A 114,762-nucleotide genomic window follows, 5' to 3' on the forward strand; every position below is an offset into this window, starting at 1 on the left:
CGGCGGCATGCTCGGCGGCATGATTGATGGCGCACCTGTCGGCTACCTCGTGTCGGTCGCACTGCTGGCGTTCTGCACCGGAACCGCTCTGGTCGGGCCGCGGCCCGCTCGTACGACGCCCAGTTACTGGGGTTTCTGGGCGACGTTTCTGATCAACGAGCTGCCGTTCCTTGCGCTCTACGTGCTGGCCGGGGACAGCATTCTGGCTTTTGCCGAGGGTGATCTCGCCACGGCCGGCGGGCTGGTCTCGTTCGCCTTTGCCGTGATCACCGCGGGCGGGCTGGTCGTGCTGATCCGGCGGGCGCTGCCGACCGGGGTGGTGGTGCGGCGGGCCCTGGCCGATGACGCCGGGATCGAGACGGCGATGCGGCGGCGGGCCTGGGGGCACATTCTTCTGGCGCCGTTCTCGGTGCGGCGGCGGGACGTCGTCCGGATCGGCGACATCGCGTACGGGGACGCCGGGCGGCGCAACCTGCTCGACGTCTACCAGCGGCAGGATCGTCCGACCGGCGGGCCCGTCCTCGTGTACTTCCATGGTGGTGGCTTCCGGCGCGGGCACAAACGGTGGGAAGGGCGGGCGCTGCTCCATCAGCTGGCGGCCCGGGGGTGGGTGTGTGTGAGCGCGAACTATCGGCTCAACTCCTATCCGGACGCTCATGTCGACGCCAAGCGGGTGATCGCCTGGGTGCGGGCGAACATCGCGGACCATGGTCCGGTCATCGTCTCCGGGAGCTCGGCGGGTGGTCACCTGGCGGCGATGGTGGCGCTGACAGCGGGAGATCCGGATTTTCAGCCGGGCTTTGCGGAGGCTGACACCTCGGTGGACGGGGCGATCGGTTTCTACGGTTACTACGGCCGGGTCGACGGGCCCGGGTCGTCACCGCTGGACCGGGTTCGTGACGCGCCGCCGTTTCTGTTCCTGCACGGGGACAAGGACAGCTCGACGCTGGTGGAGGACACCCGCGAGCTGGTCGGGCGGCTGCGTGAGGTGAGCGCCCAGCCGGTCGTGTATGCGGAGCTGCCGGGGGCGCAGCATACGTTCGACCTGGTCTACTCGCTGCGGTACAGCTATGTCGTCGACGCCGTGGCCGCATTCGGGGCCGGACTGCGCCGGCACTGAACCTTGCCCGGCACCGGCGGTCACGCCGGTGCCGGGGTCTGCCACAACGCGCTGACCGGGACCGCCCGGAGCTTGTCGCCGAACGGCAGCGTCGCGGTGCCGGTGTAGAGAACGACACCGACGACGAAGTCGTCGCCGAGACGATCGGCGAGTCGCCGCAGGCCCCGGAAGTCGTCCGGCCCGACCGTCGAGGCCGCCTTCACCTCGATGCCGACGACCTGCCCGTGCCGACTCTCCAGCACCGCATCGACCTCGAACTGGCTGTGGTCACGGTAGTGGTGGAGCTCGGCGAGCTGGTCCGACCAGGTGAGCTGCCGGGCGATCTCGGACAGGACGAAGGACTCGAGGAGCGGCCCGAACGGCGCGCCGGGCCGGAGTAGCGCCCGGGCATCGACGCCGACCTCATTGGCCAGGATGCCGGAGTCGGCGAAGATCAATTTCGGGGCGGCCGTGGCGCGGGTGCCGAGGTTACGGGACCAGCCGGGGATCCTCTTGACGAGAAAGATCTCTTCGAGCGCCTGCAGATAGCGCACGATGGTCGGCCGGGCCAGGGCCAACGAGGACTCGAGGGCGCCGGGCACGATGATGGTCCCGCTGCGGGCGGCCAGCAGGCGAATCATCGTGCGCAGCTCACCTTTGCGCTGGATGTCCGAGAGTTGGCGGACGTCACGGTCGACGAGCGCCTGGACGTAGGCGTCGAAGAACCTTCCCCGCCGGCGTCCATCGGTTCGTGCGACGGCCTCCGGCAGGCCGCCCCGCACGATCCTGGCCGCGTAGTCGGCCCGTGACACGGTCGACTCGTGGCGCAGATCCGGTCCGAGGGCGAAGGCGGCGTCGATGAAACCGTCCGGGCTCCCGTCGATCTCGCCCTGCGAGAACGGCCACAGCTCGACGGTCTCCATCCGGCCGGGCAACGCGTCCGGCGCGGCGACCATGCCGAACAGGCGCGACGAGCCGGTGAGCAGGTAACGGCCCGGGCGCGGATCCTCGTCGACGGAGGACTTGATGGCGAGCAGCAACTCCGGGGCGCGCTGGATCTCATCGATCACCAGCAGGTCGGGGGAGTCCACGAAGCCGGTCGGGTCGCTGAGAGCGGCGGCACGATCCTGGGCCCGGTCCAGGTCACGACGCTCGGCCAGATGGTCGCCGGCAACGACCCGGACGAGAGTGCTCTTCCCGGCCTGCCGGGCGCCGTTGATGAGAACGACGCGTGTGTCCGCCAGCGCGGCGTGGACCTGCGCGGCGGCGCGTCGGGGGATCAGATCAGGCATCGGCACGGTGCCGATCATACCCGGAGTTGTCCGTTCTGCGGCGGCTGGACTTTCGCTTTGCGGCGCCTCGGTGTTCGTTCTGCGGCTCTCTGATGTTCGTTTTGCGGCGGTCTCGCTTTCGTTTTGCGGCGGCCGGCGGCGCGGTTTCCGCTGGTCAGCGGCGCCGGGGCGGCGCCGTGAGCAGCGCGGCCGGCATCAGCATGGCGCGCACCAGACCGCAGATCGCAGCCGCCGGGGCCGCGCCCGCCGCGGCGAGGACGCCGGCAGGTCGGGCAGAATCTCCATCTCCGGCCGGTGATCGCAGTTTCGTGAAAGCCGCGAACCATCATTTCCCGCGTTCCGCCGCCCCGGTTCCGCCCATCGCGGACCGCGCTGTTGCATCGATCGACGAGCATGATCGGATGTCGCGGCGACTTCTTTCGATGCTGCTGCCGGTGATCCTGCTGGCGGTCACCGGCTGCATGGGTTACACCGGTCCCCGGCTCCGTGACGACGTCGAGCTGAGTGAGAAGTGGCGGCTGCCGTCCCCGGTCCCGCCGCCGGCCGCCGACGGTCAGTGGCACTTCACCGGCCGGGGCGTGATCGGTGAGGGCCGCCGGCTGGCCGGGCTCGACCTGCGGGACGGCGTCGTGCGCTGGGTGGTGGACCTGCCGGCCGCGTACGCGATCGACGGCACTCACCCGGTGATCGAGACCGAGGGCCCGCTGATCCTGGTCGGCGACGCCTCGGTCCGCGCCGTCGACCCCGGCAGCGGCCGTACCGTCTGGGAACGTGAGTTGCCCGCGCCGGCCGAGGTCGCCTACGACGCACGGAACCTGCTGACGACCAGTTGTGGCCGGGCGGGCTGCGAGGTGGCCGCGCTGGATCCGGGCGAGCGGGGCCGGACGATCTGGACCCGGCACTTCGACGACCGGGTCACGGTCCGGGCCGGGGCCGGCTGCTCGTGCGCCTACCTCCTGGGCTCCCGGACGATCACCGAGGTCTCCACCGAGGACGGCCGGACGCTGTGGGTGATGCCGCGCCCGCCCGGCCGTACCCCCGTGCTCGTCCCGATGGGTGATCGGCTCGTCCTGCTCACCCCGCCGGCCGAGCCGGGCTGCCGGGTCACGTTCCGCGGCGTCGCCGTCGGCGTGGTGCTGTGGACGCGCGATCTGCCCTGGAACGATCCGGGTGCGGCCGGTGGCGCCTGCGGGTTCGATCCCGGCCGGTTGTTCGTCCGCACTGGTCTCGACGTTCCCGGTATCGGGGTGTTGACCGCGTACGACGTTCTCGACGAGCGGCCGTCCGATCCGGGTGAGCAGCGGCTGGGCCCGGATCCCCTCGAACTGTCCTGGACGCCCGGCGTCGGCTACCGGGCCCGGGCCTATCCGGATTACGGCACGGCGAAGGTGCCGTCGCCGGACGGGCGGCCCTGGGGCCGGGAGCTCGACTGGATGTGGCTGCTGCGCTCGGGGCCGGGGCTGGTGCTCTGGAGTCCGCTGTACGGGGTCCGCTGGCAGCACCCGGCGGTGACCCCGGTGCTCTTCGGCGAGCAGGACGAGACACGTGAGCGCCTGGTCTACCTGGAGGGCGACACCCTGATCGGGCTCGGGCCGGCCGAGGAGCGCTGACCGGTGCGACCTACGTCTCCCCGACCCTCGTTGCGAAGCGGAACCGTGTTCCGTATCGTTCGAAGGGTCAAGCGGAACGTGGTTCCGTATTTAAGGAGATGTCATGAGTGTGATCTCGGTACGCCCGGTGACCCTGCCCGCCCCCGGCCGTGGAGACGACCTGCAGGTGCGGGTCACCGCCCCGCTGACCGGCGACAACCTTCCGGTCATCGTCTTCTCGCACGGCTACCACCAGTCCATGGACGGGTACGCGCCGCTCGTCGACTTCTGGAGCGATCACGGCTTCGCGGTCGTCCAGCCGACCCACCTCGACTCGGCCGCGCTGAACGTGCCGCCGGGCGACCCGCGGTACCCGGAGATCTGGCGGCACCGGGTCGACGACCTGGTCCGCGTCCTCGACCACCTGGACCTGATCGAGGCCGCGATGCCCGGACTGGCCGGCCGCCTCGACCGGGACCGGATCGCCGTGGCCGGGCACTCATGGGGTGCCCAGTCGGCCAGCATGCTGCTGGGCGCCCGGGTCGAGGGCTCGGACGAGGACCGGACCGACCCGCGGGTCAAAGCCGGTGTCCTGTTCGCGCTGACCGGGACCGGGGGCGCCAAGCTGACCCCGTTCGCGGCCGAGCACTTCCCGTTCATGAACCCCGACTTCAGCCGGCTCACCACGCCGTCGCTGCTGGTCGCCGGAGACAAGGACCAGTCCATGCTGAGCCCGGTCGGGCCGGAATGGTTCACCGAGGCCTACGAGCTGAGCCCGGGCATCCGGACGCTGCTGACCGTGCACGGCGGGGAGCACTCGCTCGGCGGGATCAACGGTTACCTCAGCACGGAGACGACCGACGAGAGCCCGGAACGGGTGGCGCTGATCCAGCGGGTGAGCACCGCGTTCCTGCGGGGCGAGCCGCTGGAGACGGACACGATCGGCCACCTCGACAACAAGTGATCACGAGCGGTCAGATCCGCCGGCCGGATGGGTCTGACCCAGCGGGCGCAGCTCGACCTTGCCGTCCGTCGTGCCGATGGCCAGGGTCAGTTGGCCGTAGCGGTGCAGAACGGTGGCGCAGCGCCCGGGCGACGAGTCGCCGACCCGCTCGCCGGTCGTCACGTCCCAGCGGTGCACCACCTCGTCGTAACCGACGGTGATCAGCTCGGCGCGGCCGTTCACGGTAACCGGGATCAGCGACGCGACCGCGTAACTGTCGATCACCACCGGCACGCCGACCGGTTCGCCGGTCGCCGCGTCCCACCGGTACAGGTCGGCGGTCGCCGCCGCGATCAGCGGCCGCCCGTCCGGCGGCGTGACGGTGGTGATCGCGCCGATCACCTCGTCGCCCACGTCCAGCGGATGCCCCACCCGGGCGCCGGTCCGCGGGTTCCAGCGGTGCACCGCGCCGCTGCGGTCGCCCGCGCAGACCACCGGACCGTCCGGGGTGTCCATCACGGCGACCGCGGTGACCTGGTCGTGGTGCACGCCGAGCGGTTCCAGCCGGGCGCCGGTCCCGGCATCCCAGCGCAGCAGCGGGTACGGCGCGCGGCCGGAACCGGCCAGCAGGGTGCCGGCCCACGTCGCCATCGGGAAGACGAACGCGGACTTGTCCATCGAGTGGGCGAACTGCCCGGTGCGGGGGTCGAGCCAGCGGAGACCGTCGTCGGTGGTGACCGCGATCAGCGGGTCCCGCCAGCCGGTCGGGCACGCGAGAACCTCGTTGATCCCGCCCAGCCGCTCGGTGCAGGAGCTGATCAACCGGCCGGTCCGTGGGTCGTGGACCTGGACCGCCGTACCGTCCGAGGAGACCAGCATGTCGGTGCCGTCCAGCGACAGCGTCGTCAGATGCAGAGCATCGATGATCACGACCGGATGATGCCACTGATGGAGCGTTATGGGTTTTCCGACGCGCCTCGTCAGTACCGAGGGTTCATTTTCTCCCGGGGCGCGAGAAGCATCGGGGTGAGTCCACCCGACGATGGGAGAACACCATGGGCAACAGAGCCGTTGTCTACCAGGGTCCCGGGCGCGTTGAGATCCAGGACGTGGAATATCCGGCGTACGAGGTGAAGGACGGCCCCGGCGTCAACAAGCTGAACGTCGGCCGCCGCACCCCGCACGGCGCCATCCTCAAGACCGTGACCAGCAACATCTGCGGCAGCGACCAGCACATGGTCCGGGGCCGCACCACCGCCCCTCAGGGCCTGGTGCTGGGTCACGAGATCACCGGCGAGGTGATCGACGTCGGGTCGGACGTGGAGTTCATCCGGGTCGGCGACATCGTCTCGGTGCCGTTCAACATCTCCTGCGGCAGATGTCGCAACTGCAAGGAGCGCAAGACCGGGGTCTGCCTGAACGTGAACCCGGACCGGCCCGGCTCGGCCTACGGCTACGTCGACATGGGCGGCTGGGTCGGCGGCCAGGCCGAGTACGTGATGGTGCCCTACGCCGACTGGAACCTGCTCCGCTTCCCCGACCGGGACCAGGCGCTGGAGAAGATCCTCGACCTGACCATGCTCTCGGACATCTTCCCGACCGGCTACCACGGCTGTGTCAGCGCCGGCGTGACCACCGGTTCGACCGTCTACATCGCCGGCGCCGGGCCGGTCGGCCTGGCCGCGGCCAGTTCGGCGTTCCTGCTCGGCGCGGCCGTCGTGATCGTCGGCGACCTGAACGAGGAACGGCTGGCCCAGGCGCGCAGTTTCGGCTGCGAGACGGTGAACGTGTCCCGCGGCGAACCGGCCGAGCAGGTGCAGCAGATCCTCGGCCCGGTCGCCCCGGCGATCGGTCAGCCGCTGGTCGACTGCGCGGTCGACGCGGTCGGGTTCGAGGCGCGCGGCCACGGGCGCGACGCCGGAACCGAGAAGCCGGCAACCGTGCTGAACTCGCTGATGGACCTGACCCGGGCCGGTGGCGGCATCGGCGTCCCCGGTCTCTACGTGACCGGCGACCCCGGCGGTGTCGACGACGACGCCAAGGTCGGCTCGTTGTCCCTGCGGCTCGGGCTGGGCTGGGCGAAGTCGCACTCGTTCGTCACCGGCCAGTGCCCGGTCATGAAGTACAACCACGGCCTGATGATGGCCATCCTGCACGACCGGGTGCAGATCGCGAAGAACGTCAACGCGACGCCGATCCCGCTCGACGAGGCGCCGCGCGGCTACCAGGAGTTCGATCAGGGCGCGGCCCGCAAGTACGTGATCGACCCGCACGGCATGGTGCGCACCTGAGAGGTGGGGCCCCGCCGGCTGCCCGGTAGGCGGGGCCCCCGTTCTCACAGGTTGACCGAGATGGTCAGGTTGGCCACGTAGCCGGCCGAGACCGACCCGGTGACGGTGGCCATCTCGCGCGCGGCCAGGTCGTCGCCGAAGACCATGTCGCCGGCCAGGGTGATCCGGCTCAGGTTGGTGACGCTGGACGAGTACCCGGTGGCGCTGGAGTACACCGTCGACGACACGTCCTTGGGCAGCGCGATCTGCGAGGTCTTGCGGATCGGACCGGCCCCGCTGGTCGCCGCGGCCAGCGACGAGTAGACCTCGAAGTGGATGTGCGGCCAGCGCCCCGAGTAACAGCCGGGGAAGATGCTGGTGAACGTGGCCACCCCGGACGAGTTGGTGACCTGGATGCCGCGCAGGTAGTTCTCGTTGGTCACGCCCGACGAGTACAGCGAGTACCGGCCGGCCCGGTCGCAGTGCCAGGCGTAGACGGCCGCGCCGGAGACCAGGCTGCAGGCCAGGTTCTGTACCGTCAGCGAGAACTGCAACGGCACACCCGGGGCGGTGGTCGTCGAGGTCCCGAAGCTGGACCGGATGTCGCTGCGCACGATGCCGGACAGTTTCCGCACGTCGGGCCCGTTCGAGCCGTCGGCCGGGTAGGGTCCGGCGGTCTCCGACTCGACCTCGGCCAGGCAGGCGGCGGCCGCGGCGTCGGCCGCACCACCTCCGGCCAGGCCGCCGCCGATCACCGCGGCGGCGCCGACCCCGCCGGCGACGGTGAGCATCCGCCGCCGCGACATCGTCGGCAGGTCGAACAGCAACCCCTTGTCGTGCACTTCGCGCACGTAGGCGTCGTTGTCTTGCATCTCTTCTCCTCGAGAGTGGGGGATTGAGGACGACCGAGAGCAAAACATCGAAGTCTATGAATGACCTGTGGTTGATCTCCCTTTGCCGTTTCCGGCCCCATATTCTCTCGGTAATACCAATGTGGTACGTCGTGAGCACCCGTCCCGTGACACCCCGCCCGCGACCCGGGCCCAGCGGCCCCCACGCGACCTTCGCCGTTCTCGAGGCCCAGCCGCCCGCCCGACCCGGGTCGTGGTTCGGCGGCCGACGGAGCCGGCCGTGGTGATCGATTCAGTTCATGGAGATGGCCAGGGCGTCGTCGCGGACGTCCGGGTCGGCGTGCGAGCGCAACGCCAGGACCAGGTCACGCCAGCGGCCGGCCCAGCCGAAGCCGGCGCCGGCCCGGACCAGCCGGGTGGCGAACAGCCCGGCGGTCAGGTCGCCGCGCCAGATCAGGCGCTCGATGAGGTCGTGCAGGAAGACCGGCTCGGCGAGCGCCTGGTCACCCCGCATGCGGGCGCCGACCCGGTCGGCGACGTGAACCGCGACGGCCGGTCGGCCGGCGCACTGGTCGGCGATCTCCATCAGGTTGTCCAGGCGGCCGAGCCGGACCAGGGCGGTCAGCGCGACCGTGCGGTATCCGGGCCGCGCGACCAGGCCGCGCACCGCGGTGACCAGGGCCGACCGGTCGGCGGCGGGCGGCCACGAACCGCTCAGCACCCCGGCGCCGTCGGCCAGGGTCTCGATCCGACGGCGGGCCCGGAGGTCGTTGCCCGGCTGCGGATCCGGATCGGTCACCGCGAGCAGCCGGGTCAGTGCCGGGCCGAGCGCGTGGCCGCCGGTCGCGCGCAGCAGGCCGGCCGCCGCGATGTTGACCAGCGGCTCGTCCAGGTCGGTGAGCCGGTCCACGACCAGGCCGGTGAGGTCGCCGGCCCACGGCGCCCAGCCGGCCAGCTGCCCGAACGCGAGCGCGCGGACCTCCCGGTCGTCGGCCCGGCAGGCGGCGACGACGAGCGCGGCGTACCGGGGCCGGTGCGGGGCCGGAATCGTGACCGGTTGCGCGCTCAGTACCGCCCGGCGTTCCTCGCGGCTGGCGGTGACGGCCTGCTCCAGCACGGCCCAGCTGGTCTCGGCGTCGAGTCGCTGCCGGGCGGCCCCGGTGATCGCGGCCCGGACGTCGCGGTGCTGGCCCTCGGCCCGGTAGGCGTCGAGCAGCCGGTCCATCGTGGTGGCCGGGCCGTAGTGGGCCAGGATCCGCACGGCCTCCTTGCGGCTGGTGACCTTGGCCGCGGCGGCCGGGTCGAGCAGCGCGGCGAACGGCGGCACGAGCGTGGCCGGCGGCAGGTGTCTGGCGGCGCGTGCGGCGGCGTACAGGGCGACCCGGGCCCGGTCGTCGCCGGCGTGCGCGAGCAGCACCGGCAGCGCCAGGTCGGGCCGGTCGGTCCAGACCAGCGCGCCCAGGGCGGTCTCGGCGACCGCCACGTCGGGCGAGTCCACGTACGTCAGCGCCAGCTCGCGCCCGGTGGCGCCGAGCCGGGCGGCGGCCGTGATCGCGTGGGTGCGCCGCCAGCGGTCGGCGCCGGAGTCGGCCGCGGTGGCCGCGTGCCGCGCCACGACGACCGCCTGCTGCCGGGGCAGCCACCGCTCCGGATACCGGACCCAGCCGGGCGTCCACGCGGCCTTCCGATCGGCGAAACGTCCCGCCGGCGGGTGGCCCAGGACGTCGTCGAGCAGGTCGGTGCGCCGGTTGGCGATCACGTCCCAGACCGGTCCGAGCAGCACGGCCGACGGGTCGGCGGCGAGCACCGCGACGACCCGCTCGTCCCGGGTGCGCGGGTCCTCCAGCCAGCGGGAGATCGCCGCCTCGGCCACCCACGGCAGGGTGTCCGGGCCGGTCGCACGTCCGAGCAGCTCCTGCAGCTCGGGCAGCCGCCAGGCCCGCCGGCCGAGCGCGGCGGTGAGCGCGAACAGCGGCGCGTAGCGTCCCCGGGCCAGGTTGGCCTCGACCCACGGGCGGAGCCGGTCGAAGACCATCGTCTCCTGTCCCCGGCGCAGCCCCCGGTCGAAGCGGTGCAGCGTCGGTACGGTCGCCGCGCTGCTGAGCAGGTCGATGGTGAGCAGCGCCCAGTCCCGCAGCTCGGGCACCTCGACGTGGTGCCGCAGGGTCGCGGTGGCCAGCCGGCTCAGCGCGCCCGTGGTGACCGCCGAGGAGTCCCGGGCCTCCAGCGCGTCCGCGGTGACCGTGGTCAGCTCGCCGGCCGTCGCGGCGGTGAGCAGGCGGGCCACGCCGGACAGTGCGATCAGGGCGGCCGAGCGGACCGGGTCCTGCTCGTTGCGCAGCCGGGTCAGCCGGGTGACCACCGTGGCGATCACCTGCGGGTCCCGGGATCGGCCGGCCGCCTCGACCAGCCGGGTCCAGGCCCGGGCCCGTTCACCGGCGTCCCCGGAGCGCAGCGCGGTCTCCTGCGACGCCGCCGCCTCGGGCCAGTCCAGGTAGGCGCTCAGGTCGAGCGTCCACTGCTCGTCGAGCCGCACCCGGTCGAGGCCGAGCAGCCGCCGCGCCTCCCCGGCCCGGTCCGCGGCCGGCAGAAGATCCAGGATTTCGTACGCCGGGACGTGCCGCTCGGCGTCGACCTCGGCCAGCGACGCCCGGTAGATCGCGGGCCGCCGGGCCGGTGGCAGCGCCCGCAGCAGCGGCCCGAGCGCGCCGAGCCGCCGGGCCAGCGGCACCAGGTCGTCGTCGGGCAGCGTGGCCAGCCGGCGCAGCAGGCCGGTGGGCAGCGCGACCGTCCGTAGCCAGCCGGCCCGGGCGGGTGCGGCCAGCAGGGCGGCGACCCGGGCCGGGGAGTGCTTGGCCACCGGCCCGTACCCGGTCGGCCGGCCCGGCAGGCTGCTCTCCGGGGCGTAGCGTTCCAGCAGCTCCAGGGCCTGCTCGGGGTCGAGGGCGAGGACGGCCGGGGCGAGCCTCGACCACTCCCGGGCCCGCTGGTCGGGCGCGGCGGCGGCCAGGACGCCGGCCGCGTGCGCACCCAGCACCTCGGGGTGGCGCCGGGCCAGGGCGACGAGGTTGGCCGCGTGCGCGAGGCCGGGCAGCAACGCCCGTACCGTCGCGGCGCCGCAGGCCGGGAGAAGAGCGGCCGCCTCGTCGTCGCCGAAGCGCTCCCGGATCTCCCCGATCAGCGTGTCGGCGATCGCCGGGGCGGGCGTGGCGCGCAGCGACCGGTAGACGACCCGCCGGTCGGCGGCGGCGAGCTCGGCCACCGGGACGGCCAGGCGGCCGGCGCGCAGCATCGCGGCCAGCGCGATCGCCCGCAGCCTCGGCAGCGGGTCGCGGGCCGCCGCGTCGACGGCCGTCGTGTCCCCGGTCGCCAGGGCCGCGACCAGCGCGAGATGCCGCTGGTAGGCGTCGCCGGTGGTCAGCTCGGCGCCGACCTCGGCCCGGTCCGGCGCGGTGCGTGCCCAGGCGGTGAGCCGGCGCCTCCGCTCGCCGTAGGGCAGCGGGTCGAGCAGGGTGAGCAGTTCGGCGGCGCGCATGGCGATCATCGGATCACACGGCCAGGCCGGTGGTCACCACGTTATTGGAGCCGCTGCGTTTTGCCTCGTACATGGCGACGTCGGCGTCCCGGACCATCTGGCCGACACTGCGGGAGCCGGGCCGGGCCGAGGTCACGCCGATGCTGGCCCCGATCGCCGCGAACTCCTCGCCCACGTCGAACGCGGTCCCGAACGCGGCCAGCACCCGATCGGCCAGCGCACCCGGGTCGGCCGTGGTCAGCACCGCGAACTCGTCGCCGCCGAGGCGGGCCACCACGTCGTCCGGCCCGGCCGCCGCGGTCATCCGGCGGGCCACCTCGACCAGCACCCGGTCCCCGCTGTGGTGGCCGTACGTGTCGTTCACCGGCTTGAACCCGTCCAGGTCGATGAGCAGCAGCGACACCGTTCCCGGGCCGCCCGGCAGCAGCGCCTGCTCGGCGCACTCCTCGAAGCGGGGCCGGTTGGCCAGCCCGGTCAGCGCGTCGTGGTCGGCCCGGAAACGCAGGTCGTCCACGAGCGCGGAGAGCTGCCGGGTCAGCCGGCGGTTGTCGCTGAGGATGAGCATCTGCCGGAACACCACCAGGGCGGTCAGCGTCATGCTCAGGATCGCCAGCACCCGGTCCAGCTCCTGCCGGGTGGCCTGCATCGTGACGCCGGTGACGAAGGCCAGCACGAACGGGACGTACGGCAGATACGCCCGCGGTCGCCCGCCGTCACTGAGCCGGGTCACCCCACGGAGCTCCGACCGGTGCGGCGCGCCGACCGCGAAGATCGCGAAGGCCACCAGCCAGAGCAGGTCGGGCAGGGTGCCGAACCGGTAGGTCCCGGCGACCGACTCGAAGGCGTAGGCCGAGTCGGCGGCGAACATCACCACGATCCCGACCGCGGAGATCTCCAAGGGTGTCCGCAGCGCCGGACCGGCGTCGGCCAGCAGCAGCAGGACCAGGCTCAGGATGACCACGTCGGCCACCGCGTAGGCCACCGTGCCGACGTTCGGATCGCCCGAGCGGTAGGCCGGGCCCAGGATCAGCGCCCAGACCACGAAGAACAGCGACGTCCCGATCATCAGCGCGTCGAAGAGCGTGCGCACGCTGGCCGAGGGCCGGCCGACCAGAAGCACCGCGGCCAGCGGGGTGCTGACGATGGTCACCGCGAAGAAGGCGTTGGCGACCGACTCGACCGGCGCCAGTCCGGTCCGCCAGCCGTCGATCACCCAGATCGCCTCGCCGATGGCCCAGCCCAGGCTGGCGATGCTCCACAGGATCAGCCCGGCCTTCATCCGGCCGCGGGCCCGGACCGCGGCCCGGGCCCAGACGACGGTCACGAACAGCCCGATGCCGGTGAGGGCGAGCTGGCTGATCCGCCCGGCGATCAGCTCGGGCAGCGGCAGCACCCGGACCGCCAGCAGATACAGGACGACGAAAAGGGCTGCCAGGCCCGCTTGCCGCCGTCTCCGTACCATGCCGGCAACCATCGGGCCGGGCCGGCCGGACCTGAGACATTCAGGGAAGGACGGCGTTCAGAGGGCGCCGCCGGGCCCGGCTCCAGCGTCGCGCGCTCAGCGTCCAGCGCAGCATCGTGCGCGGCACCGCGCCCTGGGTCGACATGTGCAGCAGGTACCGCCAGGCCGGGTACTCACCACGCCGGTTGGACAGGGCGTACGAGAAGCGCTTGGCCGGCAGTTCCGCGTACTCCGGCATCCGCTCGAACCAGGCGCTGCTGGCCCGGGCCGCGCGTTGCAGCGGCGCGAGGGCCACCTTGCGGCGGTGCTCGTACTGCTCCAGCGCCGCGGCCAGGGCCTCGGCCGACGCGCTCCCGGCCGGTAACGACGAGAGCGCGTCGGCCAGCGCCATCGCGTCCTGCATGGCCAGCTTGGTGCCCGAGCCGATGGCGAAGTGGGTGGTGTGGGCGGCGTCGCCCATCAGCACCACGTTGCCGTGGTCCCAGCGTTCGGCGGTGACCCGCCGGAAGTTCAGCCAGCCCCGCCCGGCGTCGTCGAGCGGCTGCCCGTCCAGGTGTTCGGCGAAGATCTGCTGCAGGCGGGCGTTGCCGGTGGCCGAGTCGACCCGGTCCAGGCCGAGCCCGCTCCACGTCTCCGGCGTGCACTCGACGATGAACGTGCTGGCCCCGTCGGCGAACGGGTACGCGTGGAACCAGATCCAGCCGGCCTCGGTCTTCTCGAAGCCGAACGTGAACGTCCGGAACACGTGCGGCGTGCCCAGCCAGATGTACTTGTTGCGCCCGGTCTCGACCTCGGCCCCGAAGTGCCCGGCGTCCCGGTCGCGCAGGCGCGAGCCGGCGCCGTCGCAGGCGACGGTCAGGTCGGCCGGCGGCAGCTGATCGGGATCGGTCATCTCGTCGGAGTAGTGGACGGTCACGCCGAGCTCGCGGGCCCGCTCGCCGAGAATCTCCAGCAGCCGGTGCCGGCCCAGGCTGAAGCCGTATCCGCCGAGGAAGCTGACCGGTTTGCCGGCCGCCCGGACCTCGTACTCGTCCCACTTGTAGGCGGCGTCCCAGATCCGGGCGGCGCTCACCGGGTCGTATCGGAAAAGGTCGTCGAGCAGGTCGTCCCAGAAGACGACCCCCCAGCCGTAGGTGACGCCGGCCGGGTCACGTTCGAGCACCGTGATCTCCCGGGTGGGGTCGGCCAGTTTCGCCAGGACCCCGAAGTACAGACCGGCGGGTCCGCCGCCGACGCAGGTGATCCGCATGGCATGCACTCCTTATCGATACGACGGGAAGGTGCCGGTCAGATCCGCGGGATCGGCCTCCGGCTTACGATCAAGGACCAATGTTGTGTACGCCTTCTGGTCGGTCACCACCCGCCAGGTGTGGAACGCGTGCCGGTCGGGGGAGAAACCGGCCTTGTACGAGAAGAGCGAGTCGTTCGCCCCGCCCTTGCCCCCGCCCAGGTGGAACACCCGCGCGCCGCGCTCGGAGCACCAGCGGCGCACCGAGTCGTAGAGCAGTTCGTCGGCGTACCGGCCCCGGGCCCGCCGGGTCGACGAGACGTACCCGGTGGCGATCCCGTCGTACTCGAAGAACGTGTTGCCGCCGACCACCTCGTCGTCCTCCAGCGCGACGGCCAGGTGCATGTGGTCGCCGACCGCGTCGTGCAGCGCGGCCAGATGCTCGTACGTGAAGAAGTAGTAATCCGCGGCCCCGACGCGCCGCATGTTGTCGTGGTAGACCTCGACCCACTCGGCCAGCCGTCCCCAGTCGTCGAAGACGACCCGGGTGCCCGCCCGCTTGGCCCGGTTGATGTGGTTGCGGTGGTCGCTGCGGGTCTGCTGCCACATCTCGTCGGCGCTCACGGTCAGGTCCATGGAGACCGTCTCGCCGTGCCGGACCAGCGCGCCCACCTCGCCGAGGACCGGCGACGGCGGGCCGAGCAGCGGATGCAGGCGGACGAAGAGCGAGACGATCCCGGCCTCGCGCAGCGTCCGGGTGAGGGCGGCGCAGGCGGTGCGCCAGAACGGGAGATCACCGGGGACGGCATCGCTGACCGGACCGGGATAGCCGTACGGCGACAGCGCGTCCCGCAGCTCCGAGCCCGGTATCTCCCGGACGATCAGCGGGATCAGCACCCGCCGCCCGTTCTGCTCGAAGTGGAACGCGGCCGGCGTGCCGCCGTACAGCCGGGCATCGAGGACGACGTAGTCGGGCACGTGGTACATGTCGTGGGCGACGTGTCCCAGCGCCTCCTTCCATTCCCGGGCCGCCGGTTCCAGCAGCGATGCCGTCATCGGTGTCTCCTCACGCGCGCAGGATCTTTGCGTTGAGCGCCATGTTCGCGGCGAACTGATCGTTGACCACCTGGTAGGACTCCAGGCGGTGCTGGATGTTCGGGTCGTAGCGGCCGAGCTTGACGAAACCGTCGGCGATCCAGCCGTTGTCGGTGCCGGTGCCGTCGACGAACTCGTGGTACGTCGTCCCGCCGGGCCAGATCACCTTGGTGAGCAGCCGGCCGAACGCCGTCATGTCGGCCGAGTTCCAGGTCGTGCCCTGGTCGCGCGCCTCCACGACGTACGCCATCACGCCGTTGCCGTGCCCCACGTCCTGCCCGGGCCGGCGGGTCGAGCCCCACACGTCGCTCCAGAAGTACGCGGTCGGCTCGACCGGGTTGCGGGTCATCTGGTTGCGGATCTCGGCGCCGATCGTGGTCAGCACCTGCCGGTACCGGGCCCGCCGGGTGGCGTCGGCGGTGAGCTGGCCGAGGTTGAGCGAGATCAGCGCCCAGTGCGCGGCCATGTGCGTACGCTCGCGGTAGATGCTCTCGGCGGCGCCCCGCGTGTACCACTTCTCGAAGATGTCCACCTCGGCGAAGGCGAGCAGCTTGTCGTAGCGGGCGCGGTAGGCCGGGCTGGCCCACACCTTGGTGTCCTGTCGCATCGCGATCAGCAGCTGGGTGCCGTACCGCCAGAAGTAGCTCTCGTAGAGCGGCACCTCGTCGCCGCCCTGCCCGGACTTGCTGGACCCCCAGCCCCGGTACCGGTCGTGGAACGTGCTGCGCCCCAGCGACGTGGACGGCGACGACGCGTCGACCACGTTCTCCACGTAGGCCAGCGCCCGGTCCAGGTAGCGGGTGGTGCCGGTGGCCCGGAACATCGCGATGTTGCCGTCCAGCGTGTACGCCAGGTCGTAGTGGTCCTGGCTGTCCTTCGACCGGCTCAGCGGCTGAGCCGTGGTGGCCTGGTAGTCCCAGCTCTGCTCGAACACCCCGGCCCAGTAGCTGACCGGCTTGAGCTTGACGTTCACCGACGGCAGCGCCGCCGGCGACGGGTCCTGCGGCATGGGCCGGGCGACGCACGGCCGGGCCGCGCTCTCGGCCACCGTGGCCGCCACCACCGAGGTGATGCCGAGCAGCAGCACGGAACGCCGCTTGTAGTGGGCTGTCATTGTCCTACTGCCTCTTTCTCGCGGGCGGGCGCGGTGGCCGGAACCGTCCGGGCCCGCACAACCGCGGCCGCGGCGGCCATCGCGGCGAAGATCCAGAAGAGCCGGGCGTCGTAGTAGTCCCCGGAGAACAGGCTGCTCAGCGCCACGAAAACGGCCGCCGCCACGGCGAGCCCGGTCAACTGCGGGCGGGCGCCGCCACCGCGTACGGTCCTGGCCCACAGTATGACCGCGCAGGCCAGCAGCCCGAGGCCGATCAGGCCACCCTCGGCGGCCACGGCCAGCACGTAGTTGTGCGGATACTCGACCATCTGGTTCACACCGATCAGGCCGTAGAAGCCGTCCAGTCCGGCCCCGGCCACCGGATGATCGACCGCCATCCGGATCGCCGCCGCCCAGATGTCGGTCCGGTCGGACAGGTACTGCTCCTGCACGGTCTGCTGGACGAACCGCTCCTCGAACAGGCTGGTGAACGCCGGCGGCGCCGAGAACCAGATGACGATCCCGGCGGTGACCAGGAACGCCCCGGCGGCCAGGACCGGGCCGGCCTTGAGCCGGGAGCGGATCTTCCAGAGCGCGGCCAGGCCGACCGCGCCGCCCGCCATCAGGCCGGCCCGCGAGCCGGAGAGCACCGCGGCCAGCAGGAACAGCGGCGTGACGAGCAGCGGCAGCCACCGGCGCGAGCGCAGGAACATGGCGATCGCGCTGATCACGCCGAGGATCTCGATGCGGACGAAGACGTTCGGGCCGCCGCCGAACGCCGAGTAGCGGCCCTGCTCGCCCGGGCCGTTGATGAAGATCGCGGCGAGCGCGAAGACGATCGCGGCCACGAAGAACAGCTGGAACGTGTAGTGGATCGCGCGGTCCGGGTCGCCCAGTGTCCAGAAGTAGAAGGCCAGGGTCAGCACCATGAGCAGGACCAGGTCGACGGTCTGCGGCCCGATCCGGGAGGCGGCCGGGGCCCACAACGCCGAGGCGATCTGGAACAGGAAGAAGATCAGGGTGGCGATCAGCCAGCCCTCGCGCGGCGTCTTGTCGGCTCTTCCGCGGATCGTAAGATCGATGACCAGTACGACGATGGCCGCCGCCAGACCCACCACGCGCAGGTCGACCCAGGCCAGGTCCGGGAAGCCGGCCCGATCCAGGGTGAACCGCCCGCCGATCGCGATCAGCACGAGCAGCAACCCCGGAGCCAGGAAGATCCGTTTCATGTCCGCTCTTTCACGAAGTACGTCGTGATCAGCGCGAACACCAGGCAGGCACCGTAACCGGCGAGCGAGCCGTACGCCGCCCCGAGGATCCCGAGGCGGGGGATGAGCAGCAGGTACACCGCGAAACTGACCACGAACCCGGTGATCTCGGCGACCGAGACCAGGCTGCTGCGCCCCTTGGCGATGAGCAGCCCGAGGCTGACCCGGGACACCGCGTACAGCCCGGCCGCGACCACCAGCGGCAGCACGACCACCCGGGCCGGCGCGTACTGGTGACCGAAGACCGGGACGATCAGCAGGTACAGCCCGCCGGCCACGAACGGGACCACGACCAGCGAGTACACCGCGGCGGCGAGCACGATCGGGCGGGCCTGCAGGCCGCCGTCGTTGTGCGAGGCCCGCCAGCGGCCCAGCCGCGCGTCCGCGTAGGCGCGGATCGGCCAGGCCAGCAGCTCGGTCATGGTCGCGACGCTGGTGTACAGGCCGAGCGCGGCGGTCGAGGCCAGCGCGGGGATGACCAGCCGGTCCACCCGCAGCATGGCCATGTTCGAGATCGCCGCCGGGAACAGCGACAGCCCCTCCCGGCGGACCTGGCGGTTCAGGTCGCGCCGGACCGGCACCGCGTCCGGGTCGACCGGCAGCCGCAGCCAGACGATCAGGTACGCGACCGTGGGGATCGCGCCTGCGAAGACGTACGCGAGGAACCAGGTCTCGGGGTGGGAGGTGTGCGTGATGTAGAGGCCGATCAGCATGGCCAGCAGCAGCACCGACTCCAGGACCCGGCAGATCATGAAGTCCCGCACCCGGCCCACGGCGATCGCCACCGCGCGGCTGGCCAGCGCCGACGCCTCCACGACGGTGTAGACCACCAGCAGCGCGACGATCATCGGGCCCGGGTTGCGGTGGTGCGGCGAGGCCGCCGTGAAGATGACCGCCCCGGACAGGCCGACCCCGATCGGGATCAGGAGCAGTTTCCCGTACGCCCGCACGGCCGGCCCCGGGGCGACGTTGTGATAACTGGCCACGAAGCTGCGCTCGGTGCCGAGCAGCAGCACCTGGGTCGCCAGGTAGACCACCTGCAGCAGCAGCGCGACCTCACCGCGGTGGGTGGGGGTCATCGACCGGACCATCAGGATGTTCGCGGCCATGGCCACCGCCCCGGTCAGCACCTGGGAGGCCAGGAGCTGCACGTACGACTCACGGAGCTGCCCGCGGACGAACGCGATCGGGTCGGCGCGGCGCAGGGCGGCGACCCCGGCTGCCTCACTCACGCTGCTCGGGCTCCTCTGGTTCCTCGGCCTTCTCCTCGCCGGTGGACAGCGCGGCCTTGACCACCCGGGCCCGGCCGCGGATCACGCCGTTGGGTGTCCGCGGCGCGGGCGGGGTGCTGACCGGCTCCGGCTCGTCCGGCTCGTCCAGGGGGATCAGCAGTTCGGAGGGCGGGACCTGGGCGGCGGCGGCCCAGGCCTGTCCGGTGGGCAGCTTGCGGGGCAGGGCGTTGAGGACGGCACCGGCCACCTTGGTGCCGATCTTCTCCAGCAGTTCGATCGAGCGTTCGACGTCGGCCGTGCGGGTCCGGTTGGCCCGGACGACGAGCAGCGCGCTGTCGGCGACCTTGCCCAGGACGGCCGCGTCGGCCGGCCCGTTCAGCGGGGGCGCGTCGACCAGCACGACGTCGAAGCGCTCGGTCAGCGTCCGTACCGTCGCGGGAAGCCGGGGCGAGGCGAGCAGGCCGCCCGGATCGGGGACGTGCTCGCCGGCCGGCAGCACGGTGAGCCGTCCGTTGAGCGACTCGCGCAGCACGTCCGGGACCCGGGCGGCGCCGGAGAGCACCTCGGCCAGCCCCGGCACCGGGTCGAGCGAGAGGTAGCGGCCGACGCCGGGCGTGCGCAGGTTGGCGTCGACCAGTACCACCCGCGCGCCGGTCTCGGCCAGCGCGATGGCCAGCCCGCAGGTGACCGCCGTGGTGCCCTCCTTGCGCCCGGACCCGGCCAGCATCAGCGCCCGGCCGCGCGGGCTGCCCCGGCGGCCGTCGGTGATGCCCGGCAGCAGGCTGCGCAGCCGCCGGAACGCCTCGGCCAGGGCCTGGTCCGGGTGGTCGCCGCGGCCGTCCCGGCCGTCCAGCGAGATCACCCCGACCGTGCCCAGGCCGAGCCGGCGCAGATCCTCCTCCTCGGCCACGGTCTTGCCGGCCGCCTCCCGGATCGCCACGGCAATGGCGCCGAGGAGCAGGCCGAGCACGCCGGCGAAGCCGATGTTGCGGGCCAGGTTGCCCGGCTGCCGGACGGTCTCGGCGTCCTGCAGGATCGAGATGTTCGGGGCCGGCCCGCCGTCCGCCGGGTTGGCCGGCGCGATCTGCTTGGCCAGGGTGACCAGCACCGACGCGGCGGTGGTGACGATCTCCCGGCTCTTGGCGGCCGACGGGTCGGTGGCCGAGATCTCCAGCAGGTCGGTGCCCTCGCTGACCTGCGCGGCCAGGCTCTTGCGGACCTGGTCGGCGGTGACCTGGTCGTTGCCGAGCTTGGTGACCACGCCCTGGGCCACGCGGGGGCCGGTGAGCAAGGCGATGTAGGAGTTGAGGCGGCGGGCCTCGGCGTCCGGGTCGCCGGTGCCGGCCGACACGAACAGGATCATCGAGGACTGGTAGGCGGGCTTCGCGGTCACGGTCAGGGCACCGGCGATCGCCGAGGCCAGCAGGACCGGGATCAGGAGCCAGAGCCATCGGCGGCGACAGGCCCGGACGTACGCACGTAGTTCCATGGTTTCCCCGTTTCAGGCCGCGGACCTGGTCAGCACTGCTTCGAAGCGCTCGAAGAGCAGGTCTCGGGAGAACTCCTCGACGGCCAGCCGGTACGCCGCGGCCCGCGCCTTGACCAGCCAGTCCTCGTCGCGGACGTGCGTGGCCAGCACGTCGCCGGCGGCGTCCGCGTCGTGCGGGTCGAGCACCAGCCCGGCCCCGGTCTCGGTCAGCAGGTCGGCCTGCCAGCCGCCGTAGTTGATGGCGATCGGCCGCTCGGCCGCGAGCGCGTCGAAGAACTTGTTGGCCGAGTTGTCCCAGAGCCCGCGGATCGGCCGGACCGTGCTGGTCGACATGGTCGCGGCGCCGAGGATCACCGGCAGCTCGGATTTCGGGACCTTCTCCCACATCCGTACGGTCCGGTCCAGCAGCCCGAGGTCGGCGGCCAGCCGTTCCGTGCTCTCCCACTCCCGGCCGTGCCCGACGATGAGCAGCTGGATCCCGGGGTCGGTGTCGCGTATCCGGTCCATCGCCCGGACCAGGTACTCGACGCCGTTCACGGCCCCGAGCGCGCCGGTGTAGACGATCAACGGCCGGTCGCCGAGCCAGCGGTGCTCGTTGCGGAACCGCTTCACCCGGGCCGGGTCGACGTGGAACAGGTCGAGGTCGGCGGCGTTCGGGACGACCGTGACCGGCGTGCCCGGCCGTCGCCGGGTGACCCCGGCGGCCATCCCGGGGGAGAGCGCGACCACCTCTTTGGCGTTGCGGTAGGCGAAGTTCGCGAGCCCGCCGGCCAGTCCGCGGGCGATCGGATTGCGCAGCGCGCCCATCTCGATCGGGACCTCCGGCCACAGGTCGCGGACCTCGAAGACGAACGGCACCCGGCGCAGCCGAGCGGCGAGTACACCGGGTACCGCGACGGTGAGCGGCGTGCTGGTCGCGAAGACCAGGTCCGCTTTCAACCGGGCCGCCCGCACGGTGGCGAGCAGCATGAACTCGGCGAAAGCGCGCAGCCGCCGGGCGAACGACATGTGGTTGTTGTAGGGGATCTTGAACCAGTGGACGGTCACCCCGTCCTCGTGGGTGACCTTCCAGCCCAGCTCACGCTCACCGGGGGTGATGTCGGTGGTGATCACGTCGACCGTGTGCCCGTGGGCCACCAGCCGCCGCGCCTGCTCGTAGGAGCGGATCCCGCCGGCCATCTGTGGATTGCAGTAGTACTGGTGGATGTAGACGACCCGCATCAGCCGTCACCCCTTCTTCTCGGCGGCTCTGCGGACGGACGCCACGATCCGGTTCCGGTCGTGCGGGGTGAGGGCGGACCCGCTGGGCAGGCACAGCCCCCGTTCGAACAGGCCGGCGCTGACCGAGCCGCCGCGCATCACGCAGTCCTGGTAGGCCGGCTGCAGATGCATCGGCTTCCAGGTCGGCCGGGCCTCCACGTTGATGCCGGCCAGCGCGGCGATCACCCGGTCGCGATCGGTCCCGAACTTCTCCGGATCGATCAGAAGACAGGTCAACCACCGATTGGGTACGCCGTAAGCCGCCCCCGGTTGGAAAGTCACGCCGGGCAGGTCACCGAGCGCCGCCCGGTAGTGCTCGAAGGTGGCCCGCCGCGCCTCGATCATCTGCGGCAGCCGCTGCAACTGCCCCCGCCCGACCGCGGCCAGCAGGTTGCTGAGCCGGTAGTTGTAGCCGACCGTCCGGTGCTCGTAGTGGGCCACCGCCTCGCGGGCCTGGGTGGCCAGGTGCCGCGTCTGCTTGGCGACCGACCCGTCGTCGGTGACCAGCATCCCGCCGCCCCCGGTGGTGGCGATCTTGTTGCCGTTGAAGGAGAGCACCCCGGCCAGCCCGAACGACCCGGCCGCCCGCCCGCGGTAGGTCGCGCCGAGCGCCTCGGCGGCATCCTCGATCAGCGGGACGCCGTACCGGTCGCAGGCGTCCTGGATCGGGTCGTAGTCGGCACACTGCCCGTACATGTCCACGGTGATCACCGCCCGGGGCAGCTGCCCCCGCACGGCCCGGCCGCGCAGCTCGTCGGCCAGGATCTGCGGGTCGATGTTCCAGCTCTCCGGCGTGCTGTCCAGGAAGACCGGGCGGGCCCCCAGGTACATCACCGCGTTGGCGGTGGCCGCGAACGTGAACGACGGGACCAGCACGGTGTCGCCGCGCCGGACCCCGGCCGCGATCAGGGCCAGGTGCAGTGCCGCGGTGCCGCTGCTCAGCGCCACCGCGTGCCGGACGCCGGTCAGCTCGGCGCACTTCTCCTCGAACGCGTCCAGGTCGGGGCCGACCGGCGCGACCCAGTTGGAGTCGAACGCCTCCAGCAGCAGCTTGCGCTCGACGTCGGTGACGTCCGGCGGGGACAGGTAGATCCGCGGTTCGGTCCGGGCCGGTTTGCTCGTGGCGGGCTTGCTCGTGGCGGGCTTGCTCGTGGCCGGCTCAGTCATGGACCCGGGTCCGCACTGCCATGATCGGCCAGGCCGGGTGCAGCCCCTGCCGGGTGATCCACATCGGGGAGTCGCCGGCGTGCATGGCCGGGCGCAGGGTGGTCGCGAAACTGCGGTACCCGGCCTCCCGGGCGGCCATGATGTCCCGCTCGGTGAAGTCGACGTTCGGATATCCGTACGGCGCGGCGAAGTCCCGGACCTCGGTGCCGAGCTCGTCCTCGATCTCCCGCTTGGAGTCCACGATCTCGCGCCGCGCGTCACCGCCGTCCTGGTCGGCCAGCCGCGTGTGGCTGACCGTGTGCGACCCGAAGGCGAAGCCGGCGTCCCGGATCTCCCGGCAGTCGTTCCAGGTCAGGTTGCCGGGGCGGCCGACCATCCCGGTGGTCAGGAAGAACGTGGCCGGCACGGCCAGTTCCCCCAGCACCGGGACGACCACGTCACGCCAGCTCAGGTGGGCGTCGTCGAAGGACAGGCAGAACACCGGCCCGGTCAGCGGCCGTTTCCCGGCGAGCACCTCGAGGGCGTCGTCCCAGCTGACCATCGGGCCGACCCGCAGCAGGGTGCGCAGGTGGTGGCGCAGGTCGGCGGCGTACTCGGGAAGCACGTCGTGGTAGAAGGGGAAGTAGAGGCCGGGCGCGCTGGGCAGGCGGCGGAACAGGCCGGCCGGCGCCAGCACGCGGCCTTGAGCCCGGGGCCGAGCCCGCAATCGGCTGCGCAGGCCCAGTTCGTTCAGACGTCGCTTGATGGCCGTCGGCGTCTCCATGTCATTACCTTGGCAAATGGCTCGACGCGGGCGGCAGTAGCAATTGTCACGCTGAACACGAAGATGATTCACGTCAATTGTCTAATGGTCCTTACGGGCCTTGCGGAATGGCCGTTCGGCGGGGCATCATCCGCCTTCGACGCCTAATTCGATCGGGGCGACACCGATGCTTCGACTGCAGCGGGTGGAACCGGCTCCCGCCCTCCACGCCGACCGCGCCACCTATCCCGACCGCCTCATCTTCCACACTCCCGAATGGCTCGCGTTCGTGGCCGAGTGCCAGCGCGCCGAGCCGGTGCTCGCCACCGTCAGCGACGGGCACGTCACCGTCGGCCACTTCACCGGACTGCTCACCCGGCGCTGGGGACTCCGCATCCTGGGCAGCCCGATGGCCGGCTGGACCACCTCCTACCTGGGCTTCAACCTGCAGCCCGGGGTGTCCCGGCGGGATGCGGTGCGGGCGCTGACCCGGTTCGCGTTCGACGATCTCGGGTGCGCCCACCTCGAGGTCCGCGACCGTGGCGCGACCGAGGCCGACCTGTCCGGCCTGGGCCTGCGGTGGGACGCCGCGCCCACCGCCGTGATCGACCTGACCCCGGACGAGGACGCTCTGTTCGGCGCGATGGCCAGTGCCTGCCGCCGTAATATCCGGAAGGCCGCGAAGTCCGGTGTGGTCATCGAAGAGGCGGATGCCGATCCGTCATTCGCCGACGAATTCTACGATCAATTGCGTGACGTTTTCGCGAAACAGAATCTGGTTCCCACCTATTCCGCCGAGCGGGTGAAGTCGTTGATCCGACACCTCGCCCCGGCCGGCCGGATCAGCCTTCTGCGGGCCCGGGACGCCGACGGCCGCTGCATCGCCACCGCGGTGCTGCCCTGGTACCACCGGACCATGTACTTCTGGGGCGGCGCCAGCTACCGCGAGCACCAGCACCTGCGGCCCAACGAGGCGCTGATCTGGCACGCGCTGCGGCAGGCCCGGGCGCGCGGCGTGACCGAGTTCGACTTCGTCGGCGGCAACGCCTACAAGACGAAGTACGGCACCACCGAGGTCGCCGTCCCGTGGGCCCGGCAGTCGCGTTCGCCGCTGGTCGCCAAGCTCCGCGACACCGCCAAGCAGGCGTACGCGCTCAAGCAGCGGACCGCGGCCCGGCTGGCTCGACTCAGTGATCCGGCATCCATGACAAGGTGATGAAAGACATTGAAACAATAGTATTTTCTGACGCCGTTGATTCGCGCCATCTGCGGGATGAACCGCTCAATAGGCAGCCTCCATCTGGGGTTTTACCGCGCCGTCGGATCCCTGAAACAGACTGCAAACGGTGCAAGAACTTGCAAAGATAGGAGGTTGTGAATAGCGTCCGCGTTCGTGCTGACGACAAGACGCTGGATGTCCGGGGCGATCATTCTGGCCGCCCTGGCCCCGGTCGCGCCCGCCCCGGCCGCGACTGCCGGCCCGGAGACCTTCTGGGTATTGATGCGCGACACGACCGACTTCGGCCCGGCCGGGATCGCCAAGACCAAGGCCGCCCGATCACAAGCCGTCGTCCGGGCTGCGCAGACCGGCGCGACCGCCCATCAGGCCGGCCTGCGTAACCTGCTGACCAGGCGCAAAGCCGCCTTCGAGACGTTCTGGATCGCCGACACCGTCAAGGTCACCGGCGACGCCCGGCTGCGCGACGAGATCGCCGCCCGCCCGGACGTGAAGGCCGTCGTCCCGGACACCCCGATCACCCTGCCCGAGCCCACCGCCGGAGCGACACAGGCCGAGGTCCAGGCCACCGAGTGGAACGTCGACCGGATCGGCGCGCCCCGGGTCTGGGCCGAGAAGGGCGACACCGGCCGGGGCATCGTGATCGCCAACGTGGACACCGGCGTCCAGTTCGACCATCCGGCCCTGGCCGCCGCCTACCGTGGACGGCAGGCCGACGGGACCTACCGGCACGACCACAACTGGTACGACCCGTCGCACGTCTGCCCCGGCGACGCGCCCTGCGACAACGCCGGGCACGGCACCCACACCATGGGCACGATGGCCGGGGCCGGCGGGATCGGGGTCGCCCCGGGCGCGACCTGGATCGCCGCCAAGGGCTGCGAGTCCATGACCTGCTCGGCGTCCGCGCTGCTGGCCGCCGGTCAGTGGATCGTCGCCCCGACCGACCTGAACGGCGCCGATCCGCGACCCGACCTGGCGCCGGACATCGTCAACAACTCGTGGGGCGGCGCGTCCGGCTTCGACCCGTGGTACTCCGACGTGGTCCGGGCCTGGACCGCGGCCGGCATCTTCACCGCGTTCTCCAACGGCAACTCCGGGCCGGGCTGCGCCACCGCCGCCACGCCCGGCTCCTATGCCGGCGTGTACTCGTCCGGCGCGTTCGACGTGAACGGCGCGATCGCCCCGTTCTCCGGCCGCGGCACCGGGGAGGCCGGCGGGATCAAACCCGACATCGCCGCGCCCGGGGTCGACGTGCGGTCCAGCGTGCCCGGCGACGGGTACGCGTCGTACAGCGGCACGTCGATGGCCTCGCCGCACACCGCGGCGACGGTCGCGCTGATCTGGTCGGCCGCGCCCGCGCTGCGCCGGGACGTGGCCGCGACCCGGGAGATCCTGGACGTGACGGCGGCCGACGCCGGGGATCTCTCGTGCGGCGGGACGGCCGCCGACAACAACGTGTTCGGGGAGGGGCGGCTCGACGCGTACGCGGCGGTCCAGCTGGCGACCAGCGCGACCGGGACGCTGCGGGGAACGGTGACCGGGACGGGCGGGGCGATCGGCGGGGCGGCCGTCACGGTGACCGGACCGGCCTCCCGCAGTGTGGTCACCGCGGCCGACGGCACCTTCCGGCTGGGGCATCTCCCGGTCGGGTCCTACGAGCTGCGCGTGACCGCTTTCGGCTATGACCCCCATCAGGCCGGCGTGACCGTCACGACCGGCTCGGCCGACGCCGACGTCGCGCTGACGGCCAGTGCGTCGAGTGTCGTGAGCGGTGTCGTCAGCCTGGGCGGTGACCCGGTTCCGGGCGCGGTCGTGGCGCTCGCGGGCACGACGGTCTCGGTCACCACCGACGCCGCCGGCGCCTATCGACTCGCCGCGCCGCACGGCAGCTACCAGCTCACCGTCGCGCCGCCGGGCGGCTGCGCGGCCGCCGCGAGCCGATCCGTCACGGTCGGCCGGGACGACGTCACGGCCGACGTCGCGCTGACCCCGGTCAAGGACGCTTTCGGGTACGGATGCGGGCCCGCCGAAGAGCCCTACCGGGCCGGTGTCACACGACTCGGCCTCAGCGGCGACGACGGGGCCGCCGAGGTGACGTTGCCGTTCACGATGCCGTTCTACGGGACCGGAAAGGATCACGCCTGGGTCGGGACCAACGGGGTGATCGGGTTCGCGCAGGAGACGTACGCCTACGGCAACACCGACCTGCCCGACGCCGCCGTCCCGAACGACGCGCTCTACCCGTTCTGGGACGACCTCTACGTGGACGACGCGGCCGGTGTGTACACCGCCTCGGACGCCGACAGTTTCGTGGTCGAGTGGCGGAACGTGCGCTTCTTCGCCGACGAGACGCAGCGGCTGTCGATAAGCGTGATCCTGCGCCGGGACGGGCGGATCACGTACCGCTACCAGGATCTCGCCGGGGAACGCACGGGCGGGAACAGCGCGACGATCGGCATCGAGAACGGGTCGGGGACGGTGGGGCTGGCCTACTCGTACGCGCGCAATTCTTTGGCCGAAGGCCTCGGGGTCACCTTCGAGCCTCCCGAGCGGATCGCGGCGACCTTCAACGTCCACCGGGAAACCGTCTGGGGGCAGAACGTGTTCGTGGCCGGCAACCTGGCCGAGCTCGGCGGATGGGATCCGGCCCGGGCCGTGCCGCTCTCCGCGGACGGGTATCCGACCTGGTCCGGGGGCGTGAGCCTGCCGCCCGACACCGCGGTCGAGTTCAAGTATCTGATCAAGAATCCGGACGGCTCGGTCACCTGGGAGTCCCGCGCCAACCGCACCACGACCACACCGCACACGGGCCAGTACGTGACCCACGACGACTTCACCTGACCGTGCGCGGGGGTTTCTGCTGACGCACCGCCGGAGTCTTCTCCTGGACGCGCTGCTCGGGATCGTCCGGACCGGCGGTGATCGGTGGCGGCGGCGTGAGCGGATCGGTCGGATAGATCGGCTTCCCGACCGTCGGCGGCCGGTACGGCGGCAGCGCCGGGGTGGTCGGTGTCGCCCGCGGCCGCTCGGTCGCCGGCCGGCTGGTCGCGATCACCGGCCGGCCGGTCGCGGACGTGTGCGGGGCCGGCGGCCGGGACGTCACCGACGATGAGGCCGACGGCGTGAAACCCACGTCCTCGGTCGCCACCGGACCGGTCGCCGCCGGCGGGACGCTCGCACCGCCGCTGCGCTCGGTGTCGGCGCAGGCCGCGACCATCCCGGCGATCGGCAGAACGGCGATCATGGCGGCGAGGCGCTTTCGCATTACCGGTCCTCGGTGGGGTGCGGGCGGCGATCCGCGGGCCAGTCTGGCACGTCCGGCCCGATTCCGGGATGCCGCTTTCGGGTTGTTCTCTACCCCGCCGCCCGTGGCCCGCCGCGTTTCCGCGACGGGTCACGAGCCGGTTCGACGGGTCAGCGCTTGGCCTCGGCGACCGCCCGGCGGACGACGTCGGCGCCGGCCGGCACACCCGCGCCACCGTACGGCCCGTAGGGCGTCACGTAGACCGGCGAGTCCCGCTGCGTCCGCCAGTTCTCGGCGAGCGGCCCGACGTCCACCGCGTCGTACCCGATCCGGTCCAGGAACTCGGTGACCACCAGTTTGGCCGCCGAGTCGTCCCCGGCGATCGGCAGCGCCGTCCGGTCGGCCGACCCGGACGCCCGGTGCAGCGTCGCCAGGTGCTGGAACCAGATGTTGTTGAAGCCCTTGACCACCTTGCTGTCCGGCAGGTGCCGCTGCAGCAGCTCCCCGGTGGTCGACTCGTCGTTGTCCAGGGCGGCGATGTGCCCGTCCCGCTCCGGGTAGTAGTTGTTCGTGTCGATCACGACCTTGCCCGCGAGCGGCCCGACCGGCACGTCCGCGTACGCCCGCAGCGGCACGGTCACCACCACGACGTCCCCCGCGGACGCCGCCTCCGCCGCGGTCGCCGCGCGAGCCTTCGGCCCCAGCTCGGCGACGAGTTCCCGCAGCGTCTCGGGCCCGCGCGAGTTGCTCAGCACCACGTCGTACCCGGCCGCCACCGCGAGCCGCGCCACGGTCCCGCCGATGTTCCCACTACCGATAAGTCCGATGGTCGTCATATCAGCGCGAACCCCCATCCCTCACCCCCGATTCCACCTCCGCGCAAGTCGTGACCGGCAGCACACCTCACCCCCACCCCCAGCCGAGGCCCTTCGGCTGGTGCTGAGGGATGTCCCGGGGGTGGGAAAGCAGCACTGAGCGCCAGCTGGGGCCTTTCGGCTGGTGCTGAGGGATGTCTCCGGCCGGTGGGTCGGGTTGAAGATCAAGAGCGAGAGGCCAGGCTTACGGTACGGCGGACGTCGCGCCACGCCGACCAGGCCGCGGCCAGGCTATCCGGGCCGGATCCAGTCGAAGGTGCGCTCGACCGCCCGCTGCCAGTTGACGTACTCGGTGTCGCGCAGGCCGGGGTCCATCGCCGGCATCCACTGGCCGGCGATGTGCCAGTTGCGCCGCAACCCGTCCAGGTCGGGCCAGTATCCGACGGCCAGCCCGGCGGCGTAGGCCGCCCCCAGTGACACCGTCTCGACGGCCAGCGGCCGGACCACCGGCACGTCGAGCACGTCGGCGATCATCTGCATGAGCAGGTTGTCGGCGGTCATCCCGCCGTCCACCTTGAGGGTTTTCAGGGCGAGCCCGGAGTTGGCGTTCATCACGTCCACGACCTCCCGGGTCTGCCAGGCGGTCGCCTCCAGCACGGCCCGGGCCAGGTGACCTTTGGTGATGTACGAGGTCAGCCCCACGATCACCCCGCGCGCCTCGGAACGCCAGTGCGGGGCGTACAGCCCGGAGAACGCCGGCACGATGTAGCAGCCGCCGTTGTCGGCGACCGTACGGGCCAGGGTCTCGATCTCGGGCGCGCTGGAGATCAGCTCCAGCTGGTCGCGGAACCATTGGACGAGCGAGCCGGTGATCGCGATCGACCCTTCCAGGGCGTAGCTGGCCGGGGAACCGGCGACCTGGTACGCGACCGTGCTGAGCAGCCCGTGCCCGGGCCGGACGAGCTCGGTCCCGGTGTTGAGCAGCAGGAAGCTGCCGGTGCCGTACGTGCACTTGGCCTCCCCGGGCGTGAAACAGGTCTGCCCGAACAGCGCGGCCTGCTGGTCGCCGAGCGCGGCCCCGATCCGTACCCCCGGAAATGCTTCGCAAGCGGTGCCGAAGGCGCCGATCGAAGCCCGCACCTCGGGCAACATCGCGCGGGGTATCCCGAAGAAGTCGAGCGCCTCGGCCGACCAGTCGAGCGCGTGGATGTCCAGGAGCATGGTGCGACTGGCGTTGGTCACGTCGGTGACGTGCGCGCCGCGGGTCATGTTCCAGATCAGCCAGGTCTCCATGGTTCCGCACAGCACCTCGCCCCGTTCCGCGCGTTCCTGCAGCCCGGGGGTGTGGTCGAGCATCCAGCGCAGGCGCGGCCCGGAGAAATAGGTCGCGAGCGGCAGGCCGGAGATGTCGGAAAGGTGCCCGGCGTCAAAAGACGAGGACAGCGCGTGGACCAGCGCATCGGTCCGGGTGTCCTGCCAGATGATGGCCCGCCCCACCGGGATCCCGGTCCGGCGGTCCCAGATCACCGTCGTCTCCCGCTGGTTGGCGATGCCGACCGCGGCCACCTGGTCGATGGTGATCCCGGCCCGGCGCAGGGCCAGGGGCGCGAGGCGTTCCACGTTGCGCCAGATCTCCATGGCGTCGTGCTCGACCCAGCCCGGTTTCGGGAAGTGCTGCTTGTGCTCCTGCTGGGCCAGCGAGACCAGCTGCCCACGCCGGTCGAAGACGATGCACCGGGTCGAGGTGGTGCCCTGGTCGATCGCGACCACGAAGCGTTCCGCCATGATGATCCCCTCTATTGCCGGGCGGCTCCCATTTCCCGCGAGATCGCCCGGGCCGCGTCCCGCACGCTGGTGACCAGGTGCGGGCGTGGTACGTAGTGGCTGTCGCAGATCCGGTCGACTTGTCCGGAGACGCCGATGGCGCCGATCACGAGACCGCCGTAACCCCGTATCGGCGCGGCGACCGCGGCCTGGCCGAGCATGAGCTCCTCGACGTCGGCGGCCCAGCCGCTCTCCCGGACCTGTTCCAGCGCCGCTGCCAGCTCGCGCGGCGTGGCCAGGGTTTTCCGCGTGTAGATGGTCAGGTCCGTATCGAGCGTGCCGGCTCGGTAGGCCAGCAGCACCTTCCCTAATGCGGTCGCGTGCAACGGCAGGAGGGCGCCCACGTCCAGCGTCTGGAACGTGTCGTCCGGCCGGAACACGTGGTGCACGACGAGCACCTGTCCTTCCAGGACGGTGCCGATCCGGACCGCCTCGCCGCTGCGTGCGGCCAGGGGATCGGCCCAGTTGATCGAGCGCGACCGCAGCTCGTTGATGTCCAGATAGCTCGTTCCCAGGTGGAGCAGGGCGGCGCCCAGCTGGTACTGCCCGGAGCCGCGGTCCTGTTCCACGAAGCCGACTCCCTGCAACGTACGCAGAATGCCGTGGGTTGTTCCTTTGGCCAGGTCGAGAGACCGGGCGATCTCGCTGAGCCCGAGCCGGCCCGGCCCGCCGGCGAGCATCCGCAGGATCGCGGCCGCTCGCTCGATGGACTGCACTGTTCCCGGCATGTTTCGAACTCTATGCGTTCGCGCTACGACCCGCCGTAATTGATGTTCGACAATGCCGACCGCTGTTCGTTGCCCGGCGGGGGAAGCGTTCCTAGCGTCCAGGACATCGCACGACGAAGGAGGGAGCATGGCCGCACGACTCAAAGTTCCTGGACTGGTCGGTGAACTCGCGGCAGAGTTCGCCGGAACCCTGATTCTGATCCTGTTCGGCTGCGGGGTGGTGGCGCAGGTCGTCGCCGGCGGCATCGGGGATCACGACAGCATCGCCTGGGCCTGGGGCCTGGGCGTCACCCTCGGTGTGTACGTGGCCGCGCGGCTCAGCGGCGCCCATCTCAACCCGGCGGTGACCATCGCGCTCGCCGTCTTCAAGGGCTTCTCCTGGCGGAAAGTGGCGCCCTACGCCCTGGCCCAGTTCCTCGGCGCGTTCGTCGCCGCGCTGCTGGTGCGCTGGAACTACACCGAGGTCCTGAACGCCAAGGACCCCGGGCTGACGATCAAGACCCAGGGGGTCTTCTCGACGCTGCCGGGCAACGGCAGCCTGCCGGTCGGTGAGTGGGGCGCGTTCCGCGACCAGATCATCGGCACGGCGATCCTGCTCTTCGTGATCCTCGCGCTGACCGACGTCGCCAACAACGCGCCGGCCGCCAACCTCGGCCCGGTCGTGGTCGGCCTGTTGGTGGTCGCCATCGGCATGGCCTGGGGCACCGACGCCGGGTACGCGATCAACCCGGCCCGTGACTTCGGGCCGCGCCTGGCCAGCTTCTTCACCGGGTACGAGGGAGCATTCCGAGATCAGACCGGCTATCTCTACTTCTGGATACCGATCGTGGGACCGATCATCGGTGGTGTGGTCGGTGCCGGTCTGTACCAGTATCTGATCGGACGATTCCTGCCGTCGACCGAGCCCCAAGAGGTGGGCGAGGTGCCGTCGGCACGCGACAGTGTGGAGGCGAACCGTGGCTGACTTCGTCGGAGCCGTGGACCAGGGCACGACCAGCACCCGCTTCATGATCTTCGACCATGGCGGCAACGAGGTGGCCCGCCACCAGCTCGAGCACGAGCAGATCCTGCCCCAGGCGGGCTGGGTCGAGCACAACCCGATCGAGATCTGGGAGCGCACGGTCGCGGTCGTGCGCACCGCGATGCAGAAGGCCAACCTGAGCGCGAGCGACCTGGCCGCGGTCGGCATCACCAACCAGCGCGAGACCACCGTGGTGTGGGATCGGCGCACCGGGCGGCCGTACTACAACGCGATCGTCTGGCAGGACACCCGCACCGACCGGATCGCCTCGGCGCTCGACCGGGACGGCCGGGGCGACGTGATCCGGCGCAAGGCGGGACTGCCGCCGGCCACCTACTTCTCCGGCGGCAAGATCCAGTGGATCCTGGAGAACGTCGACGGGGTGCGTGAGGCCGCCGAGCGCGGCGACGCCCTGTTCGGCAACACCGACTCGTGGCTGCTCTGGAACATCACCGGCGGGACGAACGGTGGGAACCACGTCACCGACGTGACCAACGCCAGCCGGACCATGCTGATGAACCTGGAGACCCTCGACTGGGACGACGAGCTGCTGTCGTTCTTCAACATCCCGCGGCGGATGCTCCCGCAGATCCGGCCGTCGTCCGACCCCAACACGTACGGGACCGCGCACGTCGACGGGCCGCTCGGCGGGGACGTGCCGCTCACCGGTGACCTCGGCGACCAGCAGGCGGCCACGGTCGGGCAGGTCTGCTTCGCGCCCGGCGAGGCCAAGAACACGTACGGCACCGGCAACTTCATGCTCCTGAACACCGGCACGAACCTGGTCCGTTCGGAGAACGGGCTGCTCACCACCGTCTGCTACAAGTTCGGGGACGCGGCGCCGGTCTACGCCCTGGAGGGCTCGATCGCGGTCACCGGCTCGGCCGTGCAGTGGCTGCGCGACCAGCTGCACATCATCAAGAGCGCCGACCAGAGCGAGTCCCTGGCCGCGCAGGTGCCGGACAACGGCGGGGTGTACTTCGTGCCGGCGTTCTCCGGGCTGTTCGCGCCGTACTGGCGCTCGGACGCCCGCGGCGCGATCGTCGGGCTGTCCCGGTTCAACACCGACGCGCACATCGCCCGGGCCACCCTGGAGTCGATCTCGTACCAGACCCGGGACGTGGTCGACGCGATGGCGCAGGACTCCGGGGTGACGCTCGACGTCCTCAAGGTGGACGGCGGCATCACCGTCAACAACCTGGCCATGCAGATCCAGGCCGACGTGCTCGGCGTGCCGGTCAGCCGGCCGGTGGTGGCCGAGACCACGGCGCTCGGCGCGGCCTACGCGGCCGGTCTGGCCGTCGGCTTCTGGAAGTCGACCGACGAACTGCGGGAGAACTGGAACGAGTCGCAGCGCTGGCAGCCGAACTGGTCGTCCGACCAGCGCGAACAGGGTTACGGCCGCTGGAAGAAGGCGGTGCAGCGGACCCTCGACTGGGTGGACGTGGACTGATGCCGGATCTCTCGCCGCAGTCCCGGGACGCCGCGTTGCTGACCCTGGAAGGGGCCGAGGTCGACGTGCTGGTGATCGGTGGGGGAGTGGTCGGGGCGGGTTGCGCCCTCGACGCGGTCACGCGGGGACTCTCCGTGGGGCTCGTCGAGGCGCGCGACTTCGCCTCGGGCACGTCCAGCCGGTTGAGCAAGCTGATCCACGGCGGCCTGCGCTACCTGGAGATGCTCGATTTCGGCCTGGTCCGGGAGGCGCTGCGGGAACGCGGGCTGATCCTGTCCCGGCTCGCCCCGCACCTGGCCCGGCCGGTGCGCTTCCTCTACCCGCTCAAGCACCGCGGCTGGGAGCGCCTCTACGCCGGGGCCGGGGTCACCCTCTACGACGCGATGGCCTGGTCGGGCAGCCTGCCCAACCATCGGCACCTGAGCCGCCGCGGGGCGCTGCGCCGCTGCCCGGCGTTACGCAAGGAGTCGCTGGTCGGCGCGCTGCAGTACTCGGACGCGCAGGTCGACGACGCGCGGCACACGATGTTCCTGGCCCGGACGGCCGCCGCGTACGGCGCGCACGTCGCCAACCGGGTCGAGGTGACCGGTTTCCTGCGCGAGGGCGAGCGGGTCACCGGGGTGCGGGTCCACGACCTGGAGCACGACCGGACCTTCGAGATCCGCGCCCAGCAGGTGATCAACGCGACCGGGGTGTGGACCGACGAGACCCAGTCGCTGGTCGGGGAGCGCGGGCAGTTCCACGTCCGGGCGTCCAAGGGCATCCACCTGGTCGTGCCCCGGGACCGGATCCAGTCGTCGACCGGCCTGATCCTGCGGACCGCGACGAGCGTGCTGTTCGTGATCCCGTGGGGGCGGCACTGGATCGTCGGCACCACCGACACCGACTGGGCGCTCGACAAGTCGCATCCGGCGGCGTCCGCCAAGGACATCGACTACCTGCTCACCGAGGTCAACAAGGTGCTGGCCCGGCCGTTGGAACGCTCCGACGTGCAGGGTGTCTACGCCGGGCTGCGGCCGCTGCTGTCCGGCGAGTCGGAGTCGACGTCCAAGCTGTCGCGCGAGCACATGGTCGCCAGTCCGGTGCCCGGCCTGGTGGTGGTCGCCGGCGGGAAATACACGACCTATCGCGTGATGGCCAAGGACGCGGTCGACGCCTGCGCGTTCAACCTGAACCGGCCGATCGCGCGCTGCTGCACCGACAAGGTTCCGCTGATCGGCGCCGAGGGCTACACCGCGCTGTGGAACCGGCGCGGCCTGATCGCCGCCGAGTCCGGCCTGCACGTCGCCCGGGTCGAGCACCTGCTCGGCCGCTACGGCTCGCTGATCCGGGAACTGCTGGACCTGATCAGGGAGGATCCGTCGCTGGGCCGGCCCCTCGACGGCGCCGACGACTACCTGCGGGCCGAGGTCGTCTACGCGGCCGCCGCCGAGGGCGCCCGCCACCTGGTCGACGTCCTCACCCGCCGGACCCGCATCTCGATCGAGACGTTCGACCGGGGCACGGCGTCGGCCGCCGAAGCGGCCGAACTGATGGGCCGGGTCCTCGGCTGGACCCCGGAGCAGCGGGAACGCGAGGTGGAGAACTACCGCCTCCGGGTCCAGGCCGAACGCGCCTCCCAGGAACAGCAGGACGACGAGACGGCCGACGCCGCCCGCCTCGGAGCCCCCGACGTCATCCCGGTCCGTCTTTCCTGAAAACAATTCGCGCGTACGGCGTCAGCGCCCGGTCCCACCCAGCCCGGACGCGACCCCCGCGGCACTCCGGCCCGCAGCGCGACCCCCGCGGCCCGGCTGGTGCTCACGGCTGTCTTCGAGGTCCGGATACAGCCCTCAGTGCCAGCCGGCCTGCTTGCGTCGCGGGGTGGGCGGGACCGAGGCGGGGGTCGCGGCCGGGCTGGGCGGGGCCGGGGGCTGACGCCGTACCTAAGCGGATTTTTTGATCAAAGCCTCGACCACGTCGCGCAGTGGGGTGGTCAGGTCCTCGGCCGAGGCGGAGGCCAGGGGTTCGAGGTTGGTGGCGCGCAGCAGGGTGACGCCGATGGCGGTGGAGAGCAGGATCTGGGCGCGCAGGATGTCCGGGTCGCCGCCCCGCATCGAGGCCGCCTGGGCCATCTTCTCGGCGAACATGTGCAGGAAGCGCAGGCGTATCCGGTCGGCGCGCTCGTCGCCGGAGGAGCGCAGTATCAGCAGCAGGCTGTGGCTGGGGCCGCCGGCGGTGCTCTGGCCGACGGCCATGCGGGCGATCGTCTCCGGGACCTCGCCGGGGGTCACGTCCCCGGCGGCCGCCCGCAGCTCGGCGAAACTGGTGGTCAGCGCGGCCTCGAACAGCCCCTCCTTGGACTCGAAGTAGCGGCTGATCAGCGCGACGTTGACGCCGGCCTCGTCGGCGATGTCCCGGACCGTGGTCTCCGCGTAGCCGTTGGTGGCGAACCGGCGCCGGGCCGCGTCGAGCAGAAGCTGCCGGGTGCGGGCCGCGTCCCGGCGTCGCGGCGGGGTGGAGCTGGTGGTCACGTCACAAGTCTGACGCAATCGTTCCCACCAAGATCTTGCGGGGCGTCGTCCCGGTCACCAATACCCTAGTTGACAGATAGGCTTTGTGGGTTGCAGGCTCGGGGTGCGGACCTGACCCCTCCCGACTGGAGAACCCATGTCCATCGATCCCACCCCGCTCGATCTCACCGCCGACGTCGTCGTCGCCGGTGGTGGACCGGCCGGCGCCTGGGCCGCCCTCACCGCCGCCCGGGCCGGGGCCGACGTGCTGCTGCTCGACAAGGGTTACTGCGGGACCAGCGGGCCGACCGCCGCCGGTGGCACCGGTGTCTGGTACGTCCGGCCCGACCCGGACCAGCGCGAGAGCGCGATGGCGAGCCGCGAGGCGCTCGGCGGCCACCTGGCCGACCGGCGCTGGGCGGCCCGGGTGCTGGACCAGACCTACGAGAACATGAATCGCCTGGAGGACGAGGCGCGCTACCCGTTCCCGGTGGTCGGCGGCGAAGCGCAGAAGCGGGGCGTGCAGGGCCCGGAGTACATGCGCCGGATGCGCTCCTGGATCCGCCGCGCCGGGGTCCGGATCCTCGACCACAGCCCGGTCCTGGAACTGCTCACCGACCCGGCCGGTACGGTCGCCGGCCTGCGCGGATACCGCCGCCAGCACGACCTGGAGTACCGGGTCCGGGCCGGCGCGGTGGTCCTGGCCACCGGCGGGTGCGCATTCCTCAGCGGGGCGCTCGGGTGCGACGTCGACACCGGGGACGGCGCGCTCTACGCGGCCGAGGCCGGGGCGGAACTGTCCGGGATGGAGTTCTCCAACGCGTACGGGATCGCCCCCGCCTTCTCCTCGGTGACCAAGACGGCTTATTACAACTTCGCGACCCTCTTCCGGGCCGACGGCACCCATCTCGAGGGCGCGGGCAGTCAGGGCGGCCGTTCGGTGATCGCCGGCGAGCTGCTGCGCACCGGCACCGTGCTGTGCCGCATCGACCAGGCCGACGCCCGGCAGCAGGCCCAGATGCGGCTCGGGCAGCCGAACTTCTTCCTGCCGTTCGACCGGCTCGGGATCGACCCGTTCACCGAGCGCTTCCCGGTCACGCTGCTCCTGGAGGGCACGGTCCGGGGCACCGGCGGGATCCGGATCGCCGACGACGAGTGCGCGACCACGGTCCCCGGGCTCTACGCGGCCGGGGACGCGGCGACCCGGGAACTGATCTGCGGCGGGTTCACCGGCGGGGGCAGCCACAACTCGGCCTGGGCGATGTCGTCGGGCACCTGGGCCGGGCGGGGTGCGGCGCGGTTCGCGGCCGGGCTCGGCGCGGGCGCGAACCGGCGACGGCTGGTCGCCGCCGGTGGCCGGGCGGCCCGGCCGGTCGGCGCCGGGGCCCGCGAGGCGGCCCTTGACGTGGTGCGCGAGCAGGTGCACCCGTACGACAAGAACTACCTGCGGCACGGCGACCGGCTGCGGCCCGCGCTGGCCGAGCTCGACGGGGTCTGGGCGACCCTGCGCGGCAGCGCCGCGGCGCGCGGGGCCGATGCGGTCCGGACCCGGCAGGCGGCGGCCATGGTCGCGCACGCCCGGTGGATGTACACCGGTGCGCTCGCCCGGACCGAAAGCCGCGGGATGGCCCGGCGCGAGGACTTCCCGGCGCTCGACCCGGCCCAGCACCACCGGCTGACCGTCGGTGGCCTGGACGAGCTGTGGGTGCGCCCGGAGCCTCCGGCGGGCCCGGCGCGGGCGGTGGCCTCGTGATCGAGGTCGTCTCGGCGTCCCGGTGCGTGACCTGCGACGTGTGCATCGCGGTCTGCCCGACCAACGTCTTCGACCGCGGGCCGGGCGGGCTGCCGGTGATCGCCCGGCAGTCGGACTGCCAGACCTGTTTCATGTGTGAGGCCCACTGCCCGGCCGACGCGCTGTTCGTCGCGCCGCTGCGGCACCCGGTCGAGCCCGGCTCGCCCTTGCGCGACGAGGAACACCTGGCCCGGCGGGGGCTGCTGGGCAGCTATCGCCGGGAGATCGGCTGGGGCCGGGGCCGGAAACCCGGCGCGCGCCTGGCCGTCGGCCCCGAGCTGGGCGCGGCCCGGATCACGCCACCCTGACCACCGTCCACATCGAAGACGCCCCCGGATCCGGGGGCGTCTTCTTTTTTGGACGCACAGCGTTCGATGTCTTTACGAGCGTGACATCGCTTGGTAACTTCCTGAAACAAGTTGCAAGGACTTGCATCGGCACTCCCCTCTCGGCCGGGTAAGACCAGCTCCGATCCCCCTGAAAGAAGTTTCACCACCCGTCCCCACAGAAAGCGCCCCCATGAGAAGAAGAACCCGCACCCTTCTGCTCGGGTCCGTGACCAGCCTCGCGCTGGCCGCCGCGGGCCTGGTCGGCGTCGGTCTGGCCACCACCGCCAGCGCCGCCTCGACCCTCAACAACAGCGACGTGACCGCGAACCTGTGGGAGTGGAACTTCAACTCCGTCGCGGCCGCCTGCACCGGCCAGCTCGGCCCGGCCGGGTACGGCGCAGTCCAGGTCGCCCCGCCGCAGGAGTCGGTGACCCTCGCCTCGACCAGCGACGGCTCGCACCCGTGGTGGGAGGTCTACCAGCCGGTCTCGTACAACATCACCGGCCGGCTGGGCACCCAGGCCCAGTTCACCAGCATGGTCACCGCCTGCCACAACGCCGGCGTGCGGGTCTACGTGGACGCGGTCATCAATCACATGGCGGGTTCCAACAACACCGTCACCACGGGGTACGGCGGCTCCACGTTCAGCCCGAGCGGATACTCCTATCCCGCGGTGCCGTACTCGTACAGCGACTTCCACCACCCGAACGACGGCTACTGCTCCGACGACGACGGCGTGATCGACGACTACAACAACGCCTCCGAGGTGCAGAACTGCGAGCTCGTCGCCCTCTCCGACCTCAAGTCGCAGGACAGCGGCGTCCGTACGAAGATCGCCGGTTACCTGAACAAGCTGATCGACTGGGGGGTGGACGGCTTCCGGGTCGACGCCGCCAAGCACATGGCCGCCTCCGACCTGTCGGCCATCAAGGGCCAGCTGCACAACACGACCGCCGAGGGCGTGGCGCCGTACTTCGCGCAGGAGGTCATGCCCGGCGGCAGCGGGGAGATCGCGCCGTCCGCGTACACCGGGATCGGTGACGTGCTCGGCTTCTCCTACGCGTACGGGCTGAAGACCCAGTTCGCCAACGGCACCCTGTCCAACCTGTCGGGCATCCCGTCGTGGAGCCTGGACGCGTCGAGCGCGCTGACCGCGGCCATGGTCACCAACCACGACCTGGAGCGCAACGGCTCGACCCTGCGTTACCAGGACGGATCCACGTACACGCTGGCGAACTACTTCCTGCTCGCCTACCCGTACGGCCAGCCGTTCCTCTACGACGGCTTCGCGTTCTCCACCTCGGCCACCGGCGCGTCGCCGCCGGCCGACTCCAACGGCTACGTCACGGACACCAGCTGCAGCAACGGCGCCTGGCAGTGCTCGACCCAGAGCACCGGCGTCAAGGGCATGGTCGGCTGGCACAACGCCACCCAGACGGTCACCACGGTCTCCAACTGGACGAACACCGCGAGCAACATCATCGGCTTCAGCCGCGGTTCGCTCGGCTGGTTCGGCGTGAACCGCTCGGGCAGCGCGTCGACCGCGACCTACACCACCGGCCTGGCCAACGGCACCTACTGCGACCGGATCACCGGCGGCGCGACCACCAGCGGCTGCGCCGGCACCTCGGTCACCGTCTCCGGCGGGACCGCGTCGGTGACCATCCCGGCCAACGGCGCGGTGGCGATCGACGTCAACGCCAAGTCCGGCGGCGGCACCACGACCAGCCCGACGACCAGCCCCACGGCGTCGCCCTCGGCGACCACGTCGGTCAGCCCGTCGGCCTCGGTCTCCCCGACCAGCTCGACCGGCACCGTGCAGGCGACCTTCAACGTGTACGCCACCACGACCACCGGCACCAGCGTCTACGTCGTCGGCTCGAACGCGGCCCTCGGCGGCTGGGACACGTCGAAGGCGGTGGCGCTGAGCGCGAGCGGCTATCCGATCTGGACGTCGACGATCGCGGTCCCGTCCGGCAGCAGCTTCGAATACAAGTACATCAAGAAGGACTCGTCCGGGAACGTCACCTGGGAGAGCAACGCCAACCGGGCGGTGACCACCGGCACCTCGGCGGTGACCTTCGCCAACAGCTTCGGCGTGGCCAACGCGAGCGCGACCGCGATCACCTTCAACGAGTCGGCGACCGTCAGCAGCGGGCAGACCGTCTACGTGGTCGGCTCGATCGCCTCGCTGGGCAGCTGGGCCCCGGCCGACGCGATCCCGCTGACCGCGAGCGGCTCGTCGGCCTGGTCGAGGACGGTGATCGTGCCGCAGAGCACGAGCTTCACCTACAAGTACCTCAAGAAGGACGCGGCCGGGACCGTGACCTGGGAGTCCGGCAGCAACCGGTCGTACTCGACGGGCACCGCGACCTCGTACACGGTCAGCGACACCTGGAAGTAACGACTTCGTCTCACCGGAGAGCCCGCACACCGTGTGCGGGCTCTCCGTCGTTGAGGGGGGCGGGCGGACGATTTGTCCGTTTTAGTCACGATTCGCCCAGGAGGCTGATACCGATGTTCTCTTTCACCGGCACCTCGACCGCTCAGGTCGTCTCCGACACCACCGACGTACAGGCCCAGCTGCGCGACGTCGGCCGTGTGCTGGCCGCGCTGCCGCTGTCCCCGCAGGTCAAGGCGGCCGGCCGACGTGACCTGGAAGCGGCCCAGGCCGCGGTGACGGCGCCCGAACCGGACCGTGAGCAGATCGCCGGCGCCGTGCACCAGCTGACCGAGACGCTCACCCGGGCCGGGGCGTTCCTGCTGGCCGGGCGGGCGCTGCACGAGCCGCTCACCGCGGTCGCCGGGTGGCTCGGGGCACCCGGCGACTCGATCGTCCGTCTGCTCGGCTGAGGTCGTTCCTGGGGGCGCGGTCCCCGAGCGGATGGTGTGTCCCCGAAGGGCCGGACGCCCCTCCAGGAATGTTCAGAAGGAGAACGGGTCGTACCCGTCGTTGTTGCAGGTGCGGCGCTGGGCGATGCAGTTGCGGACCCGCTGGTTCATCGCGTCCGCGTTCCACATCAGGAACGCGTCGCCGTGCATCGACGAGGCGCTCTTGCCGTCCGGGTCGGAGGAGAGGTAGTAGCCGGCCTTGGAGCCGGTCACGCCGTACGTGATCTCGAAGGTCAGCGACGGGATGCGCACCGGATGATCGGCCGGGCAGCCCTCGTTGGTGCCGAACGCGACGTGCTTCTTGTGGTCCGGGCTGTCCAGGTTCTTGCCGTCCCAGCAGTCCGGGAACAGCAGCGTGAAGTGCAGGTGGGCCGGCTTGCCGCAGATCGGCCAGTTGCCGTTGTCGCTGCGCGAGTCCCCGTCGATGTTCCCGGGGCCGTAGAAGGCGCAGTAGAACTGGCCCTGAGCGCCGCGCGGGGTCGGCACCTTCTTCTTGGCGTCGCCGGCGATCATCCGCAGCCCGTTCGGCATCGGCATGATGCCCTTCGAGTTGTCCCGGATCGACCGGTAGTAGACGCGGAACCCGGTCGGCTCGACCGGCTTCTTGGTCGCCGCGTCGTAGAGCGACGGCACCCAGTAGGCCGAATGGTCCACGTTCGGCTTGCAGGTGCTGGCCGTGAACTTCATCAGGTCACCGGCGGTGGTGTCGGCGTCGACGCCCTTGTTCCCGACGAACGTGTGCATGTGCGAGGCGCCCGGCAGGCCCGGGAAGACGATCGGGTCGTTCGCGCCGCTGTGGCTGTAGGTGCAGTCGGCGCGGAACTCGGCCAGGTTGCCGGCGTTGCCCGGCGGATCGGCCTTGGTCGCTTTGAACTTCGCGACCTGGGCGTTCCAGGCGGTCTGGTCGATCGGGATCCAGCCGCCCTTGGCCACCGGCTGCGTCGCCGGAGTGGTCGTCGCCGTGGTTTTGGTCGGCGCCGCGCTTTTCGGAGTGGCCGGCGACGTGGCCGCCGAACTGCCGGGGGCGGCCGGGCTCGTCGTCGCCGCACCGGACTCGACCGATTCGACCGACACCGGCAGGCTCACGCTCGCGGCCGACTTGTCGTCGTCCCCGCGGCTGCTCGCCCACACGGCCACCCCGGCGATCACCGCGACGGCCACACCGGCGGCGGCGATCGCCATTCCCCGCGGGCGCCGGGCGTGGCGACCGGGACTCGACGGCTCACGGGACATGGAAGGTTGCACAGCGGACTCCCCAGCGGCAGCACAGGACGACGATCGGCCGCCGGAATATTAGGCAGCCCGCACCCGCCCCAGACAGGCACTTAAAGGAGAGCAAAGAAAAGACTGTCCACCCGTACGGAATTCGCCGCCCCGACCCGGAAAACCGTTATCGGCCGTCCCGGAATGCGTCCCTTGAATGCGTCACGCGCTCAGTCGCGTCTCGAACCCGATGCGATCGCCGCGGTACAGCGACCGGACCTGCTCGATCGGCCGCCCGTCCGGATCGGCCGACACCCGCTGCATCAACAGCATCGGCTGCGCCGGGTTCGTCCCCAGCAGCATCGCCTCGCGCGGGCTGGCCAGCACCGTCTCGATGCGTTCGACGGCCGAGGCGTACGTCACCCCGTACCGCCCGATCATGTGCGTGTACAGCGAGCCGGTGCCGTCGTAGCCGTCCATCACGTCCGGGAAGCGCGCCACCGGCATGTACGTGCTCTCCAGCCCCAGCTGCTCGTCGTCGGCCAGCAGGACCCGCTCCAGGTGCAGCACCTCGTCGGCCGGGCCGATGCCCAGCTCCCCGGCGAGCGACCCGGCCGGCACGGTCTCCACGGTCACCACGTGCCGGCTCGGGTTGCGGCCCATCTCCCGCAGTGCCTCGGTGTAGCTGCGCAGCGCGAGCGGCTGGACCAGCTTCGGCGCGGCCACGAAGGTGCCCCGCCCCCGGTACGCCCGCAGGCGCCCCTCCATGGTCAGCTCGCTGATCGCCTGGCGCAGGGTGGACCGGGCCACGCCGTAGGCGGCCGCCAGGTCCCGCTCGGCGGGGAGCAACGCCCCCTCGCCGAGCTCCGACAGCAGATTGAGCAGTTGATTCTTGACCACCCAATACTTGGGGACCCGACCGTGCTCGGGAACACCCCCGCGAACCGCTTCGACCGTCACCGGCCCGATGATAGGACCCGGCTCAGCCGATCCGAGGTCGCCGAGGCCTCGGCGGTCCGCCCTACTTCGTGGCGTTGCGGCGGCGGACGAAGACGAAGATCGCGGCCCCGGCCAGCACCAGGATCCCGATCCCGGCGATCAGACCCAGCCACGGCCCGCTGCCGCTGTCGTCGCTTGCCGGCTCGGCGGCGGTCGCGGCCTGGGTCGTCGCCAGGGTCGCCACGGTCGCCGGTGCGCTGGTCGGCGCTTCCGAGGCCGGTTCGGCGGAGATGGTCGCGGTCACCGGGGCGTCGACCGTGAACGTGTAGGACCCCTTGACCACGTCGCCGTCGTCGGCGGTCAGCTGGTAGGCCACCGTGTACTTCCCGTTGCCCAGCGGATCGGCGAACGTCACCTCGGCCGTCTTCCCGCTGACCTTCGGCTCGGAGCCGCCGGCCGCCGCGCCGTCCGGCCCGGTCACGGTCACCTTGAAGCCGTTCAGCTTCTCCAGGAACGTCAGCTTCACCGCCGCCGGGGCCGTCTTGACCGTCGAGTTCTTCGCCGGCACGGCCTCGACCAGCGGATTGTGCGCGAACGCGGGTGCGGCCGGCACCAGCACCGCGACCATCGCGGCCAGGACAATCAGGAGACGTTTCGTCATAGCGTCAGTAGATCTCTCTCGTCGGGTTGCCGGTTAGTCGTCCCACACTCCACCCCGGTTCCCGCCCGAATTCAACATCAGCGGCCGAGCTCACCCGCCAGGGCCTGGTAGGCCGGGTGGAGCTGCTCCCAGCGCTCCCGCCCGTCGCCGCGGTCCTGCCCCGCGACGTGCGCGGCCAGGTCCTCCACGTGAATCTGCACGCCCGCCCCGTACGCGGAGAGAAGCCCCACCGGCATCCCGCGCTCCTCCAGGATCAGCACGGTCGTGTCCCCGTCGGACGTCAGGTTCGCCTCCATGACGTGCCGTTCGCCCTCGTCGGCGCCGACGGTGTTCACCACCAGGCGCCGCGGGGCCTCGCACACCTCCACCCGCCCGGTCCCCGCCCACCCGCTGGCGTGGAAGCGCGCCTTGAACTCCCCGCCCAGCCGCAGATCACCCTCGATCTCGCCCAGCCACCGCCCGAGCCGGGCCGGGTCGGTCAGCGCCGACCACAGATCCTCGATCGTGGTGCCGAACCGGTCCTCCATCCGGACGACCCCGACCCCGTCCACCACGTGCAGACTCCCGACAACCTCGGTCATTCCCCGCTCCTTCGTCCGCTTTCGCTGACACGTGTGTACCAGCACGGTTACGTACCCGTCAAGGTACATAAGGCGCCCTCGGCCGAGGCGAAACTTCTGCCCGGGCGCGGTATTCGCCCGAGCTGCCCGAAGTCGCGGTGAGTCACCTCGACCGGCCGCGCCCGCCGGAGCCTGGTGGTTGGGTGACCAATTCGACATCGCCATCGGCATGCGATCCCGATTGTTTTATTTCGCGCGTGAATCCCAAAGTTTTCCGGTTTTCCGGGGCGAAACATTCGACCGCCGAATAGCTGGTCGACTGCGCGATTCGCCCGGTTTCGACAATCGCGGCTCCTTCAAGATCAACTGTTTGGTCGATTGATGACCGCCGCCCGGCCGAGCCCCTTTTGGCTCTTCGGCCCGCGACACCTTCGAATGGAAGGGAAAAGTCCGGTTCGTGGTCGGCCGTTTGATCTCGCGCCGGTCGACCAGGAGTCCGGCCCGGCCCCGCCCACCCGGATCGATCACTCTGGGTATCCAAATATGGCTATTCGCTGTCGTAATCTCTAGCCGAATTGATGTGTGCGGTTGCATTCCACAAAATGGGCGGGGGTCCATGGCTGACATCACCATCGTCATCCCAACCTTCAATGAGGCGGGGAACGTTCCGGAACTACTCGCTCGCCTGGATGCCTGTTTCGCGCCCGGCACCGCGGAGGTCCTTTTCGTCGACGACTCGACCGATGACACGCCGGACGTCATCGAGGCCGAGGCGACCCGGCACCGGATTCCGGTCCGCCTGCTCCACCGCGACGGGCCGGCCCGCGTCGGTGGTCTGTCCGGTGCCGTCATCGATGGCCTCCGGCATGCGCACACCCCACGTGTCCTGGTCATGGACGGCGACCTGCAGCACCCGCCGGAAGTCGCCGTGCAGCTGCTCCGGACCATGGACGACACGTCGGCCGACCTGGTCGTCGCCTCGCGCTACGTCGACGGGGGAGACGCCGGCGGCCTCGGCTCGGCCCGGCGCCACGCGGTCTCGAAGGGCAGCACGCTTCTGGCCCGGGGGCTGTTCCCGCGCCTGGTCGGCGGCGTGTGCACCGACCCGATGACCGGTTTTTTCTGCGTCCGCCGGGACGCGCTCGACCTCGACCGCCTGCGCCCGCGCGGTTTCAAGATCCTGCTGGAGATCCTGGCCGGTCACCGCCTGCGGGTGGCCGAGGTCCCGTTCACCTTCGGCGATCGGGCGCACGGCGTCAGCAAGGCCGACTGGCGCAACGGGCGGGCGTTCCTGGTCCAGTTGCTGTCCCTGCGGTTCGGGTACCGGCGGCGCTCCCAGCGATCCGGAATGCTGCCCCAGCCGCCGGCCGACGCCGAGGTGGACGCGTACCTGAGGCGGCCGCAACACCGGTGGATCTTCTGGGCGCAGACCGTCGCGTTCGCCGGTGTCGCGGTCAGCCTGTGGGGACTGTCGAACAACAGCTACTGGACGCTCGCCTTCCTGGCGCCGCTGCTGGCCCTGCTCGTGGAGCAGGCCCTGGCCCTGCGGACGTCCACGTTCCGCCGGACCGTCACCGCCGGCTCGCACCGCGCGCTGCTGGACGGCTACCGGCCGGACCACCATCCCAGCGTCGACGTCTTCCTCCCCACGGCGGGCGAGCCGGTGGCCATGCTCGAGAACACCTACCGGCACGTCGCCCGGCTGCGCTGGCCGGGCATCCTGACCGTCTTCGTCCTCGACGACGCCGGGCGCGCCGAGGTGGCCGCCCTGGCCGCACGGTTCGGCTTCCGGTACGTCTCCCGGCGCGGCAGCGAATTCAAGAAGGCCGGCAACCTGCAGTACGCGCTGGACCGGACCGTCGGCGCGCACGTCACGATCCTCGACGCGGACTTCACGCCCCGCCCGGACTATCTGGTGCACCTCATGCCGTACATGGAAGATCCTGAGATCGGGATCGTGCAGAGCCCGCAGTATTTCGAGACGGCCGCGTCGATGTCCTGGCTGGAGCGCTGCGCCGGCGCCACCCAGGAGATGTTCTACCGCTTCATCCAGCCGTCGCGGGACGCGATCGGGGCCGCGATCTGTGTCGGCACCTCGGCGATCTACCGCCGGGAGGCGCTGGCCGCCATCGGCGGATTCCCGCTGATCGGGCACAGCGAGGACGTCTACACCGGGGTGCGGATGGGACGGGCCGGCTACCGGGTCAAATATGTCCCGGTCCTGGTGAGCCGCGGCAAGAGCCCGGACGACATCGACTCCTTCATCAACCAGCAGTACCGCTGGTGCGAGGGCTCCATGTCGCTGCTGGCCGAGTCCGAGTTCCACGACGACACCACCCTGACCCTGAACCGGCGGCTCAGTTTCTGGTCCGGTTTCGTCTACTACCTGACCACGGCGATGAACGCGCTCCTGGCCCCGCTCGCGGTGCTGGTCATGCTCTGGTTCTTCCCGGGCCGGGTGACCAGCTCCAACATGCTGCCGCTGCTGGGTGCCCTGCTGGTGTGGCTCGCGCTCTATCCCGTGATCAGTTACGGCCGCTGGCGTTTCGACGTCCTCCGGGTGCAGACGATCTACGGTTTCGCGCACCTGTTCTGCGTGCTCGACCTGGCCCGGGGCAAGGTCGCCGAGTGGGTGGCGACCAACGCCACCCGCCGATCCACGGCCCGGACGGCGGCACGACGGCCCCTGGCCCAGCGGGTCCGGCTGACCATGGCCGTCTACCTGACCGTCACCCAGGTGGCGATCTTCGCCGGGCTGGTTCGCGGGGCGTGGACCCACGGGCCCGGCGACTACTGGGCGAACCTGCTGCTCGCGCTGGTGAACGCGTACGTCTTCATCCCCGTCGCGGCGCTCTGCGTGAGCACCCTGCTCGGGGATCGGCGCCCGGCCCGGACGGCGGCCGAGCTGCCCGCTCCCGTGCTGCCGGTCCGGCGGCTGGAGGTCGGGGCATGACGCCGGCGGTCTCGCCCGGTGAGGTGACCAAGCGGCTGTTCCCGCTCGCGCCCGCCCTGCGGTTCGGTGCGGGCGCCGACGCCCCGGAACGTCCGGTCTGGGCCGCCGCGTTGCTGTCGTTCGTTCCTGCGGGCCTGCGTGGCCGGGCCGGCACGTGGCTGCCGTGGCTGCCGGTCGTCGCCGTCCTCGCGCTGCAGGCCGTCCTGACCCTGCGCCTGCACAACGTGGTCTTCAACGACGAGGGTCTCTACATCAACGCCGGGCACGAGTATCTGCGCCAGTTCACCGGTGGCGCGGCGGCCCCTGACTCGTACGGCGGCTACTTCTCCGGGTTCCCGATGGCCTACCCGGTGTTCGCCGCGCTCCTCGACTCCGTCGGCGGTGTCGAGCTCGTACGTCTGTCGAGTCTGTTGTTGATGTCGGTGGCGACCCTGGCCGTCGGCCACATCGGACGACGACTGGCCCCGGCCGGGAAGCAGGCCCGGGTCCAGTGGGTCGCCATGCTCGCGTTCGTCCTGACCGGGGCCGTGCTCTTCGTCGGGAACCTGGCCACCTACGACGCCGCCTGCATGTCGCTGCTCGCGGTCAGCGCCGCGCTGATGATGTCCGGTCGCCGCTACCGGTCGGCCCTCGCGGCCGGGCTCCTGATCGCCGCGGCCGGCATCTGCAAGTACTCGGCCGCGGTCTTCCTGCCGGTGGTCGCCGTGCTGGGCGCGCTCGCCCCGCTGCCGCCGCGCCGAGCCCTGCTGCGCAGCGGCCTGTTCTTCGTCTACGGGCTGCTCGGGATGCTGGCCGTGCTGGTGCCGTTCGCGTCGTTCATCATTCCCGGGATCGAGTTCACCACCGCCAACCGCGTCGCCCTCAACCCGCGCCCGTTCTCGCTGCTGCTGGCCGAGTTCGGCCGCGGCGCCGGGCTGCTCACCGCGCTCACCGCGGCCGCCGTGATCGTGCTCCTGCACCGCTGGTGGGCGCGGCGGGACCGGCCGAGCCTGCTGGCCGCGGCCACCGCCCTGGTGCTCGCCGGGGCCGGCCTGGGGATCCCGCTCGGCCAGTTCCGGATGCACGAGTACGTCTCGTTCAACAAGCACCTGGCGTTCCTGGCGATCTTCCTCGCGCCGGTCGCGGCGCAGCTGGTCACCGTTCCGGGCCGGGTCGTCAAGGGGGTCGCCTTCACCACCCTGGTCTACTTCCTGGCCGTCGGGGCCCTCTACCGCTCGTCCTTCATGTTCACCGAGTGGCCCGACACCACGCAGGTGAGCAAGGCCGTCGCCCATTACGGGCGGCCGGGGACCTATCTGGCCTACGCCGGCAACACCATGGCCTTCTACGCCAAGGACCGCCCGGACATGAGATTCGAGGAGTACTACGCCCTGTTCGGCGCCGGGAAGCCGGCCATCAAGGCCGCGATCGACCAGGGTACGTACGTCGGCGTCACGTTCGTCACCGGATCGACCGGGGACGCCGAGCTCGACGACGACACCGCCTACCTGATCTCCCTGCTGAACCACAGCAGCCGGTACGAACCGGCCGGGTCGTGGCCCAAGCACAGGTACGACGCCAACCGCTTCTACCTGTACCTGCGGACCTCCTGAGATGGCGACGCCCACGACCGTCCCCCTGCGCAGCTCCGAGGTCACGACCCGGCGGCTGACCCCGCCCCCGGCGCCACCGCGGCGCTTCCGGCCGGACGTGCAGGGACTCCGCGCCGTCGCGGTGCTCCTGGTGGTGCTCTACCACGCGGACGTTCCCGGCATCGGCGGCGGATACGTCGGCGTCGACGTCTTCTTCGTCATCTCCGGCTACCTGATCACCGGCAACCTGCTCGGCGAGATCCGGGAGCGGGGCCGCCTGCGATTCGTGGAGTTCTACGTCCGCCGGGCCCGGCGCCTGCTGCTGCCCGCCGCGATCGTCGTCGTCACCACGCTGGTGACCGCGGCCGTCGTCATGCCGCCGCTGCGGGTGCGCGGCCTGACCACGGACGCGATCCTCACCGCGGTGTACGGGCTCAACGTCCGGCTCGCGATCGAAGGCGTCGACTACCAGAACGCCACCGACCCGCCCAGCGCGTTGCAGCACTTCTGGTCGCTCGCCGTCGAGGAGCAGTTCTACCTCGTCTGGCCGTTGCTGATCACCGTCGTCGTGCTCGCCGGCCGGCGGCGCCGGCGGGGGCGGCTGACCGTCGTCCTGTCCGGGGCGGCCGTCGCGTCGCTGGTGGTGTCCCAGGTCCTGGTCCGGGATGACGCGCCGCTGGCCTACTTCTCGTTGCCGTCGCGCGCCTGGGAGTTCGGCCTCGGCGCCCTCGTCGCCCTCGCCCGCCGGCCGTGCGCGCGGCTGCCCCGGCCGATCCGGGAGGCGGCGGTCGTCGCCGGGCTGGCCGCGATCCTCGCCGGCGGGCTGGTCTACGACGACGCGACCGCCTTCCCCGGGTGGAACGCGCTGCTGCCGGTGCTCGGCACGGCCGCCGTCATCGCCGGCGGTTCCGGTGCGCCCACGCTGAGCGAGCGGCTCCTGACCCCGCGACCTCTGCAGGGACTCGGCACCCTCTCCTACCCGTGGTACCTGTGGCACTGGCCGCCGATGATCATCGTCCCGGCCCTGGTCGGGCATGACGTCGGCCGGCCGATGAAGGCGGCGCTCGCGGCCGGCGCGCTCGGTCTGGCCGCCCTCACCCACCTTGCCGTCGAACGTCCGGTCGCCCGGGCCCGGATCTCCCGGCCCGCCTGGATCGCGATCGCCGCCCTGCTCACGGCCACGATCGGCGTGACCGCGCTGCTGGTCCGGCTGAAGGCCGACGTCGACCTCGGCGGGCTGACCGACGACGGCCGCGCGAGCCGGCCGGTCGCGCTCTTCGCGCCGGACAGCCCGGCCGACCCGTTCACCGGGGCGACCAGCGGCCCGGTCCGGCCCGGCGTGCTCGACGCCGTCCGGGACACGCCGCGGCATCCGGCCGAGTGCATCGTCGCCCTCAAGGACACCAGCTCGCCGCCGTGTCTGATCGGGCCGTCCGGGACCGCCGGCCCGGCCGGACCGGACCGGAACCGGGTCGTTCTCCTCGGCGACTCGCACGCCGGTCAGTGGTACGCCCCGGTGCAGGCGATCGCGGCCTCGCACGGCTGGTCCACGGAGATCCTGACCAAGGCCGGCTGCCCGCTGCCCGAGCTGACGGTGACCAACTCGGCGCTGAAACGCCGGTACACCGAGTGCGACACCTGGCGGGCGAACACCCTGGACCGGCTGGCGAGCGAGCCGGCGCCACAGATGATCTTCGTCAGCGCGCTCAACTGGTACTCGCAGGGTGCGGACCTGCTCGCCGGCTGGCGGGCCACCCTGTCACGGCTCGGTGCGCTCGGGGTCCCGATCCTCTACCTGAAGGACACCCCGACACCGAACCTGGACGTCCCCACCTGCCTGTCCGGCGCCCTGCCGGACTGGGGACCGTGCGCCTTCAAGCGTGCGGACGGCCTGCGCGCGGACCCCCTCGGCGAGCCGCGCACGGCGACGTCGCTGGGCTTCGCGACCGTGATCGAGGTGAACACCTACCTCTGCCCGGGGGACGGGCCGCGGTGTCCCGCCGTGCGGGGTGGGGTGACGCTCTACCGGGACGCGTCGCACGTGACCGACACGGCCATGACCCTGCTGACGCCGGCGATCCGGCACCAGCTCAAGGCGGCCGGCCTCCCCGGCTGACCCCGGTGCGGCCCCGGCCGGGCGGCCGGGGCCGGACGGTCAGACCTGGTCAGGGGCGGTGGCGGTCTGGGAGACGTCCCAGTGCTCGACGATCAGATCGCCCTCGAAGCGCCAGATGTCGACCACCGCCTCGCCCAGGCCGCCCTCGGGCGTGGTCAGCAGGAAGTGGGCGACCACGAACTCGTCATCCGCGATCACCCGCCGCAGGTCGAGGGTCGACGAGGCGATCGGGCCGTTGATGGTGGCGTCGATGAAGCCGTCCTTGTCGCGCGGGGTGGCCGGGTCGTGGTTGACGAAGTCGTCGCGGATGACCTCGCGCAGCACATCCACGTCACCGGCGGCGAATCGGCCGAACGCGTCCAGGAAAATGTCCTTGATGGTCATGCTCCGCACGATGTCATCGAAACGGCGGCCGCGTCGATTACCCGACCGGTAACCATGTGCCCATAGCACCGCACCGTCGCCAATGTGGCGAAACCGCCCATCTCTGACCGGACGGCCGGGACGCTGATGCGCCAATCGGACAAATGGCAGCGGGTCGTGTCGTGATGTCACCGATTTCGGACCGCGCGAATCGTACGTTTCCTGGGCGGCGTCCCGGCCATTCCCGGCGCCATTCCCATTCACTTTCTCATCGGAGGTACGTCAATGCTGACCACACTCACGGCGGGTGCCCTGGCCCTCACGGCGGCGGTCGCGCCGGTCAAGGCGCCGCTGCTCTCCCCACCCCCGCCGGATCGGATGGTGATCAGCGTGGTGTCGGCCAACGGCTCCGGCTGCCCCGGCACCAGCGCGAAGATCCAGGTGTCGCCGGACAATACCGCGTTCACGGTCACCTACAGCGACTTCATCGCCCAGGCGGGCCCGACGGCGCGGGCGCTCGACGGGCGGCGGAACTGCCAGATGGCGCTCGACGTGCATGTGCCGTCCGGTTACACGTACGCGATGGCCGGTGTTGATTATCGGGGTTATGGCCATCTGGAGCAGGGGGCGACCGGCTCGGAGACCGCCTCCTACTACTTCCAGGGTGAGCGGTACACGACGCGGGTGCGGCGCGATTTCCAGGGCTGGATGGACAGCGACTGGCAGCACTCGGATCGGGTCGAGGTCGGGTCGATGTCCTTCCTGGACTGCGGTGAGCAGCGCTATCTCAACGTGAACACCGAGTTGCGGGTCAGCGGCGGACCGTCGGCGCGGACGGCCACCAGCTTCCTGACCATGGACTCGGCCGACGGCAACCTGGACACCACGTACCACGTCGCCTGGCGCAAATGCTGAGTACTTGACATTGCCCAGTACTGGCCACAGTATAGGAGTGTGACGGAGAGCCACGATCCACAACTCCTCAAGGGCGTCCTGTCGCTCCTGCTCCTGCACCTGCTGGCCGAGCGGGAGTCGTACGGGTACGAGGTCGTCCAGCGCCTCCAGGCCGCCGGCTTCGCCGACGTGCTGGAGGGCAGCGTCTACCCGGCGCTGAACCGCCTGCTCCGGGAGGGGCGGGTCGAGACCCGTCTGGTGCCGTCCCCGGGCGGCCCCGCCCGGAAGTATTACCGGCTCACCGGCGACGGCCACCGCGCGCTCGCCGACGCCATCGCCGCCTGGGACCGGCACGTCGCCGGTGTCCAGGCGGTGCTGTCCCGGCCCCACCCCTCGACCTCAGGAGCCTGACATGACCATCGGATGGTTCGACCGGCTGCGCATCGAGCGCCTGGTCTGGATGCTCGACCAGCAGATCTACGACCTGCCGCGGGCCCGGCGCATCGCCACCCGCCGGGAGGTCCGGGCCAACCTGCTGGAGGCGTCGGCCGACGTCGGCACCGGCGAGGCGCTGCGCCGGATCGGCGGGAGCCGCGGGCTCGCCGAGCAGTACCTGCGGGCCGAGTTCGGGGACCGGCCCCGCCACTCGTGGATCGGGGCGATCACCGCGGCCGGGTTCACCCCGCTGATCCTCAACTTCGTGCTCAGCGAGGCGACCGGCGCGTTCGCCGACGGGGTGCGGGCCGCGCACGGCAGCGGCACGTTCGCCTACTCCGGGCTGATGTTCCTGCAGCACGCCCAGACCGTCACCGTCGACGGCGCCGACCTGCAGCTCAGCGGCGGTGGGTGGAGCTTCACGGCGTATATCCTCTGGCTCTTGATCGTGATCTTCGCCGGACGCCTCTGGAGGCTGTTCCGGAGGAGTTCTCAAGTGCGGGTGAGCGCCGCCGACGATTAACCCCGAGCGGCCCCGGGGACCGCAACCGGCGGGCACCTTTACGGGCACCGTCGTGACAACTCCGTTCCCGGAATCTTCTACCCATGCCCGGCGGGCAACACCGCCGGACAACATGGGGGAGATTCACTGTGAAGCGCTCGACGCTCCGCAAGACCGTACTGACGCTGACCGCTCTCGCCGCCGGTGTCGCCGGTGTCGTGACGGGCACGCCGGCCCAGGCCTCGCCGACCGCCGCCAGCACTTCCGGCACGCACTGCGAGACCGGCGCCAAGCTCGTCCCGACCTGCGGCGTCCTGTGGGGCGCGGCGGCCGGCGGCTTCACCGGCAAGCCGCGCGACGTCGAGCACCGCAACTGGGAGCAGCTCAGCGGCCGCACGGCGACGATCTTCCACACGTACCACAAGGGCGACGAGAAGTTCCCGACCGACGCCGAGATCCGGATGGCTCGGGATTCGGCGCACCCGCGGGTGCTGCTGATGAACTGGCGCGTCGAGTACGGTTCGACCTGGGCCGGCGTCGCCGCAGGCCGTGAGGACCGGCGCATCGACGCGTTCGCCGCCCGCCTCAAGAGCAAGTTCAACGAGAAGTTCTTCCTGGTGCTCAACCACGAGCCCGAGGACGACGTCCGCCCCGCCGCGAACTCGGGCATGACCGCCAAGGACTTCGCGGCGTCGTTCCGGCACGTGATCAAGCGCCTGCGCGCCGACGGCGTCAGCAACGCGGTGAGCGTCATCGGGTACATGGGCAACGAGAAGTGGATGGCCCAGTCCTGGTGGAAGGACCTCTACCCGGGCAACGACGTCGTCGACTGGATCGGCCTGGACTCGTACGTCAGCTCGGAGAAGAACTACTACCACGCCGGCGTGTTCAAGGACCTGCTCGACCGTAAGGCCAAGGGTTCCACCCAGGGCTGGTACGACTGGGCCACCAAGAACCACCCGGGCAAGCCGATCATGGTCGCCGAGTGGGGCGCCTACCACCGCGTCGGCAAGGTCGTCGACAAGTCGGCCCAGTTCAACAGCGTCCTGCCCGAGCTCGCGCGTCGCCCGGCGATCAAGGCGATCGTGTACTTCGACACCAAGAAGGACCTGTTCGGCGACCGCGACATCAGCATCGACAGCTCGGCCGCGTCGCTCAAGTCGTTCCGCAAGCTGGCCGCGAACCCGCTCTTCAACGTCGCCGTCCGCTGAATCAACTGATCGGGCCGCCCGGGGATCATCCCGGGCGGCCCGTTCTTTTACCCATTCAAGATCAACTTCAAGATCTTCATGTCCTACGTCGGCGGTGGTCCGGGCCGCCGCTCCCGCGGGGACCCCTGCGGGGTTCGCTGGCCGCTGGCGCGTCCAGAACGCGAACCCCTCCGGGGCGATCTGGGCAGGTGGTCACCCTCACGGCAACAAACCCGTCCTGACCTGCTCGTCCTCACCAACCAGCAAGCCCGGCGGGCGACATGCTCGCCCGCGCCGGCCCGCCCGCGAACCCGTCGAGCTGTGCTTACCCGGCCAGCCCGGTTCTCGCGGTCTCAGCTCGAAGCAGAGGGGGCCGGAGTTGCCGCGCTCGGCGCGGTCCCGGGCTGGTTCCCGTTGTTGCCCCGGTTACCAGGGTTGCCCCGGTTACCGTTGAACCCGCCGTCGTCGCGCCGGCCCGGAGCGAAACCGCCCCGCCCGTTGCCACCCGGCCCGAACTCGTCATGCCCGAACCGACCACCACCCGGCCCGGACTGCCGGTGATCACCACGGTGGTGACCGAAAACCGCCCCACCGACCGCGGTGATCCCCGCCCCGAGCACACACCCGATCAGCAGAGCGGCAATCGTCGCCAGAATCGGAACCCGGCGCCCACCCCACCGGCCACGCCCACCCCGCGGACCCCGAGGCCCACGCGGCGGCCCAGCCGGAACATAGGCAAGCCCCGGCGGCGGAGGCGGAAGCTCACTACCGGCATCCCCGGCCGCAACATAAGCCCACCCGGGCGGAGGCGGCGGCACCGCCGGCCCGGCCGCAGCCGGCCCGGACACAGGCTGCCCGACCGGAACTGCAGTCGGTTGCCCAGCGGGAACCGCGGCCGGCTGGCCAGCGGCGTGCATGGTCGGCTGTTCAGCGGTCGCAGCGACCGGCTGCCCGGCCACGGTCGACGCGTGGGCGGGCTCAGCCGACGCGCCAACCGGAGCCGGGTCCGCCGCCACGGGAGCAGGCGCCGGAGCTGCGGCAGCCGGCGCCGACGGGGTCACCGGAATCGGCGCGGTAGGTGGTTCGGTGGACTCGGAGGAAGGAACAGAACGCTGCGAGGGATTCTCGTCGGTCATCGGGGGACTCCGTGTTCGGCTTCGAGGCATGAGCGCCCGATACGAGAATCGCTCGACTTCCTGTGACCAGCCGCATCGATCCCGTAAGAAACGCCTAAGAGACAAGACGCCGCGGGCCACGCTTGATTGCGGGGCAGGTCTAGCCTCGCGTCGTTGGTCGGCGATACCGAAGATCCGACAGGCGCGGAAGAGCGGTGCGGGAGACATGTCCAAGACGCGCGTCCTCACGATGGTGGCCCTGGCCGTCGCCGTGGCGATCTTTCTGCTCCCGACGCTGGGGCATGCGGTCAGCGTCCGAGCCCTGGCCGGCCTGACGCTGCGGGACGGCCGGCCGGTGGTTCTGCTCTACGACTGCCCGCACTATCAGATCGTCGAGGTCACCGTCGTCCCGGCCACGAAGGATGGTCCTCCGGAAACGGCCCGGGGCTGGACCCTCCGGAGGTCTCTTTCGGTGCCCCTGCCGACTTCTGTCCCGCTGCTGGGGCCGACGCCGCCGGGCTGGTCGGTCGCGGAGGCCAGCGCGCTGACCACGGGCACCACGGGGACGGACCTGACCGATCTCGTGCCCGGCCAGGAGTATCACCTCGGCACGTACGACCGCCATGACGTCGACGCCCTCGGAACGGCCGTCACCGATTTCGAGTTCACTGCCGCCGATGTCCGCGGGCTGGCTCCGGGCCAGGTCATCGTCGGGTACATGAAGAACTTCGAGAAGACCGGGGAGAAGAAGTTCTGGTCCGACGCCAAGGACGGCTGCTGAGACGGCCGCCGGCTCTTCACCCACGCACGCTGACGGAGCCGCAACAGTTGTGACGGGTGTGAATATGCCGGTCTGTTGCCGGAAAAATTGGGGCGCGAATACGGTCGGCCGGACAAATCGGACCCGCTAGGAGTCGTCCCACATGAACATTCGCCATGTGATGGCACTCGTCATGGTCACCGCCACCCTCATGACACCCGGCGCCGCGCAAGCAGAGCCGCCGCTGGTAGCCGGCCCCGCAAAAGAACCGGCCACTTACACGAACCCGGTCAGCACCGGAACCGTCGACACCTTCCCGGATCCCACCGTGATCCGGGGCAAGGACGGTTCCTGGTACGCCTACGGAACCACCAACCCGATCTTCAACAGCCGAGGCGAGACCGGCGAGCACATTCTTCCGATCCTCTCCTCGCCGGACCTGGTGCACTGGACCTACCGTGCTGACGGCATCACCACCAAGCCGTCCTACTGGGCGGCGAGCACCCGAGCGTGGGCCCCCGACATCAGATACCTCAACGGCCGCTACTACCTGACCTACGCGCTCTCCAACGGCGGCGTCGCGCTGCTCACCGGAACCACTCCGCTCGGGCCCTGGACCGACCACGGCCTGCTGATCAAGCCGTCCGACAGCGGTTGCCCGACCGGCACCATCGACCAGGCGCTGTTCACCGACACCGACGGCACGAACTACCTCTACTGGGGCAGCTACGACACGCTCTGCGTGCAGCAGTTGTCAGCCGACGCGACGGCCCGGGTCGGCGTGGTCACCCAGGTCGGCCGGGGGCGCCGGGCCGAGGGCTCGTTCGTCGTGCACCGCGGCGGGTTCTACTACCTGTTCTTCTCGGATGCCGGGTGTTGTGACGGCGCGTTCAGCGGCTACACGGTCAAGGTGGGCCGGTCGACCAGCCCGCGTGGCCCGTTCGTGACGCCCAGCGGTCTCGACCTGATGGCGCTGACCAGCAAGGACGGAATCGTCCTGACGTCGAACGGGAACCGCTGGGTCGGGCCCGGCCACAACGCGATCGCCACCGACCTGGCCGGGCAGGACTGGCTGGTCTACCACGCGATCCCGTCCGGCGACCCGGATTTCGGGCCGATCACCGGCGCTAACGGGGCCACGCTCAATCTCACCAAGCGTCCGCTGCTGATCGACCGTCTCGACTGGATCGACGGCTGGCCGGTGGTCCGGGCCGGGGCCGGGCCGTCCGAGTCCGCGCAGGCCGCACCGGTGACGTCGTGGGCGGTGGACGGGACCACCGGGTGGGACACGACCTGGCCCACGGTCGAGGAGGAGGACGCGGGCGCGTTCCTGTCCGCGGCCGGGGCGTCGTTCTCGCTCAGCGCCAAAGCCATATCCGGGGACGTACGGGTTGAAGGTGACGTCCGCACCGGGGCCGGCCTGGTGATCAGTTACGCCGACCGGCGCAACCACGTCGTCGCGTGGCTGGACCGGGCGACGAACCAGCTGGATGTCGCCACGACCGTACGCGGAAAGCGGAGTGACCGGACAGCGGCCCTGCCCGCCGGGTTCTCGTTCGGCGCGTGGCACAACGTCGCCGCCGAGCGGCGTGGGCGGAACCTGACCGTGGAGGTCTCCGCCGACCGGTTGCGCGACGCCGTCGCCACCGTCTCGCTGACGCTGCCGAGCGCGTTGCCGTCGACCGGCCGGATCGGCGCGGCGGCGACCGCGGCCGGTGCCGCCGCTGACAACATCGGTGCGGCGCCCCTGTACACGCCGGCCACCCGGCGGATCGCCGACCCTGCGCCGGGCGCGCAACTGCCGGCGTACTCGGACGAGTTCGACGGCTCGGATCCGGCCTGGACCTGGATCCGCGGCAAGGGCGACACCACGCTGACCGCCGGCGCGCTGGTCTGGCCGACCCAGAATGCGGAGCTCTACACCGGCACGAACACCGCGTCGGTGCTGACCCGTACGGCCCCGCCGGGCGACTTCACGGTCGAGACGAAGCTGACCTTCGACGGGACGCGCGGGAACCAGCAGGCCGGGCTGCTGCTCTACCAGAACGACGACCGATGGTTCAAGCTCGCGCATTCGGTGCTGCCGCTGAGCGGGACGAGCGAGGTGACCCATCAGGTCGAGTTCGGCAAGGAAGGGGAGCGCGGGGTCGTGGTGGCGAACGCGCCGATGTTCGGCGGGCCGGCGGCCGGGACGACGTGGCTGCGGCTGCGGTACCACTTCGACGCGGTGAACAACGAGGACGAGGTCCGCGAGGCGTCGAGTGTCGACGGTACGACCTGGACCTGGGGCGGCGTGTGGACGCAGCCGCATACCGGCACGTACAAAATCGGTCTGGTCTCGATGAACGCGACGGGCGCCACCCCGTCGTTCGACTACGTCCGGACCTACCTTACCGCGGCCGACGCCGTCGCCTGCGGCTGAGCGCGGACGATCCGGCCGGGTGACAAGCCCGGCCGGATCCCAAATTTAAACGATTTGCATCGATTGTTGCGGGGATAGTGCACATTGCCTATCGATCCGCTAGGTTTCGGCGCATGCGCAAACTGGTACCCGTTCTCCTTTCCGCAACCGTGCTACTCGCCGGCTGCCAAGGTGGAGGCGGTGGTGACACCACCACCTCGAACGCGGCCTTCGACCCGGCGACCTGCCAGGGTGGCACGCTGACCGTCCTCAACCAGGGCGGCATCAACCACCTCGACCCGGCCCGGCTCTACACCTCGGGCGGCGGCAACCTGCCCTCCCTGCTGTTCCGCACGCTGACCACGCGTAACCGGCAGCCCGGCGAGGCCGGCACCAAGCCCGCGCCGGACCTGGCGACCGACCTGGGCACGCCGTCCGACGGCGCCAAGACGTGGACCTACCACCTGCGCGACGGCATCCAGTTCGAGGACGGCACGCCGATCACGGCGGCCGACGTGAAGTACGGCATCGAGCGCTCGTTCGCCCCCGAGCTCCCCGGCGGCGCGCCCTACCTGCGCGACTGGCTGCAGGGCGCGGCCGACTACCAGGGCCCGTACAAGCAGCCCGACGGCATCACGTCGATCGAGACGCCGGACGACAAGACGATCGTCTTCAAGCTGAGCAAGCCCGAGGGTGACTTCCCGTTCCTGGCCACCGCGACCCAGTTCGCCCCGGTGCCCAAGGCCAAGGACACCGGCGTCGACTACGAGAAGCACCCGATCTCCTCCGGGCCGTACCAGGTGGAGTCCTACGAGCCGAAGAAGTCCCTGGTCCTGGTGCGGAACACGCACTGGTCGACCAAGATCGACGAGTTGCGCTACGCCTGCCCGGACCGGATCGAGGTCACCTCCGGCCTGGACTCCGCGGTGATCAACCAGCGCCTGGTGACCGGTGCCGGCCCGGATGCGAGCGCGGTCACCACCGACGCGGTCGTCGGCCCGGAACAGCTGGCTCAGCTGGGCACCGGCTCCGAGCTGGACAAACGGGTCACCCGCGGGGAGTTCCCGTCGACGACCTACCTGGCCTTCAACACCAAGAAGGCGCCGTTCGACAACCCCAAGGTCCGAGAGGCTCTCTCGTACGCGATCAATCGCACCTCGGTCGTCAACGCGCTCGGCGGTTCCGCGGTCGTCGGCCCGTCCACCACGTTCCTGCCCCCGCAGAAGGCGCTCGGCTACCAGCAGTACGACTGGTTCCCGGCCGGCGACACCGGTAACGCCGACAAGGCCAAGCAGGTCCTGGCCGAGGCCGGCCTCAGCAACCTGAGCATCGACCTGGCCTACGAGAACGACGACAGCGAGGGCATCGGCCCGAAGGTCGCGTCGGCCATCCAGGAGGCGTTCAAGCAGGCCGGCGTCACGGTCAAGCTGAACGCGATCGACACCGCCACCTACCGGGACGTCACCGGCAAGCCGGCCACCCAGCCCGGCCTGTCCCTGGCCACGTGGGGTGCCGACTGGCCGTCCGGCGGCCCGTTCCTGATCCCGATCTTCGACGGTCGCCAGATCATCACCGCCGGCGGCAACTTCAACCTGGCCCAGTACAACGACCCGGAGACGAACAGCGAGATCGACGCGATCAACGCGCTGACCGACCCGGCCGCCGCGGCCGCCCGCTGGGGCGCGCTCGACGCCAAGATCGGCAAGCTGGCGCTGGTCATCCCGCTGACCCACGAGAAGGACGTCTACCTGGTCGGCAAGAACGTCAAGAACGCGTACGCCGACGGGTGGCGCGGCCAGCTCGACATCGCCCGGATCTCGGTCAAGTGATCCGTGCGCTCCTGAAAGAGCGCGGCTTCATGGCCGGGGCGGTGATCGCGACCATCATGCTGCTGGTCGCAATCACCGCCCCGCTGCTGGCCGCGCTCGCCGGGCAGGACTACACCACGTACCACGACACGCTGCTCGACTCGGCCCGCGGCGGCGTGCCGATCGGCGCGTTCGGCGGGATCAGCGGCGAGCACTGGCTCGGCGTCGAGCCCGGCACCGGCCGTGACCTGTTCGCCCGCCTGGTCTACGGCGCCCAGGTGTCGGTCGGGGTCGCCGTGGCCGCCACGTTCCTGGAGGTCCTGTTCGGCGTGACCGTCGGGGTCGCGGCCGGGCTCGGCGGACGCTGGGCGGACGCCGGGCTGAGCCGGGTCATCGACCTCGTGTTGTCCGTCCCGGCGCTGGTCATGGCCATCTCGCTGCTGGCCATCGTGCCGCCGGACTGGCCCCGGCCGCTGATCCTGGCCACCGTGATCGCGGTGCTCGGCTGGGGCGGCACGGCCCGGATCAGCCGCGGCGAGACCCTCACCCTGCGCACCCGCGACTACGTGGCCGCGGCCCAGGTGGCCGGTGCGCCCTGGTGGCGGGTGGCCCGGCGGGAGATCCTGCCCGGCCTGACCGCGCCCATCCTCACCTACGCCGCTCTGCTGCTGCCGACCAACATGGTGGCCGAGGCCGGGCTGTCGTTCCTGGGCGTCGGCGTGCGCCCGCCCACCCCGTCCTGGGGCCAGATGCTGTCCAGCGCGACGACCTGGTTCCGGGCCGACCCGACGTACGTCTTCCTCCCGGGGTTGCTCTTGTTCTTGACCTTGCTGTCGTTCGTGCTGGTCGCGAACGGACTGCGCCGCGTGCTGGACCCGCGTCAGCGGGAGGTCCTGCGATGATCGGTCACCTGCTGCGGCGGATCATCGGCGGCCTGGTCGTGCTGCTGGCGCTCTCCGCCCTGATCTACGCCCTGTTCTACCTGGCGCCGTCCGATCCGGCGATCCTGGCCTGCGGCAAGGGCTGCACCCCGGAACGGCTGGCCGACGTGCGCGCCGCGATGGGCCTGGCCGACCCGATCCTCACCCAGTACTGGCACTTCCTGCAGGGCATCGTCGCCGGGCGCGACTACTCGCTGGGCCCGAGCGTGCGGCACTGCCCGGCGCCCTGCCTGGGCTACTCGTTCGAGACGTCGCAGCCGGTGTTCACCCTGCTGATGGACCGGATCCCGGTCTCGTTCTCCCTCGCGATCGGCGCCGAGATCCTGTCGCTGATCCTCGGCATCGGGGCCGGGCTGCTCTCCGGCCTGCGCCGCTACCGCTGGATCGACCGCCTGGTCAACGGCCTGGTCCTGGCCGGCTATGCGACCCCGGTCTTCCTGGTCGGCCTGCTGCTGCTTCTGCTCTTCTGCGTGCGCCTGCAGTGGCTGCCGTTCCCGCAGTACGTGCCGTTCACCAACGATCCGCTGCTCTGGGCGCAGAACCTGTTGCTGCCCTGGATCGCGCTCGCGGTGATCCAGACCGCCGCCTACGCCCGGCTGACCTGGGCCGGACTGCAGGAGAGCCTGGCCGAGGACCACATCCGCACCGCCCGGGCGTACGGAATCCCGGAGAGGCGCATCCTCTGGCGCAAGGCCCTGCGCGGGGCGCTGCTGCCGCTGGTCACGCTGACCGCGGTCGACGTCGCCTCGATCATGACCAGCGCGGTGCTGACCGAGACCATGTTCGGGCTGCCCGGCGTCGGCCAGCTGCTGGTCGGCGCGGTCAACCAGATCGATCTGCCCGTGGTCGTCGGGGTCACCCTGCTCACCGGCCTGATCATCGTGATCGCCAACGCCGCCGCCGACCTGCTCTACGCCGCCGTCGATCCCCGGGTGCAACTGCGATGACTCTCGTGAACGTGGAAGACCTCAGGATCTCGTTCGGCGATCGCAAGGCCGTCGACGGACTGTCCTTCGACCTGGAGGCCGGCGGCTCGCTCGGCATCGTCGGCGAGTCCGGTTCGGGCAAGAGCACGGTCGCGCTGTCCCTGCTGGGTCTCAGCGGTGGTTCTCTTTCCGGAAAAATCCGATTCGACGGTACGGATTTAGCAGGCGACCCTCCGTGGAACGAGATCCGCGGCGCGCGGATCGCCATGGTCTTCCAGGAACCGCTCACGGCGCTGAACCCGTTCCAGACCGTCGGCGACCAGATCGCCGAGGTGTACCGACTGCACACCGGCTCGACCCGGCGGGCCGCGCGGGACCGGGCCGTCGAGGTGCTCGGCCAGGTGCACATCCCCGACCCGGCACGGCGGGCCGCGTCGTACCCGCACCAGTTCTCCGGCGGCATGCGGCAGCGCGCCCTGATCGCCATGGCGATCGCCTGCCGACCGGAACTGATCGTCGCCGACGAGCCCACCACGGCGCTCGACGTCACCGTCCAGGCCCAGATCCTCGACCTGCTCGACGAGGTCCGGGCCACCACCGGGGCGGCCCTGCTGCTGATCAGCCACGACCTGGGCGTGGTGGCCGGGTCGACCGACTCGGTCATCGTGATGCGCTCGGGGCGGGCCGTGGAGTCCGGCCGCACCGAGTCCGTCCTGCTCACGCCCCGGAACGAGTACACCCGGGCGCTGCTCGACGCGGTGCCCAAGCCGGTCGACCGCGATTTCGAGCCGGGCGCACCGCTGCTGCGCGTTCAGGACGTCCGCAAGCACTTCCCGCAGCCGCGCCGCGGATCGTTCCGCAAACCGCCGCCGGTCCGGGCCGTCGACGGCGTCAGCCTGGACGTGCACGCGGGCGAGACGCTCGGCATCGTCGGCGAGTCCGGCACCGGCAAGACCACCCTGGCCCGGATGATGGTCGGCCTGATCCCGGCCACCTCCGGATCGATAACATTCGACGGGGTGGACATCGGCCGGCGGCGCGGCCGGTCGGTGCAGATGGTCTTCCAGGACCCGCTGTCGTCGCTCAACCCGCGGCGCACGATCGGCGAGAGCATCGCCGACCCGCTGCGCCTGCAGGGTGTCCGCGACCCCCGGGCCCGCGTCGAAGGCCTGCTGGAACGGGTCGGCCTGTCCGCGTCCGAATACGATCGCTACCCGCACCAGCTGTCGGGCGGCATGCGCCAGCGCGTCGGCATCGCCCGGGCCGTCGCCCCGTCCCCGCGCCTGATCGTCTGCGACGAGCCGGTCTCCTCGCTCGACGTCACCACCCAGGCCCAGGTCCTGGCCCTGCTGGAGGAGTTACGGGAGGAACTCGGCCTGTCCCTGGTGTTCGTCTCGCACGACCTGGCCGTGCTGCGCCGCATCGCCGATCGGGTCGCCGTCCTCAAGGACGGCGTGATCGTCGAGATCGGCCGCACCGCTGAGGTGTACGACCAGCCCCAGCACCCGTACACGAAGGAACTCCTGGCCGCCGTCCCGGTCACCGACCCGGCCGAGGCCCGCCGCCTGCGGGGACTGCGCACGGCCGGGTCGCGCCCTACGGTGGCTGAATGACCGATAACTGGTGGGAACCGCCGTTCGCCGGGACCGAGATCGAACACCTGCTCGGCGCCGTCGACCGGCAGCGGGCGACATTCCGGTGGAAGGCCGATGGCCTCGACGCCGCCGGCCTGGCGACGACGATCGGCGCCTCCACGCTGACACTGGGCGGGCTGCTCAAACACCTCGCCCTGGTCGAGGACTTCCAGTCGACGTGGAAGCTCGACGGTGGGTCACCCGGTGAACGCTGGCGGCCGGCCCTCGGCGAAGAGGGCTGGGACTTCCGCTCGGCCGCGGACGACTCGCCGCACGAGCTCTACGCCCTGTGGGACTCGGCGGTCGCCGCGGCTCGCGAGCGCTACACGAAAGCCCTGGCCGAAGGCGGCCTCGACCGTCCGGTTCAGCTCACCGGCCCGGACGGGCAGCCGATCAGTCTCCGGCGCCTGCTCTTCGACCTGCTGGAGGAGTACGGCCGGCACACCGGCCACGCCGACCTGCTGCGCGAGGCGGTCGACGGCCGCGTCGGCGAGGACCCGCCGGCCGGCTGGCACCCCCAGACCTAGTGGGGGTACACGCGGGGCGTCCGGACGGTGACCTCGTTGCGGAACGCCTCGATCCGGGTGATCACCTGGCGGCGGCCGACGGTGTTCTCGATCCGGTCCAGGTAGAGGCAGCGCGCCGCCAGCTTGTCCAGGTCGACCGTGAAGTACATGGCCATCAGCGGGTTGACGAACAGGGCGCTGCCGCTGGTCCGGCGGGTGAACTGGACGTCGCCGAACTCGCCGGCCAGCGCCGCCGCGATCTGGCCGTTCACGATGCTCGGCCGGTCCGGCGTGTTCTTCGCGGCGTGCGCGACCGCGTCCCGGTACCGGATCGCCTCCGGGCTGGACCCGGGAATCGACAGGGCGCCCAGATAGCCGCCCTCCCGGTCCAGCGCGGCCAGGTTCTCCAGCACCTGCACGTGGTTGACCCCGTGGTACGCGTCGATCCCGAAACCCAGGCAGGTCACCAGCTTCACCGGCACGTCCAGGGCGGTCACCGCGCCGAGGCTGGTGATGTCCTCCACCGGGGTGCCGACCCCGTTCTCGTCGCCCCGGCACAGGATGTCGGTGCCGCCGTCGACCAGCACGATCGCGTCCAGCTCCAGCCGGTCGATCAGGAACCGGTACGCCTCGCGCAGCGTCTGCACACCCAGCGGCGGGAACGCGTAGACCGTCGACGGCAGATCGTTCGCGGCCAGCCAGCGGGCCAGGGTGCCCTCGGGGAAGTACCAGTCCGGGCTCGTCGTCTCCGGCGTCACCTCGACCACGTGTTCGTGGATCCACGACTCGCGGCCGACCAGCTCCAGCTCGGAGAAGGACAGACTGGCCAGGTGCACCTCGGTCCCGGCGGCGTGCAGGGCGAAGGCCAGGGGAAGACCGGCGTAGACGTCGAAGCCACCGCCGGCACCGGCGATCAGCACCCGGCGAGCGGTGGACAGGGCAGCGAACAGGGGCGGGACGGCCAGATTCGTCACCGGTCAATGATCAACCGGGCTACGGCCGTACGTCGAAATCGTCCTGAGGTTTTTTTGATCTCTTCCGATTCTCGGCGAGCATCGCGCAGAACAGGGCGCCCTGCTCGATCGCGTCGTCCAGGGCGACGTGGCTGTGCGGGAAATCGCCGAACCAGCGCCGGGGCATGGACCTCTTCACGGTCGCCCGGAAGTCGGTGCCGAGCACGGCCATCGCGTAGGACTTGATGTCGAGCGCGGAATGCGAGAACGGGCTGACGCCGGTGAAACGGATCAGGTACCAGTACACGAACGTGAAATCGAAACCTGCCGGATATCCGACAAAAACCGGCCTTCCGGGCAGCCGTTCGAGCCATCCGCGGTACCGCTCCAGCGCCGAGGCCGGGTGCTCCGGGTCCTTCCGGCAGGCCTCCCAGGCGGCCGGCTGGGTTGCCCACCACTTCATCGTGGCCGGGTGCCCGGACGCCCCGGGAAGCGTGTCGAGGTTGGCGCTGAACGTGTCGATCAGTGTGCCGTCCTCGATGTATGCCGCCGACCCGAAGCTCAGCATCGAGTGCGGCCCGGGGATCGGCCCGTCCGTCTCGACATCCGTGCTGACGTAGACCTCCGCGCGTGCCATCCCGGCACCCTACGGTCCGGTCCGCCCGTGAGCGACCGAATTGATGGCACGGTCTATGGTGAGCGGCCGATGCCTAGGACGGGAGCCGCAACAATGAAGATGGGACGTCTGGCCGTCACGGGTGTGGCCCTGGTGGCGCTCGCCGGCCTCAGCGGCTGCTCCGGAGACAAGACGACACCGCCCGCCACCGGCGCCGGAGCCTCGTCGGCGGCGGCCGAGTCGACCGGCGCGGCCTCCTCCAGCGCCGCGTCGAAAGAACTGGCCGCGGCCGCCCTCAAGGTCACCGGCTCGACCGGCAAGATCCGCATGACGATGGTCGGCGGGATGACCGCGTCCGGCGCGTTCGACACCCCGAACAAGGCCCTCGACGTGACCATGGACATGGCCGGCCTCGGCAACGTCGGGATCCGCCAGGTCGGCACCGACCTGTACATGAAGTTCGGCGGCGCCGCCGCGAAGAGCTTCGGCACCAAGTGGATGCACGTCGACGCCAGCAAGATGCCGGAGAGCAGCGCGCTCAGCCTGGAGAAGAACGACCCCCGCAACACGGCGAAACTGCTGGAGCAGACCGCCGACGTGACCAAGAGCGGCGACGGCACGTACACCGGCACGCTCGACATCTCCAAGTCGCCCAGCCTGACCGCCGAGATGGTGCAGTCGCTGCAGGGCAAGAGCACCCAGGTCCCGTTCACCGCCCAGGTCAACGCCGACGGCTACCTGACCAAGATGACCCTGGACATGGACAAGGTCGCCCAGGGCGCCGGCACGATGGAGGCGACGTACTCCAACATCGGCTCCAAGGTCGACATCGCGCGTCCGGCCAAGAGCCAGACCGTCGAGATGCCCGAATCGGTGCTCAAGACCGTCGGCGCCTGACCCGCCGGGGGTTCCGCCTCGGCGGGACCCCCACGGAATTCGATCGCGCTCGCACGGGTTACCGACTACCGTGCTCCCCATGTTCGCGCCCGGTCTGCAGCTGCCCACCACGGTGGCTCCCGCGCGCGTTCTTCCCGGCGCTGATACGCGACTCTGACCCTTCCCCACCAACTGGGAGAGCCCGGGGAAGGGTCGGCTTTGTCGTGCGCGGTTCTCGCGTGCGCCGGTTGGCAGTGGCGCGCGCACCACCCGTTGCCTCGCTTCGCAGTCTCGCATCCAGTGAGGATTGAGAAACATCATGGCCAAGAGCCAGTTCATCCGTACGAAGCCGCACCTCAACATCGGCACGATGGGTCACGTCGACCACGGCAAGACGACCCTCACCGCCGCGATCACCAAGGTCCTCGCCGACCGCGACCCGGCCGCCAACCGGTACGTCGCGTTCGAGGGGATCGACCGTGCTCCGGAAGAAGCCGCCCGCGGCATCACCATCACCATCGCCCACGTCGAGTACGAGACCCCGTCCCGGCACTACGCCCACGTCGACATGCCCGGCCACGCCGACTACGTCAAGAACATGATCACCGGCGCGGCGCAGGTGGACGGCGCGATCCTGGTCGTCTCCGCCCAGGACGGGTCGATGCCCCAGACCCGCGAGCACGTGCTGCTCGCCCAGCGGGTCGGGGTGCCGTACCTGGTGGTCGCGCTCAACAAGAGCGACATGGTCGACGACCCGGAACTGCTCGACCTGGTCGAACTGGAGGTCCGCGAGCTGCTCAGCTCGTACGGCTTCCCCGGCGCCGACGTGCCGGTGGTCCGCGTCTCGGCGCTGCGCGCGCTGGAAGGCGACCCGCGGTGGGTCGGCTCGATCGTCGAACTGCTCGACGCGGTCGACACCTACGTGCCGATCCCCGACCGGTCGCTGGTGTCGCCGTTCCTCATGCCGATCGAGAACGTCCTGTCGATCAGCGGCCGGGGCACGGTCGTCACCGGCAAGGTCGAGCGGGGCGAACTCCGCGCCGGCGAGGCCGTCGAGATCGTCGGGCTCGGCCCCACGCTGGCCAGCGTGGCGACCGGGCTGGAGACCTTCGGCAAAGTCCTCGAGTCGGCCCAGGCCGGCGACAACGCCGCCGTGCTCCTGCGCGGCGTCAAGCGCGACCAGGTCGAACGCGGCCAGGTCCTCGCCGCGCCCGGATCGGTCCGGCCGCACCAGGTCTTCAAGGCGCGGATGTACGCGCTGACGGCGGCCGAAGGTGGCCGGCACACCCCGTTCGAAGCCAACTATCGTCCGCAGTTCTACTTCCACACGACGGACGTGTCCGGTGGCCTCGACCTGGGTGGCCTCGACCTGGTCATGCCCGGCGACACCCTCGACCCGGTGACGGTGACGCTGGGCAAGCCGGTCGCGCTGGAGGTGGGCCTCGGCTTCGCCGTCCGCGAGGGCAACCGCACGGTCGCCGCCGGCACGGTCACCGAGATCCTGGACTGACCCGGCGCCTGGATCTCCCCACACGGGGAGCTCCAGGCGCTGTCGCCCTCTCGGCCGCTGCCCGGACCACGCCGGCCTGCCGCTGTCGCTGCACCACGCCGGCCTGCGCCGCAGCAAGCCCTCCGGCCTGCGCCGCAGCAAGCCCTCCGGCCTGCGCCGCAGCAAGCCCTCCGGCCTGCGTCGCGGCAAGCCCCTCCGGCCGGCACTCACGGCTGCCATCCGGCCCGACCATCAGCCCTGACCGCCGGCCGAGCCTCTCCAGCTGGCGCTCACGGTCGTTCCCGGGCCGACAACCAGCCGTAACCGCCAGCCGAGTGGTTCCAGCTGGCGCTCACGGTCGGTTTTCCGCCGAATAACAGCCATGAGCGCCAGCTGGACACTTTCAGCTGGTGCTGGCGGCTGGTTTAGGGCTGGGTGGCGACCGTCAGTGCCAGCTGGGCGTTGTTGGCTGGTGCTGGCGGCTGATTCGGGGCTCGATCAGGACCGTCAGTGCCAGCTGGGCGTCTTCGGCTGGTGCTGGCGGCTGGGTTCGGGGGTCGAACCCAGGCCCTGAGCGTCAGCTGGGCTGTCCGGGCTGGTTGTCAGGGTTGCTTCGGCGTGCGTGAAGGGCCGCTGTGGGGTGGCTGGTCTGCGGGGGCCGGGGATCAGGGGTGGGTCGGGGGTGTGGTGATGGCGCGCAGGGCCAGGCGGTCGGTGGTGGAGGTGAAACCGCGCAGCCGCAGGCTGTTGGCGACGACGAAGACCGACGAGAAAGCCATCGCCGCGCCGGCGATCATGGGGTTGAGCAGGCCGGCCGCGGCCAGTGGGAGAGCCGCCACGTTGTAGGCGAACGCCCAGAACAGGTTGCCCCGGATGATCCGCAGGGTGCGCCGGGCGAGCCGGATGGCGTCGACCGCCACGATCAGGTCGCCGCGGACCAGGGTCAGGTCGGAGGCCTCGATGGCCACGTCGGTGCCGGTGCCCATGGCCAGGCCCAGGTCGGCCTGGGCCAGGGCGGCCGCGTCGTTCACGCCGTCGCCGGCCATGGCGACGACCCGGCCGGATTTCTGCAGGCGTTCGATCACCGCGACCTTGTCGGCCGGCAGCACCTCGGCGATCACCTCGTCGATGCCGACCTCGGCGGCCACGGCCCGGGCGGCGCGTTCGTTGTCGCCGGTCAGCAGGATCGGGTGCAGGCCGAGGTGGCGCAGGCCGGCGACCGCGTCACGGCTGGTGGGCTTGAGGGTGTCGGCCACCGCGAGGACGCCTCGGGCGGTCCCGTCCCAGCCGGCCACGACGGCTGTCCGCCCGGCGGCCTCTTCGGCGGCGACGGCGGCGACGAGGTCGGCCGGGATCGTCCAGCCTTCGCGTTCCGCCAGGGCGGCCCGGCCGACCACGACGTCCTTTCCGGCCACCACCCCCCGTACGCCAAATCCTGCGAAGCTGGTGAAATCGCCCACCGCGAGCGAAACAGTGGCCGATGATGCGATCGCCTTGGCGATCGGGTGTTCCGAAGCGGACTCGACCGCGCCTGCGAGCTGCAGCAATTCGGCCGGATCCTGGCCGGGGGCGGGATGCACGGCGGCCAGCGACATGCGGCCGGTCGTCACCGTGCCGGTCTTGTCGAGGACGATCGTGTCGACGCGGCGGGTCTGTTCCAGAGCTTCCGGGCCCTTGATCAGGATGCCCAGCTGGGCGCCGCGACCGGTGCCGACCAGCAGTGCTGTCGGGGTGGCCAGGCCCAGCGCGCACGGGCAGGCGATGATCAGCACGGCGACGGCGGCGGTGAAGGCCGATGTCCAGCCCGCGCCGGTGCCGAACCACCAGCCGAGTGTGGCCACGGCCAGGGCGATCACGACGGGGACGAAGACGCCGGAGATGCGGTCGGCCAGGCGCTGCACGTTCGCCTTGCCGGTCTGGGCCTGTTCGACCAGGCGGGCCATCTGGGCGAGCTGTGTGTCCGAGCCGACGCGGGTGGCGCGGACGATCAGGCGACCGCCGGCGTTGACCGTGCCGCCGACGACGGTGGCGCCGGGGGAGACCTCGACCGGGACGCTCTCGCCGGTGAGCATCGACTCGTCGACCGCGGACGAACCGTCCTCGACGACGCCGTCGGTGGCGATCTTCTCGCCCGGGCGGACGACGAACCGGTCGCCGGGGGCGAGCTGGGCGATCGGGAGGCGGACCTCATGGCCCTCGCGCAGCACGGCGACGTCCTTGGCGCCCATCTCCAGCAGCGCGCGCAGGGCGGAACCGGCGCGTTTCTTGGCCCGGGCCTCGAAGTAGCGCCCGGCCAGCAGGAACGTGGTGACCCCGGCGGCCGCCTCCAGGTAGATGTTGCCGCTGCCGTCGGTGCGGGCGATGTCCAGCCGGAACGGGTGGGTCATGCCGGGCTCACCGGCCGTGCCCAGGAACAGCGCCCACAACGACCAGCCGAACGCGGCCAGCGTGCCCAGCGAGATCAGGGTGTCCATGGTGGCCGCGCCGTGGCGCAGGTTGGTCCAGGTCGCGCGGTGGAACGGCCAGCCGCCGTAGACGACGACCGGCGCCGCGAGGGTCAGCGACAGCCACTGCCAGTAGTCGAACTGCCAGGCCGGGACCATGGCCAGCACGATCACCGGGACGCTGAGCAGCGCGGAGATCAGGAGCCGATCGCGCAGCGGATCCGAATTGTCGGGCTTGTCGGGTAGATCCGCCGGAACCGCCGCCGTATACCCCGTCTTCTCCACCGTGGCGATCAGGTCGGCCACGGTCACGCCCTCGGGGGCGGTCACCGAGGCCTTCTCGGTGGCGTAGTTGACCGAGGCGCTGACCCCGTCCATCCGGTTCAGCTTCTTCTCGATCCGCGCGGCGCAGGACGCGCAGGTCATGCCCCCGATCTCGAGCTCGACAATCATCGCGGATCCCTCAGTTGTGGGTGTGGCCGGCGCCGGTGGTGGCGGTGAACTCGGCAAGATGCACCTTGCCGTCGTGCCGGAACTCGAAGAAGAGCCGGTAGGCCCCGGCGGACGGGACGGCCGCGTCGACCGTCACGTCCGGCCCGGCGGTGGTGCCGTCCTGCGGGTGCAGGTGCAGATAGGCCAGGTCGCCCTGGCGCAGCGCGACGAGATGACCGAACGAACCGAGATAGGGCTCCAGGGTGACCGGCTGCCCGCCGCGGCTGACCGAGACGGTCATCCACGCGTCGGCGCCGGCCTGCGGCTCGCCGCCGCGGGTCACCGTGTAACCGTCGGCCGTCGTCTCCCAGCTCGGTTTCGGCAGGAGGTGGGGCTGATAGTCACCGGGCGCGGTCAGGTCGACGCCGAGCACCAGATTCTCCGCGCGGGCGCGGGGCGTGAAGTCGGCGAAAGCACGATAGGCCCCCGGCTCGCGCACGGTCAGCGGGGCCGACCAGGTGCCGTCGGCGGCCCGGACCGGGTGCAGATGCTGATAGCCACTCATGTCCTGCCGGACGACGACGAGGTGCAGCTCGGTTCCGTGAACGTCGGTGAACTGCGTCACGGATTTCCCGTCCGGCCCGAGAATCCGGAACGCGAACGCCTGCGTCTTTCCTGGCATGAGCAATGTCGTGAGCGGACTCAACGTATATCCGGCCTCGGTGACCTGCAGCCCCGCGGGCAGCACGGTCGCCTCGTGCCCGGCGTGCTCGCCGGCCCCGGCATGCGCCTCGGTGTGCGCCGGTGCCGGTTTCCCCTGCGGCCCGAGGGCGCGCCCGGCTCCCGCGGCACCCGCGAAAACCACGATCAGGCCCATCGCGTACGCGGTGAGCCGCAACGAAGTCTTCATGCCCCCACCATACACATACCCCTGGGGGGTACCAAGGAGGCGGGCATGGAGGGTCCCGGGATTGCCTCCGGGCAGTGGAGGCAATCCCGGGACCGGTCGGTCACCCGTGGATCGGGGCGTTCAGATCACTCAGCGGCGAGCCCGAGCCGCCCCAGGACAGGGCGATGATCTCCGAGGCGACGGCCACCGCGGTCTCCTCGGGGGTGCGCGCGCCCAGGTCCAGGCCGATCGGGGCGCGCAGACGGGCCAGGGCCGCGTCCGGGACTCCGGCCTCGCGCAGCCGGTCGAGGCGGTCGGCGCAGGTGCGGCGGCTGCCCATCGCGCCGATGTAGGCGGCCGGCGTGCCCAGCGCGACCTCCAGCAGCGGGATGTCGAACTTCGGGTCGTGGGTCAGCACGCAGAGCACGGTCCGGTCGTCGACCGCGGTCGACGCGAGATAGCGGTGCGGCCACTGCACGATCACCTCGTCCGCCTCCGGGAACCGGGACGGCGTGGCGAAGACCGGCCGCGCGTCGCAGACGGTCACGCGGTATCCGAGGAACTTGCCGATCCGGGCCACCGCCGCCGCGAAGTCGATCGCCCCGAAGACGATCATCCGGGGCGGCGCGGCCCAGGTCCGCACGAAGACCTCGCGATCGCAGGCACGCACCAGCCCGGTGCGCCCCTGCGCCAGCAGGCCTGCGGCCTGCAACGATGCGGCCCGGTCCAGGTCCGCTTCCCCCAGGCTCCCGACAATTTCGGGTACGGGGTTGGCCGCCCGGCCCGGCCGGAGGACCATCTGAGCGCCGGGGACGGCGGCGGTCGCGACCGGACGACCGGCGGCGATGTCGGTGAGCAGCGCGTCCAGGCCGGTCAGGGCGGTGCTCGGCTGGACCAGGACCTCGATCGTCCCGCCGCAGGTCAGCCCCACCGCGAACGCGTTACCGTCGCTGACGCCGTACGTCAGCGATTGTGCCTTTCCGGTCTTGATGGTTTCGGAGGCGGCCTCGTGCACCGCCCCCTCGACGCACCCGCCGGAGATGCTGCCGAGCACCTCGCCGAGCGAGTTCACCGCCATCGCCGCGCCCGGCGGTCGCGGTGCCGAACGCCAGGTGTGCACGACGGTCGCCACCGCGAAGTCCAGGCCGGCGGACCGCCAGGCGGTCAGACCGTCCACGATGTCGCGCATGCCGGAACGATCCTTGAGCCGGCAACGATCGTCAACGGCTGATTAAGAGATCGCTTAAGTGACCGTTGACATTGGACCGAGGACGCGAGAGGTTTCTCCGCAATCTGGCGAGGAGGTCATGGTGCAGGTGCCGGCTCCTTTCGAATATGAACGCGCCACCAGCGTCGATCAGGCGATCGACCTGCTGGAACGGCTGGGCGGATCAGCGCGGCTGGTGGCCGGCGGGCACAGCCTGCTGCCGATGATGAAGCTGCGCCTGGCCAACTTCGAGTATCTGATCGACATCAACGACCTGCACGACGAGCTGGGCTACATCCGGTTCGACGGCGAGCGGGTGCGGATCGGCGCGATGACCCGGCACCGTGAGCTGCTGGAGTCGGACGAGCTGGCCGCCGTGTTCCCGATCTTCCGGGACGCCGAGCGGGTGATCGCCGATCCGGTGGTGCGCAACCGCGGCACGCTGGGCGGTTCGCTCTGTCAGGCCGACCCGTCCGAGGATCTCTCCGCGGTCTGCACGACGCTGGACGCGAGCTGCGTGATCCGCGGCCCGGGCGGCGCCGAGCGGGTCGTCTCGATGGAGGAGTTCCACGTCGGGCCGTACGAGACGGCGGTCGCGGAGAACGAGATCCTCACCGAGATCCGCTTCCCGTTCAAGCCGGACCGGTGCGGCAGTGCGTACGCGAAGGTCGAGCGCCGCGCCGGCGACTGGGCGGTCGTCTCGGCCGGCTCGGCGGTGTGGCTGGGTGAGGACGGCACGATCGTCGACGCCCGGGTCGGCCTGGCCGCGGTCGGGCCGAACACCACCGGCATCCCGGAGATCTCGGCCGCGCTGCGCGGTCACGAGCCGGCCGAGGAGCTGTTCGAGACGGCCGGTGCGATCGCCGCGAGCAGCTGCGACCCGGCCACCGACCAGCGCGGCAGCGCCGACTACAAGCGCCACCTGGCCAACGAGCTCACCAAGCGAACCCTGCGCAAGGCCGTCGAACGAGCGAGGGGCTGAGTCCATGCAGGTCACCATGATCGTCAACGACGTCGAGGTCACCCGGGAGATCGAGGGCCGGCTGCTGCTCGTGCACTTCCTGCGCGATGTGCTGGCGCTGACCGGCACGCACTGGGGCTGCGACACGAGCAACTGCGGCACCTGTGTCGTCTGGCTGGACGGCGAGCCGGTCAAGTCGTGCACGGTGCTCGCGGCGATGGCCGGGGGCCACGAGGTCCGTACCGTCGAAGGTCTGGCCAAAGGTGCCGAACTGGACCCGATCCAGGAAGGGTTCCGGCAGTGTCACGGCCTGCAGTGCGGCTTCTGCACCCCGGGCATGCTGATGACCTGCCGCGCACTGCTCGACCGCAATCCGGACCCGAGCGAGGGCGAGATCCGCGAGGCCATCTCCGGCCAGATCTGCCGATGCACGGGATACGCGTCGATCGTCCGTTCCGTGCAGTGGGCGGCGGCCAAGGAAGCCGAGGCGGTGACGTCATGACGACCACCAACGATCAGAAACCCATCGGGTACGGCCGGATGCTGCGCAAGGAGGACCCGAGGTTCCTCCGCGGCCGGGGCCGCTACACCGACGACGTGCAGCTCCCGGGCATGCTGCACATGGCCGTGCTGCGCTCGCCGTTCGCGCACGCCCGGATCGTCAGCGTCGACACCACCGCCGCCGAGGCCTCGCCGGGCGTGCGAGCGGTCATCACCGGCGAGACCCTGGCCGGGCTCGGCCTGGCCTGGATGCCCACGCTGTCGAACGACGTGCAGGCCGTGCTCGCCACCGACAAGGTCCGCTTCCAGGGCCAGGAGGTCGCGGTGGTCGTCGCCGACGACCGCTACCAGGCCCGCGACGCCCTCGAATTGATCGATGTGGAGTACGACGTCCTCGACCCGGTCATCGACGTCCGCAAGGCCCTGGCCCCGGACGCCCCGCTGATCCGCGACGACCTGCAGGGCAAGTCCGACAATCACGTCTTCGACTGGGAGACCGGCGACGCCGACGAGACCGAGCGGGTCTTCGCGAGCGCGGACGTCGTCGTCCAGCAGGACATCGTCTACCCGCGCGTGCACCCGGCCCCGATGGAGACCTGCGGCGCGGTCGCCGACTTCGACCCGGTCGAGGGCAAGCTCAAGCTCTGGTCGACCACGCAGGCCCCGCACGCGCACCGCACGCTCTACGCGATCGTGGCCGGCATCCCCGAGCACAAGATCCAGGTGATCTCCCCGGACATCGGCGGCGGTTTCGGCAACAAGGTGCCGATCTACCCCGGCTACGTCTGCGCGATCGTCGGCTCCATCGTCACCGGCAAGCCGGTGAAGTGGATGGAGGACCGCTCGGAGAACCTGATCAGCACCGGGTTCGCGCGGGACTACATCATGCGCGGCGAGATCGCGGCCACCCGCGACGGCAAGATCCTCGCGATCCGGACGAACGTGCTGGCCGACCACGGCGCGTTCAACGGCACGGCGGCCCCGGTGAAGTATCCGGCCGGCTTCTTCGGCGTGTTCACCGGCAGCTACGACATCGAGGCGGCCTACTGCAAGATGACCGCCGTCTACACCAACAAGGCGCCCGGCGGGGTCGCCTACGCCTGCTCGTTCCGCATCACCGAAGCCGTCTACCTGGTCGAACGCATCGTCGACTGTCTCGCCGACGAGCTCGGCATGGATCCGGCGCAGCTGCGCCTGAAGAACTTCATCCGGCCCGAGCAGTTCCCGTACACGACCAAGACCGGCTGGGTCTACGACTCCGGCGACTACGAGCCGACGATGCGCCTGGCCATGGACATGGCCGGGTACGACGAGCTGCGCCGCGAGCAGGCCGAGAAACGCGCCCGGGGCGAGCTGATGGGCATCGGCATCTCGTTCTTCACCGAGGCGGTCGGCGCCGGCCCGCGCAAGAACATGGACATTCTCGGCCTGGGCATGGCCGACGGCTGTGAACTGCGGGTCCACCCCACCGGCAAGGCCGTCGTGCGGCTGTCCGTGCAGACCCAGGGGCAGGGCCACGAGACGACGTTCGCGCAGATCGTCGCCGAGGAGCTGGGCATCCCGCCGGACGACATCGACGTGGTGCACGGCGACACCGACAACACGCCGTTCGGGCTGGGCACCTACGGGAGCCGTTCGACCCCGGTCTCCGGGGCGGCGGCCGCCCTGGTCGCCCGCAAGGTCCGGGACAAGGCCCAGCTCATCGCGTCGGCAATGCTTGAGGTGACCGTCGCCGACCTGGAGTGGATCAAGGGGAGTTTCCAGGTCAAGGGCGACCCGGGCAAGGCGGTGACGATCCAGGAGATCGCTATGCGCGCGCACGGCGCCGGTGACCTTCCGGAGGGGCTGGAGGGCGCGCTCGAAGCCCAGATCTGCTACAACCCGTCGAACCTCACGTACCCGCACGGGGCGTACATCTGCGTCGTCGACGTCGACCCGGGCACCGCCGAGGTGAAGGTGCGCCGCTTCATCGCGGTCGACGACTGCGGCACCCGGATCAACCCGATGATCATCGAGGGTCAGGTGCACGGCGGGCTCACCGACGGCGTCGGGATGGCCCTGATGGAGATGATCGCGTTCGACGAGGACGGCAACTGCCTCGGCGCGTCGCTGATGGACTACCTCATCCCGACCGCGCTGGAGGTGCCGGACTGGGAGACCGGTTTCACCGTCACGCCGTCGCCGCACCACCCGATCGGCGCCAAGGGGGTGGGGGAGTCGGCCACCGTCGGCTCGCCGCCGGCCATCGTCAACGCGGTGATGGACGCCCTCAAGCCGTACGGCGTCCGCCACGCCGACATGCCACTCACCCCGTCCCGCGTCTGGGAGGCCATGCGGGGCCGCTCGACGCCGCCGATCTGATGCTCGCCGAACGCGCATCCCAGCTGGTCGCGGCCCGGCTCCCGTTCGTGCACGCCACCGTCGTCCGGGCCCAGGAACCCACCTCGGCCCGGCCCGGCGACGACGCGGTGATCCTGGCCGACGGCTCGATCGAGGGCTTCGTCGGCGGGGTCTGCGCCGAGACCTCCGTCCGGGTGGCCGCGCTCGACACCCTCAAGGACGGCCAGAGTCTGCTGCTCAGGGTGCTTCCGGAGGACGGCGACACGTTCCCGGAGACGCCCGGCGCGCGCATCGCGGTCAACCCGTGCCACTCCGGGGGTGCCGTGGAGATCTTCCTGCGGCCGGTGCTGCCCCGGCCGTTGGTCGCGGTCCGGGGAACGACCCCGATCGGTGCGGCCGTGCGCGAGCTCGCCGAGTTCCTGGACTTCGAGGTGGCCCCGGCCGGGCTCGCCGGGGTGGCCCCGACCGGGGTGGGCCCGGCCGGGATGGACCCGAGCGGGGTGGGCGCGGCCGGGTTCGCCGGGGTGACCGCAGTGGTCGTCGCCGGGCTCGGACGCGACGAGGAGGCCGCGCTGCGCGACGCGCTCGACGCCGGGGTGCCGTTCGTCGCGCTGGTCGCCAGCCACAAGCGTGGTGCCGTGGTGCTCGACGCGATGGGGCTCACCGATCCCGAGCGGGCCCGGATCCGTACCCATCCGGGCCTGGACATCGGCGCGCGGACCCCGAAGGAGATCGCGCTGTCCATCCTCGCGGAGATCGTCCGGGAGATGCGGACCGGTGGCCTGACCGCCCCCGCGTCACCGGCGGCCCCGGCCGCGGAGCTTCTCTCCATAGGTCCCCCCGTGCCGCTGGAGATGGAGGCTCCGCGGCGGGCGGTCGACCCGATCTGCGGCATGACGGTCGTCGTCGGCCCCGAAACTCCGCACGCCGTCGTCGGCGGCATCGACTTCTGGTACTGCTGCCCCGGCTGCCTGAAGAAGCACGCGGCGGCCTGATGGATCCGGCCCGGCGCTCCGAACAGACGCGCGGCGGCTCGGCGGATCGGGTTTCCGCGCTGGTCATGGCCGCGGGTGGGTCGCGCCGGCTCGGCGAGGCCAAGCAGCTGCTCCCGTTCCGTGGCCGGACGCTGCTCGACGCGACGCTCGACACCGCACGCGCCTGCGGCTGCGCGGAGCTGCTGGTCACCCTGGGCGGTTCGGCGGCGGCGATCCGGGCCACGGTGGACCTTTCCGGCGTACGGGTGGTGGAGAACCCGGAGTTCGGCACCGGCTGCGGCTCGTCCATCCGCTCGGCCGTCCCGCTCGTGGCCACCGACCGCCTGCTGCTGCTTCTGGGCGACCAGCCTCGCGTCCGCCCCGCCGACGCCCGCCGGGTCGCCGCCGTCGACACCCCGATCGGCGTGTGCCGGTATTCCGACGGCCTCGGGCATCCGTTCCTGTTTCGGCGCCCGATCTTCCCCGAGCTGGCCGAGCTGCACGGCGACAAGGCGGTGTGGAAACTGCTGCACTCGGGACGTTTCGAGGTGACCGAGGTGCCGGTGGACGGTCCGATCCCGATCGACGTCGACACCCGTGAGGACTACGAGCGGCTGCTCGCGGAGGACGCGTCGTGAACTCGTACGAGGAGGTCCGTTCCCGTCTCGACGCGGTCGACTACCTGATCGACGACGGGCTCGCGATGGCCGTCTTCCTGGCCCTGCGCCTGGGCAAACCGCTGCTGCTGGAGGGTGAGCCGGGCGTCGGGAAGACGGCCGCGGCCAAGGCGCTCGCCGCCGCGCTGGACACGCCACTGATCCGCCTGCAGTGCTACGAGGGGCTGACCGCCGCCGAGGCGCTCTACGAGTGGAACTACCAGCGGCAACTCCTGGCGATCCGGCTCGCCGAGGCCCGGGGCACGCGGCTGGCCGACGCCGATCTGTTCACCGCCGAGTTCCTGCAGGAAAGAGCAATTCTCCGAGCCGTACGCCATGCCGGCCCCCGCCCGCCGGTGCTGCTTATCGACGAGATCGACCGGGCCGACGACGAGTTCGAGGCGCTGCTGTTCGAGTTCCTCGGGGAGGCCGCGATCACCGTCCCCGAGCTGGGCACGTTCACGGCCGAGCGCCCACCGGTCGTGGTCCTGACCTCCAACCACAGCCGGGATCTGCACGATGCCCTGCGGCGGCGCTGCCTCTACCACTGGATCGAGTTCCCCGGGCCGGCCCGGGCCGCGGCCATCGTCCGGCGGGCCGTGCCGGGCGCGGCCGAGCCGCTGATCGTGGACACCACCGCGTTCGTCGGCCGGGTCCGCGCGCTCGACCTGGACAAGGCGCCCGGCCTGGCCGAGACGATCGACTGGGTGTCCGCGCTGGCCGCGCTCGGCGTCACCGACCTGGTCGAACCGTTGGTGCCGTCGACCATCGGCACGATCGCCAAGACCCCGGCCGACCGCTGTGCCGTGGTCGCCGCCCTTCCCCTCCCTGGAGAACGACCGTGAAGATCACCAACGAGTTCACCGTCCACACCTCGATCGACCGGGCCTGGGAGGTGCTCACCGATCTCGCCGGCGTCGCCCCCTGCCTGCCCGGCGCCCAGCTCACCGGGGTGGACGGTGACGACTACAAGGGCAAGGTGAAGGTCAAGGTCGGCCCGGTGGTCTCCGAGTTCACCGGGACGGCCCGCTTCACCGAGAAGGACGCCGGCGCCTACCGCGCGGTGATCGACGCCAAGGGCCGCGACCCGCGCTCGTCGGGCAACGCGGCGGCCGTGGTGACCGCGGTCCTGACCCCGGACGGCGAGGCCACGAAGGTGAGCGTCGACACCGACCTGAAGATCACCGGCAAGCTGGCCCAGTTCGGCAGCGGCATGATCAAGGAGATCTCCTCGAAGCTGCTCACCCAGTTCGCCACCAATCTGGAGGCCAAGCTGGCCACCGACCTCCCGGCGCCCACGGCCGTTCCGGAGCCGGCGCCCACTCCGGACACGCCGGCGCCGGCGGCGGTTGCGGATGCTTCGGACGTGCTGGGCGACGAGCCCGGTGCCACCGTTCGCCCGGATCCCTCGGCCGGCGAGGTCGCGTCCTCCGCGGGCCGGACCGAGGTCGCCACCGGAACTCCGGCACCGGTCGCGCCGCTCACCGCGACCCCGGGGCAGACCCCGGCCTCGGCGCAGACCCCGACCTCGGCGCCGGCCGCGACCTCTACGATCCGCGTGACCGTCGAGGACAGTGAACCGGAACCGCTCGACCTGCTCGCGGTCGCGGGCGGCTCGGTCTACAAGCGGCTCGTCCCGGTCGCGGTCGGCGCGGTCGCGGTCGCCGTCGTCATCTGGCTGATCGCTCGCCGCTGACCCCGATGGCGCCCAGCACGAACAACGGCTCACCGCACGGTCCCCGCCGGGTGCTGCGCGGGGCGGACCGGGCGGCTTTCGCGGTCGCGCTCGTGGAGCGGCTCCGGCGGGCCGGGGTGGCGGCCGGGCTGACCGAGACCGGCGACCTGATCCGCGCGCTGGCCAGCACGTCGACCCGGTCGCGGGACGAGATCTACTGGATCGCCCGGGTGACGCTGGTGCGGCGGCACGCCGACCTGCCCGCGTTCGAGCGTGTCTTCGCCGCCGTGTTCGACGACGTCACGCCGCTGCCGCTGACCCGGGACGCCGTCCCGGCCGGGGGCGGTGAGGACGACGTACATCTGCCTGTTCCTGATGCGAACCCGAAGGGCCGGGCGAACGGCGGGCTGCCGTGGGCGACGCTGCCGCCGCCGGTGGAGGCGCGCGACGAACCGGGGGAGGACGACCCGTCCGTACCCGAAATGCGGCCCAGTGCCCTCGCCGCGCTCGCCGAACGACCTTTCGCCGAGCTCGACGCCGCGCGGCTGGAAGCCCTGGCCGGGGTGCTCGCGGCCGAGCTGCGCCGGTGGCCGTCGCGTCGCAGCCGGCGGCACGCGGTCGATCCTCGCGGGCACCGTATCGACCTGCGGCACACGATCGCGCAGTCCCGCCGGACCGGGTTCGAGCCGCTGACCGTGGTCCGCCGGCGGGCCGTGCGCCGGCCGCGCCGGGCCGTCCTGCTCTGCGACGTGAGCGGCTCGATGCGGGCCCAGACCGACGCCTACCTGCACCTGATGCGCGCGTTCACCACGGTCACGCGGGCCGAGGTGTTCGCGTTCGCGACGACGCTGACCCGGCTGACCCCGGCGTTGCGGCGGCCGGGGATGCGGGAGGCCGTCACGCACGCGTCCGAGGTGGTGACCGACCGGTTCGGGGGCACCCGCATCGCCTCGAACCTGGCCGCGCTGCTCGACTCCGACCACGGGAACCTGCTGCGAGGTGCCCTGGTCCTGATCGCCTCGGACGGCTGGGACAGTGATCCGCCCGAGCGGATGACCGCCGCGATGAGTCGTCTTCAGCGCCGGGCGCACCGGGTGATCTGGTTGAACCCGCGGGCCGGGGAGCCGGGTTTCGCTCCGAAGGTCGCCGGGATGGCGGCGGCGCTGCCGTTCTGCGACCTGATGCTGCCGGCCGCTACCTTCGGTGACCTGGTCGTTGCGGTGCGCGCGATGCTCGGCGCACATTCTTCAAGTTATAACGCGATTTAACCGGAAAATTTATGGCCGAAGACACGTAACTTTCTCCGCACGGGCGGCGCATGCTGCAGGTAGAGCAAGTGTTGGTTGCGAAGGAGTCGCCGTCATGTTGCTGCAGAAGAGCCCTGCCGAACGCCCGCGGGGAAACGTCACCCAGTCGCCGTCGGCCTTCGCGTCGAGCCGCGCCTATCCACCGATGACCTGGGATCGCCCGAGTCTGGGCAAGTCCGTCGCCGAGGGGCTGGGCGGGATCGGCCGGGCCATGGGCGCCGCCGTCCTGACGGTGGCGGCGCTGATCGTCGTCGGCATGGTCATTGCGTACGTGTTGACGACCGTCGTGCACGCGTTGGGAATCGACGCCTCCGGCGGTTACTGAGACGTCGAGGTGAACCGCAGATCACGGGCGCAGGGCGGCCGCGGCCGAGTCGAACAGGTCCTCCAGCGGGACCGACCCGTCCGCCCTGGTCCACGCCTCCCCGGCCACGTCCAGGCACGTGATCGCGCAGGCGACGAGCGCTTCCGCCCGTACGTCCAAAGGGTTTGAAGGATCGGCGCCGAGCCGGCGCCGCAGCTCGGGCACCAGCGACGCCTGCCACTGCAAGTGCTTCTCGATGTGGCGGGCGCGCAGGGACGGGGTCTCGTACATCATCCGGGAGATCTTGAGCATGGTCGCGGCGTCGTAGGCCTCGTCCTTGATCGCGTGGAACGCGTTCCGCAGCGCGGTCCACGGGTCCTCGTCGGCCGGGCGCTCGGCCAGGGCCCGGGCCGCGAGCTCGCCCTTGGAGCCCAGGTCACCGAGGACGATGTCCTCCTTCGTCCCGAAATAGCGGAAGAAGGATCGCCGTGAGATCCCGCTGGCCTGGGCGATGTCGTCGATCGTGGTCGCCTCGAAGCCGCGGGTCAGGAACAGCTCCATCGCCTTCTGCGCGATCTCGCCGTAGACCGCCTGGCGGGTGCGGTTCCAGAGAGTCATGCCGGCAGTCTAGCAGTCGGTGCCCGCTTGGCACTGAGTGCCAGATGGGCATAGGATGCCGGATATGAAGAATCAGACCGTCCTGATCACCGGCGCCAGCGCCGGCCTCGGCGCCGAGTTCGCCCGCCGCCTCGCCGCCCGCGGCGCGAACCTGGTGCTCGTCGCCCGCCGGGCCGACCGCCTGGAGAAACTGGCCGCCGAGCTGACCGGCGTGCGGGTCACCACGATCGCCATGGACCTCGCCGTCCCGGATGCCGGCGCCGCACTGAGCGCGGCCGTCGCCGCCGAGGGCGTGACCGTCACCAGCCTGATCAACAACGCCGGCTTCGGGACGCAGCAGACGTTCCACGAGCGGGACGCCGCGCACGTCGACAACGAGGTCGCGCTCAACGTGTCCAGCCTGGTCAGCATCACCCACGCGTTCATCGACCGGCTGCGCGCGGGCGACGGCTTCCTGATCAACCTGGCCAGCGTGGCCGCGTTCCAGCCGAGCCCGCGGATGGCCGTCTACGGCGCGACCAAAGCGTTCGTGCTCAGCTTCACCGAGGCGCTCTGGTACGAGAATCGTGGCTCCCGCCTGCGCGTCATGGCAGTCTGCCCGGGCGCCACCGAGACGGAGTTCTTCGAGGTCGCCGGCCAGGGCGCGGACGGTGGCACCCGCCGGATGCGGGCCGATCAGGTGGTCGACCAGGCGATGCGCGCGCTCGACCGGCGCAACCCGCCGCCGGTGCTCGTGACCGGCGGCATGAACAAGGCGTCCACGGTCGCCGTCCGGTTCTTCAGCCGGCGCCTGGTGACCCGCGCGGTCGGGATGATGATGGACCGCTCCTACAAGAAGGCGGCCTAACTCCAGAGCGTCACGTGCACCGACGGCCGGAACCGCCCCACGTGCACCCCGGCCCCGCGCATCATCGCCTGCAACGCCCGCGGGGTCGTCGCGAACCGGGCCAGCTCGGCCGCCGAGGCCGGCGCACCCGGATCGGCCAGCGTGAACGCGTGCCACACGTCGTCCAGCGTGGTGTGCGGCCCGCTGAACTGCACCAGCCGCCCGGCCCGGATCTCCGCCGCGACGGTGAAGTTGAGCGCGGCGGCCACCCCGCGACCGCGTTTCGCCTCCTCCAGCGCGGCCGCGTGACTCTGGAAGATCTGCTGATGCTCGTCCGGCACCGACAGCCGGCGCAGCAGCATCCGGATCGCGCTGCCGTCGGCCGCCGCCGACGGCCCGAGCAGCCACATCTGCTCGCGCAGCTGCCGCGCCGACGGCTGGGTGCCCGCGAGCGGATGATCCGGGCCCGCGACCAGCACGATCCGATAGTTCATGACCGGCCGCCCGCTGATCGCCGGATCCGGGACCTTGGGCGCCGGCCCGATCGCGATGTCGATCGCCCGGCTCTGCAACAGCGAGGCGAACGCCGCCGGATTCCGCACACTCAACTCCACGTCCAGGTCGGCGGCCCGCCCGGCGAACAGCTCGATCAACCCGGGCGCGGCCTGCTCGGCGAAGAGGCTCGACGCGCCGACCCGCAACAGCCGCCGCCCGCGGCCGGCCGCGCTCACCTCCAGGACCGTGATGTCCTGCAGGCCGAGCAGCTCGGCGGCCCGGCTGGCCAGCCGCAACCCGCCCGGGGTGAACGCCAGGCCGCTGGCCGTCCGCGTGAACAGCTGATCGCCGAGCTCCTTACGGAGCTGCCCGATGTGGAGCGAGACGGCTGCCTCGGACACCTCCAGGTGCGCGGCGGCCAGCTTGACCGAACCGAGGCGGACAACCGCCGAATACGCCCGTAACTGAGTGGGGGTCACAACGCTGCCATCCCCCTATGGAGTGACCGTGAGCTCTCCCGAAATCTAGCGCACATGCTGGATGATCTCGGCATGTCGACATTCCGATCCAGCGATGGCGTCGAGATCTTCTACGAGATCTGGGAGAACCCGTCCGACCGGCCGCCGGTGCTGCTGCACCACGGCTTCATCGCGGACGGGCGGACCAACTGGGTGCTGCCCGGCGTCGTCGCCGCGCTGACCGCCGCCGGCCGTCGCGTGGTGGCGATCGACGCGCGCGGCCACGGCCGCTCCGGCAAACCCCACGACCCGGCCCTCTACGGCGAGTCCCGCATGGCCGGCGACGTGATCGCGCTGCTCGACCTGCTCGGCATCACCGAGGTCGACCTGGTCGGCTACTCGATGGGCGCGATCGTCTCGCTGCTCACCACGATCCGCGACCCCCGCGTACGCCGCCTGGTCGTCGGCGGGGTCGGCGCCGGCGTCGTCGAGGTCGGCGGCCTCGACACCCGCGTGATCGGCGGCGAACGCCTCCTGCACGCCCTGCGCACCGACGACCCGACCACGGTCACCGACCCGGCCGCGGCCGGCTTCCGCCAGTTCGTCGAAGCCGTCGGCGGCGACCGCCTGGCCCTGGCCGCCCAGGCCGCCGCCGTCCACGCCGCCCCCATCCCCCTGGAGATGATCAAGGTCCCGACGCTGGTCCTGGCCGGCACCTCCGACCCACTCGCGACCCGCCCGGAAATCCTGGCCGAGGCGATCCCCGGCGCCGCCCTGCACACGGTCCCCGGCGACCACATGTCGGCCCTGCGCGCGCCCGACTTCGTGCCCACGCTCACTGATTTCTTGAACAACTGACATTTGCGCGTACGGGGTGAGCGGACACGCCCGCCCAGCCGACCTAGCACACCCGGCCCCGGTTCGGTGGTTGTCCACAGAAGCGGGTTGTCCACAGGCCGGCCCGCCGCCCGCCCACTTTTCCGCGATAATGGTCGGCGGGCGGTCTGCCCCCTCGGTTGGGGTGGGGACCGGAACTCGGCCCGCCTGATCTCACAGCATGCCGTCGTCCCGCCCGGTCCCGCCCGTCGCCCGTCGCCCGTCGGCGGCCTGCGGTTGCGGCCTGTGCTCCCGCCTGCTCGTCGGCGGTCGCCTCCTGGCGGCCGCGCGGCTCGGAATGCCACATACCCGTGGCCGTCCCCGACGGCTGTCGCCGGGTGCACTTCCCAGCCCGCCCTCCGGGCATTGTTCCCAGCCGGTCGCGGTCGCCACCAGCCGTGTTGACCACCACCAGCACCAGCCGACCTGGGCGAGCTGGTGCTGGCGGCTGTCAGTGAGCCCTGTTGTCGACCGTCAGCGCCAGCTGGGCAGGCTGAGCTGGTGCTGGCGGTTGTCAGCGAGCCCTGTTGTCGACCGTCAGTGCCAGCCGGCCAGGCTGAGCTGGTGCTGGCGGCTGTCAGCGAGCCCAGATGACGACCCTCAGCGCCAGCTGGGCGGGCTGAGCTGGTGCTGACGGCTGTGTCTGGGCGACGCCGCCCGGCCCGATCGAGCGCCCCGCAGCCGCACCGGCTGTCACGGGTACGCCCGCGTCAACCGCAGACGAGCCTGCCGTCCACCACCCGGCACGTCTTCTGATACCCGTGGGTGTAGAGAGCCGCCCCCACCCACGAATACCCCACCGCCGATTCCCGCCGAGGTGTCACCGCCACAAAGTTGGCCTGGTCATCGGTGCTGCCCGTGCCGTCGTACCGCGCCACCCGCGGATACGGATAGACCGGCCGTGTCCGCCCGGTCGTCGACGCCACGATCTTGAACGGGGTGGCACCGGTCTCCACCCAGGACATCACCGGTGTCAGGACGTCGAACGTGTTGGGTCCGACGCCGCCACCGCAGTGGGCCATGCCGGGGAGCAGGTACAGCTCGGCGAAGCTGTCGACGGTCCGCGCCCCCATCGTCGTGCGCATGGCGTCCCAGTAGTTCAGTGTCGCCTGCGGCGAGATGTGCTGGTCGGACCATCCGTGCCAGAGGATCAGTTTGCCGCCGGAGCGCCGGAAGCGGCTCAGGTCCGGGTCGGTCGCCGACAGATAGTCCGAGGTCTGCACGGTCGTGCGGAACGACGCGATGGTGAACCGCAGGTCGGTCAGTTGATAGGTCGGGTCGGCCACGTTGCGGTAGGCCAGGTACCGCAGGAACGACAGCGCGATGTTCTCGCTGAACGTCACCTGCCCCTGGGCGGCCGGCACGAACAGGGTCCAGTCCAGCTCGGAGCCCCATTCGTGGGAGATCTCCTGTTCGAGCCGGTTGCCGTGCGCGTCGGTGGCACCGTCGTGCAGGCGGCGGACGACGGCCGCCTGCGCCGGGGTCAGGCAGTTCGCCGTGTCCGGGCAGACGATGGTGTTCGGATCGAACCGGCAGTTCCGCGGATCGTCGAGCACCCCGTCCACCAGGCCGTCGAGCCCGTCGCACTTGCGCAGCACAGCCGCGTGGATCAGCGGCAGCTTGTCGGCGAGCAGGATGTAGTTCCCGTCGGCGTCCTTGTTGGCCAGCACGTTCCACGCGTGGTGGAACGTGTTCTGCACGACGATGTTGCCGGCCGGCGCCCCGGCCGCGATACCGTCGAAGTCGTCCGGGTAGCGTTGCGCCTCCATCAGCGCCTCGCGTCCGCCGTCCGAGCAGCCGTCGAAGTAGCTGTAGGCCGCCGCCCGCCCGTAGAAGTGCCTGATCAGCGCCTTGGCGACCTGCGCGGTCACGTGCACGCCGCGGTAGGCGAAGTCGATCAGCGCCTGCGGATTCCCGGCCGCCCACGATCCGTCGTTGAGTCCCTGGTGACCCATGTCGGTGGTGGCGCTCGCGATCGTCCCGTCGGTCACGGGTTCGCAGGTCGCCGCCTGCGTGTACCCGATGGTGGCGCTCCCGCACAGCCCGCCGCACCCGGTCTGCAGGTAACGCTGCGTCCACCCCTGGGTCGGCAGCCGCATCACGAACGTGTTCGCCGGCGCGATGGTGCCGACCACCGAGCAGTACGGCGCGGGCGCACCCGCGCTGGTCACGGTCGCCGACCGGATCGTCACGGGCGCATCGGTGGCCCCGCTCAGATCGAGCCGCGCGACGGCGGCGCAGTCCATCACGGGCCGGACCGCCTTCAGGCCGGCCAACCCGGAATGACCGGAAGCGATCGCCGGCGAGCCGCCACCCGGCAGCAACAGTGTGGTGACAGCCAGAAGAACGGTCGCCCGCCGGAGGGCACCGCGCACCGGCCGGTTCACCGTAGCCACCGGACCGTGCTCGGACCGGATCGGGACGTATCTGGGCTGGTCAAGGCCGCAGTGGACATGCGGGATCTCCCGTCATCGACGTTGGTGACATCCCTGGCGCCAGAGCTGGTACTTCGTTGCCGCAACGTGTCAAACGATAAGTCTCGATACACTCCCGAAACAAGATGGCGACCAAAATTGTCAACAATCTAGTCCCCGTAGAAGCGCTGCTAGATCCACTACAAACCCCGCGACCACTCGGATTGTCAATCATCCAGCGCGCCGCCTGCTCTGCTTCCCGACCCCAAAACCGATTTCCCCGTACGGCAACAAGAGTCCGAACGGCCCGCGACCGTCCGGCGTCGCGACGCGCGTGCCCGGGTGGCCAGGGCGGCGGTGGTGACGACGTACGGGAAATGAGGTTTTGAAGGTTTTGAAAAGCTCTGCCATCACATCGGGGGATTTCCGGTGATCTGCGAATCACCGATGCTCATGTAGTGGCGCGTTTCCTGATCTGGCTCTCCGGCGCCGACGTCGAAACCCTGGCGCGCAGCCCGCGGGAGCGGCGCAAGTTCTCCGGGCTCGGCGGCGTCGTGCTGACCACCGCGTGCATGGCCGCCATCTCGGCCGGGTTCGCGCTGCACAACGGCGCGCGGGCCCCGCTCTGGGCGGCGCTCCCGGTGGCTCTGCTCTGGGGTCTGGCCATCGCCAACCTGGACCGCTGGCTGGTCGCCGCCGCGTCCCGCCGCGAGCACTGGTGGCAGAACCTGTTCACGCTGCTGCCGCGCCTGCTGCTGGCCCTGGTCATCGGCGCGGTGGTCTCCACCCCGCTGGTGCTCTGGATCTTCCAGCGCGAGATCCAGGCCCAGCTCACCGTCGACCAGCAGGCCGACCGCAACCGGTTCGAGACGGCGCTGCGCGCGGACACCCGGTTCGCGGCCATCCCCGGTCTGGAGTCCGAGGTGGCCCGGCTGCAGCGGGTCGCGGCCGGCGCCGAGATCGACGACGTGGTCGGCCAGGATCCGGCGGTGGTGGCGGCCAAGGCCGATTTCGATCAGATCGACAAGCGGTGGACGCAGGCCGAGGCCGACGCGCTGTGCGAGTTCGACGGCAGTTGCGGCTCCAAGCGCAAGGGCGGTGGCTCGGCCTATCAGAAGAAGCTGCAGTACGCCCGTGACCTGCGCATCCAGCGTGACGCGGCGTCGGCCAAGCTGGACGCGGCCCGCAATGCCGCGCTGGCCCGGCAGACCACGGCGAGCACCGGGCAGCAGGCCGACGCCCGGGGTGGCCTGCCCGCCAAGCAGGCCGAACTGGCCCGGCTCAAGCAGCTCAAGGCCGCCGAGGAGGACAGCTACCTGGTCGACAGCCGCAACGACCGGGGACTGCTGGCGCAGATCGAGGCGCTCAGCGAGATCACCGGGCGCAACGGGACGCTGAAGACCGCGTACCTGACGCTGCTGCTGTTCATCACCGCCGTCGAGATCCTGCCGGTGTTCACGAAGTTCCTGCTCAACATCGGCCCACCGACGCCCTACGACCAGATCTTGGCGGCCGGCGAGAAGTCCGACGTGGAGCTGGCCACGACCACGCTCAAGGTCGAACGCGAGCAGCGGGAGAAGGAGTTCGCCGAACGCTCCGAGCGGGAGGCGACCATCGGGGCCGAGCTGCGGGACAAGGAGCTGCGCCGGTGGCGGGCCGGTGAGCTGCGGCGGCTGAGCGGCCGGCCGGACGCGACGCCGGCCCGGCGGCCCCGGACCGGTTCGCGCTCCGAGCGGACGACGACGGCCGGCTACAACGACTGGCCGGACGACGAGCTCGGCGGCCGGACCACCGGCGGCCGGACGACGGTGCTCGGCCCGGGCCCGGCGGCGGCCGACGGCGGGGGAGACGAGGACGGCACCGACAGCGTGGGCTGGCGTTTCCGTCAGGACTGACCCGGAGGGTTGCGCGGCGGCTCCCGCTCGATCTGCGTGGGCGGGGAAGGCGACGTCGCGGCCGGTGAGGGTGTCCGGGGCCCGGGATCGGCCGGCTTCGGGTCCGGCGCCAGGATCAGGATGACCACCATCGCGGCCAGCGTGACCACCGCGACCGCGGCCACGGCCAGGGTGTTGGTCCGGCTCCAGCCGCCGGCGTCGGCGGTCTCGGCCGATCGCTCCGGCACCGGGACGGCGACCGGCGGGCGGTTGATCAGGTCGCGCAGCTCGGCCGCGGTCCGGTGGTCGCCGCCGCTCAGCGACCGGATCAGATCCTCGGTCGTCTCCAGCGGCAGCGGCGGCAGCTCCCCGGCGATCTCCCGGATCAGCTGGACCGGCACCCGGCACAGCCGCAACTCGTCGCGGGCGGCCGCGGTCACCTGATGATGGCGGCGCAGCTCGCTGACGATCACGTCGGTCCGGATCGGGAACAGTTCGGGCGCGTCGGACACGAGCAGCCCGGCCGAGAGCAGCCACTCGCGGGCCGACACCAGGTCCAGCGACGACTTCCAGGGCCGGCGCGAACGCCACCAGTGCTGGGCGTGTTCGCGCCGCTCGTCCGGCGTGCACACGGTCATCAGCAGGTCGGCGAGCCGGGCGAGCCACACGTCCGAGCCCGGGTCGCGGCCGGTCGGCAACCCGAGCGGGTTCTGGTCGGTCCGGTCCTGGGCCTGGATCAGGCCGGCCAGCAGTTCGCGTTCCAGCGCCGACTCGATCCCCGGCATCTCGGTCAGGATCCGGCGGGCCTGCTCGGGCTGCTCGGCCGCGGCCTTGCGCACCTTGTCCAGGTGGCGGCCCCGGACCAGCTCCTCACGGCCGTGCCGGCCGCCGAGCATCTCCAGGACCTCCTCCTGGCGCACCGGCAGGGCGGTCCCGCGGCCCTGCCGGATCAGCTCGATCAGGCTCATGTCGCCGCGCCGCCGCCCCGGGTGGGGCCGGCCCTGCGCGGCGCGGACCACCAGCCGCTCGAAGCTCTTCTCGGCCGCCGGGTCGTCCAGGTAGGCGGCCACCTGCTGAGGGGTGACCGCGCCACCGGCGAACGTCTGCCGCACGGCCCGCCCCAGATCCGGCTCCCATTCGTGGAAGTCGTCCGGCCAGCGCCCGGCGACGACCCGGGGGCTGCCCGCGCCCGGCGGCTGCAGCAGGCAGGTCGACCACGACCAGCGGCGGGCCTCGGTCTCCGGCACGATCCCGAGCGCGCGGCGGATCACCCAGGCGGTGTCCGCGGGCGGCCGGGCGATCGGGATGACCCGCTGCCCGAGCAGCACCCCGCCCAGCACGACGCTCAGCAGGCCGGGCGGCGGTTCCTCGGCCGGCGGGTCGCTCGGCTCGGCGACCTCCAGGACGCCGCGCTTCCAGCTCTCGTACGCGTCCATCCCGGGCGGGGCGAAACCGAAACGACAGGCGCCGGCCACCCCGTACGGGCCGCGCCGCCCCTGGACCACGAAACACCAGGTCTTGGCGTTGCCGACCGGCACCCGGCGCAGCGTCCAGACCGGGTGGTCGCCGGTGCGGCGCAACCCTTCGGGCGGCTGGCTCAGGTCGTCGTGCAGCAGCGCCTCGGCCGCCGCCCAGTACTCCGGCCCGACGTCACCGGAGTCGCGCCCCTGCGGGCTGAAGCCGGTCCCGGTCACGTCGGCCCACTCCACCTTGACCATTCTCATCGGCGCGCCCTCTCCAGCACGGCCAGCAGCAGCTGGGTGAGCCCGGCGGCCCGTTCGTTGATCGGCGGGAAACTCTCGTCCGGGTCGCGCGGCTCCAGCTGCTCGTCGTTCTTGGCGACCGGGACCGTGGTCAGCGGCGAGCACAGGAAGTAGCGCAGGGTCAGCCACGCCTCCTGGTGCATGCTGTTCAGCGCGTCGCGCTGGCCCAGCGCGAACGCGATGCCGCACCCGACCGTGGACATCACCAGGTCCCGTAGCAGGACGTGGCCGTCGGTGCCGGGCCGGCGGGCCGAGTCGAGATGTTCGTCGAGCGACGGGATCCGCAGTGCCTGCGGATGTTCGGCGATGCTGCCGGCCGGGATGTTCACCTTGGTCTCCAGACCGTCGTGGACCAGGTTCCAGAACTCGGTGTCGGCCGAGTAGTGCCGGACCAGCCCGGCGGCGATCTGCTCGACCCGGCGGCGGCGCCCGGACTCGGGCGCGTTGAGCGAGCCGAGCAGGTATCCGAGCAGCTGGCCGGCCCCGGCGTCCGGGGTCAGGCGCCCGGCCGACCAGCGGTTCAGGGTGAAACCCAGGTACGTCGCGGCGCCGGCCATCACCTCGCCGGGCGCGCCCAGCCCCTCCAGGCCGCAGCCCTTGCGCAGCGCGGCCCGGATCAGGTCGCACTTGCTGATCGTGATCAGCATCTGCAGCGGGCGGCCCTCGGCGTCGGCGATCGGCCCGTCGATGACGGTGATCTTCTCGCCGATCCGGTTCTGGATCGCCTCCCGGTTCACCCGGACCGTGTCGGCGCTCGACCGGTCCACCGTGCCGGGCCGCAGGTTGCCGCCGAGCTGCAGCGACTTGTCCAGGTTGGGGTCCTCGGCCAGCCGCATCCAGCGGCGCGAGCCGGAGGCCACGGCCGGGTCGAGCACCCACATCAGCGCGTCGAACGAGCGCAGCATCCGCGACTCGCGCCGGTTCACGCCGTCCTCGGTGAACAGCTCGCCCGGCAGGTCGGCGATCCCGGTCCAGGTGCGGTGGTCGCCGCTGTCGGTGCGCAGCACGAGCGGCTGCCGGAAACCCTTGCCCCAGTTGTCGGCCCGCCGGCCGCCGTCCAGCACGACCTTGCGGACCATGGACTGGATGGCGTTGAGGGCGCGCGGGAAGCGCCGCTGCATGATGCCGAACGGGTAGGCGGCGCTCTCGGTGCCGCTGGGGTGGATGGCGGTGCCGTCCTTGCGGGTCATGTCGTACCGGTCGGTCCAGGTCCGGGTCGGCAGCTTCTCCAGCGGGCTCAGCTCGCGCGGCCGGATCCGGGCCGGGTCCTGCTCGGCGTGCCACGAACCGCGCATGTCCAGGTTCTGATGCAGGGTCCGGATCAGCAGGTACGTCTTCCCGCTGGCCGGCGATCCGACGGTCGCCACCACGTTGAAGTCGTCGACCCGCTGCCGCACGTCGCGGTGGCGTTGCGTCCCGCTGTGGAAGGCCGGGGTCGCGTCCGGGAAGATGTGCCCGTCCCCGCAGAGCAGGTAGACGTAGTCCACCGAGTGCGGGTTGAACGGCGGGTCGGTCGACTCGGCCGGCGGGTAGTTCCCGGCCAGCATGGTGACCCGCCACCCGGCCGGTCCCTGCCCGGTCGAGTCGTCCACCTCCAGCCGGAACGACGGCGAGTGGACGAACCGGCCGGTCTCCCGGTCGATCGGCGGCGCGGTGTCGCCCAGCGCCGAACCGCAGACCGGGCAGTGCGTGCCGAACCGGCGGGCCACGTCGTCGCGGGGCGTGCGGGCGCTCACGACAGCGCCCGGATGGTGACGAACGTGATCACGGCGCCGAGACCGCCCAGGGTGACTCCGACGGCCGTACCCCAGCGCCGTCCTTCTCGGGCCGCGACCGCCAGATAACCGGCGACCGCGAGCCTCACCTCCGCCAATTCGTCGTCCTCCCGAGCTTCCGGGCCGGTGTCCAGCCACCGGCCGAATTTGTGCTGGTACGGCGCGAACGTGTCCTCCGGGTGGCCGCACCGCTCGGCCACCCGGCGGCGCAGGGCGGCCCGGAGACGGTCCGGCAGATCGGTGAGCACGGCTACCGTCCGATCACGAACGCGCCGAGCGCGACCACCGCCGCGCCGCCGGTCAGCCCGGCCCCCCAACCCCACGCGGCCAGGCGGAACCGGCGGGCCGCGGTGGCCTGCGCCCCCTGCGCGATCGCCGAGTAGGCCAGCCGCACCCGCTGGTTGCGCCCGGCCGGATGGGCCCGCGCGGCGATCCGCACCCGCTCCACCTCGGCGTCGCTGACCAGCCCGGAGATCGGAACGGCGGTGCGCCGGACGGCCCGTACCGGGTCCCCGCAGCGGGCCTCGGCGGCGCGCACCCGGTCCAGCCAGCCGGCCGCCCAGGGCGCCGGATGTTCGAGCGCGATCTGCCCGTGCGGCCCGGTCCCGAACGGTTCGGCCAGCACCTCGCGCAGCGGCTGCCACCGGTCGTCCGGCCAGAGCGCGGCCAGGGCCCGGGCCACCCGGTCGCCGCTGTCGGCGATCCGGCCGCCGTCGCGGTCCTCCGGGTCCTCGGCCAGCAGCACCCGGTCCACCCACTCGCGCCCGGCCAGGGCGCTGAGCAGCACGGTCAGGAATCCGAAGCGGTCCTGGGCGTAGAGCAGGCCGGCCGAGAGCGCGTGGTCGCTCTCCCGGATCCCGCGGTACGCGTACCGCGGCGACGACCGCACCCGTGGCGGCGGCGGGTCGGCCCGGGTCGCCGCGTCGGTGTCGATGAGCACGTAGTCGGTGCGGCCGCCGTACGTGCAGCGGCACACGTTGTCCGGCTTGATGTCGCAGTGCACCCAGCCGTTGCCGTGCAGATGGTCGAGCCCGGCGGCCAGGGTGGCGAACGCCTCCAGGTGCTCGGTGGCCGGGTGCGAGTTGGTGTCCTCCCAGGTCAGCTCGTCGATCCGCGGGGAGACGGCGAACAGGATCTCCTCGGGGCGCACCGTGGTGCCGAGCCAGTCCGGCAGGTGCCGCCGCAGCCGGGCGACGATGTCCTCCTCGGAGGCGCCGAGCACCGTCCGGACGAAGTCGTCGATCTTGTCCAGGCCGCCGTCGCCACGGACCACCTGCACCGGGACGACCGCCCAGGGCGGCTCGATGGCCTGCCGGCGGCGCGGCGCGGGCAGGTAGCTGTTGACCCGCTGCAACGCGGCCGCCTGCTGGTGCAGATGCCGGCGCAGCAGGCCGGCGTCGGGCCCGCTGGCGCAGCGGTAGATCTTGACGTGCCAGTGCCGCCAGCCGTCGCTCTCGTTGTCGGCGGTGGTGAAGATGACCTCGGCCTCGATCTTGACGAGCCGGCCGCCCGAGTCGTCCGGGCGGACCGCGAAGTCGACCTGTTTGGGCGGGCCGGAGCGGGGCGGGGCGATGATCAGGTGGGCCCGCCGGGAGAATCCGTCGATCTCGATCGTCAGTGGACGGGGGCCGGGGTCAGACATGGTTTCCCTCCCAGTCGACGTGGTAGCGCAGCACGGTCACGGCGTCCCGGTCGTGGTACTCGATCTCGCCGGCCGCCCCCGCCCCGACCGGTCCGCCCGGGTGCAGGTCGACGCCGTCCACCCGGATCCGGTAGCGCGGGCGCTGCCCGGACCGGGCGAAGTCGAGCCGTCCGCGGTGGTTGCGCACCAGCAGCAGGGGACCGCGGGGCAGCCAGGCCGCGTAGGCCGGCAGCGGCAGTTGCCCCGGCCCGGGCAGCCGGCCGACGGCCAGCCAGTGGGCGGCGGCGCCGATCCGGCACGGCCAGACGAACGTCCGGTCGTAGCGCAGGGTCAGCACCGCGACCGAGAAGTCCTCGGCGGCCAGCGGCTGGGTGTCCTCGGCGGACGGGGTGCCGGAGGTGACGTCGAACCGGTGCCCGGGCGGCGGCAGCCCGGTGGCGACCGGGAAGCCGATCGACTGCACGTCGGCGCCGGGCAGCAGGTTGCGCACGTGGTCCTGCGCGGTCCCGTGGATCCACTGCACGGTCTCGGGGGTCAGCGTCCGTACGGTCGTCACCACGATCCGCACGCGCAGCCCCCGAGTGTCCCGCCCGGACGCGTTGTGCAGGTTGCACCAGGTCTCGATCGCTTCACGGAAGGCGTGCCGGACGTCGCGTTCGTGCATCACCGGTCTCCGATCCAGGTGCGTAGCGCGGCGAGGATCCGCCCGGTCCGGTCGTCGGCCACGGCCGCGTCCGGGGTGTCGACCCGCACCGCGAACGCGACGGTGCCGGGCTCGGCCCAGCCGGTGCTCCAGTGCGCCGAGCCGTCGGCCCGGTTCCGCAGCCGCAGCCCGTCGACCGGCAGGTAGGAGCCGGGGAACACACCGTCCGGGGCGGCCACCTCGGGACCGGTCGGGACCTTCTCGGTGATCCCGGTGGCCGGGTAGGTGACGCTGTCGACCAGGCGCGGGCGCACCGGCCGGCCGCCCTGGGCGACGGCCCCCGCGCCGGCCGCGGCGTCGAGCGTCGGGCCGGGGTCGGCGGCCGGCGGATCCGGTTCGGTGTACGACAGACGCCAGCAGCCCTTCTGGCCGCCGCCGTCCCGGGACCGGCGCACGCAGGACGGGTCCCGCTCGGAGTCGTGGACCAGGTCGCCGGGCTCCGGCCGTACGTAATAGGGGTGTTTCCCGGCGAAATCCTCGGCGGTCTCGTCGTCGACCGGGGGCGCGTGGCGGGTCGTCCGGTTGTCGGCGCGGGCCAGGACGCGCCCGTCGGTGAGGTCGAGGACCGCGACCGAGGCCGGCACGTCGCCGCGCGCCGCGACGGCCAGCGCGTGCTGCAGATCGGCGTCGAGGGTCAGCGCGAGACCGCCGTCGACCCGGTCGCGCTCCGGCGGCAGCAGGCGGCGGCTCAGCCGGGCGCCCGCCGAGAAACCGGTCACGCCCGGGTAGTCGCTCTCCAACTGCCCGGTCAGCCCGGCCACGTCGTCCCCGGTCAGCCCGCCCGGCTGGTCCGGCTCCCAGCGGTGGGTCGGCCGGTCCAGGACCAGGCGGTGATCGCCCGGGAAGGTGAGCGCAACCCGGGTCCGGGCCAGCGCGATCCGGTCGGTCGAGCAGGTCCTCGGGTCGGGCGGGTCGGTCTCCAGCCCGGCCCGGTCGGCCGGTCGGCCCGGGCAGAGCGGGCGGCGCTGGGAGTAGACCCGCAGCCCGGCCGGCGCCGCGTACGGCACGAGCGTCAGCACCACCACGATCCCGCCCAGCACCCCGGCGGTCGCGGTCGTGCTCACCACCCGCCGCGGCGCCGCGGTCGCCGGCATCGACCGGCGCGCGCCGGCCAGCACGATCACGACCCCGATCAGCAGGGCCAGGGTCGACTGCCCGCCGCGGGACAGCAGCGGCGCCGGGATGCCGGTGTGCGGGACCACGTTCGCCGTCGTGGCCAGCACGAACAGGTACTGCCCGGCGATCATCGCGCCCAGCCCGGCCGCGAACAGCCGGGCCGTCCGGTCGTGCTCGGCCGCCCGGACCAGACCGGCCGCGAGGATCAGCGTGAGTGCCCCGGCGGCGATCACCACGAGCGCGCCGAGCTTGTTCCAGACGACCGCGAGGACGAAGTCGGTCGCGCCGGCCGAGACCTGGCCGGACACCCGGTCCCGGACGCCGTTGCCCCACAGCCCGCCGTCGGCGGTGGCCGCGAGGGCCCGGGCGAGCTGGGAGTCCTCGCTCTCGGCGTCGGCCTTGAGCGAGCGCAGGCAGGCCACCCGGCCGGGCGGGACCGCCACGTCCGGCGGCACCGCGACGATCACGCAGGCGGCGTCCCAGCGGAACCGCCACGGATCGCTCCAGACCCGGCCGCGCTCGCCCACGTAGTTCGTGCCGAACAGCGTCACCATCCCGCCGATCAGCACCACCGCGATGCCGATGAACAGGCGATAGGCCAGGACGAGCCGGACCGCGGGCGGCTCGGGCTCGCCGGCCACCCGGTCCCGGTCGATGTTGTACCGGGTCGCCGACCAGGTGACGCCCATCGTGATCAGCGCGGCGGGCACGATCGTGCCGAAGTCGTGCCGCAGCCCGCTGGCCACCGCGACCAGCCCGAACAGGGCGATCGGGACCAGCAGGAAGCGGCTCGCGCGGTAGCTCGCGACCAGCGCCGGCCGCCGCCACAGCCCGCCCGGGGCGCGGTGGATGCGCAGCAGGGAGCGGAACAGGCGGACGTCGTGGAACCGGTAGCCGTCCCGGGCCACCAGCACCGCCAGGGCGCCGCAGAGCAGCAACTTGCCGTACTCCGGGGTGGCGATCGGGCCGAGCGTCAGAGCCGGCCCGCCCGCGCCGGTCAGCAGTGGCAGCAGGAAAGGCGCCGCGACCGCCGGCGCGATCCAGCCCGGAGGCCACTGCGGGAGCCGCTTCGGGAAAAGGCGAATGCGATTCCGGAAATGGAGCGCGACAATCACGATCAGCAGGCCGAGCAGCGGTTGGATCAAAACCGACCAGGCCGTACGGAGATTGTCCGCCCCGAGCGCCGCCGAGAATCGCACCCGAGGATCGGGCGCCACCACCAGCCGGACCGCGAGCAGCAGTCCGAACTGGAGCAGCAGCGTCCCGCCGGTCAGCACGGCCAGCACCGGCCCGCGGATCGACCCGTCGTCGCACCGGGTCAGCCGCCGCCCGTGGTGCCCGAGCACCAGCGCGACCGCCGTGACGGCCGGCACCCACAGTGCGTAGGCGGCCCCGGCCAGGAAGAACGGCACCGCGACGAGCACGTGCGGCACCCAGAGGAACAGCCCGTCGGCCCGGGTGAGCGCCGGCACGCGCAGCCGTGGCCGGAAGAGCAGGCGGCCGGCGGCGACGGCGGCCCACCCCAGACCGGCGAGGACGAGAAGCCCGTCACGCGCCGGCCCGGCCAGCAGATCCATGATGAGGAGCCCGTTGTTTTTCAGGCCCTCAGGATATCGGCGGAAAACGCGCGATTAACGCTCGCGGGTGACCGCCGATCGGCTATTGTTCCCGTTTATCGAAAACCGATTGTGCTGAATATATATCAGGCCCATTCCGATTCGGCGACCGGCGGCGTCCCGTGCGTGTGGAACGTCTCGATGGTCTTCAACCCCCAGGCCTGGCCCTTGGCCCGCTCGGCCTCGGTCCAGGTGACCACCTCGTGGTCCGGGGCGAGCAGCAGACGGGCCCCCGCGTTGCAGAGCTCGATGCGGTTGCCGCCGGGCTCGTAGACGTACAGGAAGAACGTCTGCTGGATGGCGTGCTTGTGCGGCCCGGTCTCGATGTGGACACCCGCCTCCAGGAACACGTCGGCCGCCCGCAGGATGTCCTCGCGGGTGTCGGTGGCGAACGCGATGTGGTGCAGCCGCCCCTTCGAGCCGGTCCAGTCGCGGGTGTAGACGACGTCGTACGACTTGTCGCTGAACGTGTACCAGACCGCGGCCTTCACGCCGTTGTCCAGCACGATCTGCTCGCTGGCCCGCCCGCTGAGCGTCTCGCTCAGGAACGTCTCGTTCTCCGGCACGTCCCGGGCCAGGAAGTTGACGTGGTCGAGCCGGCGCACGTTGGAGCCACGGCCGGGGAACCGGGCCGCCTGGTTCTTCAGCGACGGCCGGCTCTCGTCCGAGGCGACGTACCGCTGGGTCTCGAAGTAGAGGCCGAACCGGTGCCCGTCCGGGTCGGTGAAGTGGTAGACCGGCCCGTAGGCGGGCTCGTCCTTGCTCCACCCCTCACCGAGGCCGGCCGCCTCGATCGCCGCGACCCGCCGCTCCAGGGCCTCCGGGCTGCGCGCGCGCAACCACAGGCGCCCGATCCCGGACGTGTCCGCCGCGGTCACCTTGAGCGAGAACTTCTCGTAGTCGTCCCAGGTGTGCAGGTAGACGCTGTCGCCACGACGATCCACGACCTCCATCGCCATCTGGTCGGTGAAGAATCGCACGGTGTCGTCCAGCACCGGGCTGAAGAGCTCGACCGCGGAGACGTGCGCGACGTCGCGAAGGCGTTCAGTCATGGTCAGACTCCTGACGAGGGTGGACCTGCCCCTCCAGGAGCAGGCGCGCGGTGCTCACGACGGCCGAGCGGCCGACCGTGATCCGATCGCCGGCCGCCTCGACGTCGATCACCACGTCGTAGAAGCCGGTCGGATGTTCGATCCGGATCGTCTCCGGAAGATCATTCAAGAAACACACGCTTCCCGGTACGGCAACAGCGGTCCCCACACTCACCGCGGCCAGCACCCCGATCGAGGCGTGGACCCGGTGCGGGATGAACATGCGGGTGCTCAGCGCCCCACCGTGCGCCGGGGGCGCGACCAGGCACATCTTCGGCACCGTAGCGGCGGCGACGTCGCCCAGCCCCATCAGCCGGCCGGCGATCAGGCGCAGCTCCTCGACCCGGCGCCGCAGCTCGCCGTCCGCCTCCAGCTGGGCCGGGGACTCGTAGCCGGAGACACCCAGGTCGCCGGCGTTCATCAGGACGACCGGCATGCCGTTGTCGACGCAGGTGGCGGGCACGCCGTCCAGGTCGTCGAGGACCCGGCCGGTCGGCAGCAGGCCGGGCGCGACCGAACCGGCGGTGTCCCGGAACTCCACCTCCAGGCGGGCGGCCGTGCCGGGCACACCGCTCAGCGCGGTGTCGCCGGTGTAGCGCACGCGGCCGTCCGGGGTCGGCACGGTCACGACGGCCAGGGCGCCGGTGTTCACCATCCGTACGCGAACAGGCGTTTTTTGATCGTGAGCTTTGACCAGACCGCGCTCGATCGCGAACGGGCCCACGCCGGCCAGGATGTTGCCGCACGGCTGTTCCGCGCTGACGATCGGCTTGTCGACCTGGACCTGCAGGAACAGGTAGTCGACGTCCGCCTCCGGGTCGTCCGAGGGGCTGATCACGGCGACCTTGCTGGTCAGCGGATGCCCGCCACCGATGCCGTCGATCTGCCGGGGATCGGGCGAGCCCATGATCGCCAGCAGCAGCCGGTCCCGCTCGGCCGGGTCGGCCGGCAGGTCCTCGGCGCGGAAGTAGGCGCCCTTGGAGGTGCCGCCGCGCATCACCAGAACGGGAACCGGCGCGGTCATCGGTACTCCACTCCCAGCTGCTCCAGGAGCGGCCGCAGCTTGTACATGTCCACGCCCAGCTCGCCGGCTTGCAATCTGAGTCGTTTGTCCGATTCGTTGGCGGTGCGTTCTGCCGCTTTTCTCAGGACATCCGCGGCTCTTTCGCGCGGGATGACGACAATCCCGTCGTCGTCAGCCACGATCGCATCCCCCGGATTGACCACCTGACCGCAGACCGTGACCGGAACGTTCACACTTCCCGGGCTGGCCTTCACCGTCCCCTGCGGGCTGATCGCCCGCGTCCACACCGGAAAGCCCATCTCCCGCAGCTCGGCCGCGTCCCGCACCCCGGCGTCCATGATCACGCCGATCGCGCCGTGCGCCCGCAGCGACGTGGCCAGCAGGTCACCGAGCATGCCGTCGGTCGACGGCGAGGTGGTGGTGATGACCACGACGTCACCGGGCCGGACCGTCTCCACCGCCGCGTGGATCATCAGGTTGTCGCCCGGATGGCAGGAGACGGTCACCGCCGGGCCGGCGATGCGCGCGCCCTGCTGGAGGGGCTTTATCTCCGGCCGGAACGCGCCGCGGCGCCCGTCCGCCTCGTGCACGGTCGAGGCGCCCTGCTCCTGCAGCCCGCGCGCAATGTCGGGATCGACCCGGGGGAAGTCCCGGACCACCACGTGACGGCTCATGACAGCTCCTGCGTGACCTGCGGGTAGATGCGCATGTAGGCCTCGGCCCGGGTCTCGTTGGGCAGGCCCAGGTTCGGCCCGGAGTTGCGGGCCGCCTGCAGGCCGCGGCGGGCGCCGAGCTCGGTGTAGTACGCGTGCAGGTGCTTCTGCGCGGCCAGGACCTGCATCGCCTCGCGCTTGCGCTCCCACACCTCGGTGACGTCGAGCAGCACGTTCGGCACGAAGCCGCACTGCTCGGGCTGATGCGGCTCGAAGCAGAACACCGGCGGCGCGCCGATGACCTCGCCCGGCCCCTCCACCCCGGGCGCCTGCGCGAGCACCCGGGCCTTGAGCGCGATCTGGTGCGCGAACGCGTGGTCACCGTTGTACGGATCGGCCGGCGCGTGCGTCAGCACCACGCCCGGCTGGACCTCCCGGTACAGGTCGATCAGGCCCTGCAGCAGCTCCGGTGTCTCGACCAGCGGGTAGTCGTTCGCGTCGAAGAACCGGACCTCGGCGCCGAGCACCTTGGCCGCCTCCTCGGCCTCCTGCCGGCGGACGGCCTTGACCTGGTCGAGGTTGTACCCCTTGCGCCACAGCGACGCCGACTCGCCACGCTCGCCGAAGCTCATGCACCCGATCACCACGCGCCGGCCCCGCGAGGTGGCCAGGGCGATCGCGCCCGCCGCGCGCCAGACGAAGTCACCGACGTGCGCGGTGAGTACCAGGGTGGAATCGGTCATTGCGGCTCCCCATCGTCTGTCCCGTCCGCCGATATGATTGTCAACAACGTCCCCGAGGGGCGTCGTCGCCAGCACCACCCTAGGTCAGCCACCCAGCCGAAACAATTGTTGACAATCCTGTCGCCAACCTGAAATCGTCTGGTTCGCGATGCTGAGTTCGTCGATGCTCCGAGATACCCGGGAGACAACGCCATGATCATCGCCGTGCTGGGCCTGGGCGAGGCCGGTCACCTGATCGCCACCGATCTCGCCGCCGCCGGTGCCACCGTCCGCGGCTTCGACCCGCGCGTCACCCCACCACCCGGCGTGATCGCTGCCTCCGGCGACGCCGACGCGTGCCGCGGCGCGAGCGTCGTCCTCAGCGTCAACAGCGCCGCCGACGCCCTCGACGCCCTGCGCGCCGCCCTCCCGGCCTGCTCACCCGGCACCATCTGGGCCGACCTGAACACCGCAACACCGCAATCAAAAGCCTTATTGGGTACGGAAGGAGCCGGCGCTGTCGACGTCGTCGATGTCGCGCTGATGTCGCCCGTCCCCGGGAAAGGCCTGCGCACCCCGATGACCGTGGCCGGCCCGGCCGCGCCCCGGTTCGCCGAGATCCTCGGCGGCCTCGGCGCCGACGTGACCGTCCTGGACGGCCCGGTCGGCACCGCCGCGACCCGCAAACTCCTGCGCAGCGTCTTCTACAAGGGCCTGGCCGCCGCGGTGGTCGAGGCGCTGACCGCGGCCCGGGCCACCGGGCTGGAGGAGTGGCTGCGCGGCAACATCGCCGCCGAGCTGACCAAGGCCGACGCGGCCACACTGGACCGGCTGGTCGAAGGCTCCTCGAAGCACGCCGTGCGCCGTCGCGAGGAGATGGCCGCGGCCACCGAACTGCTGACCGACCTCGGCGTGACCCCGCGGATCGCCCCGGCCGCCCGGGACCTGCTCGACGAGCTCGCCGGGAACGCCTGACTCGCTCGGCCCCAACCGCTCGCCACGGAAAACGCCTCGACGGGCCGCCGCCGCCGGGACGAGGATCCAGGTCGTGGAGACCCTGTGGTTGTGCGGCCCGTCCGGGATCGGCAAGTCCGTGACCGGCTGGGCGCTCTGGTCCCGCGTGGTCGCGGCCGGGATCCCCGCCGGCTTCGTCGACATCGACCAGTTCGGCATGTGCTACCCCGAACAGCCCGACGACCCCGGCCGTTTCCGCCTGCAGGCCCGCAACCTGGCCGGGGTGATCGCCGGCTTCCGGTCCGCCGGTGCCCGCTGCCTCGTCGTCGCCGGCTGCGTCGACCCGCGGCGCGGCGTCCACCGGGACGAACCGGCCGGCCTCGACCCGACGGTCTGCCTGCTCACGGCCGATGACACCGCGCTGGCGCGGCGCTTCGTCGGGCGCGAGGGGAACGACGACAACCTTGCCCCTCAGCTGCGCGAGTCGGCGATCCTGAGCACGGCCACCTTTCCCGATCTCGTCGTCGACACGACCGGCCGGACCGTGCCCGAGGCGGCCGAGGCGATCCTCACGCGAACCGGGTGGCCGGCTCTCACCCCAGCCGGCCACGGCCCGCCCCGGCTCATCGATGCTCGGCCCTCGGACCTGGGCGGTGACGTTCTCTGGGTCAGCGGGGCGACCGGTACCGGCAAGTCCAGCGCCGCCTTCCCGGTCCACCTCCGGCTGCTCCGGGACGGGATCGCCAACGCCTACGTCGACCTGGACCAGCTCGCGATCTGCGGACCGACGCCGGCCTCCCACGAGATCCGCGCCCGGAACCTCGCCGCCGTGTGGGCCAACTACCGGCAGGCCGGAGCGCAGGCCCTGGTCATGGTCGGCCCGGCACCCGACGACACGACCGTACGCACCTACGCCGACGCGCTACCCGGAGCGCGGGTCACCCTCCGCCGCCTGCACGCCACCCCGGACACCCTGACCGACCGCATCCTGCGCCGAGGCCGGGGCGAGGGCGGCTGGAACCAGCCGGGCGACCCGCTGCTCGGCCGCTCACCGGCTTACCTGCATCAGGTCGCCGAGCAGGCCGCCCGCGACGCCCACGCACTCGAAGCCGCGGGTGTCGGCGACCGCGTCGACACCGACGGGCGCTCGATCGCCGAGGTCGCCGACGCCCTTCACGCCTCGATGAACTGGTAGTCGTGCGTGATCCGCCCGTCCGCCCCGAGCCGCAGCACCTCCAGCCCCGTCCCGGCCGCGTCGCCACCGGCCCGCGGCACCATCTCCCAGCGGAACTTGACCACATCCTGGAGCCGGTCGGCGCCGCCGAGAGCCCGGAACACGTAGGTGCCCGAGGCCACGAACTCCTCGTACGCCCGGGCCACCCTCACCTCCAGCGCCCGGTGCCCCCGGGCCTCCAGGACGAAGTCGTCGAAGCCGAGCGCGGAGCTGCTCGCCCGCAACTCCTCCGGCGGCTTCAGTACGTGCACCCCGTCCTCGGCCCACAACTCCCGGACGGCCTCGCGACGTCGTTCCGCGTCGCCCTCACCCCAGATCGCCACGTAGCGATCGACCAGCTCTTTGAGTTCGTTCTCAGCCATGCCCCGACCCTGCCGGGCCCCCGCACTCCCAGCAATTCCCCGCCAGGAATCGCCGGCATCCCTCGCCTGCCCGTCGCCCGCCCGCCGCTTGCCCGGGCCGCTTGCCCGGGCCGCTTGCCCGCGCCGGTGTTGCTCGCACCGGTGTTGCTCGCTGATTCCCTGCCGGGAATCGCGGCGCGGCACGGAAGCCGCTAAACAGGAGCCGTGGAAACCGTGAACCGCGCGCTGCGTACCTGGCGCACCCGCCGACGGGTCAGCCAACTCGAACTCGCCGCCCGCGCCGGCACCACACAACGCCACGTCAGCTTCATCGAAAGCGGCCGCTCCACCCCCGGCCGCTCGATGATCATCCGCTTGGCCGAGTCCCTGAGCGTCCCGATCCGCGAGCGCAACGAACTGCTGCTGGCCGCCGGATTCGCCCCGGCCTACCCGGAGTCCGCCCCCGACTCGCCCACCCTGGCCCCGGCCCGCCAGGCCCTGGAACGGATCCTCCACGGCCACATGCCGTACCCGGCCGTGATCGTCGACCGCCACGGCGACCTGCTCACCGCCAACCCCGCATTCCGGGTGATCACCCAGGGCGCGGCCCCGCACCTGCTCACCCCGCCGATCAACCTCCCCCGGCTCCTGCTCCACCCCGACGGCGTAGCGCCACGCATCATCAACCTGCCCGAATGGTCCCGGCACATCCTCGAAGCCGTCCGAGCCGAAAGCGCCCGCAACCCCACACCCCGCCTCCTCCGACTGGCCGACGAACTCGCCACGCTGGTCCCACCGCCCGCCCCGCCCGCACCGTCCTACCTGGGCCTGGCCGTACCCCTCGAACTCCGCACCGCCCACCGGACCCTGCGCCTGATCACCACCCTGACCCACTTCGGCACCGCCACCGACGTCACCCTGGCCGAACTCCGCCTCGAAGCATTCCTGCCCGCCGATGACGTCACCGCCGCCACGCTGTTTGCCCTGGCCGGCCCCGATCCCGGTTATCCACACCAGCCCGTTGTCCACAGCCCCGAACACGATCAAGCCCCCACCTGAGACAATTACGGCAGAGGAGGTGGCCCCCCAGGGTGGTGGGCCCCTACCCACCAGCCGGCCGCGCAAGATCAACTCCCCGCCGGCAGCCCACGCCCATCGCCCCCGCCGCAGCCAAACGCTCTCAGCTGGCGCTGATGGCTGTTCGGGCGCGGCAACGCGACCGTCACCACCAGCCGAACGCTCTCAGCTGGCGCTGATGGCTGTTTGGGCGCGGCAACGCGACCGCTACCGCCAGCCGAGCGCTCTCAGCTGGCGCTGGCGGGGCTGTCAACTTAACGGTGGGAATGTTGTTCGTGTCGTTGTTGTCGCGGTGATGTTGGTCTATGCGCGTGGGGCGGAGAGTCGTCCGTCGAAGGTCATCTCGAAGGCGTTGAGGGCGGCTTTCCAGCGGTTTGACCAGCGTTTCTGGCCTTTCCCGGTCGGGTCCAGGCTGATCACGGTGAGGTAGAGGACTTTCATCGCGGCTTGTTCGTTCGGGAAGTGGCCGCGGGCGTTGACGGCGCGGCGGAACCGGGCGTTGAGGCTCTCGATCGCGTTCGTGGTGCAGATGATGCTGCGGATCTCGGTGTCGAACGCGAGGAACGGCACCATTTCGGCCCAGGCGCTGGTCCAGAGCCGGATGATCGCCGGGTATTTCTTCTCCCAGGTCGCGGCGAACTCGGCGAACCGGTCGAGGGCGGCCTGCTCGGTCGCGGCGGTGTAGACCGGCTTCAGGTCGCGGGCGATCGCGGCCCAATCCTTGCGGGAGGCGTATTTGAACGAGTTGCGCAGCAGGTGAACGATGCAGGTCTGGACCACCGTCTTGGGCCACACGGTCGCGACGGCGTCGGGCAGGCCCTTGAGGCCGTCACACACGGCGATGCACACGTCCTGGGTGCCGCGGTTGCGGATCTCGGTGAGCACCCGCAACCAGAACTTGGCGCCTTCGCCGTCGCCGTGCTCGCCGGCCCACAGACCCAGGATGTCGCGGCGGCCTTCGACGTTGACCGCCAGAGCGACGTAGATCGGCCGGTTCGCGACCTGCCCGTCCCGGATCTTGACGTTGATCGCATCGATGAACACGACTGGGTAGACGCGGTCCAGAGGCCGGTTCTGCCATTCGCTCATCGTGTCCAGCACCCGGTCGGTGATCGTGGAGATGGTCTCCTTCGACACGTCGGCCCCGTAGATCTCGGCCAGGTGTGCAGCAACCTCACCGGTGGTCAGGCCCTTCGCGGTCAGCGAGACGACCAGGTCATCGATCCCGGACAGCCGGCGCTGACGCTTGGCCACGATCCGCGGCGCGAACGAGGCATCGCGGTCGCGGGGCACATCCAGCTGCACCGGGCCGGCCTCGGTCAGCACCGTCTTCGACCGGCGGCCGTTGCGGGCGTTACCGCTCACCGCGGCGCCGCCGCGCTCGTGTTTGTCGTAACCCAGGTGCGCGTCCATCTCGCCATCCAACGCGGCCTCCAGGACCCGCTTGGTCAACTGCTGCAGCAAACCACCCTCGCCGACCAGGCTCACGCCCCGGGCCCGGGCCTGCCCCGCGAGCCGGGCGATCAGCTGGTCATCGACCAACTCGGCCAGGCTGGCCGCGCTATCCGGTACCTGCCCGTCCGTCGCTGCTGTTGTCATCGTCATCGCGGTGTCCCCTTTGTCGGAGTTACACCGTTATTTGTACAGTCCCGCGCTGGCGGCTGTTTTTCGGCCTGGCGGCGACCGTGAGTGCCAGCTGGGCGGCTCCAGCTGGTGCTGGCGGCTGTTTGGAGCTCGGAGAAGCGCCATCAGCGCCAGCTGGGCGGCTTCAGCTGGTGCTGATGGTTGTCTGGGGGCGCTGGGACGACCCTGGGCACCAGCCGAGCGCTGTCAGCTGGTGTTCACGGCTCCCGCCCGGTCCGGTGCCGGGCGGGAACGGCATCCTGGCGAGGAGGCGCCGACCCGCTGGCGCCGACCCGGGGGTGTTGGCCTGGGGTGTCGGCCCGCTGGTATGGGCCTGGAGGCGCCGGCCCGGGGCCGACCCGGGGTGTTGGCCTGGAGTGTCGGCCCGCTGGCGTGGGCCTAGGGGTGTCGACCCGGGGGAGTGTGCCCGGGGGAGTGGGCTTAGGGGTATCGAAACGGGGGTCTCAGTCGGTCAGCTTCAGGTCGATGATCACACCGTGGTCGGCGCAGGCCGACTGCAGCCCGCTCACATGTTCCGTAAGCGGCTGAAGGTAGGCCATCGCCGCCGCCTCGTTGTCGGTGCCGATCTGGCTGACCTGCCACAGGATGTCCATCAGCTTGGTGCCGTGTTCCCGCAGGTCGGCGTAGTGGGAGTCGGCGAAGATTTTCCGCATCCGCAGGTATTCGTCGCGGGTCAGCGTGTCGTCCCCGCTGCTTGCCGGTCCGGTTTTTTCTCCGGCGGCGAGGGATTTGCACGCGGCCACCCCGGAGTCTTCCCGGAGTACCCGGTCGTACAGGATCCACCCGCCGCCGGCGACCAGGGCGAGTGACAGCGCGGCGACGGCGGCGAGCCACGGCCAGAGCGGCCGGCGCGGCGGGGCCTGCCGGCCGCCCGGTTCATATGCGGCATAGCCAGGGACGGAACCCGCTTGCCCGTACGGATCGGTGTACGGCTGAGTGGGCGGGTAGCTGACGTACGGATCCTGCGGCGGTGGAAGGGGCGGCTGCTGTGGCGGGTACGTCACCTGTCCAGTCTCGGCCGCCCCGAAGTGCCTCCACACTGGCCCGAACGGACAGTAATGGCTATATCACCCGATCCAGTGGAAAGGGATCTCAATCGCGCGCGGCCAACGCCTCCGCGGCCAGTTCGAGGAGCCCTTCCACGTCGTCCCCGGCCGGGATCGGCGTCGGGTCGAGGCAGCGGTCCAGCAGCAGTTCGACCAGGGCCGCCTGGTCCACGATCGGCCCGGCCGTGATGGCCCCGGGCAGGATGCGGATCTCCACGGTGTCGCGCACGGGCGTGGTGGTGAGCAGCTGGGTCAGGTTCACGTCGAAGTACTTCGTCAACTCGCCCGACGCGGCGGCGGCCTGCAGATCGCCGTACGAGCAAATGCCTTTGACCGCGTCCACCAGCGGCCCGGGCAGGGGGGCGAGCCGGCGGCAGGCCGGGTTGGTGCGAAGCACCGCCCGCAGGGGTTCGCGCCAGTAGGCGAAGAGTCGCACCAGGTTGGCCAGCGCGTGCGGCGCCCGGAACGGTCCGCCGTCCACGTGCAGGTGCACGGCCGCCTCGTAGGGCACGGTGAATCCGAGGTCCCGCGCCGGCCCGAGCAGTTCTTCGAGTGCTTCGCCGTGGTTCTCGGTGAGCGGCGGGGTGACGATCTCGCAGGGCCGTTCGCGTTCCCCGCCGAGGGGGGAGGCGAGCGCGATCGTGGCGTCGGCCGCGTCGTTGAGCTGGAAGATCGTTCCGTGCCGCCGGACCTTGCGGCCCCACAGCTCGGCGACGCCGTCGAGGGCGGTCCCGATGGTGCCGCCGGGGTCGCTGTGGCGGGCGATCAGCCGCAGCAGCCGCGAGTCGTCGGTGAGGACCCGGAACCAGCCGGGGATGGGTGGCGTTTTCGGGTCGAGGCCGGCGGTCAGGGTGATGTCGTCGACCAGGGTGCACAGCTGCGTGCCGTCCGGCCGCAGCACCTCGAATCCCTGGGTGAGGTGCAGGAACCGTCCCAGGCCGGGGACCAGGGACGGTTCGCTGTCGTGGTGCCACACCGGCCGGACGCTGCCCCCGCAGCGTCCGGCCAGATCCATGGCGAGGGTGCGCCGGCTGACCCCGGGCGGGGCCATCAGCTCGATTTCGAAGCCGGTGCGCCGGCGCAACCTCGGGGTCACGGCTTGAACGGCAGGGACTGGCCCGCGAGGATCTTCTTGCCGCCGGCGACCTTCGCGTCGTACGCCGTCGGCAGGTGCCACAGCTTGGACAGCTTGGTGGCGTCCTCGATGGTGTAGCCGGCGTTGAAGAACGCCTCGACCTGGGCGGCTTCCTTGGCGTCCTGGACGTTGGCCGGGCTGGGCTTGACCGGCAGTTTCTTACCGGCGAGCAGCTTCTCGCCACCGGCGACCTTGGCGTCGTACGGCGTCTTGAGCTTCCACAGCTTGGCCAGCTTGACCGCGTCCTCGTAGCTGTAGCCGGCGCTGAAGAACTTGGTCACCGAGGCCGGGATGGCCTCGGGGGTCTCGACCGGGACCGGCAGGGTCTCGCCGGCCAGCAGCCGGCGACCCGCCTCGGCCTTGACCGCGCCGAGGTCCTGGCCGGTCATGTTCCAGAGCTTGGCCAGTTCCTGCGCCTCGGAGCCGCCGTAGCCGGCGTCCCAGTAGGCGTTCCACTCCTTCTCCGGGTCCGGGCTCGCGCTCGGCGAGGCCGGAGCCGCGGCCACGATGGGTGCCGTGGCCGCGGTACCGCCCGACGGACCGCCGGGGAGGACGGCCGGCAGGTTCACCACGGCGGCGATCAGACCGGCGCCGAGCGCGGTCCCGCCCGCGACGGTCAGGCCGCGACGACGCCACTTGTGCTTGTTGGAAAGTTCGACGACCCGGGCGTAGACCTCGGCCGGATCTGGGGTCTGGGACTCGCGGCTCTCGAAGGCTTCGCGCAGCCGGTCACCGTGGTCGATCACGACTTCTCCTCGACAAGATGTAACTGTCGCTCCGACTCCAGCCGGAGCGTGCGGAGTGCCTTCGAGGCCTGGCTGCGCACCGTCGCCGGTGAGCAGTTGAGCAGATCCGCGATGCTTTCGTCGTCCAGTTGCTCGTAGTAGCGGAGTACGAGCACGGCACGCTGCTTGCGCCCGAGTGTGGCCAGCCGGTTCCAGAGTTCGTCGGACTCGGCGATGCGGTCGGCGTGGTCGTGGACCCCGCCCCGCGCGTCGTCGATCTCGACCAGTCGCTCTCCGGCCAGATGCAGGTTGCGAACCGCCCAGGAACGCCGCCAGGACAGGTACTCGTTGAGCACCATGCGCCGGACGTACGCCTCCGGAGAGTCTGCTCCGCTGATCCGCCGCCACTTGACGTGGGCTCGGGCCAGCACCTCCTGCACGACATCCTGTGCGAGATGACGGTCGCCGGTGAGGACGATCGCATAGCGCAGCAGGCTGGGCAGGCGGGCCATCGCGAATTGCTCGAAGGTCACACCACCATCGACGCCGGCCGCCCCCATATCTGTGCACCGCCTTTTCGACTTTATTTTTCCGTTACCTGACGGGAGCGACCCCACTAGGTAGACGGACTGCTAAGCAGTTAGCCTGACTACATGATGCCCAAGCCGTGGCTGCACGGCTTCCTCGATCTGTGCCTGCTGGCCATGCTGCGCGAACGACCCGATTACGGGTACGGCCTGGCCCAGCGCCTGGCCACGGCCGGAGTCGCCGACGTCCCCGGCGGCACCCTCTATCCTGCGCTGCTCCGCCTCGAAGAGCAGGGACTTGCGGTGCCGAGTTGGGCGCCGTCCGAGTCGGGTCCCCGCCGGAAGTATTACGAGATCACCCCGGCCGGCCGGAATGTCCTCGACGAGCAGTCCGCGCAGTGGACCCGCTTCCGCGACGGCGTCGACACCCTGCTCGCCCCGATCGAGGAGACACGATGACCTGGCCGATGCGATTCCAGGCCGAGCTGGTCCGCCTCGGCGTGCCCGAGCCCCGGGCCCGGCGCCTCACCGAGGACACCTCGGCCCAGGCCGCCGAGAACGCCACCGACCCGGCCGACCTCTTCGGCCCGCCCCACCTCTATGCCCGCCACCTGCTCGCCGAGCTGGCCGTCCCGGCCGTCACCGAGCGTCATCCGGCCGGCCCGGTGCTGCTCAGCCTGGCCGGTGTCGGCAAGCGATTCCGCCGCCGGGCCGTCTTTCACAACATCAATTTGACGGTACGGGGCGGAGAGGTCGCCGCCGTCGTCGGCGCCAACGGCTGCGGCAAGTCGACGTTGCTGCGCATCTGCGCCGGCCTGACCCGCCCGGACAGCGGGGAGGTCCGCCGCACCCGCCGGGTCGGCTACGTCCCGCAGGACGGCGGCACGGCCGGCTGGCTCACCGCCGACGAGCATTTCACCCTGTTCGGGGCCGCCGCCGGAGTGGTCCCGCGCCGCGCCCGTTCCACCGGCGCGCACCTCGCGGCCAGGCTGGCCTGGCGTCCCGAGCCCGACCAGCGCGCCCAGCAGCTCTCCGGCGGCACCCGGCAGAAACTGAACCTGGTCCTGGGCGAGCTCCACGCGCCCGACCTGCTGCTGCTGGACGAGCCCTATCAGGGGTTCGATCAGGGAACGTACGTCGATTTCTGGCGCCAGGTCCACGCCTGGCGCGACGCCGGCCGGGCCGTGGTCGTCGTCACCCACCTGCTGCACGACCTGACGAACGTCGACCACGTCCTGGATCTGGGGGAGCGATGACCGCACTGGTGGTGGCCGGCCTGTCGGCCCGCGAGGTGAGCCGGCGCCGCACCGCCGTACTCCTGGTGATCGCCCTGCCGCTCTGGTTCTACCTGGTCCGGCGCGACCTGGCCGGCCAGTCGATCCGGATGCTGGTGCTCGGCATCGGCTGGTCCATGTCCACGCTCACGCTCTTCGTGGTCAACGCGTCCCGCGGCGTCGACCCGCGCCTGCGTCTCAACGGCGCGTCGGTCGCCGGCCTGGTCGGCGGACGCCTGCTGGCCATGAGCGGGGCCGGGGCGGTGCTCGCGCTCGGCTACTGGGCGCTGGTCAGCGCCGACCAGACCGTTCCGCACCCGTTCGCGGCCGGTCTGATCATGCTGCTGGCCGCCCTGGTCGCGGCCCCCTTCGGTGCTCTCGTCGGTGCCCTGCTGCCGCGCGAGCTGGAGGGTGCGCTGGCCCTGCTCAGCGTCTGCGCGGTGCAGATGCTGGCCGATCCGGCCGGGCTGGCCGCCAAGCTGATGCCGTTCTGGTCGGTGCGCGAGATCGGCACCTACGCGGTGGACGCGACCGACATCGGTTACCTGTGGCGCGGCCTCGCCCACTTCGCGGTCGTCTGGATCGTGTGCACGGCCGGCACCCTGGCCGTCTTCTCCTACCGCCTGCGCCTCGCGAGATACCCCGAGCCGTGATCCCTCCCGGGCGCCGCCGCCTCCCGGGCGCCGCCCGTTGCCGGGTCGCGCGGTCAGCGGCGGCGCTTGGCGTGGCGCCGCAGGACCGACCGGGCCACCAGCAGCGCCACCACGGCGATCACCTGCCCACCGATGATGATCTTGTTGACGTCGAGGGCCGGCTTCCAGCTCACCTCGCCGTCCTTGAGGATGAAGACGCCGGCCGGCTTCGCGCTCAGTCCATAGCCCGCGCCGGAACCCTCGCCCTGCGCCGGCGGGCCGTCGGTCAGGTCATCGGCGTCGGTGTCGGCCTCGGACTTCGGGGTGAAGCCGCTGCCGCCACCTCCGCCGCCGCCCGCGCTCACGTGGGCCACCGGCAGCAGGACGATCCCGTCGCGCTCGATCGGTTCCCCGAAGACCCGGCCCACCGTGGCACTGTCGGTCGCCGCCTTCGCCTTGTCGAGCAGAGTGGTGCTGTCCACGACTGTCCCCTCTCATCTGGCGTAGGCCCCAGCCTGTCAGCTCCACGCCCGCCGCAGGGTCGGTCAGCCGACACTCCCGCCCGCGACGGTGGTGGATGAGCCGGTGCTGAGGCCGGTGAGCCGGGGTGCCGTGCTGCCCCGCACGACCAGGTGCGTGGGGACCAGGTCGGTGCCCGGCCCGCCCGGCCCGGCGCTGATCTGTTCCAGCAGCGCCTGCACGCACCGCCGCCCCACCTCGGCGAAGTCCTGATGCACGGTGGTCAGCGGCGGCTGGTACGACGAGGCGTCGGCGATGTCGTCGAATCCGACCACGCTGACGTCGGCCGGCACCCGCCGCCCCCGCTCGTTGAGGGCCCGCAGCACCCCCAGCGCCATCTGGTCGTTGGCCACGAACACGGCCGTGCACTCGTCGGGCAGGTCGAGCCCGGCCCGGTAGCCGCTCTCGGCCGACCAGTCCCCGCGCCCGACCGCCGGCACCGGCCGCCCGGCCTCCTCGAGGACGGTCCGCCAGGCCAGGGCGCGGCGTTCGGCGGCGTACGACTCGGCCGGCCCGGCGATGTGCCACACGGTCGGATGTCCCAGTTCCAGCAGGTGCCGGACGGCCTGCCGGGCCCCGTCGGCCTGGTCGGTGTCGACCACCGGATAACGCTCTCCCGCATCCGAGTCGACGACCACCACGTGCACGCCGGGCGGCAGCGCGACGGTCGCCGCGTCCAGCAGGTGCACCTCGATGATCACGATGACGCCGTCGACCGCCAGTTCGCCCATCCGGGTGAACGCCCCGAGCACGTTGTCCTGAGTGGGCACGCCGACCGGGATCAGCGTGATCGCATAACCCGCGGCCGCCGCCTGGGTGGCGATGGCTTCGACGGTACGGCTGTTGCCCGTCGACGAGAGTCCGAAGAGGATCACCCCGAGCGTGTTGAAACGTCCGTACCGCAGTGAGCGAGCCGCACTGTTCGGCCGATACCCGAGTTCGCGCATGGCCGCGAGGACCTGCTCGCGGGTCGACTCGACGACGCCGGCCTGCCCGTTGGCCACCCGCGAGACGGTCTGTGAGGAGACCCCGGCCAGCTTGGCGACGTCGGCCATCGACACCCGTTGTTTGCGGCGCCCGCCGGGCACGTCGGACCCGCCGCGAAGACGCTGTGTTTCGATGCTGTTACTCCTTGACCGCCCTGGTGACCCGTGCCACTATACGGCACACATGTTTACGCAAACATTTCCAACCGCGGTCAAACATGTTTACGTAAACATCGACATCAACAACGAACGTAAGGAGGCACGTTGACACGGCGGTCCTGGATCGGATGGCAGTTCGTTGCCCCGTTCCTTGCGGTGTTCGCGCTGGTCTTCCTCGCGCCGATCGCCTACTCGCTCTACCTGAGCCTCTACCGCACCAAGCTGATCGGCGGCACGAGCTTCGTCGGCCTGGACAACTACTCCAAGGCGATCGAGGATCCGCAGTTCTGGTCGGC

Annotated in this window: 98 protein-coding genes (1 of these 98 cut by a window edge); 48 read left to right on the forward strand and 50 right to left on the reverse strand. The window is 71.3% G+C overall.

The annotated features are described in order from the left end of the window. Positions 1-19 precede the first annotated feature (19 nt). A complete protein-coding gene (locus ACSHV8_RS03090; RefSeq protein ID WP_436529140.1) occupies positions 20-1,120 on the forward strand; it encodes an alpha/beta hydrolase in 1,101 nt (366 codons plus the stop codon). A gap of 20 nt (positions 1,121-1,140) precedes the next feature. Here the strand turns inward: ACSHV8_RS03090 and ACSHV8_RS03095 are convergent, their stop codons facing one another. After that, on the reverse strand, positions 1,141-2,391 hold the full coding sequence (locus tag ACSHV8_RS03095; protein ID WP_436536681.1) for an ATP-binding protein: 1,251 nt from the start codon (positions 2,389-2,391) through the stop codon (positions 1,141-1,143). A gap of 401 nt (positions 2,392-2,792) precedes the next feature. Between ACSHV8_RS03095 and ACSHV8_RS03100 the strand changes: the two genes are divergently transcribed. Then, on the forward strand, positions 2,793-4,001 hold the full coding sequence (locus ACSHV8_RS03100) for an outer membrane protein assembly factor BamB family protein (protein WP_436529142.1): 1,209 nt from the start codon (positions 2,793-2,795) through the stop codon (positions 3,999-4,001). Between the two features lie 103 nt (positions 4,002-4,104). Then, positions 4,105-4,944 carry an alpha/beta hydrolase family protein gene (locus ACSHV8_RS03105; RefSeq protein ID WP_436529144.1) on the forward strand — a complete coding sequence of 280 codons (840 nt, stop codon included), beginning with the start codon at positions 4,105-4,107 and terminating at the stop codon, positions 4,942-4,944. Here ACSHV8_RS03105 and ACSHV8_RS03110 read toward each other — a convergent pair whose 3' ends face one another. Continuing rightward, positions 4,945-5,853: a WD40 repeat domain-containing protein gene (locus ACSHV8_RS03110; protein ID WP_436529145.1), complete on the reverse strand. Its 909-nt coding sequence runs from the start codon at positions 5,851-5,853 to the stop codon at positions 4,945-4,947. Between the two features lie 125 nt (positions 5,854-5,978). On the opposite strand from ACSHV8_RS03110, the gene fdhA reads away from it, so the two are divergent. After that, entirely contained in the window at positions 5,979-7,214 is a 1,236-nt protein-coding gene (gene fdhA / locus ACSHV8_RS03115) for a formaldehyde dehydrogenase, glutathione-independent (RefSeq protein WP_436529147.1), read from the forward strand. Between the two features lie 44 nt (positions 7,215-7,258). On the opposite strand, the gene ACSHV8_RS03120 is transcribed toward fdhA, so the two are convergent. The 12 genes from ACSHV8_RS03120 to ACSHV8_RS03175 all read right to left on the reverse strand — a co-directional run bounded on the left by ACSHV8_RS03120 (position 7,259) and on the right by ACSHV8_RS03175 (position 23,636). Further along, positions 7,259-8,065 (reverse strand): intradiol ring-cleavage dioxygenase, encoded by an 807-nt coding sequence (locus tag ACSHV8_RS03120; protein ID WP_436529149.1) that lies wholly within the window; start codon positions 8,063-8,065, stop codon positions 7,259-7,261. 271 nt (positions 8,066-8,336) lie between these two features. Beyond that, positions 8,337-11,588: a hypothetical protein gene (locus tag ACSHV8_RS03125; RefSeq protein WP_436529151.1), complete on the reverse strand. Its 3,252-nt coding sequence runs from the start codon at positions 11,586-11,588 to the stop codon at positions 8,337-8,339. Between the two features lie 4 nt (positions 11,589-11,592). Continuing rightward, positions 11,593-13,041 (reverse strand): diguanylate cyclase domain-containing protein, encoded by a 1,449-nt coding sequence (locus tag ACSHV8_RS03130; protein ID WP_436529153.1) that lies wholly within the window; start codon positions 13,039-13,041, stop codon positions 11,593-11,595. A 40-nt stretch (positions 13,042-13,081) separates the two neighbouring features. Beyond that, complete coding sequence (locus ACSHV8_RS03135) at positions 13,082-14,290, reverse strand: FAD-dependent monooxygenase (protein ID WP_436529155.1); 1,209 nt, start codon at positions 14,288-14,290, stop codon at positions 13,082-13,084. Between the two features lie 12 nt (positions 14,291-14,302). Beyond that, positions 14,303-15,325, reverse strand: a complete 1,023-nt coding sequence (locus ACSHV8_RS03140) for a GNAT family N-acetyltransferase (protein WP_436529157.1) — start codon at positions 15,323-15,325, stop codon at positions 14,303-14,305. A gap of 10 nt (positions 15,326-15,335) precedes the next feature. Beyond that, positions 15,336-16,478 (reverse strand): hypothetical protein, encoded by a 1,143-nt coding sequence (locus tag ACSHV8_RS03145; RefSeq protein ID WP_436529159.1) that lies wholly within the window; start codon positions 16,476-16,478, stop codon positions 15,336-15,338. Beyond that, positions 16,475-17,686: an O-antigen ligase family protein gene (locus tag ACSHV8_RS03150; RefSeq protein ID WP_436529160.1), complete on the reverse strand. Its 1,212-nt coding sequence runs from the start codon at positions 17,684-17,686 to the stop codon at positions 16,475-16,477. The genes ACSHV8_RS03145 and ACSHV8_RS03150 overlap by 4 nt, the downstream gene beginning before the upstream one ends. After that, on the reverse strand, positions 17,683-18,957 hold the full coding sequence (locus ACSHV8_RS03155) for a lipopolysaccharide biosynthesis protein (protein ID WP_436529162.1): 1,275 nt from the start codon (positions 18,955-18,957) through the stop codon (positions 17,683-17,685). The genes ACSHV8_RS03150 and ACSHV8_RS03155 overlap by 4 nt, the downstream gene beginning before the upstream one ends. Beyond that, entirely contained in the window at positions 18,950-20,446 is a 1,497-nt protein-coding gene (locus ACSHV8_RS03160) for a polysaccharide biosynthesis tyrosine autokinase (protein ID WP_436529163.1), read from the reverse strand. The genes ACSHV8_RS03155 and ACSHV8_RS03160 overlap by 8 nt, the downstream gene beginning before the upstream one ends. Before the next feature lie 12 nt (positions 20,447-20,458). Next, positions 20,459-21,667, reverse strand: coding sequence for a glycosyltransferase family 4 protein (locus tag ACSHV8_RS03165; RefSeq protein WP_436529165.1), 1,209 nt, complete (start codon positions 21,665-21,667; stop codon positions 20,459-20,461). Between the two features lie 6 nt (positions 21,668-21,673). After that, positions 21,674-22,873, reverse strand: a complete 1,200-nt coding sequence (locus tag ACSHV8_RS03170) for an aminotransferase class I/II-fold pyridoxal phosphate-dependent enzyme (protein WP_436529166.1) — start codon at positions 22,871-22,873, stop codon at positions 21,674-21,676. Next, entirely contained in the window at positions 22,866-23,636 is a 771-nt protein-coding gene (locus ACSHV8_RS03175) for a polysaccharide deacetylase family protein (RefSeq protein ID WP_436529168.1), read from the reverse strand. The genes ACSHV8_RS03170 and ACSHV8_RS03175 overlap by 8 nt, the downstream gene beginning before the upstream one ends. Positions 23,637-23,802: 166 nt before the next feature. On the opposite strand from ACSHV8_RS03175, the gene ACSHV8_RS03180 reads away from it, so the two are divergent. Both ACSHV8_RS03180 and ACSHV8_RS03185 read left to right on the forward strand, forming a co-directional pair. After that, positions 23,803-24,831 carry a lipid II:glycine glycyltransferase FemX gene (locus ACSHV8_RS03180; RefSeq protein ID WP_436529169.1) on the forward strand — a complete coding sequence of 343 codons (1,029 nt, stop codon included), beginning with the start codon at positions 23,803-23,805 and terminating at the stop codon, positions 24,829-24,831. Positions 24,832-25,008: 177 nt separating this feature from the next. Continuing rightward, positions 25,009-27,696, forward strand: coding sequence for a S8 family serine peptidase (locus tag ACSHV8_RS03185; protein WP_436529171.1), 2,688 nt, complete (start codon positions 25,009-25,011; stop codon positions 27,694-27,696). Here ACSHV8_RS03185 and ACSHV8_RS03190 read toward each other — a convergent pair. From ACSHV8_RS03190 to ACSHV8_RS03205, 4 genes are all read right to left on the reverse strand, one after another. Further along, the gene (locus ACSHV8_RS03190) at positions 27,689-28,120 is read right to left on the reverse strand and encodes a hypothetical protein (protein ID WP_436529172.1); all 432 of its coding nucleotides are present in this window, start codon (positions 28,118-28,120) and stop codon (positions 27,689-27,691) included. The genes ACSHV8_RS03185 and ACSHV8_RS03190 overlap by 8 nt on opposite strands. 149 nt (positions 28,121-28,269) lie before the next feature. Next, positions 28,270-28,935, reverse strand: a complete 666-nt coding sequence (locus tag ACSHV8_RS03195; protein WP_436529173.1) for an NADPH-dependent F420 reductase — start codon at positions 28,933-28,935, stop codon at positions 28,270-28,272. Between the two features lie 270 nt (positions 28,936-29,205). Next, positions 29,206-30,699, reverse strand: a complete 1,494-nt coding sequence (glpK, locus tag ACSHV8_RS03200; RefSeq protein ID WP_436529175.1) for a glycerol kinase GlpK — start codon at positions 30,697-30,699, stop codon at positions 29,206-29,208. A gap of 11 nt (positions 30,700-30,710) precedes the next feature. After that, positions 30,711-31,466: an IclR family transcriptional regulator gene (locus tag ACSHV8_RS03205; protein ID WP_436529177.1), complete on the reverse strand. Its 756-nt coding sequence runs from the start codon at positions 31,464-31,466 to the stop codon at positions 30,711-30,713. A 127-nt stretch (positions 31,467-31,593) separates the two neighbouring features. On the opposite strand from ACSHV8_RS03205, the gene ACSHV8_RS03210 reads away from it, so the two are divergent. From ACSHV8_RS03210 to ACSHV8_RS03220, 3 genes are read left to right on the forward strand one after another with little or no spacing between them, the layout of a single operon-like run. Further along, the gene (locus ACSHV8_RS03210; protein WP_436529179.1) at positions 31,594-32,430 is read left to right on the forward strand and encodes an MIP/aquaporin family protein; all 837 of its coding nucleotides are present in this window, start codon (positions 31,594-31,596) and stop codon (positions 32,428-32,430) included. Continuing rightward, the gene (gene glpK / locus ACSHV8_RS03215; RefSeq protein ID WP_436529181.1) at positions 32,423-33,940 is read left to right on the forward strand and encodes a glycerol kinase GlpK; all 1,518 of its coding nucleotides are present in this window, start codon (positions 32,423-32,425) and stop codon (positions 33,938-33,940) included. The genes ACSHV8_RS03210 and glpK (ACSHV8_RS03215) overlap by 8 nt, the downstream gene beginning before the upstream one ends. Continuing rightward, on the forward strand, positions 33,940-35,637 hold the full coding sequence (locus ACSHV8_RS03220) for a glycerol-3-phosphate dehydrogenase/oxidase (protein ID WP_436529183.1): 1,698 nt from the start codon (positions 33,940-33,942) through the stop codon (positions 35,635-35,637). The genes glpK (ACSHV8_RS03215) and ACSHV8_RS03220 overlap by 1 nt, the downstream gene beginning before the upstream one ends. 228 nt (positions 35,638-35,865) lie before the next feature. Here ACSHV8_RS03220 and ACSHV8_RS03225 read toward each other — a convergent pair whose 3' ends face one another. After that, on the reverse strand, positions 35,866-36,453 hold the full coding sequence (locus ACSHV8_RS03225) for a TetR family transcriptional regulator (RefSeq protein WP_436529185.1): 588 nt from the start codon (positions 36,451-36,453) through the stop codon (positions 35,866-35,868). A 136-nt stretch (positions 36,454-36,589) separates the two neighbouring features. Here ACSHV8_RS03225 and ACSHV8_RS03230 point away from each other — a divergent pair, with 136 nt between their 5' ends. The 4 genes from ACSHV8_RS03230 (at position 36,590) to ACSHV8_RS03245 (ending at position 41,406) form a co-directional block, all read left to right on the forward strand. Further along, positions 36,590-38,185, forward strand: coding sequence for an FAD-dependent oxidoreductase (locus ACSHV8_RS03230; RefSeq protein ID WP_436529187.1), 1,596 nt, complete (start codon positions 36,590-36,592; stop codon positions 38,183-38,185). Further along, positions 38,182-38,532: a 4Fe-4S dicluster domain-containing protein gene (locus ACSHV8_RS03235; RefSeq protein ID WP_436529189.1), complete on the forward strand. Its 351-nt coding sequence runs from the start codon at positions 38,182-38,184 to the stop codon at positions 38,530-38,532. Before ACSHV8_RS03230 ends, ACSHV8_RS03235 begins: the two co-directional genes overlap by 4 nt. Before the next feature lie 211 nt (positions 38,533-38,743). Further along, positions 38,744-40,957 (forward strand): carbohydrate-binding module family 20 domain-containing protein, encoded by a 2,214-nt coding sequence (locus tag ACSHV8_RS03240; RefSeq protein ID WP_436529191.1) that lies wholly within the window; start codon positions 38,744-38,746, stop codon positions 40,955-40,957. A 113-nt stretch (positions 40,958-41,070) separates the two neighbouring features. Continuing rightward, positions 41,071-41,406, forward strand: a complete 336-nt coding sequence (locus tag ACSHV8_RS03245; protein WP_436529193.1) for a hypothetical protein — start codon at positions 41,071-41,073, stop codon at positions 41,404-41,406. A 72-nt stretch (positions 41,407-41,478) separates the two neighbouring features. Here the strand turns inward: ACSHV8_RS03245 and ACSHV8_RS03250 are convergent, their stop codons facing one another. The 4 genes from ACSHV8_RS03250 to ACSHV8_RS03265 all read right to left on the reverse strand — a co-directional run bounded on the left by ACSHV8_RS03250 (position 41,479) and on the right by ACSHV8_RS03265 (position 44,829). Beyond that, positions 41,479-42,690, reverse strand: a complete 1,212-nt coding sequence (locus tag ACSHV8_RS03250) for a DUF1996 domain-containing protein (protein ID WP_436529195.1) — start codon at positions 42,688-42,690, stop codon at positions 41,479-41,481. Between the two features lie 180 nt (positions 42,691-42,870). Next, a complete protein-coding gene (locus ACSHV8_RS03255) occupies positions 42,871-43,608 on the reverse strand; it encodes a GntR family transcriptional regulator (protein WP_436529196.1) in 738 nt (245 codons plus the stop codon). A 61-nt stretch (positions 43,609-43,669) separates the two neighbouring features. After that, complete coding sequence (locus ACSHV8_RS03260; RefSeq protein WP_436529198.1) at positions 43,670-44,248, reverse strand: copper resistance CopC family protein; 579 nt, start codon at positions 44,246-44,248, stop codon at positions 43,670-43,672. A 77-nt stretch (positions 44,249-44,325) separates the two neighbouring features. Then, on the reverse strand, positions 44,326-44,829 hold the full coding sequence (locus ACSHV8_RS03265) for an SRPBCC family protein (RefSeq protein WP_436529200.1): 504 nt from the start codon (positions 44,827-44,829) through the stop codon (positions 44,326-44,328). 595 nt (positions 44,830-45,424) lie between these two features. Between ACSHV8_RS03265 and ACSHV8_RS03270 the strand changes: the two genes are divergently transcribed. The 3 genes from ACSHV8_RS03270 to ACSHV8_RS03280 are packed head-to-tail and all read left to right on the forward strand — an operon-like array spanning position 45,425 to position 51,448. Next, positions 45,425-47,761, forward strand: a complete 2,337-nt coding sequence (locus tag ACSHV8_RS03270; protein ID WP_436529202.1) for a glycosyltransferase — start codon at positions 45,425-45,427, stop codon at positions 47,759-47,761. Further along, positions 47,758-49,353, forward strand: coding sequence for an ArnT family glycosyltransferase (locus tag ACSHV8_RS03275; protein ID WP_436529203.1), 1,596 nt, complete (start codon positions 47,758-47,760; stop codon positions 49,351-49,353). The genes ACSHV8_RS03270 and ACSHV8_RS03275 overlap by 4 nt, the downstream gene beginning before the upstream one ends. Before the next feature lies 1 nt (position 49,354). Continuing rightward, positions 49,355-51,448: an acyltransferase family protein gene (locus tag ACSHV8_RS03280; RefSeq protein WP_436529205.1), complete on the forward strand. Its 2,094-nt coding sequence runs from the start codon at positions 49,355-49,357 to the stop codon at positions 51,446-51,448. Positions 51,449-51,487: 39 nt separating this feature from the next. Here the strand turns inward: ACSHV8_RS03280 and ACSHV8_RS03285 are convergent, their stop codons facing one another. Then, positions 51,488-51,832 (reverse strand): nuclear transport factor 2 family protein, encoded by a 345-nt coding sequence (locus tag ACSHV8_RS03285; protein WP_436529207.1) that lies wholly within the window; start codon positions 51,830-51,832, stop codon positions 51,488-51,490. Between the two features lie 264 nt (positions 51,833-52,096). On the opposite strand from ACSHV8_RS03285, the gene ACSHV8_RS03290 reads away from it, so the two are divergent. The 11 genes from ACSHV8_RS03290 (at position 52,097) to ACSHV8_RS03340 (ending at position 64,944) form a co-directional block, all read left to right on the forward strand. Further along, positions 52,097-52,726: a DUF4360 domain-containing protein gene (locus ACSHV8_RS03290; RefSeq protein WP_436529209.1), complete on the forward strand. Its 630-nt coding sequence runs from the start codon at positions 52,097-52,099 to the stop codon at positions 52,724-52,726. Positions 52,727-52,765: 39 nt separating this feature from the next. Continuing rightward, positions 52,766-53,116, forward strand: a complete 351-nt coding sequence (locus ACSHV8_RS03295; RefSeq protein ID WP_436529211.1) for a PadR family transcriptional regulator — start codon at positions 52,766-52,768, stop codon at positions 53,114-53,116. A gap of 1 nt (position 53,117) precedes the next feature. Beyond that, entirely contained in the window at positions 53,118-53,663 is a 546-nt protein-coding gene (locus ACSHV8_RS03300) for a hypothetical protein (RefSeq protein ID WP_436529213.1), read from the forward strand. Positions 53,664-53,791: 128 nt separating this feature from the next. Next, positions 53,792-54,853 carry a glycoside hydrolase family 26 protein gene (locus ACSHV8_RS03305; protein ID WP_436529215.1) on the forward strand — a complete coding sequence of 354 codons (1,062 nt, stop codon included), beginning with the start codon at positions 53,792-53,794 and terminating at the stop codon, positions 54,851-54,853. 1,320 nt (positions 54,854-56,173) lie between these two features. Further along, positions 56,174-56,728: a hypothetical protein gene (locus ACSHV8_RS03310; protein WP_436529217.1), complete on the forward strand. Its 555-nt coding sequence runs from the start codon at positions 56,174-56,176 to the stop codon at positions 56,726-56,728. A 142-nt stretch (positions 56,729-56,870) separates the two neighbouring features. Beyond that, positions 56,871-59,129 carry a family 43 glycosylhydrolase gene (locus ACSHV8_RS03315; protein WP_436529219.1) on the forward strand — a complete coding sequence of 753 codons (2,259 nt, stop codon included), beginning with the start codon at positions 56,871-56,873 and terminating at the stop codon, positions 59,127-59,129. Positions 59,130-59,242: 113 nt separating this feature from the next. Then, entirely contained in the window at positions 59,243-60,937 is a 1,695-nt protein-coding gene (locus ACSHV8_RS03320; RefSeq protein ID WP_436529221.1) for an ABC transporter substrate-binding protein, read from the forward strand. After that, the gene (locus ACSHV8_RS03325) at positions 60,934-61,818 is read left to right on the forward strand and encodes an ABC transporter permease (protein ID WP_436529223.1); all 885 of its coding nucleotides are present in this window, start codon (positions 60,934-60,936) and stop codon (positions 61,816-61,818) included. Before ACSHV8_RS03320 ends, ACSHV8_RS03325 begins: the two co-directional genes overlap by 4 nt. Further along, positions 61,815-62,804 (forward strand): ABC transporter permease, encoded by a 990-nt coding sequence (locus tag ACSHV8_RS03330; RefSeq protein ID WP_436529225.1) that lies wholly within the window; start codon positions 61,815-61,817, stop codon positions 62,802-62,804. Before ACSHV8_RS03325 ends, ACSHV8_RS03330 begins: the two co-directional genes overlap by 4 nt. Further along, a complete protein-coding gene (locus ACSHV8_RS03335) occupies positions 62,801-64,396 on the forward strand; it encodes a dipeptide ABC transporter ATP-binding protein (RefSeq protein ID WP_436529226.1) in 1,596 nt (531 codons plus the stop codon). Before ACSHV8_RS03330 ends, ACSHV8_RS03335 begins: the two co-directional genes overlap by 4 nt. Continuing rightward, a complete protein-coding gene (locus ACSHV8_RS03340) occupies positions 64,393-64,944 on the forward strand; it encodes a mycothiol transferase (protein ID WP_436529228.1) in 552 nt (183 codons plus the stop codon). Before ACSHV8_RS03335 ends, ACSHV8_RS03340 begins: the two co-directional genes overlap by 4 nt. Here the strand turns inward: ACSHV8_RS03340 and ACSHV8_RS03345 are convergent. Together ACSHV8_RS03345 and ACSHV8_RS03350 are read right to left on the reverse strand one after the other, a co-directional pair. Continuing rightward, on the reverse strand, positions 64,941-65,897 hold the full coding sequence (locus ACSHV8_RS03345; protein WP_436529230.1) for a DUF1152 domain-containing protein: 957 nt from the start codon (positions 65,895-65,897) through the stop codon (positions 64,941-64,943). The two genes, ACSHV8_RS03340 and ACSHV8_RS03345, sit on opposite strands and share 4 nt — an antisense overlap. Before the next feature lie 19 nt (positions 65,898-65,916). After that, on the reverse strand, positions 65,917-66,513 hold the full coding sequence (locus ACSHV8_RS03350; protein ID WP_436529232.1) for a 3'-5' exonuclease: 597 nt from the start codon (positions 66,511-66,513) through the stop codon (positions 65,917-65,919). 93 nt (positions 66,514-66,606) lie between these two features. On the opposite strand from ACSHV8_RS03350, the gene ACSHV8_RS03355 reads away from it, so the two are divergent. Continuing rightward, positions 66,607-67,389 carry a hypothetical protein gene (locus ACSHV8_RS03355; protein WP_436529234.1) on the forward strand — a complete coding sequence of 261 codons (783 nt, stop codon included), beginning with the start codon at positions 66,607-66,609 and terminating at the stop codon, positions 67,387-67,389. Between the two features lie 298 nt (positions 67,390-67,687). After that, positions 67,688-68,878: an elongation factor Tu gene (tuf, locus tag ACSHV8_RS03360; protein ID WP_436529236.1), complete on the forward strand. Its 1,191-nt coding sequence runs from the start codon at positions 67,688-67,690 to the stop codon at positions 68,876-68,878. Between the two features lie 644 nt (positions 68,879-69,522). Here tuf and ACSHV8_RS03365 read toward each other — a convergent pair. The 3 genes from ACSHV8_RS03365 to ACSHV8_RS03375 all read right to left on the reverse strand — a co-directional run bounded on the left by ACSHV8_RS03365 (position 69,523) and on the right by ACSHV8_RS03375 (position 73,811). After that, entirely contained in the window at positions 69,523-71,754 is a 2,232-nt protein-coding gene (locus ACSHV8_RS03365; RefSeq protein WP_436529238.1) for a heavy metal translocating P-type ATPase, read from the reverse strand. A 10-nt stretch (positions 71,755-71,764) separates the two neighbouring features. Beyond that, complete coding sequence (locus ACSHV8_RS03370; RefSeq protein WP_436529240.1) at positions 71,765-72,643, reverse strand: hypothetical protein; 879 nt, start codon at positions 72,641-72,643, stop codon at positions 71,765-71,767. A 100-nt stretch (positions 72,644-72,743) separates the two neighbouring features. Continuing rightward, positions 72,744-73,811, reverse strand: a complete 1,068-nt coding sequence (locus ACSHV8_RS03375) for an XdhC family protein (protein ID WP_436529242.1) — start codon at positions 73,809-73,811, stop codon at positions 72,744-72,746. A 118-nt stretch (positions 73,812-73,929) separates the two neighbouring features. Between ACSHV8_RS03375 and ACSHV8_RS03380 the strand changes: the two genes are divergently transcribed. From ACSHV8_RS03380 to ACSHV8_RS03420, 9 genes are all read left to right on the forward strand, one after another. Next, positions 73,930-74,811: an FAD binding domain-containing protein gene (locus ACSHV8_RS03380; protein ID WP_436529244.1), complete on the forward strand. Its 882-nt coding sequence runs from the start codon at positions 73,930-73,932 to the stop codon at positions 74,809-74,811. A 4-nt stretch (positions 74,812-74,815) separates the two neighbouring features. After that, a complete protein-coding gene (locus ACSHV8_RS03385; RefSeq protein ID WP_436529246.1) occupies positions 74,816-75,292 on the forward strand; it encodes a (2Fe-2S)-binding protein in 477 nt (158 codons plus the stop codon). After that, positions 75,289-77,652, forward strand: a complete 2,364-nt coding sequence (locus ACSHV8_RS03390; protein WP_436529248.1) for an aerobic carbon-monoxide dehydrogenase large subunit — start codon at positions 75,289-75,291, stop codon at positions 77,650-77,652. The genes ACSHV8_RS03385 and ACSHV8_RS03390 overlap by 4 nt, the downstream gene beginning before the upstream one ends. Beyond that, a complete protein-coding gene (locus tag ACSHV8_RS03395; protein WP_436529250.1) occupies positions 77,652-78,626 on the forward strand; it encodes an XdhC family protein in 975 nt (324 codons plus the stop codon). The genes ACSHV8_RS03390 and ACSHV8_RS03395 overlap by 1 nt, the downstream gene beginning before the upstream one ends. Further along, positions 78,626-79,243 carry a nucleotidyltransferase family protein gene (locus ACSHV8_RS03400; protein ID WP_436529252.1) on the forward strand — a complete coding sequence of 206 codons (618 nt, stop codon included), beginning with the start codon at positions 78,626-78,628 and terminating at the stop codon, positions 79,241-79,243. Before ACSHV8_RS03395 ends, ACSHV8_RS03400 begins: the two co-directional genes overlap by 1 nt. Further along, positions 79,240-80,106: an AAA family ATPase gene (locus tag ACSHV8_RS03405; RefSeq protein ID WP_436529254.1), complete on the forward strand. Its 867-nt coding sequence runs from the start codon at positions 79,240-79,242 to the stop codon at positions 80,104-80,106. Before ACSHV8_RS03400 ends, ACSHV8_RS03405 begins: the two co-directional genes overlap by 4 nt. Further along, positions 80,103-80,957, forward strand: coding sequence for an SRPBCC domain-containing protein (locus ACSHV8_RS03410; RefSeq protein WP_436529256.1), 855 nt, complete (start codon positions 80,103-80,105; stop codon positions 80,955-80,957). The genes ACSHV8_RS03405 and ACSHV8_RS03410 overlap by 4 nt, the downstream gene beginning before the upstream one ends. Positions 80,958-80,962: 5 nt before the next feature. After that, positions 80,963-82,204 (forward strand): vWA domain-containing protein, encoded by a 1,242-nt coding sequence (locus tag ACSHV8_RS03415; RefSeq protein ID WP_436529258.1) that lies wholly within the window; start codon positions 80,963-80,965, stop codon positions 82,202-82,204. A 94-nt stretch (positions 82,205-82,298) separates the two neighbouring features. Then, complete coding sequence (locus tag ACSHV8_RS03420) at positions 82,299-82,568, forward strand: hypothetical protein (protein ID WP_436529260.1); 270 nt, start codon at positions 82,299-82,301, stop codon at positions 82,566-82,568. A 21-nt stretch (positions 82,569-82,589) separates the two neighbouring features. Here ACSHV8_RS03420 and ACSHV8_RS03425 read toward each other — a convergent pair whose 3' ends face one another. Continuing rightward, positions 82,590-83,165: a TetR family transcriptional regulator gene (locus ACSHV8_RS03425; RefSeq protein WP_436529262.1), complete on the reverse strand. Its 576-nt coding sequence runs from the start codon at positions 83,163-83,165 to the stop codon at positions 82,590-82,592. Between the two features lie 64 nt (positions 83,166-83,229). Here ACSHV8_RS03425 and ACSHV8_RS03430 point away from each other — a divergent pair, with 64 nt between their 5' ends. Beyond that, positions 83,230-84,012: an SDR family NAD(P)-dependent oxidoreductase gene (locus ACSHV8_RS03430; RefSeq protein ID WP_436529264.1), complete on the forward strand. Its 783-nt coding sequence runs from the start codon at positions 83,230-83,232 to the stop codon at positions 84,010-84,012. Here the strand turns inward: ACSHV8_RS03430 and ACSHV8_RS03435 are convergent. Next, a complete protein-coding gene (locus tag ACSHV8_RS03435) occupies positions 84,009-84,965 on the reverse strand; it encodes a LysR family transcriptional regulator (protein WP_436529266.1) in 957 nt (318 codons plus the stop codon). The genes ACSHV8_RS03430 and ACSHV8_RS03435 overlap by 4 nt on opposite strands. A 72-nt stretch (positions 84,966-85,037) precedes the next feature. Between ACSHV8_RS03435 and ACSHV8_RS03440 the strand changes: the two genes are divergently transcribed. Further along, positions 85,038-85,802, forward strand: coding sequence for an alpha/beta fold hydrolase (locus ACSHV8_RS03440; RefSeq protein WP_436529267.1), 765 nt, complete (start codon positions 85,038-85,040; stop codon positions 85,800-85,802). A gap of 728 nt (positions 85,803-86,530) precedes the next feature. Here the strand turns inward: ACSHV8_RS03440 and ACSHV8_RS03445 are convergent. Beyond that, the gene (locus ACSHV8_RS03445; RefSeq protein ID WP_436529269.1) at positions 86,531-88,195 is read right to left on the reverse strand and encodes a tannase/feruloyl esterase family alpha/beta hydrolase; all 1,665 of its coding nucleotides are present in this window, start codon (positions 88,193-88,195) and stop codon (positions 86,531-86,533) included. Positions 88,196-88,692: 497 nt separating this feature from the next. Here ACSHV8_RS03445 and ACSHV8_RS03450 point away from each other — a divergent pair, with 497 nt between their 5' ends. Continuing rightward, positions 88,693-90,129: a DUF4407 domain-containing protein gene (locus ACSHV8_RS03450; RefSeq protein WP_436529271.1), complete on the forward strand. Its 1,437-nt coding sequence runs from the start codon at positions 88,693-88,695 to the stop codon at positions 90,127-90,129. On the opposite strand, the gene ACSHV8_RS03455 is transcribed toward ACSHV8_RS03450, so the two are convergent. The 10 genes from ACSHV8_RS03455 to ACSHV8_RS03500 form a co-directional block, all read right to left on the reverse strand. After that, complete coding sequence (locus ACSHV8_RS03455) at positions 90,120-91,832, reverse strand: hypothetical protein (RefSeq protein ID WP_436529273.1); 1,713 nt, start codon at positions 91,830-91,832, stop codon at positions 90,120-90,122. The two genes, ACSHV8_RS03450 and ACSHV8_RS03455, sit on opposite strands and share 10 nt — an antisense overlap. After that, positions 91,829-93,607: a hypothetical protein gene (locus ACSHV8_RS03460; RefSeq protein WP_436529274.1), complete on the reverse strand. Its 1,779-nt coding sequence runs from the start codon at positions 93,605-93,607 to the stop codon at positions 91,829-91,831. Before ACSHV8_RS03460 ends, ACSHV8_RS03455 begins: the two co-directional genes overlap by 4 nt. Then, entirely contained in the window at positions 93,604-93,894 is a 291-nt protein-coding gene (locus ACSHV8_RS03465) for a hypothetical protein (RefSeq protein WP_436529275.1), read from the reverse strand. The genes ACSHV8_RS03460 and ACSHV8_RS03465 overlap by 4 nt, the downstream gene beginning before the upstream one ends. 2 nt (positions 93,895-93,896) lie before the next feature. Then, on the reverse strand, positions 93,897-95,288 hold the full coding sequence (locus tag ACSHV8_RS03470) for a hypothetical protein (RefSeq protein ID WP_436529277.1): 1,392 nt from the start codon (positions 95,286-95,288) through the stop codon (positions 93,897-93,899). Then, entirely contained in the window at positions 95,281-95,952 is a 672-nt protein-coding gene (locus tag ACSHV8_RS03475; RefSeq protein ID WP_436529279.1) for a hypothetical protein, read from the reverse strand. Before ACSHV8_RS03475 ends, ACSHV8_RS03470 begins: the two co-directional genes overlap by 8 nt. Next, positions 95,952-98,684 carry an FtsW/RodA/SpoVE family cell cycle protein gene (locus ACSHV8_RS03480; RefSeq protein WP_436529281.1) on the reverse strand — a complete coding sequence of 911 codons (2,733 nt, stop codon included), beginning with the start codon at positions 98,682-98,684 and terminating at the stop codon, positions 95,952-95,954. Before ACSHV8_RS03480 ends, ACSHV8_RS03475 begins: the two co-directional genes overlap by 1 nt. Positions 98,685-98,809: 125 nt before the next feature. Further along, a complete protein-coding gene (locus ACSHV8_RS03485; protein ID WP_436529283.1) occupies positions 98,810-99,775 on the reverse strand; it encodes a VOC family protein in 966 nt (321 codons plus the stop codon). Then, complete coding sequence (locus tag ACSHV8_RS03490) at positions 99,768-100,838, reverse strand: 4-oxalomesaconate tautomerase (RefSeq protein WP_436529284.1); 1,071 nt, start codon at positions 100,836-100,838, stop codon at positions 99,768-99,770. Before ACSHV8_RS03490 ends, ACSHV8_RS03485 begins: the two co-directional genes overlap by 8 nt. After that, positions 100,835-101,512, reverse strand: coding sequence for a 4-carboxy-4-hydroxy-2-oxoadipate aldolase/oxaloacetate decarboxylase (locus ACSHV8_RS03495; RefSeq protein ID WP_436529285.1), 678 nt, complete (start codon positions 101,510-101,512; stop codon positions 100,835-100,837). The genes ACSHV8_RS03490 and ACSHV8_RS03495 overlap by 4 nt, the downstream gene beginning before the upstream one ends. Beyond that, the gene (locus ACSHV8_RS03500) at positions 101,509-102,234 is read right to left on the reverse strand and encodes a PIG-L deacetylase family protein (RefSeq protein WP_436529286.1); all 726 of its coding nucleotides are present in this window, start codon (positions 102,232-102,234) and stop codon (positions 101,509-101,511) included. The genes ACSHV8_RS03495 and ACSHV8_RS03500 overlap by 4 nt, the downstream gene beginning before the upstream one ends. Positions 102,235-102,426: 192 nt before the next feature. Between ACSHV8_RS03500 and ACSHV8_RS03505 the strand changes: the two genes are divergently transcribed. Both ACSHV8_RS03505 and ACSHV8_RS03510 read left to right on the forward strand, forming a co-directional pair. Further along, a complete protein-coding gene (locus tag ACSHV8_RS03505; RefSeq protein WP_436529288.1) occupies positions 102,427-103,188 on the forward strand; it encodes a DUF1932 domain-containing protein in 762 nt (253 codons plus the stop codon). Between the two features lie 73 nt (positions 103,189-103,261). Next, on the forward strand, positions 103,262-104,362 hold the full coding sequence (locus ACSHV8_RS03510; RefSeq protein ID WP_436529289.1) for a hypothetical protein: 1,101 nt from the start codon (positions 103,262-103,264) through the stop codon (positions 104,360-104,362). Here the strand turns inward: ACSHV8_RS03510 and ACSHV8_RS03515 are convergent. Beyond that, positions 104,341-104,763, reverse strand: a complete 423-nt coding sequence (locus ACSHV8_RS03515) for a hypothetical protein (RefSeq protein WP_436529290.1) — start codon at positions 104,761-104,763, stop codon at positions 104,341-104,343. The genes ACSHV8_RS03510 and ACSHV8_RS03515 overlap by 22 nt on opposite strands. Before the next feature lie 204 nt (positions 104,764-104,967). On the opposite strand from ACSHV8_RS03515, the gene ACSHV8_RS03520 reads away from it, so the two are divergent. Next, positions 104,968-105,801 carry a helix-turn-helix domain-containing protein gene (locus ACSHV8_RS03520; protein WP_436529292.1) on the forward strand — a complete coding sequence of 278 codons (834 nt, stop codon included), beginning with the start codon at positions 104,968-104,970 and terminating at the stop codon, positions 105,799-105,801. Between the two features lie 321 nt (positions 105,802-106,122). On the opposite strand, the gene ACSHV8_RS03525 is transcribed toward ACSHV8_RS03520, so the two are convergent. The 5 genes from ACSHV8_RS03525 to ACSHV8_RS03545 form a co-directional block, all read right to left on the reverse strand. Continuing rightward, complete coding sequence (locus ACSHV8_RS03525; protein WP_436529293.1) at positions 106,123-107,424, reverse strand: IS256 family transposase; 1,302 nt, start codon at positions 107,422-107,424, stop codon at positions 106,123-106,125. A 482-nt stretch (positions 107,425-107,906) separates the two neighbouring features. Then, a complete protein-coding gene (locus ACSHV8_RS03530; protein ID WP_436529295.1) occupies positions 107,907-108,467 on the reverse strand; it encodes a hypothetical protein in 561 nt (186 codons plus the stop codon). Between the two features lie 88 nt (positions 108,468-108,555). Continuing rightward, entirely contained in the window at positions 108,556-109,605 is a 1,050-nt protein-coding gene (locus tag ACSHV8_RS03535) for an amidoligase family protein (RefSeq protein ID WP_436529296.1), read from the reverse strand. Then, positions 109,602-110,390, reverse strand: a complete 789-nt coding sequence (locus ACSHV8_RS03540) for a hypothetical protein (RefSeq protein WP_436529297.1) — start codon at positions 110,388-110,390, stop codon at positions 109,602-109,604. Before ACSHV8_RS03540 ends, ACSHV8_RS03535 begins: the two co-directional genes overlap by 4 nt. After that, a complete protein-coding gene (locus ACSHV8_RS03545) occupies positions 110,387-110,902 on the reverse strand; it encodes a SigE family RNA polymerase sigma factor (RefSeq protein WP_436529299.1) in 516 nt (171 codons plus the stop codon). The genes ACSHV8_RS03540 and ACSHV8_RS03545 overlap by 4 nt, the downstream gene beginning before the upstream one ends. A 120-nt stretch (positions 110,903-111,022) precedes the next feature. Here ACSHV8_RS03545 and ACSHV8_RS03550 point away from each other — a divergent pair, with 120 nt between their 5' ends. From ACSHV8_RS03550 to ACSHV8_RS03560, 3 genes are read left to right on the forward strand one after another with little or no spacing between them, the layout of a single operon-like run. Next, positions 111,023-111,355: a PadR family transcriptional regulator gene (locus tag ACSHV8_RS03550; RefSeq protein ID WP_436529301.1), complete on the forward strand. Its 333-nt coding sequence runs from the start codon at positions 111,023-111,025 to the stop codon at positions 111,353-111,355. Then, a complete protein-coding gene (locus ACSHV8_RS03555) occupies positions 111,352-112,152 on the forward strand; it encodes an ATP-binding cassette domain-containing protein (RefSeq protein ID WP_436529303.1) in 801 nt (266 codons plus the stop codon). Before ACSHV8_RS03550 ends, ACSHV8_RS03555 begins: the two co-directional genes overlap by 4 nt. After that, positions 112,149-112,823, forward strand: coding sequence for a hypothetical protein (locus ACSHV8_RS03560; protein WP_436529305.1), 675 nt, complete (start codon positions 112,149-112,151; stop codon positions 112,821-112,823). Before ACSHV8_RS03555 ends, ACSHV8_RS03560 begins: the two co-directional genes overlap by 4 nt. Before the next feature lie 53 nt (positions 112,824-112,876). Here ACSHV8_RS03560 and ACSHV8_RS03565 read toward each other — a convergent pair whose 3' ends face one another. Both ACSHV8_RS03565 and ACSHV8_RS03570 read right to left on the reverse strand, forming a co-directional pair. Next, positions 112,877-113,284: a spore germination protein GerW family protein gene (locus ACSHV8_RS03565; protein ID WP_436529307.1), complete on the reverse strand. Its 408-nt coding sequence runs from the start codon at positions 113,282-113,284 to the stop codon at positions 112,877-112,879. A 63-nt stretch (positions 113,285-113,347) separates the two neighbouring features. Continuing rightward, on the reverse strand, positions 113,348-114,376 hold the full coding sequence (locus ACSHV8_RS03570) for a LacI family DNA-binding transcriptional regulator (RefSeq protein WP_436529309.1): 1,029 nt from the start codon (positions 114,374-114,376) through the stop codon (positions 113,348-113,350). Between the two features lie 195 nt (positions 114,377-114,571). Between ACSHV8_RS03570 and ACSHV8_RS03575 the strand changes: the two genes are divergently transcribed. Continuing rightward, positions 114,572-114,762: the 5' portion of a carbohydrate ABC transporter permease gene (locus tag ACSHV8_RS03575; RefSeq protein ID WP_436529311.1), read on the forward strand. The gene runs 676 nt beyond the window's last position; only the first 191 of its 867 coding nucleotides appear in the window; its start codon is at positions 114,572-114,574; its stop codon lies beyond the right edge, outside the window.

This window comes from Actinoplanes sp. HUAS TT8, assembly GCF_051380535.1.
Taxonomy (GTDB): Bacteria; Actinomycetota; Actinomycetes; order Mycobacteriales; family Micromonosporaceae; genus Actinoplanes.

Excerpts from the sequence above, each read along its gene's own strand:
- ACSHV8_RS03175 (WP_436529168.1), bottom strand. The coding sequence starts at position 23,636 with ATGGAGACGCCGACGGCCATCAAGCGACGTCTGAACGAACTGGGCCTG.
- ACSHV8_RS03490 (WP_436529284.1), bottom strand. The coding sequence starts at position 100,838 with ATGACCGCGCCGGTTCCCGTTCTGGTGATGCGCGGCGGCACCTCCAAG.
- ACSHV8_RS03145 (WP_436529159.1), bottom strand. The coding sequence starts at position 16,478 with ATGACAGCCCACTACAAGCGGCGTTCCGTGCTGCTGCTCGGCATCACC.
- ACSHV8_RS03500 (WP_436529286.1), bottom strand. The coding sequence starts at position 102,234 with ATGACCGATTCCACCCTGGTACTCACCGCGCACGTCGGTGACTTCGTC.
- ACSHV8_RS03245 (WP_436529193.1), top strand. The coding sequence starts at position 41,071 with ATGTTCTCTTTCACCGGCACCTCGACCGCTCAGGTCGTCTCCGACACC.
- ACSHV8_RS03105 (WP_436529144.1), top strand. The coding sequence starts at position 4,105 with ATGAGTGTGATCTCGGTACGCCCGGTGACCCTGCCCGCCCCCGGCCGT.
- glpK (WP_436529175.1), bottom strand. The coding sequence starts at position 30,699 with ATGGCGGAACGCTTCGTGGTCGCGATCGACCAGGGCACCACCTCGACC.
- ACSHV8_RS03350 (WP_436529232.1), bottom strand. The coding sequence starts at position 66,513 with ATGGCACGCGCGGAGGTCTACGTCAGCACGGATGTCGAGACGGACGGG.
- ACSHV8_RS03375 (WP_436529242.1), bottom strand. The coding sequence starts at position 73,811 with ATGCGCGACATCGTGGACGGTCTGACCGCCTGGCGGTCCGCCGGCCTG.
- ACSHV8_RS03560 (WP_436529305.1), top strand. The coding sequence starts at position 112,149 with ATGACCGCACTGGTGGTGGCCGGCCTGTCGGCCCGCGAGGTGAGCCGG.
- ACSHV8_RS03505 (WP_436529288.1), top strand. The coding sequence starts at position 102,427 with ATGATCATCGCCGTGCTGGGCCTGGGCGAGGCCGGTCACCTGATCGCC.
- ACSHV8_RS03090 (WP_436529140.1), top strand. The coding sequence starts at position 20 with ATGATTGATGGCGCACCTGTCGGCTACCTCGTGTCGGTCGCACTGCTG.
- ACSHV8_RS03140 (WP_436529157.1), bottom strand. The coding sequence starts at position 15,325 with ATGACGGCATCGCTGCTGGAACCGGCGGCCCGGGAATGGAAGGAGGCG.
- ACSHV8_RS03190 (WP_436529172.1), bottom strand. The coding sequence starts at position 28,120 with ATGCGAAAGCGCCTCGCCGCCATGATCGCCGTTCTGCCGATCGCCGGG.
- ACSHV8_RS03130 (WP_436529153.1), bottom strand. The coding sequence starts at position 13,041 with ATGGTACGGAGACGGCGGCAAGCGGGCCTGGCAGCCCTTTTCGTCGTC.
- ACSHV8_RS03370 (WP_436529240.1), bottom strand. The coding sequence starts at position 72,643 with ATGAAGACTTCGTTGCGGCTCACCGCGTACGCGATGGGCCTGATCGTG.
- ACSHV8_RS03310 (WP_436529217.1), top strand. The coding sequence starts at position 56,174 with ATGTCCAAGACGCGCGTCCTCACGATGGTGGCCCTGGCCGTCGCCGTG.
- ACSHV8_RS03420 (WP_436529260.1), top strand. The coding sequence starts at position 82,299 with ATGTTGCTGCAGAAGAGCCCTGCCGAACGCCCGCGGGGAAACGTCACC.
- ACSHV8_RS03425 (WP_436529262.1), bottom strand. The coding sequence starts at position 83,165 with ATGACTCTCTGGAACCGCACCCGCCAGGCGGTCTACGGCGAGATCGCG.
- ACSHV8_RS03400 (WP_436529252.1), top strand. The coding sequence starts at position 78,626 with ATGGATCCGGCCCGGCGCTCCGAACAGACGCGCGGCGGCTCGGCGGAT.
- ACSHV8_RS03335 (WP_436529226.1), top strand. The coding sequence starts at position 62,801 with ATGACTCTCGTGAACGTGGAAGACCTCAGGATCTCGTTCGGCGATCGC.
- ACSHV8_RS03205 (WP_436529177.1), bottom strand. The coding sequence starts at position 31,466 with ATGCCGGGAACAGTGCAGTCCATCGAGCGAGCGGCCGCGATCCTGCGG.
- ACSHV8_RS03265 (WP_436529200.1), bottom strand. The coding sequence starts at position 44,829 with ATGACCGAGGTTGTCGGGAGTCTGCACGTGGTGGACGGGGTCGGGGTC.
- ACSHV8_RS03480 (WP_436529281.1), bottom strand. The coding sequence starts at position 98,684 with ATGGATCTGCTGGCCGGGCCGGCGCGTGACGGGCTTCTCGTCCTCGCC.
- ACSHV8_RS03120 (WP_436529149.1), bottom strand. The coding sequence starts at position 8,065 with ATGCAAGACAACGACGCCTACGTGCGCGAAGTGCACGACAAGGGGTTG.
- ACSHV8_RS03275 (WP_436529203.1), top strand. The coding sequence starts at position 47,758 with ATGACGCCGGCGGTCTCGCCCGGTGAGGTGACCAAGCGGCTGTTCCCG.
- ACSHV8_RS03555 (WP_436529303.1), top strand. The coding sequence starts at position 111,352 with ATGACCTGGCCGATGCGATTCCAGGCCGAGCTGGTCCGCCTCGGCGTG.
- ACSHV8_RS03160 (WP_436529163.1), bottom strand. The coding sequence starts at position 20,446 with ATGGAACTACGTGCGTACGTCCGGGCCTGTCGCCGCCGATGGCTCTGG.
- ACSHV8_RS03525 (WP_436529293.1), bottom strand. The coding sequence starts at position 107,424 with ATGACGATGACAACAGCAGCGACGGACGGGCAGGTACCGGATAGCGCG.
- ACSHV8_RS03365 (WP_436529238.1), bottom strand. The coding sequence starts at position 71,754 with ATGATTGTCGAGCTCGAGATCGGGGGCATGACCTGCGCGTCCTGCGCC.
- ACSHV8_RS03150 (WP_436529160.1), bottom strand. The coding sequence starts at position 17,686 with ATGAAACGGATCTTCCTGGCTCCGGGGTTGCTGCTCGTGCTGATCGCG.
- ACSHV8_RS03220 (WP_436529183.1), top strand. The coding sequence starts at position 33,940 with ATGCCGGATCTCTCGCCGCAGTCCCGGGACGCCGCGTTGCTGACCCTG.
- ACSHV8_RS03285 (WP_436529207.1), bottom strand. The coding sequence starts at position 51,832 with ATGACCATCAAGGACATTTTCCTGGACGCGTTCGGCCGATTCGCCGCC.
- ACSHV8_RS03485 (WP_436529283.1), bottom strand. The coding sequence starts at position 99,775 with ATGACTGAACGCCTTCGCGACGTCGCGCACGTCTCCGCGGTCGAGCTC.
- ACSHV8_RS03455 (WP_436529273.1), bottom strand. The coding sequence starts at position 91,832 with ATGAGAATGGTCAAGGTGGAGTGGGCCGACGTGACCGGGACCGGCTTC.
- ACSHV8_RS03380 (WP_436529244.1), top strand. The coding sequence starts at position 73,930 with ATGGTGCAGGTGCCGGCTCCTTTCGAATATGAACGCGCCACCAGCGTC.
- fdhA (WP_436529147.1), top strand. The coding sequence starts at position 5,979 with ATGGGCAACAGAGCCGTTGTCTACCAGGGTCCCGGGCGCGTTGAGATC.
- ACSHV8_RS03180 (WP_436529169.1), top strand. The coding sequence starts at position 23,803 with ATGCTTCGACTGCAGCGGGTGGAACCGGCTCCCGCCCTCCACGCCGAC.
- ACSHV8_RS03210 (WP_436529179.1), top strand. The coding sequence starts at position 31,594 with ATGGCCGCACGACTCAAAGTTCCTGGACTGGTCGGTGAACTCGCGGCA.
- tuf (WP_436529236.1), top strand. The coding sequence starts at position 67,688 with ATGGCCAAGAGCCAGTTCATCCGTACGAAGCCGCACCTCAACATCGGC.
- ACSHV8_RS03430 (WP_436529264.1), top strand. The coding sequence starts at position 83,230 with ATGAAGAATCAGACCGTCCTGATCACCGGCGCCAGCGCCGGCCTCGGC.
- ACSHV8_RS03390 (WP_436529248.1), top strand. The coding sequence starts at position 75,289 with ATGACGACCACCAACGATCAGAAACCCATCGGGTACGGCCGGATGCTG.
- ACSHV8_RS03170 (WP_436529166.1), bottom strand. The coding sequence starts at position 22,873 with ATGACTGAGCCGGCCACGAGCAAGCCCGCCACGAGCAAGCCCGCCACG.
- ACSHV8_RS03440 (WP_436529267.1), top strand. The coding sequence starts at position 85,038 with ATGTCGACATTCCGATCCAGCGATGGCGTCGAGATCTTCTACGAGATC.
- ACSHV8_RS03385 (WP_436529246.1), top strand. The coding sequence starts at position 74,816 with ATGCAGGTCACCATGATCGTCAACGACGTCGAGGTCACCCGGGAGATC.
- ACSHV8_RS03240 (WP_436529191.1), top strand. The coding sequence starts at position 38,744 with ATGAGAAGAAGAACCCGCACCCTTCTGCTCGGGTCCGTGACCAGCCTC.
- ACSHV8_RS03290 (WP_436529209.1), top strand. The coding sequence starts at position 52,097 with ATGCTGACCACACTCACGGCGGGTGCCCTGGCCCTCACGGCGGCGGTC.
- ACSHV8_RS03095 (WP_436536681.1), bottom strand. The coding sequence starts at position 2,391 with ATGCCTGATCTGATCCCCCGACGCGCCGCCGCGCAGGTCCACGCCGCG.
- ACSHV8_RS03230 (WP_436529187.1), top strand. The coding sequence starts at position 36,590 with ATGTCCATCGATCCCACCCCGCTCGATCTCACCGCCGACGTCGTCGTC.
- ACSHV8_RS03300 (WP_436529213.1), top strand. The coding sequence starts at position 53,118 with ATGACCATCGGATGGTTCGACCGGCTGCGCATCGAGCGCCTGGTCTGG.
- ACSHV8_RS03395 (WP_436529250.1), top strand. The coding sequence starts at position 77,652 with ATGCTCGCCGAACGCGCATCCCAGCTGGTCGCGGCCCGGCTCCCGTTC.
- ACSHV8_RS03495 (WP_436529285.1), bottom strand. The coding sequence starts at position 101,512 with ATGAGCCGTCACGTGGTGGTCCGGGACTTCCCCCGGGTCGATCCCGAC.
- ACSHV8_RS03280 (WP_436529205.1), top strand. The coding sequence starts at position 49,355 with ATGGCGACGCCCACGACCGTCCCCCTGCGCAGCTCCGAGGTCACGACC.
- ACSHV8_RS03550 (WP_436529301.1), top strand. The coding sequence starts at position 111,023 with ATGATGCCCAAGCCGTGGCTGCACGGCTTCCTCGATCTGTGCCTGCTG.
- ACSHV8_RS03315 (WP_436529219.1), top strand. The coding sequence starts at position 56,871 with ATGAACATTCGCCATGTGATGGCACTCGTCATGGTCACCGCCACCCTC.
- ACSHV8_RS03415 (WP_436529258.1), top strand. The coding sequence starts at position 80,963 with ATGGCGCCCAGCACGAACAACGGCTCACCGCACGGTCCCCGCCGGGTG.
- ACSHV8_RS03475 (WP_436529279.1), bottom strand. The coding sequence starts at position 95,952 with ATGCACGAACGCGACGTCCGGCACGCCTTCCGTGAAGCGATCGAGACC.
- ACSHV8_RS03330 (WP_436529225.1), top strand. The coding sequence starts at position 61,815 with ATGATCGGTCACCTGCTGCGGCGGATCATCGGCGGCCTGGTCGTGCTG.
- ACSHV8_RS03270 (WP_436529202.1), top strand. The coding sequence starts at position 45,425 with ATGGCTGACATCACCATCGTCATCCCAACCTTCAATGAGGCGGGGAAC.
- ACSHV8_RS03355 (WP_436529234.1), top strand. The coding sequence starts at position 66,607 with ATGAAGATGGGACGTCTGGCCGTCACGGGTGTGGCCCTGGTGGCGCTC.
- ACSHV8_RS03100 (WP_436529142.1), top strand. The coding sequence starts at position 2,793 with ATGTCGCGGCGACTTCTTTCGATGCTGCTGCCGGTGATCCTGCTGGCG.
- ACSHV8_RS03320 (WP_436529221.1), top strand. The coding sequence starts at position 59,243 with ATGCGCAAACTGGTACCCGTTCTCCTTTCCGCAACCGTGCTACTCGCC.
- ACSHV8_RS03470 (WP_436529277.1), bottom strand. The coding sequence starts at position 95,288 with ATGTCTGACCCCGGCCCCCGTCCACTGACGATCGAGATCGACGGATTC.
- ACSHV8_RS03515 (WP_436529290.1), bottom strand. The coding sequence starts at position 104,763 with ATGGCTGAGAACGAACTCAAAGAGCTGGTCGATCGCTACGTGGCGATC.
- ACSHV8_RS03195 (WP_436529173.1), bottom strand. The coding sequence starts at position 28,935 with ATGACGACCATCGGACTTATCGGTAGTGGGAACATCGGCGGGACCGTG.
- ACSHV8_RS03260 (WP_436529198.1), bottom strand. The coding sequence starts at position 44,248 with ATGACGAAACGTCTCCTGATTGTCCTGGCCGCGATGGTCGCGGTGCTG.
- ACSHV8_RS03340 (WP_436529228.1), top strand. The coding sequence starts at position 64,393 with ATGACCGATAACTGGTGGGAACCGCCGTTCGCCGGGACCGAGATCGAA.
- ACSHV8_RS03570 (WP_436529309.1), bottom strand. The coding sequence starts at position 114,376 with ATGGCCGACGTCGCCAAGCTGGCCGGGGTCTCCTCACAGACCGTCTCG.
- ACSHV8_RS03165 (WP_436529165.1), bottom strand. The coding sequence starts at position 21,667 with ATGCGGGTCGTCTACATCCACCAGTACTACTGCAATCCACAGATGGCC.
- ACSHV8_RS03125 (WP_436529151.1), bottom strand. The coding sequence starts at position 11,588 with ATGATCGCCATGCGCGCCGCCGAACTGCTCACCCTGCTCGACCCGCTG.
- ACSHV8_RS03135 (WP_436529155.1), bottom strand. The coding sequence starts at position 14,290 with ATGCGGATCACCTGCGTCGGCGGCGGACCCGCCGGTCTGTACTTCGGG.